Raw genomic sequence first — 112,693 nt, 5'->3', positions numbered from 1 at the left:
CGGTGGCGCGCAAACTCGCGGTCGTGTTGCACGCGATGTGGCGAGCGGGAACACCGTTCCAGCCGTGGCCGCCGGCTGCCGCGTGAGGCACGTACTGAACGCACGCACGGGTACCGTTCATCGAGTTCCGCCAGCGTGAGGCGGACAAGGGCGTCCCCGCCGGGACGCGAGCAGGGCCATCCCGGGGTCGGGTCTTGCGGCCGGTGTCGAGCCGGACCGCGCGTTCGACATGGTGAGCCTCGCTTCGAGACGCATGGTGCGGCGGTCAGAGGGGCCGACCGCGGAAACAACCACGATCCGGCGGCGACCGCTCTCGTCCAACTTGACGCCTGCAACGCGATCAAACAACGACCCAGCGATAGCGCCCGAGCCGCTCGCGGCTCTCCACCCCACGCCGAGCGATCCGTGGCACGATCCCGCGTGCCCGGCACTCGTGCCGGCAGCGACGATGATCGTAGCCTTTGTCGGCGTGCAGCTTGTCCGGTCTGCGCCGCGGACGGCCCCGGCGGCCCGTGCGCACGCCCGGCACCGCGTCGAGGGTAGCCGCAAGCATACGGCTGTCGTTGCAGTTGGCCCCGGTCAGCGTCAGGCCGAGCGGCGTGCCGTTGGCGTCCACGACGAGGTGGCGCTTCGTCCCCGGCTTGCCCCGGTCCGTCGGGTTCGGGCCCGTCGCGGAGCCCCCTTTATGGATGGCCCGCCCCTCACCGGGCTGCACTGCTAGGCTTGCAGCGCGGCCGAGATGAGGGATGGAGCGGAACGATGACGATCGCGGTGCTGGGGATCGATCTGGGCAAGAACAGCTGCAGCCTTGTCGGGCTGGATGCGAGCGGGCGGGTCGTGCTGCGCCGCCAGATGCGGCGCGAGACGGTGATCGCCTTCGGCGCGAAGCTGCCGGGGTGCGTCGTGGCCATGGAAGCGTGCTGCGGTGCGCACCACATGGGCCGCGCCCTCGTAGAGCAGGGACACACGGTCCGGCTGATGTCGCCGGAATACGTGCGCCCGTACGTCAAGGCGCAGAAGAACGACGACCGCGATGCCGAAGCCATCGCCGAGGCGGCCACCCGCCCGACGATGCGGTTCGTGGCGCTCAAGTCCGAGGCGCAGCTCGACGTGCAAACCCTGCACCGGGTCCGGGACCAGCTCGTGGGCGAGCGCACGGCGCTGATGAACCAAGTCCGCGCCATCCTTCTGGAGCGCGGCCATGTCGTCGCGCAAGGGCGGGCCAAGCTGGCCGCCTGTCTGGCTGCGTTACTCGACACAAGAGCGGGCTCCTCGCTCACACCGCGCATGCGCACCCTCGTGGCTGAGGTGCGCGAGCGTTGGCAGGGCCTCGACCGGCGTATCGCCGCGCTCGATGCTGAGTTCGCCGAGCAGGCGCGCACGGACGAGAACGCGCGTCGGCTGACCACCATCCCAGGCATCGGCGCGCTCAATGCGACCGCGCTGATTGCGGCCATCGGCGACGTGGCAAGCTTCGCCCGCGGACGCGACCTCGCCGCCTGGCTCGGCCTCGTACCGCGGCAGGTGACGACCGGCGGGAAGCCCCGGCTGGTCGGCATCACCAAGCGCGGCAGCAAGTACCTGCGCAAAACGCTCATCCAGGGTGCCCGGGCGGCGATGCCGACGCTCCGGCAAAGTGATACGCGGCTCGGGCAGTGGCTGCGCGGGCTTCTGGCGCGGGCGCATGCCAACACGGCGGTAGTGGCGCTGGCGGCGAAGATGGCGCGCATCGTCTGGGCGCTGCTGCGCCACGGGCGCGTCTACGAGGCGACGGCCGTGGCCGCCTGATCCGAGTTTGGCTGGCGCGGCGCGCGCCGGCCTTCCGATGTCTGCGAGCGGTGAGAGGAAGATGGCCTGACAGTAGATCGGTGTTCTGGAAGCCTCCCGGCAAAAATGGCGCTCGACGCCGACCCCTTTATGAGGCCCAGGACGCGCGGATCTCCATCTTGGCCAAGGGCTCGCCCGAAGGCCGGATACGTTTATGCAGACTGCTCAGACCAGCGGATCCAGAGCCACTTGCGGACGGGGCGGGCCATACGTTTTGCCGGCAGGCTCCTACTGTCGAGGGCCGCGCGCGACCAGTTGAGCGCATCGGCGTCCTGAAGCTGCTCCATCATCACGCGGTGCAGGGCGGCCCAAACACCGGCTGCCTGCCACGTGCCGAGCCGCCGCCAACTCGTTTTGCCGCTGCAGCCCACCTCAAAACGCGGCAGGTGCTTCTATCAACGGGCACCGAAGTCTGGTTCTTCCGCACTTCGTGTGGCGAAGTGTGCCGGCCGGCGTGACGTGCCCCATCTCCGGAGATCGGCTTTCCGGAGGACGCCATGCCCCGCCGTATCCTGCCCCTCGTGCCCGATGGCTTGAACGTCGTCGGCATCGAGCCGGCGACCGACCCGCTCATCGTGCGCGTTGTACCCCGCCCGAGCCCGACGCGCTGTCCCACCTGTCGATCGTCAGCAGGGCGCAAGCACGGTCATTGCGAGCGCACCCTCGCCGATTTTCCCTAGCAGGGCCGGTCCGTCCGCCTGCGCCTCCGGCTGCAACGCTTCCGCTGTGCGAACCCAGCCTGTCCGCGGCGGACCTTCAGCGAGAGCGTTGGTGACGTCGCCGTCTCTCACGCCCGCCGGTCCGAGCGGCTGCGCGTGCTCCAGCGCCATCTCGGTCTCGCCCTCGGTGGTGCGCCCGCCGCCCGTATGGCGCATCGTCTCGCGATGCCGGTGAGTGGCGATACCCTCGTGCGCCTCGTGCGTGCGGCGCCACTGCCGACGCAACCCGAGCCGCGCGTCGTCGGCATCGACGAGTGGGCTTGGCGGCGCGGGCGCAGCTACGGCACTATGGTCGTCGACCTCGAACGTCACACCGTCCTCGATCTCCTGCCCGACCGGGACGCCGGGAGCGTCGCCGCGTGGCTGCGCGCCCATCCGGGCATCGAGGTCATCGCTCGCGACCGCGCCGACGTCTTCGCCGAGGGCGCCCGCGCGGGCGCGCCGCAAGCCCAGCACGTGCTCGATCGTTTTCACCTGCTGCGTAACCTTAGCGTCGCCCTGCATGCGATCGTTGCCCATCATCATGGCGTGATCCGCGCCGTCGGTCGTGCGCGCGTCGATTACGAGGTCGAGGCGGCGCGGGCTGTGGCGGGAGCCGCGCGGCCGCCGACGGCGATCGAGGTTCGGAAGCAGGCGACGCACGCGCCGCGTCGGGCTCGGCACTCCGAGCTCAAGCGGCTGTCCGAGGCCGGCGCCTCGGTGGCCGGCATGGCTCGCGCTCTGGATCTCGATCGCAAGACGGTGCGGGTCTGGCTGCGCCAGGACGCACCGCCCTCCTGGCAGCGACGCCGCATCGTGCCGACGATCCTCGACCCCTACCGCGATCATCTCGAGGCGCGCTGGCAGGCCGGCTGCCGCAACGCCGCCGAACTCGCCCGCGGGCTGATCCACGCGGGCGCCGACATCCGTCCGCGTATGGTGCGGGATTGGGCGATGCGGCGGCGTCGCGCGAGCACGGACGTGATGGACGCCACGCCCGGCTCGACGAGCGCGCCGCCATGGCGGCCCCCGTCGATCAACCGGACGGCGTGGCTTCTGCAGGCGGACCCGAGCACGCTCGTTGCGGACGATCGCCGCTTCCTCGATCGCTTACGGGTAGAGGCACCCGATCTGGCGAAGAGCGTGGCCGTCGCGACGCGCTTTGCCGACCTCGTGCGACGGCGCTCGGGCGAGAGCCTGGAGGCTTGGTTCGCGGCGGCGGCTGCGACGCCGCTGGCGAAGTTCGCCGTCGGCCTCGAGGGCGACAGGGACGCGTTACGCGGCACGATCACGACGCCCTGGTCGACGAGTCCGGTGGAGGGGCAGATCGGTAGGCAGAAGATGCTCAAGCGCACGATGTTCGGCCGCGCGGGCTTCGCGCTGTTGCGCCAGCGCGCCCTCATAGCGATCTGACCTGTCGTTCCGCGCCGCACGAAGTGCGGAAGAACCAGTATTCAACGCCCGCTGACAGCTTCCACTGCATGCCCGTGCGCAGAACCAGGATGATGCCAGCCAGCGCCGCCCGATCCGAGGTGCGCGGTCGACCGCCTTTCGGCTTCTCAGGCTCAAACGGCAGAAGCGGCTCGATCACTGCCCACAGGTCGTCGGGAACGAGAGCGTCCATACGCTCCCAACCCACTCACACCAGTTTTGTCCCACGCTTTTAGCATTACAGTTGAAGGGAAAGGCTCCTATCTGAGAGGTTTCGGATGGGAGAGCGCGATGTCCTAAGCCTCGCTCCAATCCACGCTGGAGCTCTGGTCCAGGACGCTACGACAGGCCAAACAGCGCATCCGCCCCTTGTTCGCCGCCCCGAGTGTCGCCGCCTCGGTTAACGCTTTCTTGGACGGCCTGCTCGGGGGTGAGCGGCGCAAAACCGGCTGGATGCGGGCTGAGGCTGCCGGGGACCCGGGTCCCTGGCGCCAGCAGGCCATCCTCGGTCGCACGCACTGGGATGCGGAGGCGTTGCGCGATGTCGTGCGTGACTACGTCGTCGAGACGCTTGCCGCACCCGACGCGGTTCTCGTGATCGACGAGACCGGTTTTCTCAAACAGGGCAAAGCCTCATGCGGTGTGGGCCGGCAGTACACAGGCTCGGCCGGTAAGATCACCAACTGCCAGACCGGGGTGTTTGCCGCTTACGTCTCGGATCAGGGCCATGCCTTCATCGACCGTCGCCTGTACCTGCCCAAAGCCTGGACCGGCGATCCAGCCCGAAGGCAAGCAGCGCATGTGCCCGAGGCGATCACGTTCGCCACCAAGCCGCAGCTGGCGCAGACCATGATCGAGCGGGCCATCCAGGCAGAGGTGCCGTTTGCCTGGATGGCGGTCGACAGCATCTACGGCGTGGGCGAGATCGAGCTGGCTCTGCGGCGCGCCTACAAGGGCTACGTGCTGGGCGTTACCGGTCAGCATCACTTCTGGTCCTGGAACGCACACCTCGACGTCGCGGGCACCGCCGCGGAGATCGCCAAGGGCATCCCCGACCAGGACTGGCTGCGCCTCTCGGCCGGAGCCGGAATCAAGGGACCACGCCTGTTTGACTGGGCCTATCTGCCGCTGGCCACGCTCCGGGCCGACGCGCTCGACGCCGCGCTCGATCAGAGCTTGTGGACGCGCGGCCTGCTGGTGCGGCGCAGCCTGTCGGACGGGGCGCTCGCGTACTTCACCACCTGGTGCCCGGCCGGCACGCCGGTCGAGAAGCTGGTGATGGTGGAAGGCCGGCGCTGGGCGATCGAGGACGCGTTCCAGACCGCCAAGACGGAACTCGGATTGGCCCACAACGAGAGCCGCTCGTGGCACGGCTGGCACCGGCACGTCAGCTTGGTGATGCTGGCCTTCGCGATGCTGGCGCGGGTGCGCCACTTGGCCAACAGTCCGCCCCCAAAAACGACGCTCATCGCCAAGCTCGCCGGTGCCGTGGTCCATCCAAGAGATCCGGCGCGTGGCGATGCGGCTGGCGCAGCGGCGCATTGAGCCCGCCCTCGTGCTCGCCTGGTCAGCCTGGCGGCGCGCCCACCAAGCTGCCGCTCGACAGGCGCATCTCAGAAGAAGGATGCAACTGTAATCTTAGAGCACCATCCGAGCGGCTCACCGAGCGAGATGGCTGGATGATCTTCAAGCTCAATGCCACGAAGCGGCGCGACCCGCCGGCGGATCGCTTCCGCCAAATTCACCGACTCGACTGCCTCGGTGCCGAGCGTGTCCGAGAAGATTGAACGCACCTCGGCTTCCATTGATCGGCCATTCATAGCAGCGCGCCCGCGAAGCCGCTTCTTCACCCGCCCGTCAAGATTACCGATCGTGATCGTCGCGCTGGGTGCGTGGGAAACGGCCATGCTCCGATCGTAGGCGTTGCTAGCACTGCTGGCAACGAAATCGTTTTTTGCACTCTGCATTCAGCCTTATCATCGCTCGATGTGGCGACCCCGCTCACGGTCGAGTAGCGGATCGGGGCGATCGAGGCGGCGGGCGAGCTCGTCGACCAAAGCGCGCGTCGCCCGGGCCGGTGCCTGCGTCAGACGACGCCCGTAGGCATCCACCAGCCGCCACGTCGGCACGATGAGCGGCTCGACGCCAAGCCACGACATCGCCTCACGTAAAAGCCGCGCCGCGCGCATCACGCGCGGCACGTCGACCCCTTGGCCGATGGGCTCGCGCGTTTCCAGCGATCCATCCCGCACGAAAGCCACCCGGTCGGCGGCGTGATCGACTACGTTGGCCTTCTCGCTGTAGTTCCGCGCCTCACGGAACAGGCGCTCCAGCACCATCGCGTCGGTGGCCGGCATCCACGCATCCGCCTGACGTTGCCGGCACAGGGCGTCGAGCCGGTCGCGCTCGACCACCACCCTGGCCTCGTGCCGGTGCCGGGTCAGGCCGACATAGAGCTCGCGCGCGTCGGTCGCCGCCCCGACATACATCACCGCCGCGGACGAGGTCCGGCCTTGCGCCGCGTAGGCCGTGCCCGCATAGGCATGCACGATCCTGGGCTGCGGCCGCTTCCGGCCGAACCGCGGCTGTTGCGCCAGATCCGACCACGCCACCTCCAGCGCGCGACCATCCTCCAGCGCCAGGCGCAGGCGTGCTCCTCCCTCCGGCTCGACTGTGATCCCCTCGACCCGGGCGCGATTGCCGTTGCGCAACCCGAGATGCGGCAGGCTCTCGCCGATGCGAAGGCTATCGCCGACAGCGAGAGCGAGCGGCACTGGCCTGTCGTCACGGTCGCGCGCCGGCAGGGTGACCACATCGGGACCGAGGTGTCCCTCTGTCCGCAGCACGGCCCGCGCCCGGATATTCAGCGCTGCAGCGTCGGCGTTGCGCCGGGTCACGATCAGCACGTCCTCGCCCTGCGCCGCGCGCTGTTCGGTCCAGATCGCGAGCACGCGCGCCTGCGCAGCCTCGGCGCCGGCGACCAGCTCGATCTGGTCCCGGGCCGAGTAGGCGCGCAAGCCCGCCTCGACCTCGCCGCGCGCCATCAGCACCGAGGCCGCGCGCTGCCACTCCACCGTCTGCCGGCGGACCTGTTCGAGCACCACAGAGCGCCCGACCACATCGGCGACCGCCCGCAGAGCGCTCGCGCCCCCGACCGAGGCGAGCTGGCGCCGATCGCCGATCAGAACCACCTTCGCCCCGGCCGACCGGGCCGCGCTCAGCACGGCCTCCATGTCGCGGGTCGCGACCATCCCCGCCTCATCGACCAGCACCAGGGTACCGGCGTCGAGCAGCGCCGGCCGGTCGGGGCGGTTGGCGGTATCCGGACCTGCTGTCAGCGTCCGGTCCTGGCGCCAGCGCGCGATCGCCTGCGCCGGGATCCCGGTCGAGCGCCCGAGCTCGTCGGCGGCCACCCACGACGGGGCGAGGCCGATCACCCGGAGACCGGAGCCGCGGGCGGCGGCCACCAGGGCGGCCGCCGTCGTGGTCTTGCCGGTCCCCGCACCGGCCTGCAGCAGCGACACCCCGTCCCGACCGGCGGCGTGGCGCACGGCTTCGCCCTGCTCGGCGCTGAGGTGAGGCGCATGCTCCAGCGCATCCTCGACCGCCTCGGGCGTAATCCAGGTCCGCTCCAGGGGACGATCGGCCGCGCGCAGCATCGCCGCCTCGCAAGCGGCGATGCCCGGGCTGGTCCAGCACGCGCTGGCACCCGGGACCATCGCGGCGTCGGCCAGCGGCAGCAGCGCGCCATCCCGTTCGAGCTGGGCGAGCTCCGCCTCCACGGCGTCGACCCCGACGCCGGCGAGGCCCGCGACCTCCAGGGCGCGCTGGAGCAGATCCTTGCGCGCCACGACGCTCTCGTGCCGGAACAAGGCCGAGGCGGCGCGTGCCACCGCACCGTCGCCGGGGATCTCGGGCGGCTCGAACGGGGTCTCCCGCTCCCGATCGCGCTCGGCGGTCAGCACGAGGGCGGAGTCGCGCTCAAGGTGACGCGCGGCCAGCCACGGATCGATCACGCAGGCGGCGAGTTCCGCGCGCCAGCGTGCCTCCAGCTCCGGCCCGGTCGGCAACTCCTCCTTGCCCCGGCGGGTCGCCAAGGCGGCGATCTCGCGCTGGGCGCTGCTGGCGCCCGTGCCCGCATAGGCTAGGATCTGCTGCGAGCGCTTGGAAAAGGCCGCGAGTAACGTCTCCGGCAGGCCGGCGACCTCCCACTGCCCGCGTCCGGCCTCGCGATACTGCAGGCCGAACCGCTCGCGCAGCCCTTCGGCGAGGGCCGCCCTGTACGCCGCTCCCACTCCGAGCTGGGCGGCATATAATCGCTCAGGCTCAATGGTTAGATGCGTCCGGGACTTGTATCGACCAGCACCGGCATTTGCAGGCGTACCAGCGACATTGATGAACACGCAGTGCGTGTGAATATTCGGGTCACCCTCACGAGTTGTATAGTGATCGAACCGGCCGACGATCAGGTCGCGCGGGCGATGCTGGTCGGTACCGCCGGCGCCGGTCCGGACAGTGACGAGGCCCTCCGCGGTGACAAAACTCAGCGCCCGCTCGACGGCGGCGCGATGGGCGGCCTCGATCGCAGCGCGTTGCTCGGGCGTGCCGGCCATCCAAAGCACGGACACACTCTTCCCGGGGGTCATAGTGCAGTCGACGCCCGCCCAGTGACCCGGGCCGGCACCGCGCACCAGCGGCTTGCCCGTGCCTGGGTGGATCCCCGCACACAGGTCGCGAAACGAGGCTGCATCGATCGCCGCGCCGTGGCGCACGATCGTCTCGCCGCTGCTCCACCAGACCCCGCCGCCGTCCGAGAGGTAGTACTCGTCCCGCTTGTCGGGTTTGGCTTCGCGCTGGCTGTCGTGGGTGTAGTACGACGCTGCCGGCGAACCGGCACCGAGCCGGTGCAGCGAGGCGGTCACGGCGCCGGATCGGCGACGCCGTCGCCCTTGTGCAGGCGGCAGACCTTGGACAGGTCGATGCCGGCCGACGGCGCACCGAGTTCGCCGACCGCCTGGGCCATCTCGAGGATGGCGCCGTCGATCTGCTCCATCCGCTCGACTAGGACGCGGTGACGGATCGCCACTTCCAGGTGCTGGACGATGCACTCGACGGCCAAGCTCTCGGCGGACCAGCCGCGCTCGGCCGCGGCGGCTCGCAACCGGGCGGCGAGCGCCGCTTCCAGGGTCACGGTGAGCTTGACCTCCTGGGCCATCGGCGTACCTGCTGCGCGCGGATCGAGACGGCAGGCTTGGCACGGACGAGGCGGTTGGGCGAGGCCGACACGGCCGCGCGGTTAACGCCGGGCCACTTCAGTGCGTGTGGTGTGATATCCCTTCTGCTACCGTGGCCCAGCCGTAATCGCTGCCGTACTTGGCCGTGGGTTGCCGTATTGCTGCCGCGTCCAGCCGCGATGCAACCGTTACCTGCCGTATGCAGCCGCGCGCTAACGATTCCTTGCCGTGATCCCTGGCATTTGCCGGCCCCACCACACCGGCCGACAAGGGACCGCCTGATAGGTCGGCGTACATGCCGATGCAGTCCCGCCTCGACCTCAGCCGCCTCAAGCGCGACCTCGCCGCCTCCGCCAAGGCGCGCGACGGCATGACGCTCGCCCCGGGCGGGCGGGCGGCCACAGGGCTGATGGCGATGGTGCGCGACAACCTCGACGCGCTGCTCGCCCTGAAGGCCTCCGGCAGCACCTGGAAGGAGATTGCCGCCGGCCTGACCGCACAGGGTTACGCCACCGCCGACGGGCGCCCGCTCACCGACACGCAGCTGACCGGCGTGATTTCTAGCGTGCGCCGGCAGGCCCGCCGCCGGGCCGCGCGGGCGGCTCTGCGCGACATGCGGCCCGATCTCGCCGCGGCTCCACTGCCACCGCGCCGGCCCGCGCCGGCTTCGCCCTCCGATGCCGGCGCACGGCGAGCCCGGCTCGCCCCCGAGCTCACGGCCGGTTCGCCTCCGGAATCCGGCGAGCCGCCCATGAGCGAGGCCGAAATCCGCGATCATCACGTCACCAAGCACAAGCACCTGTTCAGGAAGGACCCCGAGTGATGGCCCGCGTTCTTATCGTCGCTCAGGAAACCGGCGGCATCGGCAAGAGCACGATCACCCGCGGGCTGGCCGAGGCGGTCACCGACGTGCCGATACTCGAAGTCGAATCGACCCCGCGCCTTACGGAGTTCAAGACCGCGAAGGCCGACAACGAGCCGGGAAGCGTGCGCCACTTCTCGGTGCGCGCCAGCCGCGAGGCGATCGAGGCCTCGGGCGGCAAGGCAGCGCGCGCCGAGTTCGACCCGGTCGTCAACGCGCTCTACAGCGTGACCGGTCCGACGCTGGTCGATCTCGGGGCCAATTCCTCGGCGAGCCTGCTCGGCGTGCTCAAGGACGAGGCGGCGTCGCTGCGTGAGGCCGGGATCGAGCTCGGCCTCGTCGTGGTGGTCGCGGCCGAGGCAGGGTCGCTGGCGGATGCGGGCAAGCTGCTTCAGGCGGCCAAGGACTGGGCGGCGGCAAGCTTCGTGGTGGCGAACGCGCTGCGCGGCGCGATCGATCCCGTCATTCTGAAGCGGGTCGCAGGTGCGGCGACGCTGAGCCATTTGCGCGCGTTCGAGCTAGAGGACGCCACCCGCGAGGTGCTCACGGCGGGGCAGCTCCGCGGCATCCCGAAGCTCGACCGCGCCAGGCTCGCTAAGGAGACCTCGCCGGCCCAGGCCGGGCGGATGCTGCGCGACCTGACCGCCTTCCGCCTCGCGGTGATGGAAGCGGTCAAGCCCGCGGCTCTCTGGCTAGTCGAGGGCTGAGCCTCGTGGCCATTCCACCGAAGCGCCCCGCGGGCCCGCCCGCCTCGGCTCCATCTGCCTCGGGATCACCGACGGCGAAGACGGTGCGGGACAACCTCGCTGCCGCCACTAAGGCGGCCGAGGCCGAGGCGACGGAGGTGGCGCGGGTAAGCAAGCGTCGGCTTGACGGGCTTTTAAAGGCGCGACCCGATGCGCGCTTTGCCGCCCTCGCCGAGGCGGAATCCGTACTCACGCCGGAAGACCGCCTGGCGCTGTTGGACTCGCTGCGGAATGCGGAGGCCTCGCATCGGCCGATCCGAGCCGGGACGGCGAGCCGGCTCGCGATCTGGCGCTCTCGGCTGCCCTACCGCCTCGTGCCAATCGGTCTCGGCCTGGGCAGTGCCTTACTGCTTTTCGGCTTGGCACTAGTCGCTTGGTACCGCACGCCAGAGCGATGGGTCACCCTGCGGGGTGCGGAGCCGCAGCCGATCGGCTGGCGTATGCCGGACGGCATGCGCGTCGCGGGCCGGCTCGATCCTGGTTCCCGCGCACTGCTTTGGCGCCGTGATGGCGCGGACGGTGTGCTGCGAAGCTGGGTGGCGCAGTCCGGCTACGCGGAGGCGCGCGTGCCCTTGAGCCTCCTCGCCACAGCCCCCTGAGCTGAATGACCTCTCGCCTGCGCTCAAACCGCTGATCGACGGAATCCACCATCGATGTCCTTCGCATTGAAGATCGTCGTCCTGACGATCGCGATCCTGCTTCTTGGCTACCCCACTGCGGCGCTCGTCGTGCACGGGCTCGATCCAACCCTCTGGCCGAGTGAGGCCATGCGCCCGGGCATGTGGTTCGCGCTCTGGCGCACCGGGCAGCTCGATGCGATCGTGGAACTGTACTGGGCGATGCTCATCGGCCGCGCGCCGGCGTTCGCGAGCGGCTTCTGGACGCTGATGGCGGTGCTCGCACCGATTGCCTTGATGATCGGCTGGCGCTTCGCCGGATCGAAGGCCGCGCCCCGGCGCGACGCCTCCGACCTGTTCGGGGGGGCGCGCTTCGCGACCGCCGCCGAGCGCGCCGCGATGGGTCGAGGCCTCGAACTCGGCCTCGACCCGGAGACCGGGCGCGCGGTGCGCGTCGCCGTCCAGGGCACGCTCGCGACCATCGCGCCACCGCGCAAGGGCAAGACCTCCGGCGCGTTGATCCCGAACCTGGCCTATCCCGAGCCGAACGCCTGGTCCGGGCCCGCGGTCGTCTTCGATCCGAAGGGCGAACTTTACAGGGCTACGGCCGAGCGGCGCCGCGCCATCGGCAGGCGTGTCATTTGTCTCGATCCGCTGAACCTCGTGGGAGGCACGGACCGATGGAATCCCCTTGCTGACCGCGATCCGGAGGATGTGCTCTATCTTCAGCATACCGCTGCCGCCCTCCTTCCCGAACCGGGCGGCGACGGCGAGGCTGCCGCCTACTTCCGCAACCGGGCGATCGATCTCATCACCGGTGCACTCCTAGGGCCTGTTGTCGCCTGAACGGATTGCGAATTTTGGCGTTTTCTCGTTTCCCGGTGAGGAGGCGTGATGCTGTCAGATGCGCAGTGGGGTGAGTTGGAGCCGTTGATTGAGGCCTGCCGCCCGAAGGCGAAGACGCCGCCCAAGGAGCTTCGGCGCACGATCTCGGCGATCCTCTGGCGGCATCAGAATGGAGCCAAGTGGCGAGCCATCCCCGAGGAGTTGGGGCCCTGGTGGCAAGCGGCACAGATCTTCATCCGCTGGGCACGCGCCGGGGTGTGGGAACGGGTGCTTGAGCGCGTGCAGGAGCGCGGCGTCGCGCTGGGCATGGCCTTCCTCGACGGCAGCAACGTGCGGGCTCATCAGAAAGCGGCAGGTGCCGCAAAAAGGGGGGATCTGCGGCCGAGCGAGATGATCGTGAAGCGCTTGGCCGCTCTCGTGGCGGCTATGGCACCAAGGCCTGCGTGATCGCCGACGGACGAGGGCGCGCCATCGGCTTCCGCATCGCGCCTGGGCAGGCCCACGAGCTCCCCCACGCCATTCCGCTCCTCGACCGGTTGCCTGGCGTGCCCAAATGGGTGGTGGGCGACCGCGGCTATTCCAGCCACCGCTTCCGCGAGCACATCTGGGCCATCGGAGCACGCCCCGCGATCCCAACCAAATGCAACGAGGAGCAACTCGCCTGTCCGGATTGGGTCTACAACAACCGTAACATTGTCGAGCGGCTATGGGCGCGCCTCAAGGAGTGGCGCGCCCTTGCCACACGCTACGAAAAGACCGCCGTCAGCTTCGCCAGTGTCCTCTGCCTCGCTGCAACGCTCGATTGGCTCAAGTGACAACAGGCCCTAGTCACCCTGAAGCGCGGCACCCGCAGCGTCGCACAGGTCCAGGCGCTGATCGCCGACCCTGATACTTTGATCGCGCAACTCGAACATTTGCGACCGGCCCCCGCCGCGCTGAGCGCCCTGGAGATCCTCAAGGCCGATCCGAAGACCCGCGACCCGCTCGTCGCCACCTGCGCCCAGGCCTTCCAATGGCTCGCCGACGCGCGCCTACGCCATCTCGTCGGCGCCACCAGCTTCGACTTCGCCGACCTCGCCACCGGCCGGGTCGATCTGTTCGTGGCGGTGCCGCCCGAGTACAAAGATCTGCTGGCGCCGCTGCTGCGCTGGTTCCTCAGCGATCTGTTCACGAGCGTGCGCCGCAACCGGCCGGCCGAACGCATCTTGGTGATGATCGACGAGGCCGCAGCCCTCGGGCGGTTCTCCGAGATCCTGACTGCATCTGCCGAGCTTCCGGGCTACGGCGCCTCGCTCTGGACTCTGTGGCAGGACCGTTCGCAGATTGTCGGCCTCTACGGGCAGGCGGGGGCCGACACCATCCTCAACACCGCCGAGATCGTGACTGTGTTCGACGTGCCGGCGGTCGATCCCGACGCGAGCGAGCGCTGGTCGCGGGCGCTCGGCGACTACACCGCCCGGGTCGAGACGCTGACCCGGCCCGCCGAGGGGCAGGGTCAGCGCAGCATTGCCCTGACACCGCAGGCCGCGCGGTTGGTCCCGGCTCAGGCCCTGACCAGCATGCCGAGCCGAGAGCTTCTGGTGTTCGCCAACAGTGCCGCTTATCCGCGCCATCCGATCCGCTTGCACAAAACCGTGGCTCATTCCGACCCACGCTTCTTAAGTCTGATCAACTCTGTAGCCCCGGTCGGACAAAGCTGATGATGCACTTACATTGAACGACGTGCAAAACTTATTGAACTGAATTATATCGATTCACAATAAATATATTATTATAAAATTGCAAATTCGCGATAAATGCTACGTTTGTCATTAGAATTATAATGGCACAATTATTAGCAGTGTCGTCAACTACAGTAAAATGAAGGTCTGAGCCATGAAAATCTTCAAGAAAAATCTCCTGATGTTGAGCCGCGAAGAACTCAGTGCAAAACATCAGACTAAATCGGGTGTAATCATGCATGAAATTGGGCATGTGATTGCATACCGCCGCATAGGTATAAGCACAGCTTATATAGCGATACATGAAGATTATAACATAGGATCTATATTTGCCCCTTCTCCTTCTGATACTTCAGAAATTTCAATTGAAAATCAAATCCTAATCCATGCTTCGGGAGTATTCATGGAGAAGGCAATTTTTGGCGATTTTAATGTCGACACCGCATACGGCGATTTCATGAAGATTGCCGATATGGTTAGAGCATCAGGAAAAATATACCCAGCCCTCACAAACAGAATCGATTCCGGCGTTCCGTTTGCGGAGAGATTATTTGCGGATTACGGAACCAAATTTCCGACTAGGTCGGAAAGGTATTTTGCATACGCCCTACACCACGCAATCCTCAAGAAATTGGGCAGTGGTAATCTTATAGAAGGACATAGAGTAATTCGGTTCTGCGATATGCCGATGCTATACAGAATCACGCATCACTCTCAGTCTTCTGCCCTCAGAGAACAAACCAAAAGGTGGGATCGTTTAGATGAACTCACAACATCGTTAGAGGAAAACAGTAGTTATGCTGAACAGGAGATCCTGAGTAGACTTCGCTTCGGGCCCTAGAGGCTGTTACGGACTGCTGCGAAATCGGCAGCCCTGCGGAGCAGTAGGACGCTGAAGGCGACGAGGTGCAGCCCGGCCAGGGTAGCCGGCAGGCGTTCGTAGTCGCGGGCCAAGCGGCGGAAGCGGGCCATCCAGGCGAAGGCGCGCTCGACCACCCACCGGCGTGGCAACAGGACGAAGCCGCGCTTGGCTTCGGGCAGCTTCACCACTTCCAGGGCGATGCCGTGATCAGCCGCCGCCTTCGCCGCGCGCTCGCCGGTGTAGCCCTGATCGACATAGGCGAGATCCACGCTGTCGCCGGTGGCCTCCTGCACGGCATCAGCCAGCGCGGCCACGGCGGCGCGGTCATCGGCATCGGCGGGTGTGACATGCAGCGCCAGCACTTGGCCGAGCGTATCGACCGCCGCGTGCAGCTTCGAACCGCGGGTGCGCTTGTGTCCGTCCCAGGCGGCGCGAGCGCCACTCTCGGGCGTCGAGCGGAGCGTCCGGCTGTCGAGCACCACGGCCGAAGGTTCCTCGGTCCGGTCCGAAGCCAAGCGCAGCACGGCGCGCAGGTCGTGGACCAAACTCTCGAAGCAGCCCGCTTTCAGCCAGCGTTGCGCCTGGTCATACACGGCGTGCCAGGGCGGCAGATCGTGGGGCATCGCGCGCCAAGCCACGCCGTAGCGCACGACGTAGCGCAGCCCGTTGAACACCTCCCGCAGACTGTGCTCGCGCTGAGCGGCCGTTTCGGGAAGCAAGGTCAGGTAGGGGGCGACCAGCGCCCATTCTTCATCGCTGACATCGGAGGGGTAGGCACGGCGGGACTGCATCGCCGCCAATTTGGTGCCCTCGTAGGTCCGTAACACCCTCTAGAATTCTGACTACACCTCATAGTTAGCTCCAATTCGACTTTGAAGGGCAAACCTCAGCCGGCCACATTCGGCCATTCATTACATGCTGACCAAGCCGAACTGACGTCCGCAATATTGAGCCAACGACGAGTTGCACGTTGTCGCACATCAATGTATGACAACGCAGCTGTAACGCCGTTTAGTGCTGCTGAGTCAACGACTTACGCGGGCTGCCGCTTAGGTGAGAATCCTGGCGCCCCAGCCACTTTTCCACCCAGCCCATTCAGGACATTCGCCTTCTCGCACGGTCGCCCTGCGGTGTGGCGAGACCTGCGCGCGGCTGCGCAGAGCACCACTCATGGTCGCTCTCCGTGCCGGCTGAGCCCAAGATGTCATGCATCGAGCGCTTCGCGCACAGGTCTCATCATTGGGTCAGCTGGCCGACGCTCAGGATCGCGCCCATCACCGAGATGATCAGCCCTCCGATCAATCCGCCGATCGCGACCGTCACCAAGGGGGTGAGCAGGGCGAGCAGGCGGTCGATCCGCTGGCGCGTCTCGGTCTCGTGCATCTCGGCGGCGTGCAGGAGGACGCTGCCGAGGCGGTTCACCTGCTCGCCGCTGGCGATGAGGTTCAGGGTCGAGGCCGCGTAGGGCTTGAGCGAGGCGAGCCCGGAGGCGAGGCTGCCGCCCTCGACGAGCCGTCGCCCGGCCTCGTCGAGGGCGCGGCGGAAGAGCTGGTTGCCCGCCAGCGGACGCGTCGCCGCCACCGCGTCCGGCACCGGCACCTCGGCGGCGAGCAGGGTGCCGAGCACCCGGCACAGGCGGGCGCATTCCAGACCGACGACGATCTCGCGCATCAGCGGCAGGCGCAGGGCGAGGCGCGCCCTCGCCGCCGCGAAGGCCGGCAGGCGCCACGCCCGGGCGAGCCCGAGGACCAGGAGGGCAAGGGCGCCGGCGAGGACCGGCCAGAGGGCCGAGACCGTGTTGCCGAACCACGCGGCGGCGCGGATCGCGAAGGGCGGCGCCTGTCCGGTACCCTCGAACAGGGGAGCCAGCGCCGGCACCAGCACGCCGACGATCATCGCCACCGTGCCGAGGGCCATCAGCACCAGGAGGGCCGGGTAGATCATCGCCGAGATGAGGTGGCGGCGCACGGCGTCGCGGCGCTCGATCGAGCGGGTGAGCGAGCCGATCACGTCGACGAGGGTGCCGGTGGCCTCACCGGCGCGCACGATGTCGACCATGTCGCGCGGGAAGGCCTGCGGGTGGGCGGCCATCGCCCGCGACAGGGAGGCGCCGGCGACCACCCGTTCGAGCAGGTCGGCAAGGACGGGCCTGAGCGCCGGGCCGGCCTGGCGCGCGACGAGGCGCAGCGCCCGGTCGACAGTGAGCCCGGCGCCGACGAGCGTGCCGAACTCGCGCAGGAAGGCGACGCGGGCGGCGTCGTTGACCCGGTCGCGGCCGAAGAGGTCGCGGCGCCAGAACGGCGCCGGCCCGGCCGCCTCCGGCTCGATCGCGTAGACCTGGAGCCCGTCGGCCCGCAGCAGCGCCACGGCGCGCTGGCGCGTCTCGGCCTCGATCCGCCCGGTGCGGGAGCGCCCGTCCTCGGCATAGGCCCGGTAGGCGAAGCGCGGCATCTACAGCGTCCCCTCCAGCACCCGGCCGACCTCGTCGAGAGTGGTGTCGCCGGACAGCACCCGCGCCCGGGCGCTGTCGCCGAGGCCGGTCATGCCGGCGGCACGGGCCTGGGCCGTCAGCGTCTGCTCGTCGGCGCGGCCCGCGATCAGCCCGCGCAAGGAGCCGTCCAGGGTCATGATCTCGGAGACCACCATGCGGCCGCGATAGCCGGTGCCGTTGCAGGCCAGGCAGCCGCGGGCCCGTTTGAGGCTCAGCGGGACTTCCGGGGCGATGCCGAGGCGCAGCCGCTCCTGCGGCGTCGCCGGGGCCGGCTCGGCGCAGGCCCCGCACAGCCGGCGCACCAGCCGCTGCGCAACCACGCCATTGAGCGTCGCGGCGATCAGGTAGGGCTCGATCCCCATGTCCATCAGCCGGGTCACGGTGGCGGGGGCCGAGTTGGTGTGGAGCGTCGAGACGACGAGATGGCCGGTCAGCGCCGCCTGCACGGCGATGTGGGCGGTCTCCCCGTCGCGGATCTCGCCGACCATCACCACGTCCGGGTCCTGGCGCAGGATCGAGCGCAGGGCCGCCGCGAAGTCGAGGCCGATGCCCGGATGGGCCTGGACCTGGTTCACCCCGGCCATCCGGTACTCCACCGGGTCCTCGACGGTCACGACCTTCAGGTGCGGGCCGTTGATCCGGCGCAGCGCCGCGTAGAGCGTCGTGGTCTTGCCCGAGCCGGTCGGGCCGGTGACGAGGACGAGGCCGTTCGGCCGGCCCGTCATCGCGGCGATCGCGCCGATCGCCGCCGCATCGAAGCCGAGCGCCGCAAAGTCCTCGACCCGGCGCGAGCCGTCGAGGACGCGCAGCACCACGCTCTCGCCGTGGGCGGTCGGCAGGGTCGAGACGCGGATGTCGACCTCCTGGCCGCGGTCGGGGGCCTGCATGCGTCCGTCCTGGGGCAGGCGCCGCTCGGCGATGTTGAGGCCGGCCTGGATCTTGATGCGGGTGGTGAGCGCGAGCTGCATCGAGCGCGGCAGGCGCTCGGCCTCGACGAGCACGCCGTCGACGCGGTAGCGCACCCGCATGTCGGCTTCCTCGGCTTCGAGGTGGATGTCGGAGGCCGAGAGCTCGAACGCCTTGCGCACCAGTCGGGCGGAGAGCCGCACGATCGGAGCTTGGCTCGCCACGTCGGCGAGGCGCGCGAGGTCGTCGTCGCCGGCCGCCTCGCCGTCCGCGGGAAGGTCGCCGTAGACGGCGCGGTGGGCGCGCTCGAAGCTGCCCGGCCCGATGAGGCGCAAGCTCACCGGCCGGTCGACGAGGTGTGCGAGGGCGTCCGCGACCTCGGCCTCGAACGGATCGACCACCGCGACGACCAGGCGGTCCGCCTCCGCGGCGAGCGGCAGCACGCGGGCACGGGCGCAGTAATCGGGGCCGAGGAGATCGGGCAGCACCGGCTCGCCCGGCAGGTCCTCCTGGCGCAGGATCGGCAGGCCGGTCGCCTCCGACAGGGCGGTGACGAGCGTCGCCTCGTGGACGAGGCCGAGTTCGGTCAGGAGCAGGGGCAGCGACCGACGGCCCGGACCGTCGAGGGCGGCGAGCGCCCGCTCGTGGCCGGCGGCATCCAGCACGTCGCTCTCGGCGAGGCGATCGACGATCGCGCGCAGGTCGTCGCCGCGGCGGCGCGGCGCGTCCCGGCGATCGGCCTGCGCGCGCCGCGGCCGGGTCTTGCTCCCCCAGATGCTCAGCATCGCCCCACCCCGGAGGAATCCCCGGCATCCCGGCCGGCACCCGACATTCTCGCGTCGCATCCTTAAGCGGACGGAAACACCGCGGCGCTAGACCGGTCGGAGACGCCCGGACGACACCCGGGCGCCGGAGCCGACCCCTTGCGCGCGCCATCCGTCCGGTCCGCGGACCGCCCGTCCCCCGTCCAGACCGCGTTCCGGCAGGGGCTCGATGCCGTCTCGCACGCCCTCGGCTTTACGGAGGCCCGCATCGACCGCGACCCGGCGCAGCTGACGCTGCGGCTCGGGGCGCCGGGCGAGCCCGGCCTCACGCTGATCGACCGGCGCGACGGGCAGGACCGGACCTACCGCCTCGACGGCGCGGCCGACGACCTCGCCGACCGGCTCGCGGCGATCCGGGGCGGCCGTCCAACGCTGCGGGCGAAGGTGATCGTCGATCCCGCTGCCTGCTTCATCCGCACCCTGGAGCTGCCGAGCGCGGCGCTGCCGCGGATGCGGGCGGTGCTGGCGCAGGAACTGGAAGCCGCCACCCCGTTCAGCGCCGATCAGGTGTTCAGCGACTGGTACGTCGAGGGCGAGGACACCGAGACCCGCATGCTGCGGGTGCGTCAGGTCGTGCTGAAGCGCGCCCGTCTGGCCCCGCTGCTGTCGGCGCTCGCGGAGGCGGGGCTCACCGTGGGCATCGTGACGGTCGGGGCGGGCGAGGACCGGAGCATGCCGGTCGACCTGCTGTCGGGCGGGCACCACACCCTGCCGGGGCTGCGGCGCGGATCCGGCAACGCTCTGCTCGCGGCCGCCGCCGCCCTGTTCCTGCTCGGGGCCTTCGTCGGCCTGCGTCAGCATCAGGCGGCGACGCTCGCCGCCCTCGACGAGGCCTTCGCGGGCGCCCGGCTGGCTGCCGCCGCGGGCCGGCCGCCGGCGGTCCAGGCCGGCACGGCCGCGATCCTGGCGGAGCGCGGACCACCCCTGACCCGGACCTGGGACGCGCTGGCGGCGGCGCTGCCGGCTGCGGTCTCGGCGCAGGTCCTGCGCGTGACCGCCGCCGGGCTGGAACTCACGCTGCTCGCGCCGGACGCCGGCACGGCCGTCTCGGCCCTGGCCCGGCTGCCGGGCTTCGGCGCGCCCGTCCTGCGCGAGGCGGCCCCGGCGGAGGGCGGACAGCGCGTCGTCGTGGCGCTGCCGCGCCTGCGCGACGGGGCGCGGCCATGATGGCGGGGTTTCCCGCCGGCGGAAAACCGCTGCTGCTGGGTCTGGCCGGGCTCGGGGTCGCGCTCGTCCTCGCGGTCGGGCCGGTGCGCGACGCCGTCGAGGCGGCGGAGGCGATCGGCGTCGCCCGTGACCGCCTGGCCCGGGCGCGCGCCGCCGCCGCGGCGCCGGCGCCGGTCCCGCTCAGCGCCGCGGACGAGGGCGCTCTGGTCGCCGCCTTCCAGGCCCGGCTCGACGCCCTCGCGGCCGAGCACGTCGCCGTGGTCGACGGGGCAGGCCTGCGGGCCGACCCGGACCGCCCGACCCTGCCGCGCCTGTCCGCCTCCCTGCGCGGCAGCGCGGAAGGGCTGCACGGCCTGATGCAGGCGCTCGAGACGCAAGGCCCGCTCGTCGTCCCGGAGGAGGCGGAACTCAGCATCGAGCGCCCGGCCGATCCCGAGATCGGACGCGCCACCGTCCTGCGCCTGAACCTGACCGTTCGAGGCGTCCTCCTTCAAGCGCCTGGCCCACGGAGCGCCGCGCCGTGACCGAGATCCGGCATCGTCTGCGCGCAGTTCTGGCGGGGACCGGACGCGGGCCGCGCGCGGCCTGCGGCCTCGCGGCCGCCGCGATGGTCGCCGCCTTCGCTTGGCCGATCGATACCGGCCCGACGCCGGCGCCACGACCGGCCGCGCAACCCGCGCCGGCTCCGGACGGGACCGCGCTGGACCGGCCGCTCTTCGATCCCGGCCGGCGGCCCTGGACCGCAAGGGGTCCGCGCGAGATCCTGGCGGGCGACCCGCCGCGGCCGGTGCTGACCGTGCGCGGCATCCTGCTCGACGGCGCTTCCGCCCGCGCGCTCATCGACGACGGCGGCGGCACGCCGGTCTGGCTCGCCCGCGGCGAGGGCCGGGGCGACTGGCGCGTCGCGGCGGTCGAGCACGACCGGGTCGACCTGGTCCAGGGCGGACGCCGCTACGTGGCGGTCTTTCTCGGCCCGCCCGCGACCCTGCTGCCCGTGGGCGCCCGCCCTGCGCCGGAGGCGGTGCCGGCCCTGCGCCGGTAAGGACCAGCCCTCAATCCAGCATCCGGCGCAGGATGCCCTGGGGTCCCTCGTGGGCACTCGGCATCGGGGCGGGCGGCAGCACCGGGCGGACCGGCATCATCGCCTTGAACTGCTGGCGGAAGTCCTCGGCGATGCGGTCGGCCTCGGCGGTGCCTCGGATCACCCGCGGGCGGATGAACACCAGGAGTTCGGTCCGCACCCGGTGATCGACCCGGTTGCGGAAGGCGGAACCGATCACCGGCAGGTCGCTCAGCACCGGCAGGTTCTCGTTGCGGATCTGCCCCTTCTCCTGCACCAGTCCGCCGATGGCGAGGCTATGCCCGTCGCTGACCGCGACGCTCGTCGCCACCCGGCGCTGGCGGATCGTCGGCGAGTCGATCTGCGAGGTCGTGGTCGGCACCACGTCGCTGACCTCCTGGTTGATGTCGAGCACGACGAGGCCGTTCTTGTTCACCCGCGGCGTGACCGAGAGGATCACGCCGGTGTCCTTCATCTCGATCTGGTTGAGGATCGGTGCGCCGGCGGTCAGCGCGCTCTGGCCCGATTGCTTGATGATCGGCACCTGATCGCCGATCTGGAGTTTGGCGGTCCGGTTGTCGAGGACCGTGATGTTGGGCGACGAGATCACGTTGATCCGGGTCACGCTCTGGAGCGCGTTGAGCACGACGTTGAAGTCGGCGGCGCCGAGCAGGTAGTTGAAGCCGGGCACCCCGCGGGCCGCCGCGGCGATCAGGCCGCCGGTGCCGCCGACGCCGACGCCCCTGGCCGCGTTGACGGTGTCCACGCTGCCGAGGTTGAGGCGGCTGCCGCGCTCCTTGAGGAACCACTGCACGCCGAAGGCAAGTTCGTCGTTGAGCGTCACCTCGGCGATGACGGTTTCGAGCAAGACCTGCGTCGGCATCGCGTCGAGGCGGCCGAGGATGCGCAGGATCTTGTCGTACTGGTTGCGCGTCGCCGAGATCACGAGGCTGTTGTTGGCGTCGTCGGCGACGATGCCGATCGCGTCCCGCCGCATCCCGCCGGCGGCCGGGTAGGCCGGATCGAACCCTCCGCCGTACCCGCCGCCGCCGGAGCCGCCGTACCCGCCGGCGAGCAGGCCGCCCGCGCTGGCGAGCGCCGGCGACGCGAGCCCGCCTCCGGCGCCGCCCGCTCCGCCATAGCCCGCACCGGCAGACCCTGGGTCGCCGGCGCCGGCCGCGGCCCAGCCCGAGCCCGCGGAGGCGGCGCCGCCCGCGGTTCCGCCGGCCCAGTGTCCGCCGCCCGAGGCTCCGCCTGCCGACGATCCGGCCCCGCCGGGTCCGCTGCCCCCGAGCAGGCCCGTCCCGAACCCGCCGGTCGCCGCATAGCCGCCCGACACCGCCGAGGCCCCGCCGCCATAGGCGCCGAAGCCGCCGCCCATTCCGGCCAGGCCGGAGGCGCCCCCCATCTCGGCCATCACGACGCCCTGCAGCACGGCGGCGAGGTCCTTGGCCGAGCGGTTCTGGATCCGGTAGACGAAGAGCTGGCGCTCGCGGTCGGCGGCGAGGGATTCGAGCTGTTCGAGCAGCGCGCGGGCGCGGTCGAGATAGACGGCGCGCGAGCTGACCACCAGGACCGCGTTCAGCGCTTCGTTGGGGATGAAGCGGATCACGTCTCCGGTGCCGGCGGTCTCGCCGCCGAAGATCTGCGTCAGGTCGCGGGCGAGCACCGCCGGGTTGGAGCTGCGCACCGGCAGCATCGCGGTCGACATGCCGCGCATCCAGTCGACGTCGAACACCGCGATGGTCTGGCGCAGCGTCCGGATCTGCGCGGCATCGCCGGAGAGGATCAGCAGGTTGCGCGCCCGATCGGCCCGCAGCACCACCTCGCGGGGCGCCACGGAGGACAGGATCGACTGCATCTCCGCGGCCGAGATCCATCGCAGCGGCACCGCGACCGCGCCCGCTTCGGCGCCGGGTGCCCGGACCGGACGGATCTCCTGGGTACCGCCCACCGGTCCGATCTGGACCATCCGCCCGGTGCGGCGCAGGGACAGGCCGCGGCTCGCGAGCGCGGCCTCGAACATCTGCAGAAGCGCCTTGCGGGCGATCGGGCCGCCGGTCTGAAGGGTGATCGTGCCGGAGGCCCGCTCGTCCAGGGTGTAGCCCCATCCGAGCGTGTCGGCGAGGACGGCCTTGGCGGCGACCGGCAGCGGCGCCTCGACGAGGTCGAGGCGCACCGGACCGCCCGGGATCGGCGCGCGGACGGGCTCCTCGCCGCCGATCAGGCGGTCGGTCCCGCGCAGAACCAGTCCCCGCGGCCCCCGGGTCCCGATCTCGCCGATCGGTTCGGCGCCGCGGGCGAACAGCGGCCAGCCACAGATAAGCGCCAAGGCGAGGACGGGCGCACCTCTAGCCACCACCTCGCCGTCCCCTGTGACCGTCCACGCTGGCCGAACGGTATCGGCGGTATGGTTAACGAGAGGTTGAAGCGCGTCAGACACCTGGGGAAGATTTCCGCGATCCCAAGGGAAGAGCGTGAAAGACGCTACGTGAGATGAGGCACGCAGGCGACCGATCTACGGTCGGGCGGACGCGGGAGATCGCGCCCGCTGGACATCTCGATCGTTCGGCGCCGGATCAAGGATCCGATGAGGAATCCAGAACCGGCTTTCATTGGATAAGGACCGCCGGTCTCAGTTGCTGGCGACGTCGGCATGATCGCCCTGGCCGCCGGCCCGCCCGTCGGCGCCGAGGCTGTAGACCTCGAACGGGGCTCCTCCCGCGCCCGGAGACCGATAGAGATAGGCGTGCCCCCAGGGATCGGTCAGGCCCCGCGCATCCCGCACGTAGGGGCCGCGCCACGCCGGCCCGGTCGGCTGCACCAGCGCCTGAAGGCCCTGCTGCATCGACGGATAGGCGCCGAGATCGAGGTAGTACAACTCGACCGCCTGCGCGATGTTCTTGACCTGGATGCGAGCCGTCTCGCCCTTGGCGCGGCCGAGATAGCCGAGCACTTGCGGCGTCACCATCGTGGCAATCATGCCGATGATCGCCAGGACCACAAGCAGTTCGACCAGCGAGAACCCGGCTTCCTTCCCCTGCGGCTTCCTAGAGGCCCTGGTGTTGATGGACATCGTGCGGCCCTCGGACGAGCGTGAGATCCCCGGCACGATGGCGTCTCTTCGTAAAGAAGCCCTGACTGCATTCGCGGCAGGCGACCCTGACGCAGAGGGATTGGGAAATCGTTATGGATTCTTCCCCAGAGTGAGGCGCTGACGCGACGAGGTTCTCCCACCAGCAGGAACGGCGCATGCACCGGTCGACCACACACCCACCACGTGCCGGCTTCGGCCGCCGCGCCCTGGCGGCCGGGGCCGTGGCGCTCGGTCTCCTCCCGGCCCTCGGCGGCGTCGCAGCGGCCGACCCGCTGGTGGTTCCGCTGCCGGCGCCGTTCCCGCCGATCCGCATTCTGACCGTGCTCACCGGGCTGCACCTCCTCGGCCTCTGCTTCGGCCTCGGCGGCGCCACGATGCTCTACTTCTGGATCCTGCGCTGGCTGCGCTGGGGTGCCCTGCCGGTCGAGATCCGCCGCACCTTCCTGTTCGTCAGCAAGGTGGTGTCGGTCGGCCTCGGGCTGCTGTGGCTCTCGGGCCTCGGCTTCCTGGCGGTCTACGCCGTCGATTCGCCGGAGAAGTTCGATAATCCGAAGCTCTGGGCCAAGGTGGTGGTCGTGCTGGTGCTGACCGTCAACGGCCTCGTGGTGCACGGCGTCATGTTGTCGAGCGTGCTGCGCGACGTCGACCGGCCGTTGCTGGTGGAAGTCTCGCGCCTGCGGTCCGCGATCGTGCTGATCTCCGGCGCCGTCTCCGGGGTGTCGTGGTACACCGCCTTCGCCCTCGGTCTGATGCGCGAGTTGAACGGCCGCGTCGCCGCGGCATGGCTGCTCGGCCCCTGGCTCGCCGGAATCCTGGCGGCCGCCCTCGTGGCCTTCCTGTATTGGTGGTCCCGGCTGCGCGAGGCGAGGCTCGTCCCGGCCGCCGGGGCCGCGCGGGCACCCCTGCCGCCCACCGAGATCCAGACCCCGGTGTCTCTCGCGCGGATTCCGCCCGACCAGATCCTCGCCCTGGCGCCGATGCAGACGTCCGGGGCCGGCCCGGTCGGGCGCGCGTGATGTCCGCCGCCTTCCTCGTCACCACGGTGCTTCCGGTCCTGCTCCCGCTCCCGCTCACGCTGCCGGCGAGCCTGATCGACCTGCGCCGCCGCATCATCCCGGATGGGCTCAACCTCGCGCTCCTCGTCCTGGGTCTGGCCGTCGCCGCCGGGGCGGGCGGCGCCCCGGCGGCGGGGTCGAGGCTCGCCGAGGCCGGTCTCGCCTTCGGGCTGGTCTGGGCGCTGCGCGCCCTGCACGCCCGTCTGAGCGGCCGGATCGGCCTGGGGCTCGGCGACGTCAAGTTCATGGGCGCCGCCACTGCCTGGACCGGCCTCGCGGGCCTGCCGGTCCTCATCCTGGGAGCCAGCCTCTCGGCTCTCGCACTCGTCGGTCTCGGCGCCCTCGCGGGGCGCCGGATCGAGCGGGCCACCGCCCTGCCGTTCGGTCCCTTCCTGGCGCTCGGCCTGCATGCGGCCCTCCTCCTCGGAGCGCCCGGCTGATGGCGGCGGGACCGGGACAGGATGGATTCAGCTTCGTCGAGATGCTGGTGACGCTGGCGATCCTCGCCATGGCGGCCACGGTCGCGTTCCAGTCCCTTGGGCCCGGGGCGCTCGACCGGCGGGCCGTCCTGGTCTCGGAGACGGTCGCCGCCGAGATCGGCCGCCTGCGCGCCGAGGCGATCCGGACGGGCCGGGCCGGACGCCTCGCCTACGAGCCGCAGGCGGCCCGCTTCACCAGCTCCCGCCCGGGCGCGGCCCCGATCCAGGTGCGCGGCGTCGCGGTCGCGGTCGAGGCCGGCCCGGTCGGCCGGCCGGTGGACGGCGAAGTCCGGCTCCTGCCCGACGGCAGCTCCACCGGAGGCCGGATCATCCTGGCGGCGGGCGGGTCGCGCCGGATCCTCGCGGTCAGCGCCTTGACCGGTCAGGTGCGGCGCGAGGATGGGACGTGACGGAGCGGCGTCCCGCCTCCCCTCGGGGCGAGGCCGGCTTCACCACCGTCGAGGTTCTGGTGGCGTTCGGCATCGCCGCCGCCGCCACGCTCACGGCGTTCGAGATCGCCGGCACCGCGGCGGTCGCAGTCCGGCGCCTCGACGCAGCCCGGGTCGCCGCCGACGAGGCGGAGGGTGTCGTCCTGCGCCGCCTCGCCGACGGTCCCCTCGCGCCCGGCCTCGTGCACGGCACCTTCTCGGACGGCAGCCCGTGGGCGCTCAGCATCGTCGACCTGCGGCCGCGCCTCGGCCTCGGTCGCGCGCCGCCGCTCTGGCAGGTCCGGGTGACCCGGTCCGACCCCACGGCCGTGCCGCTCTACGCGACGCTGATCGCCGGGAGGATCGAGTGATGCGGCCGTCACCCGATCAGGTCCGGGAACCGCAACACGTGCGTGCGCGGCGCTCGAGCGAAGCCGGGCCCCGCATCGGGACCGCGCCCGCGCGCCCTCGTCCGACGCGAGGCATCGCAAGCCGTCGCAGCCGCCGGCCGCGATCTGGCGCCGCGGCGCGGCAGGCCGGCTTCACCCTGGTCGAGACCCTGGTCTGCCTCGCCCTGGCGGGACTGATCGGTGTCCTGCTGCTCAATGCCGTTCGGGTCGCCGGCGGCGCCTCCGCGGCGGCCGGGCGCGCCGTCGGCGCCGAGGATCTGCAATCGGTCCGCGACCACCTGCGGCGCACCCTCGGCAGTCTGGCCCAGCGGCGTCCCGACGGCAGCCGGCCGACCCTGCGGGGCGGCCCCGACGGCCTCGTCGCGGTGGTCGCCCCCGACCAGACCCTGGAACGGCCGACGGAACTTGTCGTCGCGCTGGCGCGGGTTCCCGGCCGGGACGGCGCCGACGACCTGCTGGAGCGGCGCACCGAGGCGCAGGCGCTGCCCGGACAGCCGGCGGTCGCACGCAGCGAGGTCGTCCTTCGGCGGATCGCCGGCCTCGGGATCCGCTACTTCGGCGCGCCGTCGGAGGGCGCACGGCCGCTCTGGCACACGGCGTGGTCGCGGCCGGACCGGCCGCCGGTCCTGATCGAGATCCAGATCGCCTTTCCCCCCGCGGACCGCCGCCGATGGCCCCCTCTCCTGATCGCCCTCGACGGCAGCCCGTGACCGGTCCCGGCGCCCCGGACCGTCCGGCCGCCGGCGACTGTAACGGCGAGGCCGGTTTCGTGCTGCTGTCGGTGCTGGCGATCTTCGTCGTCGTCGGTTCGGTTCTGGCGGCGGCGATCCTCCAGGTGCGCTCCGCCTCCAGCCTCGTCCAGGCCCGGGCCGATGCCGTCCGGCTCCAGGGCGCGGCGGACGGGATCGCGCGCCTGCTCGCCTACGATCTCGGCCTCCGGCGGACCGCCCGCCGGACCGGCTTCACCCTGCCGGAGGACGGCACCGTCACCGCCTGCCTGTTGGCGCCGGGCCGTACGGCGCGCATGTCCCTTCAGGACCAGGGCACCCTGATCGACCTCAACACCACGCCGCGGCCGGCGATGGAGGAGGCGTTCCGCCTGCTCGGCGTCGCGGACAGAGACGTGCTCGCCCTCGGTGCCGAGATCGTCGACTACCGCGATCCGGACGACGCGCCGGAGCCGAACGGCGGGGCGGAAGACCCGCAATACCGGGCCCGCGGCCTGCCCTGGGGGCCGCGCAACGGGCCGTTCGCCAGCGTCGACGAGATCGACCGGCTGCCCTCGATGACCCCGGCGATCGCCGCCCGCCTGCGTCCGGTGCTCACCATCCACAACGAGGGCGGCCGCTTCGACCTCGCCGCCCTGGTGCGGCGGGTCAACCCCGCGGCGATCCGCTCGCTGCCGGGCGCGGCCGGGCCGGAGCCGTCGCCGCGGCAGGTTTTCCGGATCTCGGTCGTCGTCGAGGAGAACCGCACTCGGAGCGGACGCACGGGGATCGTCAATCTGGGCGGTGCCGGCTTCATCGTCTGGCAGCAGACCGTCGCGGCGGACATCCTTGAGGGCGCCCCGCATCCCGCCTGCGCCGCGATCGCGGCGGCGCTCTCGGCCGGTCCGGCGCGGCCGTGAGCCGCCGGACCGGGCCGATGGCGTCCTACTGCGACAGGAAGGTCTGGTTGCCCCCGCCATGGCAGGTCCACCCGATCGTTCGGGCGCCGGCCTGGGTGGAAGCGGCTGCGATGTCGAGGCAGAGGTTCGCGTTGACCGACACCAGGGCGTTGCCGCCCGACTGCGCCTTCGCCGTCCAGGCCTGATTGGTGCCGCCGTGGCAGGCCCATTGGTAGACCGTCGTCCTGGGCCCGGCCGGACCCTGCGCGAGGCTGATGTCGAGGCACTTGCCGGAGGCCTTGTTGACGTAGGCGGTGCCGCCGTTGCTCGGCGTGCTCTGCCAGGTCTGCTCCGCGGAGCCGTTGCAGGCCCGCTGCGTGACGGCACCGCCGTCGCTCCGGTCTCCCGCCGCGATCGACAGGCAGAGTCCGGAATGCAGCGCCTTCAGCAGCGGAGGACCGGCGACGCTCGGATCCTGCGGCGGGGCGGCGCAGAACGAGGCGTCCTGCTTGAAGCCGTCGCTGCCATCCAGCTTGTCGATGTAGAAGCTGAAGTTCCGGTGGCGCACGTAATAGCCGGGCCAGTCGACCGATTCGTAGGACGAGCAGGTGCCGGTCGTGCAGCCGCAGGTGCCGGCGAGGGCGGCGCGCTGGAGGAAGCTCGCGCCGCGCTTGAAGACGTCGCCGCCGTCGCTGGTCTGCTGCAGGATCTGGTAGTTCTGGTTGCGCAAGTATTGGTTCGCGCTGGTGGCGGAGGCGAACGAGACGCCCTGGCCGGCGAGACCGGGCACCATGCGGAAGGTCGCCTGCTGCCTGTCGGTCGCATTGGCCGGGGTGACGAGGCGCGCGGTGCCGTTGACGGCGGTGAGGTAGCTGCCGGTGTAGTTGCTCGCCTGCAAGCTCACGGGCGTGCCGGCGGCCGCGCCCGTGCCCGTGCCCGGCCCCGTGCCGCCGCCCGGCCCGGTGCCGGTGCCGCCTCCGGTCGAACCGCCGGGGCCGCCGTTCTGACCGGTGCCCGCGTCGCCGGCGACGAGGGCCGCCACCTGGCTCGGGGCCGCGAAGCCGCCCCCGAGGGCGATGATGACGCCGGGCGAGGGCACGCCCTTCTGGTCGATGGCGACGAGCTGATAGTAGCCGGGCGGCGCGAGGTTGCCCGAGGCCGGCGCCTGGACCGTCACGGCGGAGCCGTTCTGCGTGAATCCGGCCACGTAGCGGCGCTGGGTCGAGTTGAAGCTGTGGGTGGTCGCGCTGAGCCCGACCAGCACCACCTGCGCGAGACCGTTCCGGGAGGTCAGCTCGAACTGCAGCGACTCGCCGTGCGCGAGCTGCGCCGTGCTCAGGCTGACGATCCGCGGTCGCGGGGCCAGCGCCGCCTTCCCGTTGAGGGTCGTGAACAGGTAGGGCGGGTAGAAGACCTCGGCGTTCTGGTTCAGCACCGGGCCGGGCGCGCCGCCGCCGGCGATCAGCAGGGCGCCGTTCTGCATCAGGATCGCGCCCGAATGATAGCCGCGATAGACCGAGCCCGAGGCGCCGACCGACCAGCGGCCGGTCGCCGGAACCCAGGTCTCGGCGTGCAGCACGGTGTCGCCGTCGGCCGCGTCGTTATACTTGCTGCCGCCGGTGACGACGACCTGACCCGTCGGCAGCACCGTCGCGTTGGCCCAAGCGCGGCCGACGCTCATCGGCGCCGTCTCGGTCAGCACGGCGGCTCCGCTGGTGATGTCGACGACGGTGGCCTGGCTGCTCGACAGGAACCCGTTGCCGTTGTCGTAGCTGTTGCCGCCGACCTGCAGGATCTTGCCGGTGTCGTACATCACCGCGGTCGAGACGGGGCCGACATTCGGCGCGTCGACGGCGGAAAGGGCCTCGCGCTGCGGCTCCTTGAAGTTCGAGACCCTCACCGAGCCTTTGCCGGCCGGATCGAGGAACCACATCTTGTCCGACGCGATGCCGAACACCTTGCCGTTCGGGGCGATCCAGGCGCGCGGATACCAGAACCGGCTGTTGTCGGGCCCGAACGCGTCGCGGCTCCTGGCGCCGAGCAGGCTCCTCCACCGGGTGCCGTCGTACACCTCCGGGGTCATCCCGGTCATGTAGCCCCTGTCGATGCTGCCCTGGGGATCGAAGAAGCCGCCGAGATACGGGTAGGAGCCGCCCAGGATGAGCTGCTGACCGTTCGGCAGCGTCACCATGGTCGAGTAGTAGCGATCGTTGGCGAGCATCGCGGCGGTGGCGGTGACCCCGGTGGCGGTCGGGTTGAGGACGACGCTGCCCTTGTTCTTGCCGTTGTCGAAGATGCCGCCCGAGATCAGCATCGACCCGTCGGGCCGGAACGCCTGGGCGGCGCAGAAGCTGTTGACGCCGGTCACGCCCCTGAGAGTGGTGTGGCCCTGCGTCAGGCTCCTGCTCGGATCCCAGATGTCGAAGGTGCGCCCGTCCTGCGTGCCCGGGTCACCGTTCGCCGTGCCGAACGACACGATCTTGCCGCTCGGCAGGAGGCCGAGGGTGATGGCGTTCATCGGCCAAGCCTGCAGGCCCGACCACAGGCCGGCGGTCGGCGCCGTATCGGGGATCGTCAGGCCGGACAGCAGCGGGTCGGGGATCTGAGTCACGACGATCCCGAACTGCGCGGCTTCGGCCGGATGCAGGAGGCCCGTCGCCAGCATGGTGGCGGACAGGAGCGCGAGATCGAGCCGGCGCGACGGGCGCCGCGGCTCGGTGGAGTGCACATCGGTCATGATCGGAACCCCGGTCGGTGTCTTCGTGAGGAGTGGAGACGTGCGCGAGCCCGCCTCTGCGGAACGGCGTGAGTTGTTTCTGCAGTGACTCTCGATTTTGCATGATCTTCGCCGCCGAACCGGTCGTCGGTTCGGCGAACGATGCTTAGCCCGGCGGTGCGTCCAGGCCCTGCGCGAAGGTGTCGAGGACGGCGATGTCTTCCGCGAGCCGCGGTTGGTCGAGCCGCTCGCCACCATACGCCATGGCGATTCCCCCCTGCCGATCGAACAGGAGGATCTGCGGCGGGGGTTCCGGCCGATGGCCCCACGGGTAGCGCAGCATCGCGGCGATGGCGGCGCTCCGGGCCGGGTCGGTGGCGACGAAGTGCAACGGCGTATCCGCTCCGACCACGCCTTCGCCGAAGGTGCGCAGCGACCCGTTCTCGACGGGCGCGTCGGACAGGGACACGGCGAGGAACGCCACGCGACGCCGCAGCCTGTCCGGCAGCGCTCTGGCGACCTTGTCGAGGTCCATGGTTCTGACGACGCAGACGATGGAGCAGTCGGGCGCCACGAACGACACGACCGCGATCCGCCCGCGCAGCGCCGCAGGAGTCAGCACGGCACCATGATGGTCGGCCGCTTGCCGAGCGCCGGCCGGCCAGAGCAGCGCCTCCAGATCATTCGATCGTAGCGCGGGCGCTATCGTTCGGTTCTGCGCGCTGGCATATCCGCTCGGACCGGCCATCGACGCAGCCACAATCAGAGATGACAGCAACGACCAGCGCCAAATCATGAGCATGACTTCCGTTCCGATGCGACCGCATCCTTGTGCCCGTTTAGCAAGGCATGTGTTTACATACGGTAAGCGACAACGGATAACGACCTTTTACGAGCACATAGGCAAAGCTTTTAGTACGTAAGCAAAATTCCGTGACGCCATGACGCAAGGTCGGTGCATTCCTCAAGCATGGATGGTCTGGCGGATGCTGCCGGTGTGCCGGCCGACGGCGAGCGTGGCTGCGCTCGTGGCCCACAGCAGGGAATGTCCGGCCGGCCGCCCCGGGCCGGACGGTGCGTCACCGGGGCGATCATGCCCTCGACCCGCGTGCACCGAACGGTGGCACAGGCCGCCGTATCGATTGCGAGCGGGCCAGACGAGAGCGGCTGCGGGGCGGCTCGACTGCGCGAGAACAACCCAGGGTCACAGCTTAACGGAGAGCAGGTGCAAGACGGCGTGTCTCTTCACCTTTCGGCAATGCTTGAGCGCCATCTTTGCACTGGGAGCGCCAAGGATTAGGCAATGACGAAACGACTGGGCACGTCGACGTTCGCCCGTGGATTCGGGCTGCGTGGCCAGATCGCGGCGCTCGGCATCGGCGGAGTCCTGCTGCTCGGGCTGATCTACACGCAGGGCGCACGCACTCAAGCGGCGCTACAGCAGGTTGCCGACGACGGGGCGCGGCTGCATGCGGCCGTCAGTGCCCTCGACCGGCACCTGATCGACGCACACCGCATCGAGACGGAGTTCCTGCTGCGGCGGCGCGAGCAACTGATCGCCGAGCGTGAGGCGCTGATCGGCCAGATGGGCGAGCGATTGGCCGAGGTGGAGAAGGACGTCGCAAGCCTCCCGGCCGAGGATGCGCTGCGGCAGGCCGAAACCCTGCGGGCGGGGCTGAACCTCTACGCCACCCGGTTCCAGAACGTCGCGGCGGCACAACGCACGCTCGGCTTCGACGAGAAGCAGGGTCTGCAGGGCCGCCTGCGCGAGGCCGTGCACCGGGTGGAGAAGCGCCTTTCCGATTTCGACCAGCCGCGTCTCTCCGTGCTGATGCTGATGATGCGCCGCCACGAGAAGGACTTCATGCTGCGCGGCGATGAGCGCTACGGGACGGAGTTGCGTGCCCGTGTCGAGGCCTTCCGCCCCGCGCTTGCCGCGAGCCCGCTTCCGGACGGCGTCAAGGCCGAAGTGGCGGAGCTGATGACGGCCTACGAGCGCAGCTTCCTCGCCTACATGGCGGGGGCGGATGCGTTGAAGGAGGAAGCCGACGACCTCGGGAGCATCTTCGCGCGCTTGCAACAGGGAATTCAGGCGACGCGAGAGGTTGCGGCGGCCCGCCACGCCGAGAGCCAAGCCGCCATGGCCGCCTCGCGGCTGCGCACGACGCAGGCGATGTGGTGGGCGATCGGCCTGACGATGATCTGCGCCGGCCTGCTGTCCGTCTGGGTGGGGCAGCGCCTGTCGGCGCCCCTCGCCATCATGGCTCGCGCCATGGAGCGGCTCGCCTCGGGCGATCTCGACGTCGCCGTGCCGGTGCTGAAGCGGCGCGACGAACTCGGCGCCATGGCTCTCGCCTTCGGGGTCTTCCACGCCAAGATGCTGGAGAACCGCGATCTCACCGCCGAGCAGCTCGCGGCGCGTCTGCGGACGGAAGCCGAGCGGCGTGCGGCCATGCTGGCGCTCGCCGACCGTCTCGAAGCCGAGGTCGGCCAAGCCGCCGCAGACCTGTCGAGCGCCGCCGCGCGGATGCGGGCGGATGCCGCGACCGCCTCGGCGGCGGCCGGCCACACCCGTGCGCGCGTGGCAGCGGTCGCCGGCGCAGCCGAGGAGACCTCCGCCAACGTCCAGATGGTGTCGGCGGCGACCGAGGAGCTGACCGCCTCCATCAGCGATATCGCGGCCCAGGTCACGCTGTCGACCGGGACGATGCAGCGCGCCGCCCGAGACGTCGAGCGCACCAGCCGCACCATGGACGACCTCGCGAACGCGGTGCAGCACGTCGGCGATGTGGTCGGGTTGATCGCCACCGTCGCCGATCAGACGAACCTGCTCGCGCTCAACGCCACGATCGAGGCGGCGCGGGCAGGCGAGGCCGGCCGCGGCTTCGCGGTGGTCGCCACGGAGGTCAAGGCCTTGGCCGGTCAGACCGCGCGGGCGACGAGCGACATCCGCGCCCACCTGACGCGGATCCACGCCGTTACGTCCGAGGCGTTGCAGGCGGTCGCGGAGGTGCGCGGCACCGTCCAGGAGATGGAGGCGGTGACGGCCAGCATCGCGGCGACCATGGGCCAGCAGCGTGCCGCGACGCAGGAGATCGCCGGCAACGTGGTCCAGGCGGCGGGCGGCACGCAGACCGTCTCGGCGACGATCGCGGGTGTCGACGGGGATGCCGAGCAGGCGGCCGGCGCGGCGGCGGGGCTGGCGCAGGCGGTGAGCGGGATCGCCGCGCGCTCCGAAGCGCTGTCGAGCACAGTCGGCCACTTCCTGGCCCAGGTCCGGGCGGCCTGAGCGGCCGCCCGGATGGCCCGGATCGTGAGCACGACCCGGGGGCAGTGATCGCCGCGCTGGCGCGCCTCATCGGCGACCGCCGCAACCCCAGCGTCGCCGCCTCGTGCGATCTCGCCTTCACCCTCGCGCCGGGCCGCGGCGGCGCGGTCACGCCACCGAGACCTCGCCCCGCTCGATCTCGATGGTGGTGTCGACGAGCGCCCGCAGCAGGTCGGGGCTGCTCTCGGTGATGAGGATCGCGACATCGGGCAGCGCGGCGCGCAGCCGCGCCAGCGCCTCGGCGTAGCGCAGGGCCAGCGCCGGGGCCAGGCCCTGGAACGGCTCGTCGAGCAGCACGGCCCGGGTGCCGACCATCAGCGCGCGGCCGAGCGCCACCATCTTGCCCTGCCCGCCCGACAGGCCCGCCGCCTTGCGCGGGCCGAACTCCTTGAGTTCGGGCAGCAGGCCGTAGACGGCATCGAGCCGGCGGGCGATCTCCGGGCCGGCGAGGCCCAGCACCTGGGCCGGCAGCAGCAGGTTGTCGCGCACCGTGAAGCTGCCGAAGAGCCGGCGCTCCTCGGGCGCGTAGCCGATGCCGAGCCGCGCCCGGTGATGGGCCGGGACGTGGGTGGCGTCCTGCCCGTCGAGCTCCACCCGCCCGGCGCGCAGGGGCAGGAGACCCATCAGGGTGCGCAGGGTCGTGGTCTTGCCGGCGCCGTTGCGCCCGATCAGCGCCACGCGGCCCCCCGGCGGAACCGTGAAGGACACGCCGCGCAGGACCGTGACGCCGGCGATCTCGACCGCCGCCCCCTCAAGCCGGAGCATGGACGCCTCCCGCCGGCACGATACCGATGACCGTGCGCTGCACCTCGGGGTCGTTGAGGATCTCGCGCGGCGGCCCCAGCGCGGCGATCCGCCCCTGGCCCCAGACCGCGACCCGGTCGGCGAAGCGGCCGACGACATCCATGTCGTGCTCCACGAACACCGCCGTCACCCCGGCCCCCCGCAGCACCCGCACCAGGGTCTCGACGATGGCCATCTTCTCGGAGGCCGCGACGCCGCTCGTCGGCTCGTCCATCATGATCAGGCGCGGGCGCAGCGCCACCGCCATGGCGATGTCGACGAGCTTGCGCGTGCCCTCGTTGAGGGCGTCGGCGCGCGCCTCTGCGACGCCCGAGAGGCCGAACCGCCCGATCAGCTCCGCCGCCTCGTCGCGGAAGGCGCGGCGCAGGAGCGGCGCCATGAGCGACAGCCTCCCCTCGCGGGCGGCGACCGCCAGGGCCACGTTCTGCAGCACCGTGTGCTCGGTGAAGAGCTGCGGCAGCTGGAAGCTGCGGGCGATGCCCAAGGCCACGATCCGCCGGGGCGAAAGACCGAGGATCGGCTGCCCGTCGAAGCGGATGCTGCCGCCCTGCGGCTTCAGGTAGCCGGTCGTCATGTTGATGAAGGTGGTCTTGCCTGCGCCGTTCGGGCCGATGATCGCCAGGAACTCGCCCCCCTCGACGTCGAGGTCGATGCCGTCGGCGGCCTTGAGCCCGCCGAAGGCGAGGCGCAGGTCCCGCGCTGAGAGCAGGACGCTCATGCGGCTCTCCTTCGGCGGGCGATCAGGCCCCACAGGCCGCCCGGCGCGAACACGATCACGCACAGGAGCACGATGCCCAGCACCGCCTGCCACGCATTGGCGACGAGCGCCGCCGCGTAGACGCGGGTGAGCTCGTAGGCGGCCGCACCCAGGAACGGCCCCAGCACGCTGCCGGCCCCGCCCAGGATCGCGATGAAGACGAGTTCGCCCGAGGTGGTCCAGTAGGCGAGCGCCGGGGTGACGTGGCGCGTGGTCAGCGCGATCAGCGCCCCCCCGCAGCCGGCCATCACGGCCGAGGCCACGTAGGCGATCAGGAGCACGCGCCTGGGCGAGACGCCCATGAAGTCGAGCCGGGTCTCGCGGGTCTTGATGCCGGCCAGCGCCTCGCCCCAGGGCGAGGCCAGCGCCACCCGCACCAGCGCCCCGAAGCCGAGCACCAGGACGAGGGCGAGACCGAGCACCGTCCATTCCGCCGTCTCCCCGGCGAGGGGTAGGCCGAGGAAGGTGACCGGGCCGAGGCGGATGCCGTCCGCCCCGTGGGTGATCGCGTAGAACTTTTCCAGCACCGAGTAGAACACCATGCTCAGCGCGAGGTTGAGCATGCCGAAGAAGATCTCGCGGTAGCGCACCACGAACAGCCCGATCACGAGGCCGACGAGGCCGGCGAGCAGGCCGGCCGCGGGCACGAGCAGCAGCGCCTCCGGCACCACTGCGGTGCCGAACGCCACCGCGTAGGCGGCGAGCGCGAGGTAGAGCGCGTGCCCGAAGCTCACCTGCCCGGCACGCAGGAGGAGCAGGATGCCGAGAACGGCCAGCCCCTTGGCGAGCGCGATGGTTAGCACGAAGCGCAGCCAGGGCACCGCGTAGGCGAGGCCCACCACCAGGGCGGCGCCCGCGAGCGCCAGAAGGGTTTCGGCGCGGCGGCTCATATCCGGCGGGTCTCCGCGACGCCGAACAGGCCCTGGGGCCGGAACAGCAGAACCGTCACCATGATGGCGTAGGGCACCACCACCTCGAATTCGGGGGCGACGTAGACCGCGAAGGAGCGCCCGAGCCCGATCAGCAGGGCGGCCACGGCCGCGCCCTCGATCTGGCCGAGCCCGGCCGTCGCCACCACCGCGAAGGAGAGCACGATGGTCGAGGCGCCGACCCCGGGCACCAGCGACACGGTCGGGGCCGCGAGCGCGCCGCCCAGCGCCGCGAGCGCTGCCCCCGCCGTGAAGGTGAGCAGCGTCACCTTCGCGGCGTCGATCCCCATCGCGCGGGCGGCCTCCCGGTCCACCGTGACCGCCACCACCATGCGGCCGACGAGCGTGTAGCGCAGCACCACGGCGAGAATCGCCAGCGTCGCGAGCGCCACGCCGGGCAGCACGTAGAGCTGGTAGGCGGTGAACGGGATCGCGTCGGCGCCGAAGGGGACGTCGACGGTGCCGAGCCACTTCAGCGGCGCATCGAACACCACCGGCTGCACGCCGAAGGCGAGCTTCTGCAGGTCTTCCAGGATCATGAACAGCGCGAAGGTGACGAGGAGCTGCAGCACCGGCTCCTGGTCCTGCATCCGCCGCAGCAGCAGCCGCTCGATCAGGGGCCCGAGGAGGGCGCCGACCAGCACGGCCGCGGCGAGCAGCACCGGCAGCCCCGCCCAGGGCGGCGCCCCGAGCGAGGCCACGAACAGCCCGAGCGAGGCCGCCGCATAGCCGCCGATGGCATAGAGGCTGCCATGCGCGACGTTGAGCACCCGCATGACCCCGAAGACGAGGTTCAGCCCCACCGCCACCATGAACACGGCGGCGGCGTAGGAGAGCCCGTCGAGGAGCGCGAGGCCGACGAGGAGGCCGTTCTCGGCAAACCACGACATCGCGGGCGCCTACCGGAAGGCCAGCGCCTGCGGCAGCTTGGCCACCATCTCGGGCGAGAGCGTCTTCAGCCAGTCCGCACTCTTCTGCCCGACCGGCGTCGTGACGCTCTCGGCCGGAAACACCACCATGTCGGTGAGGACCGGGAAGGGATAGCGGTCGCTGTGGAGCGTCGTGCCGATGAGCTGGTTCTCCAGTCCCTGCCCGTCCTCGCGGATCCGCACGCTCGCGGTCGGCGAGGGGAATTCCAGCCCCTTGAAGGCGGCGGCGAGTTCGGCGTCGGTGGGCCAGCCGCCGCCCTTGGCGGCGACCGCCTTCTCGATGCCGGCCTTCATGGCCGAGACGGCCTGGGCCATGTGGAAGCAGGGATAGATCGGGTAGGCGTTGAAGCGGCTGCGGTAGCTCTCGGTGAAGCGCTTCAGGCGCTCCGGATCGGCGGGGGACGGGTGCAGGAACCAGTGGTCGCCCCGGGCGCCGACGATGTGGCCGGCGGGCAGCGCCTTGCCGACGCGCTGCAGCGACGATTCGGCGAGCGGCATGACGAAGGTGGCGCGCTCGAACAGCTTGCGGTCGGAGGATTGCCGGATCAGCGCGTCGAGGTCGCCACCCCAGGAGGTGGACAGGACCACGTCCGGCCGCAGGGCCAGCACGCGGGTGACCTCGGTCGAGAAATCCGTGGCGCCGAAGCGCGGGAAGAGTTCGGCGGCGACCTTCACGCCCGGCTTCAGGGTGTTGAGCGCGGTGCGGAAGATGTCCCAGGAATCCCGGCCCCAGGCGTAGTCCTGGTTGATGACGGCGATCGACTTGAAGTCGGGCTTGACCTTCAGGAGGTAGAGCAGCGCCGCCAGGATTTCGGGCGTCGCATTGGCCTGGGTGCGGAAGGCGTAGCTGTAGCGGTTGTCCTCGAAGATGCGCTGGGTGCCGCAATCCCACAGCAGGGTCGGCCGCTTCAGCTCGTCCGCCAGCGGCGCGCAGGCGAGGCAGTCGGCCGAGGAGATCGCCGCGAAGACGAGATGGACGCCCTCGTTCTGCACGAGGCGGCGGTACTCGCCGACCACGTGGTCCACCCCCGGCCCCTCGTCCACGAAGATCGGGCGTACCTTGATGCCGGCGATGCCGCCGGCCGCGTTGATCTCGTCGAACAGCATCTCGGCCGTCTGCCGCCCGGGCACGCCGAACACGCTCGCGGGTCCCGACAGGTAGGTGGCGATGCCGACCTTGATCTCCTGGGGCTTGGCGCCCTGCGCTTGGGCCAGCCGGCCGGAGAGGGCGAGCCCGCCGACGCCGATCGTCCCGAGGGCGGCCCGCCGCGTCAGCGACATGCGCGTGGCGTCGCAATCCTTCATCGCATCCTCCCGTGATCTTGTCGTTCGCGCGGCGCCGCGCCGCACGCGTGGAAGCTTATCGGTTGCGCCGTTCGCGCACGACATCAATGACCGTGCCGTCGCGATATTCAACAACCGCGACGATGCGGCCCTCGCCCGTACCGGCCCGGGCCGGCGCACCCCCGGTCTCGCGGGCGGCGAGGTCGCGCAGGCGCGCGATGTCGACGAGCGGGAGGCCCGCTGCCGCGAGGCGATCCCGCAGGTCGCCGCGGCGCGGATTGACCGCGACGCCCGCCTCCGTGACCACGGCATCGATCGTCTCGCCCGGCGTGGTCACGCACTCGACCGCCTCGACGATCTTCGGGCTGCCGCCCGCGGAGAGCCGCGTCGTGACGAGGGCGAGCTTGGCGCCCGCGGCCGTGTCCGCGTGGCCGCCCGAGCCGCCGATGATCCGGCCCCCGCCCACCGCCGTTACGTTGACGTTGAAGGCGAGGTCGACCTCCGCGGCGCCGAGCACCATGCAGTCGAGGTGGTTGACGAGCGCGCCCTTGGAGGCCGGGTTGGCGTAGAGCGAGGCCGACATCGCCACGTGGCCCCGGTCCTCCCGGTAGGAGGCGACCGCCGCGAGATCGAAGCACTGCACGTCGAACAGGGTGCGGAACAGGCCCTGGCGGAACATCGCGACGATGCCCTGGTGGACGCCGCCCGCCGCGAAGCCGCCGACCACGCCCTTGTCGCGCATGATCGCGGCCACGTCCTGCGCCACGGCGAGCGAGATCCCGCCCGCCCCGGTCTGGAACGAGAACCCGTCGACGAGGAGGCCCGAGGCGTCGATGACCCGCGCGGCCGTGGCCGCGATGGCGAGCCCGACCGGATCCTCGGTGACGCGCGTGGTGCCGGACACGATCTTGGAGGTGTCCCCGATCGAGTCGACCGGGACGACGATGTCGACGCAGTCCTGGGCGATGTCGATCGCCGTGAGGGGATGGGCCGACAGGCCGTCGGTGATCGCCACCACGCGGTCGGCGTGGCGCGCGTCGACCATCGGGTAGCCGAGCGGGCCGCAGGCGGAGGGGCCGTCGACGCCGTTGAGGTTGCCGTGGAGGTCCGCGGCCGGCGCCGCCACGAAGGCGACGTCGATCGGCAACTCGCCCGCCTCGATCGCCCGCGCCCGGCCGCCGTGGGTCTGGAGCACGGCGGGCTGCGCCAGGTCGCCCGCGGCGATCGCCTCGGCCACCGGCCCGGTGACGTAGCTCGACACGATGCGGGTGACGACGCCGCTGCGGATGTGCTCCACCAGGGGCGCGTGCACCGGGAACAGCGAGCTTGCCGCCACCCGGATGTCGCGCAGGCCGAGCGCCGCGATCTCCTGCATCACCGCGCGCAGCACGTCGTCGCCGTTGCGCAGGTGATGGTGGAAGGACACGGTCGCGCCGTCCCTGAGGCCGCAGGCGAGAATCGCCGCGCGGATCGAAGGCAGGACCTTGGTCTCGCCGGGGTGCTGGGCGCGGATGCGGGCGCCGGCCCGGAGGCTGTCGCGCGGAGCCGCGAAGGCTCCGGCGAAGCGCCGGACCTCCCCGTAGCCCTCGATGAAGGAGGGAATCGACATCGGCTGACCCGCCCCGACGCTGGTTGAGTGGCGTCCGTATAGGCGCGCGGGCCGGGCCCGAAGTCCAATACGCGGATGGCCGCTCTTCGATAGGGGCGGCTTATGCCTGCGCCGCAGCCACGATCTCGGCTGACAGCGGATCGCGCATCGCCTCGTCCAGGCAGCGGATGAAGTTGCGCACCGCCGCCGTCATCAGCAGGTCGGCCCCCTGGACGAGGGCGAGCGAGGCCACCGGCGTCGGCGGGGCGAGCCGGACGTAGGCGACGCCCGGCGCCCGGATCTGCCGCATCGAGGCGGGGACGAGCGCCACGCCGACGCCGGCCGCCACGAGGTTGACCGTCGAGGCCATCTGCGGGGCTTCCTGGACGATGCGGGGGCTGAAGCCCGCCCGGCCGCAGGCCGCCACGATGGCGTCGTAGAGGAGCCGGCCGTTCGCCCGCGGGTAGACGATGAAGCGGTCGGCCGCGAGGTCGGAAAGGTCGATCCTCCCCTCCCCGGCCAGACGGTGCTTGACCGGCAGGGCGGCCCAGAGCGGTTCGTCGGGCAGCGCCGTGCTGCGCAGACCCTCCGTCTCATCGCCCGCCGCGCGCAGGAAGGCCAGTTGGATCCGGCCCTCGCGCAGGAACCGCAGCAGGACCGAGGTGACCTGCTCCTGCAGCGCCAGGTCGAGGCCCGGATAGGCATCGCGGAAGCGGCCGATGGTGCCGGTGACGATCGGGTTGAACGAGGCCGAGCTGGTGAAGCCGATGCGCAATTGCCCGAGTTCGCCCTTGGCGGCGCGCGTGGCCGCCGCCGCACCCTCCTCGGAGGCGACCAGCGCCGCCCGGGCATAGGGCAGGAAGGCGCGTCCGGCCTCGGTCAGTTCGACCCCGCGGGTCAGCCGGTGGAAGAGCTGCGTGCCGAGTTCGTCCTCGATCTGGCGGATCTGCTGGCTGAGCGCCGGCTGGGCGACGCCGAGCCGCTGCGCCGCGCGCGTGAAGTGGAGTTCCTCGGCCGCTGCCAGGACGTAGCGGAAATGCCGGAATTCCATAAGCAGGACGCATGCGTTCGGGACGTGCGCCTTATTAGACCGTATCGCCCGCCGGGGCTATGGTTCGCGTCAGGAAGAGCCGCCGCAGACGGCGCACCGAGGAAACGTCGTCGTCCGCGCAGCCTCGTCCCGAGGCGCGCGGATGCAGGCCGTCCGTGCGGCGAGGCTCGTCTTGCGAAGGAGCACGCTGCCATGTCCCGACCCTTGAACTTCATCGGTGGCGAGTGGACCCGGTCGTCCGGCGAGGCGGTCCTCGATGTCTACGAGCCGGCCACCGGCGCGGCCATCGGCACCATCGCCGACAGCACGCCGGAGGATGTCGACCGCGCCGTCTCGGCGGCCCGCGAGGCGTTCGACCACGGTCCCTGGGGCCGCACCACGGCGCTCGACCGCAGCCGCCTCTTGATCCGGCTCGGCACGCTGATCCAGCGCGACGCCGAGCGCCTCGCGGCGATCGAGGCCCGCGACACCGGCAAGCCCGCGAGCGTCGCCAAGGCCGACATCGTCGCGCTCGCCCGCTACTTCGAGTTCTACGGCGGGGCCGCCGACAAGCTGCACGGCGAGACCATCCCGTACCTCGACGGCTACTTCGTCACCGTGACGCACGAGCCGCATGGGGTGACCGGCCACATCCTGCCCTGGAACTATCCCGCGCAGATGTTCGGGCGCACGCTCGCCCCGGCCCTCGCGGTGGGCAACGCCACCGTGCTCAAGCCCGCGGAGGATGCCTGCGCGACGGCGCTGGCGCTGGCCGACCTCGTGAACGAGGCCGGGTTCCCGAAGGGCGCCGTCAACATCGTGACCGGCCGCGGTGCCGGTGCGGGGGCCGCGCTCGCCGCGCATCCGGGCGTCGACTTCGTGTCCTTCACCGGCTCGCCGGAGGTGGGGCAGATCATCCAGAAGCTCTGCGCCGACCACTTCATCTCCTGCACGCTCGAACTCGGCGGCAAGTCGCCCCAGATCGTGTTCGCGGATGCCGACCTCGACGCGGCGATCCCGGTGATCGTGAAGGCGATCATCCAGAACAGCGGCCAGACCTGCTCGGCCGGCAGCCGCATCCTGATCGAGCGCAGCGCCTACGACGCGGTGATCGGCCGGCTGAAGACCGCCTTCGCGGCGGTGCGGGTCGGTCCGCCCGAGATGGATCCCGATTGCGGCCCGATCATCACCGAGAAGCAGCGCAAGCGCGTCCAGGGGTTCATCGACCGCGCGGTGGCGGACGGCATCCCGATCCTGGCGCAGGCCGAGATCGCCGCCGGCGCCCCGGCCGGCGGCTACTACGTGCGCCCGACCCTGTTCGGGCCGACGCCGCGCGACAACGTCATCGCCCGCGAGGAGGTGTTCGGGCCCGTGCTGGTCGCCCTGCCGTTCGACGACGAGGCGGATGCGGTGGCGCTGGCCAACGGCACCGATTACGGCCTCGTCGCGGCGGTCTGGACCCGGGACGGCGGGCGCCAGATGCGGCTCGCCAAGCGCGTGCGCACCGGGCAGATGTTCGTGAACTGCTACGGCGCGGGCGCGGGCATCGAACTGCCCTTCGGCGGTTCGGGCAAGAGCGGCCACGGCCGCGAGAAGGGCTTTGCGGCGCTCCACGACTTCAGCAAGACCAAGACGACCGTGTTCAACCACGGCTGACGACGGGCGTCGGGGAGGACGGGCCATGCGGCTTGAGAACAGGACCGCCATCGTCACCGGAGCGGCGGGCGGCTTCGGCGAGGCGACCGCGCGCCTCTTCGTCGAGAACGGCGCGCGCGTGGCCATCGCCGACCTCGACGGCGAGAAGGCCGAGGTCGTGGCGCGGTCGCTCGGCGAGGACCGGGCGATCGCGGTGAGGACCGACGTCTCGTCGCGGCCCGACATCGACCGGCTCCTCGGCGAGGTCGGCCGCCGGTTCGGGACGCCGGACATCATCGTCAACAATGCCGGCACCACGCACCGCAACCGGCCGCTGCTGGAGGTGGACGAGGCCACCTTCGACCGGGTCTTCAACGTCAACGTCAAGTCGATCTACCACATGGTCCAGGCGGCGGCCGGGGCCATGCGCGACAACGGCGGCGGGGTGATCCTCAACGTGGGCTCGACGGCCGGCATCCGGCCCCGGCCGGGGCTGACGTGGTACAACGCCTCCAAGGGCGCCGTGAACCTGATGTCGAAGTCGCTCGCGGTGGAACTCGCGCCCTGGAAGATCCGGGTGAACGCGATCTGCCCGGTGATGGGCGTCACGGGCATGCTGGAGGACTTCATGGGCGTGCCGGACACGCCGGAGAACCGCGCCAAGTTCGTCGCCACGGTGCCGCTCGGCCGGCTCTGCGAGCCGCAGGACGTGGCGCAGGCCGCGCTCTACCTCGCCACGGCCGAGTTCATCACCGGCGTGGAGCTGCCGGTGGACGGCGGGCGCACGGTGTGACCGCGCGACGTCCTCCACCCGTCATCGCATGATCTCAGCCAGGAACCCCCTTCCGCACGGGAGGGGGTTCCCGCGCATGTCAGGAGAGCCAGCCCCATGCCCGTGATCCAGGCGGCCGATCTCACCGCCAGCGTCGCCGACGCGCTGCAATACATCAGCTACTACCACCCCCTCGACTACATCCAGGCGCTGGCCGAGGCCTATGACCGCGAGGAATCGCCCGCCGCCCGGGACGCCATCGCGCAGATCCTGACGAACAGCCGGATGTCGGCCGAGGGGCACCGCCCAGTCTGCCAGGACACCGGCATCGTCACGGTGTTCGTGAAGTGGGGCCAGGGCTGCACGCTGGCCGGTGGCGACAGCCTCCAGGCGGTGATCGACGCGGGCGTGCGCCGGGCCTATCTCGACCCCGAAAATCCGCTGCGCGCCTCGATCGTCGCCGACCCGGCCTTCACGCGCAAGAACACCCGCGACAACACCCCGAGCGTGCTGCACGTCGAGATGGTCCCGGGCGACACCGTGGAGGTCACGGTGGCGGCCAAGGGCGGCGGGTCGGAGAACAAGGCCAAGTTCAAGATGCTCAACCCGTCCGACTCGCTCGTCGACTGGGTGCTTGAGACCGTGCCGACGATGGGCGCCGGCTGGTGCCCGCCCGGCATGCTCGGGATCGGGATCGGCGGCACGGCCGAGAAGGCCATGGTGATGGCCAAGGAATCCCTGATGGCGCCGATCGACATGGCGCAGCTCAAGGCCCGCGGGCCGGCGAACGCCACGGAGGCCCTGCGCATCGAACTGCACGACAAGGTGAATGCGCTCGGCATCGGCGCGCAGGGGCTCGGCGGCCTCACCACCGTGCTCGACGTCAAGATCCTCGACTGGCCGACCCACGCGGCCTCGAAGCCCGTGGCGATGATCCCGAACTGCGCCGCGACGCGCCACGCCCACGTCGTGCTCGACGGCTCGGGTCCCGCCTTCCTGCCGGCGCCCGATCTCGCCGCATGGCCCGCCGTGGAATGGGCGCCGGACCGGAATGCCCGCCGGGTCGACCTCGACGCGCTCACCCCGGCCGAGATCGAGACCTGGCAGGCCGGCGACCGGCTGCTCCTGTCCGGCCGCATGCTTACGGGCCGGGACGCCGCGCACAAGCGCATCCAGGACATGCTGGCGCGCGGCGAGACGCTGCCGGTCTCGTTCGAGAACCGCGTCATCTACTATGTCGGCCCGGTCGATCCGGTCGGCGACGAGGCGGTGGGGCCTGCCGGTCCGACCACCGCGACCCGCATGGACAAGTTCACCGACACGATGCTCGGGCTCGGGCTGCTCGCCATGATCGGCAAGGCGGAACGCGGCCCGGCGGCGATCGCGGCGATCAAGGCGCACCGGCGCGCCTATCTCAGCGCCGTTGGCGGCGCGGCCTACCTCGTCTCGCGGGCCATCCGGTCGAGCCGCGTCCTCGCCTTCGCGGATCTCGGCATGGAGGCGATCTACGAGTTCGAGGTGAAGGACATGCCCGTCACGGTCGCGGTGACGGCCGACGGCGACAGCGTGCACGCCTCGGGGCCGCGGGCCTGGCAGCGGCCGCCGATCCGCGCGGTCGGCGCCGGCTGAACCCGGATCCAGCGCCGTCCGGAGAAGGTGGAGCCTGAATGCGGCAAGCCTCCTCGGGAGAGAGGGCCTCGCGCCCATCGGTCTCCGGGATCGCCGCGCACGCGGCCGTCCGGCACGGAGCCGGGCTCAGCTGCGCGGCACCGTCTCGCGCACCGAGGGGCGGTCGGCATGGGCGTCACGCAGGGCCGCGATCCGCGGGGCGATGCCGCGCCAGTCCTGGTCGGGGAAGCGGAAGATGAGGTAGTCCAGCGCCGTCACGGCCGCGATGGCGGAGAGGTCGAAGGGCCCGGAGGCCGGCAGCGCCGCGTCGAGCCGGGCGAGCCCCTCGCGCATGGTCCGGTAGCGCTTGGTCCCCACCATCCCGGCATCGAAGTCCGGCGCCGACTTGCGCCCGATGATCACCGCCACGGCGGCGTCGAACACGCCGACCGCGAACCCGGTGCAGGAGAGCGCCGCCGCATTCCCGGTGAACACGACCGGCTCGGGGCGCAGATCCTCCAGATGGCGCAGGATCAGCAGCGCCTCCGTGAGCCGGGCGCCCTCCCGGGTGACGAGGGCCGGCACCCGGCCGGCCGGGTTGGCGTCGAGGTGGGCCGGATCGTCCGCCCAGGCATCGACGAAGACGGTCTCGACCGCCTCGTTCAGGCCCTTCTCGATGAGGGCCATGCGCACGATGCGCACGAACGGCGAAGTCGGGTTGGCGAAGAGCTTCATCGGCGGAACTCCAGGGAGCGGCCTCCGCCGCGAGGTGGAGGCCGGTTCGCCGCGGGCAACGCGGCAGGATCGAAGCCGGGCGGGATCCGTTCGCGGCGAACGGATCCCGGTGCCGATCAGCCGGCGGCCAGCGGGCAGCCGCTCTTCTCGGCCGGGGTGAACAGCGTCTCGCCCGGGATGGTTTCGACGATCCGGTACAGGTCGGCCTTGCTCTTCGACTCCTTCGGGCTCTTCACCTCGACGAGGTACATGTCCATCACCACGCGGCCGTTCGCCTGGATCCGCGGGTTGCGGTAGATGCCGTCCGAGATCGGCGTCTCCTTCATCACCTTGTTGACGATGGCCGCGTCGTCGGTGCCGGCCTTCTCCACCGCCCGCAGGTAGTGCAGGGTCGAGACGTAGGTCGCGGCGTGGCCCATGGTCGGCACCACGTTGCCGTTGCGGGCCATCAGGCGCTTGGCGAAGGAGCGGCTGGCGTCGTTCGCGTCCCAGTAGAAGTTCACCGCCATGCGGATGCCCTGCGCCACGTCGAGGCCGAGCGCCACGGTGTTGTTGGTGAAGACCAGCATCGCCACCACCTTCGAGGTGATGCCGAACTCGCGCGCCTGCTTGATGGTGTTGACGAGGTCCGGCCCGGCATTGGCGAGCCCGATCACGTCCGCTCCCGAGGCCTGCGCCTGGATGAGCTGCGAGGACAGGTCGGTCGCGCCGAGCGGGTGTCGGATCTCGCCGAGCACCTTGCCGCCGGCGGCCTTCACGGCCTTGCCGGCGTCGGCCGCGAGGCCGTGGCCGAAGACGTAATCCGCGGTGATGAAGTACCACGACTTGCCGCCGGCCTGGACCACCGAGGCCGCGACCGCGTTGGCGAGTTCGCCGGTGGAGGGCACCCATTGCGTGCCGTAGGGCGAGCAGTTGGGTCCGGAGAACGGCGAGGCGTAGCCGCCGGTCACCAGCGTGGTGATCTTGCGGTCCTTCGCATAGGATTGCACCGCAAGGCCCACCGAACTCGCGCCGCCCAGCACCAGGGCGGAGACGCCGCGCTGGTCCACGAGCTGGCGGGCCAGCCCTGAGCCGATATCGGGCTTGTTCTGGTGGTCGACGCCCGTGACCTCGATCGGGCGCCCGAGCACCTTGCCGCCGAATTCCTCCGCGGCGAGCTGGGCGGCCAGCACCATGTTCGGGCCGCCATTGCCCGAATACATGCCCGACAGGTCGTCGATCACGCCGATGCGGAACGGCGTCTGGGCGCCCGCCGGCGCGGCGAGGCAGGTGGCGAGAAGGCCGGCGACCGCGAGGCGGCGCGTCCAGGTCGTGTGGGGCATCGGCGTTTCCTCAGGCTGCATCGGTCCTTGCGAGCCCGCTTGAGGGCGTCGGCGCGATGCTGGTGGATCGCCCGGATTATCGTGATGCGGCGCAGTCGGGGTCAAATATCCGCCGCCCGCATTGTCCATCGCTGCTGCTTATGGATCGGCGTGGTCTTGCACGAGATGAGCCATCCTCTCCCTCCTGCGCGCCATACTCCCCGATTATGGGTTGTGGCTGCGGATTGTATTGGACGCAGGCGCCGCTTCCCTTCACCACCGAGAGACAACCAGCCGGCCCGCGCCGCGCGGGAGCCGAAGAGCTCCCCGCCTTCCGAGGAGACGCCCGCATGATCACCAGCTTCTACATGCCGACCCGGATCGTCGCCGGGCCGGGCGCGCTCGCGACCATCGGCACGCTGGCCCGCGACCTCGGGATGAGCCGGGTCCTCGTCGTGTCCGATCCCGTCATCTCGGCCCAGGGCTTCCACGCCGAGGCCCTCGCCGCCCTCGCGGAGGCCGGGATCGCGGTCGCGCGCTTCGACGAATGCGGCATCGACGCGCGCTGCTCCTACATCGACCAGCAGGGCGAACGGGTGCGCCGCGAGGGCATCGACGGAGTGGTGTGCGTCGGCGGCGGCTCGGTGATGTGCACCGGCAAGGGCATCGCCATCGTGGCGACGAACCGCAAGCCGATGGCGGAGTGCACCGGCGTCGGCCGCTTCGACCGCAAGGCCCTGCCGATGATCATGGTGCCGACCACGGCGGGGTCGGGCTCCGAGGTGTCGCAGTGGACGATCGTCAAGGACGAGGAGCGCCATCTCAAGCTGCTCGGCGGCGGTCCCCTGAGCTTTCCGGACGCCGCCCTCCTCGATCCCGCCACCCTGCGGTCCCTGCCGATGCACGTCGCGGCGCTGCCGGCCGTCGACGCCCTCACGCACGGCGTCGAGGCCTATCTCAGCGGCATCGCCTCGCCGCTCACCGATGCGGTGGCGCTCGCGGCGGTGCGGCTGCAGCAGGCCTCGCTGCGGGCCTCGATCACCGCGGACGACGACCGCGCCCGCGCCGACAACCTCGTCGCCTCCTGCATGGCGAACATCGCCTGCGGCAATGCCCGGCTGGGCCACGGCCACGCCCTGTCCCTCCCCCTTGAAGGTCAGCTCGACCTGCCCCATCCCTACGGCGTCGGGGTGCTGCTGCCGCACGTGATGAGCTTCAACCTCGCGGTGCTGCCCGAGAAGGTGCGCCCGCTCGCCGAGGCCCTCGACGTCGAGACCGCCGGACTCTCTCGGCAGGAGATGATCGCGGCCTGCGCCGAGGCGGTGCGGGCGCTCTACGCCGACATCGATTTCCCGGACCGCTTCACGGCCGAGCAGCTGCCGCGGGACCGCGTGCGCGAGATGGCGGCCCGCGCGGTGCCCGGCCTCTATGCCGGCATCGCGGCCCAGGGCTTCGATCCGGCCACCGCGCACGACCGGACCGTCATCGCCAGTCCGGCGGCGCGCCGGATGACGGTGCGCCAAGCCGAGGAGATCTTCGAGCGCTGCCTGTAGGAAGCCGGCCTGCCGCGGAGCCGCGCCTCAGGGTTCTCACCCGCCGGCATGCGGGTTCTCCCCGATGGGGCCGACCCGGCCCGTCGGCTAGCCTCCCGTCGACCTACTCGGGAGGAGAGCATGATGCGGCTGAGACTGTTGTCGCTCGCGGCCCTGGTGCTCGGCACGTGGCTCGGGGCGGGCTCGCTCGACCAGGGCCGGCTCGGACCCGCCACCGCGATGGCGGCGGGAGGGTGCGGGCCCGGCTTCCACCGCGGGCCTTACGGGGGGTGCCGGCCGAACGTCTATGGCGCACCGGGCTACTACGGCTATCGCGGCGGCGGGGTCTACGGCTACCGGGGCGGCGCCGTCTATGGCGGGCGCGTGTACCGGGGCGGCCGGGTCTATGGCGGGCGCGCCGTCTATGGGGGCCGCGCCGGCGTCTACCGGGGCGGCGGGTACCGCGGCGGGCGGGGCTTCGCCGGCGGCGGCCGCGGCTTCCGCCGCTGACCGGCCGGCGGATTCACGCCTCGTCCCCGCGCACCGGCACGGTGGCGGTCACGCGCACGCCACCCTCGCGCCGCGTGACCGCAAGCCGGCCGCCCAGCGCGTCGAGACGGCTGCGCATGCCCCGGATGCCGGTCCCCTCGACGAGGGGGCTCGCGCCTTCTCCGCCCATGGTCGGGCGCACGGCTCCGTGCGAGACCGACAGTTCCAGCCGCCGCCACGGCAGGAGCCGGAGGGTCAGGCGGGCACGCGTCGCGCCGGCATGCCGCTGAAGGTTGGTGAGCGCCTCCTGCGCCACCCGGTAGAGCGCCAGTTCGATCTCGGGCAACCAGCGGCGCTCCGCCAGGTCCGGGGCGACGGCCACCTCGACGCGGATGCCCGCGCGCCGCTCGAACCCGTCCGCCAGCGTCGCCAGGGCGACGATCAGGCCGGCCTCGTCCAGAAGCGGAGGGTGCAGGAGGTAGGACAGGGTCCGCAGTTCAGCGACGCTGGCGTCCAGCAGCGCCCGCGCCTGCGCCAGGGCAGCCCGGACCTGCTGCGGCGGATCCGGGATGCCGCGCTCGACGATCCCGAGTTCGTAGCCGGCCGCGATCAGGTTCTGCCCGGTCGTGTCATGCAATTCCCGCGCGATCCGCCGACGTTCCTCGTCCTCCTGGCGCAGGGCGCTCTCCACGGCGCCGAGCCGCCGCTCCGCCCCGCGACCCGCACTCATGCGGCCCCGCTCGTCGTCCCGTCGCGCTCGACCCGGTTCCATTGGCGCGCCTCCGTGCCGGACGGCCTTCCGTCATCGGCCCGCACGGCAGCGTCCCGCGAGCGTAGTCGCGATGGCGGCCTCATCGACCGCTGGCTTGAGCATCGATCGAAACCGCCGGAGTCTGACGCAGAACACCGTCGGCGGCCCGGGCGGAACGCCTTATCCCCTTGCGAAGGGTCAATCGTATCGGTGCTGCATCGGGTGCCGCATTAACAATGTGTCGGGGTTTCCCGTCGGCCCGCCTCCGGGTTCGCCCTGAGACCAAGCGGCATCCCGATTTTCAGGAACTTTCTCTGAACAACCTGGGGTTTTCCCCGATAGGTCCAGGGCCGATCCACCTCTACCGTAGCGCAGGTTAATCCCGACCTGCGGGTGCCGTTGGGGAGCGGGGGGCGACGCCCGAGCGCACCGGAAGCGACGGTGCGGCGTCCTCGTCGCGCACCGGCCTTCCGGCTCCCTCCCTGGCCCGGAGGACGGATCGGCCGCGCCGACGCCGGAGGCGCCTGGATGCGCCGCGTCCCGCCGCCGGTCCCGTCGATGACCTGCCGCTCGCCCGCGCGACGAGGAGCGACCGATGCCGGGTGCGATCCGTCCCTCTTTCCCTCCCCCGGCGAGCGTGCCGGGTGCCGGGGCGGGGCTTTGTGGCGGGGCGCGCCGGCGCCGCCCGCCCGGCCGCGGCTCGGTCCTCGCGCTCGCCGCCTGCCTGCTGTCGCCGGAGGGTGCGGGCGCGAGCGATGGCGGGCAGATCCGGATCGTCTACGATCCCCCGAAGACGGCCGCCCACCGCGAGATCCACGACGCGATGCGGCAGGGCCGCGTGCTGGAACGGGTCGGGGCCATCGTCGGCCTCGTCCGCCTGCCGACCCGCCTCACCTACCGGCTTGAGGACTGCGCGGGCGAGCCGAACGCCTGGTACGCGCCGGAGAGCCGCAGCGTGACGGTCTGCTACGAGCTGATCGCCAGCATCGTTCGCGCCGCGCCCCGCACGCAATCGGCCGCCGGCATCACGCGCGAGGACGCCATTCGGGGACCGATCGTCCAGATCCTGCTGCATGAGAGCAGCCACGCGCTGTTCGACCTGCTCGACGTGCCGATCCTCGGTCGCGAGGAGGACGCGGCCGATCAGGTCGCGTCGTTCATCCTGCTGCACCTCGCCCCGGCGGATGCCCGCAGGGTGCTGGCCGGCAGCGGCGCCTTCTTCGCCACGCTCGGCCGGCACGAGATCATCGACCGGAGCGCCTTCGCGGATGTGCACGGCCTGTTCTGGCAGCGCTTCTACAACCTCGCCTGCCTCGCCTACGGATCGGACAAGCGACGCTACCGGGTCATCCTCGCCGCGAACGATCTGCCGAAGGAGCGGGCCGCCGGCTGCGAGGAAGAATTCAGCCAGGCGGCCTTCGCCTTCCGCAAGCTCATCGCGCCGCATCTCCGGATGCAGCCCCTCGATGGCGAGCGGCTGCGGCGCGCCTTCCGCGCGGCCTTCCGGTCGTGACGGCGCGCGCCCACCAGCATCCGGCCGCCACGCCGGGACTACTTCGTCTCGAAGCGGGCCTGCACGGAGTGGCCGTGGATCCTGCTCGTCAGCACCAGCTTGCTGCCGACGGCCAGCGGGGCCGCGACGGTGCCGACCAGACGATTGGGCGCTGCCGGCGCCAAGGTGACGGTTTCGGTCTTGCCGCCGGACTGCACGATGGCGCGGGCGGTCAGGCCCCTGGTGTCGAGCGGCTTGCCGTCCTCACCGATCACGAAGAACGTGATCTCCCTGTCCCGGCTCACGAACTCGATCGGGTGGCCGTCCGCCACGGTGGTCTGGCCGCCGTGGGGTCCCGCCGCCTGCGCGCGAGCTGGGCCGGGGGCCGCCACCGCCAGCAGGATCGTGAGAGCGAGGATTCGCATCGGACCGTCTCCATGGAGAAGGGAAGGACCCGGACAGCCGCCGGGACGGCATCAGAACGCCGTGATGGCCGGTGATGGCGCGCCATCCGCCGGGATCGGCCGGTGGGCGGCGCGCAGCCGTTCCAGGGGGGCGCGGCCGAAGCGCAGGACCAGCACCGGCGTCAGCACGGCGTCGAGCAGCGTGGCGCTGACCAGCCCGCCGAAGATCGTCACCGCCACCGGGTGCAGGATCTCCTTGCCGGGCGCGTCCGCCCCGTAGAGCAGCGGCACCAGGGCGACCCCGGCCGAGAGCGCGGTTATCAGCACCGGGGTGAGCCGCTCCAGGCTGCCGCGGATCACCAGTTCCGGCCCGAACGGCAGCCCCTCGTGCAGGGCGAGGTTCAGGATGTGGCTGATCTTCAGGATGCCGTTGCGCGTGGCGATGCCGGCCAGCGTGATGAAGCCGATCATCGAGGCGACCGAGAGCGGCTGGCCGGAGAGCCACAGCGCCGCCACGGAGCCGATCAGCGCGAGCGGGATGCTGCCGAGGATGACCAGCGTGAACACCGCCGAGCGGTAGCGGCTGTAGAGGATCGCGTAGATCAGCGCGAGGGACACCAGCGACAGAACCCCGATGGTGCGGCTGGCCTCCGCCTGCGCCTGGAAGGCCCCTTCGAGGCTCGCGCTGGTGCCCTCCGGCCAGGGCGTCGCCGCGATCTGCGCCCGGATGGCCGCGACGATCCCGGCCATGTCGGTCCGGCCGTCGGTGTTGGCGAACACCGCGAGGCGGCGGCGGGCATTCTCGCGCAGGATCTGGTTGGGGCCGTCGGTCTCGCGAATGTCGGCGATCTGCCGGGCCGGCACCCAGCCGGAGGGGGTTTCGATCAGGAGGTCGCCGAGGCGCTGCGTAGTGCGCAAGGCATCCGGCAGGCGCATCACCACGTCGAAGCGGCGAGACCCGTCGACCACCCGCGAGACCACGCTGCCGTTCGACAGCCGGCTCAGCTGCTCGACGAAGGCGGCGGGCTGAACGCCGTAGAGGGCGGCCCGGCCGTAATCGACGCGGATCTCCAGCTGCGGGATCAGAACCTGCTTCTCGACCTGCAGGTCGGCGAGGCCCGGGATGCCGGCCATGCGGCGGCGCAGGTCCTCGCCCAGGCGCCGCAGGGTGTCGAGATCCTCGCCGAAGATCTTGAGGACGATCTCGGCGCGCACGCCGGAGAGCATGTGGTCGAGCCGGTGGGAGATCGGCTGGCCGACATTGACCAAGACCGGCAGCACCGCGAGGCGGTCGCGGATGTCCGCCACCAGCTCTGTCTTCGGCCGGGCCCCGGGCTTGAGCGCGATCTCCAGGTCGGAGGAATGCACGCCCTCGGCATGCTCGTCGAGTTCGGCCCGGCCGGTGCGCCGCCCGACCGACCGCACGTCCGGCATCGCGAGGAGCAGCGTCTCGGCGATGCGCCCCACCCGGTCGCTCTCGGCGAGCGAGATGCCCGGGTTGAAGGTGATGTTGACCGTGAACGAGCCCTCGTTGAAGGGCGGCAGGAAGGCGCGCGGCAGGATCGTCGCGGCGGCACCGGCCGCGAACACTGCCGCCGCTGCGGCGGTCATCACCGTGCGGGGATGGCGGAAGGCGCCGGCCAGCAGCGCCCGGTTCGCCCGCTTGAGCAGGCGCACGAGGGTGCTCTCGTGCGCGTCGAGGCGCTTGAGGCCGGGCAGCAGGTAATAGGCCATCACCGGCGTCAGCGTGATCGACACCACGAGGCTCGCCAGGATCGAGATGATGTAGGCTTGGCCGAGCGGCGCGAACAGCCGGCCCTCGATCCCCGAGAGCGCGAACAGCGGCACGAACACCAGCACGATCACCATCGTGGCGTAGACGATGCCGGAGCGCACCTCCTGGGAGGCCGACACGACCACGGCGAAGACCTGGCGCGGGTTGCCCTGCTCGCGGTTCTCGCGCAGGCGCCGGAAGATATTCTCGACGTCGACCACCGCATCGTCGACCAGTTCGCCGATCGCGATGGCGAGCCCGCCGAGCGTCATCGTGTTGATCGACAGCCCGAGCAGATGGAAGACGATCGCCGTGACGAGGACCGAGACCGGGATCGCGGTGAGCGAGATCACGGTCGTGCGCAGGTTGAGCAGGAACGCGAACAGCACCACGGCCACCACCACCACGGCCTCCATCAGCACCGTCGCGACGTTGCGGATCGAGGTCTCGATGAAGTCGGCTTGGCGGAAGATCAGCTCCTCGGCCTGAACGCCCCTGGGCAGGGCGGTGCGCAGCTCCCTGAGGGCGGCCTGGACGGCCTGCGTCAGGCGCACGGTGTCGACGCCCGGCTGCTTCTCCACCGAGACGATCACCGCCGGCCTGCCCTGGTAGCCGGCCTCGCCCCGCTTCACCTTCGCGGCGAAGGACACCTCGGCGACCTGCCGCAGCAGGATGGGCCGGCCGTTCACGGTCGCCACTACGAGGTTGCGCAGATCGTCCAGGCTGGTGGTGCGGCCGATGTTGCGGATCAGGTACTCGCGGGCGTTCTGGTCGGTGAAGCCGCCGCCCGCATTGGTGCCGAACTGGGCCAGCGCCCGCTCGACCTGATCGTAGGTGAGCCCGAGCGCCCGCAGGGCGGTCGGCTGCGGGGCGACGCGGAACTGGCGCACCTCGCCGCCCATCGGGATCACCTGCGCCACGCCCGGAAGGGTCAGGAGCCGCGGGCGGATGGTGAAATCCGCGATCTCGCGCAGCTGCATCGGCGAGACGGTGTCGCCGGTGACCGCCACCATCACGATCTGCCCCATGATCGAGGAGATCGGGCCGATCATCGGCGAGACGGTGGCGGGCAGGAGCGGGCGCACCATCGCGAGGCGCTCCGCCACCTGCTGGCGGTTGCGGTAGATGTCGGTGCCCCAGTCGAACTCGACGGAGGTGACCGACAGCCCGACGCCCGAGACCGAGCGCACCCGGGTGACCCCCGGCAGCCCGTTCATCTGCGTCTCGATCGGGAAGGTGACGAGCTGCTCGACCTCCTGGGGCGCCAGCCCCTCGGCCTCGGTCATGATGGTGACGGTCGGCCGGTTGAGATCGGGAAACACGTCGACCGGCAGCCGGGTGACCGCGAAGGCGCCGTAGACGACGAGCACGCCCGCGATGGCGAGGACGAGCAGGCGGTTCTGCAGCGAGCGGGAGACCAGGAAGGTGAACATCGCCCCGGCTCCTCAGCGCACTTGATTGAGGAGTTCGGCGCCCTGGGTGACGATCCGCCGTCCGGCGGAGAGCCCCGAGAGCACCAGCACGCGCTCGGCGTCGAGCGGTTCGACGCGCACCTCGCGCGGCTCGAACCGCTCGGGTCTGGTGTGCTCGTAGACGATGGACTGCCCGTTGCCCCCGCGCACCACGCTGGCGCGCGGCAGGGCGAGTCCCTCCTGGGGCGTGCCGGTGGCCGCCAGCACGGTGACGAACTGGCCGGTGCGCAGGTCGGCCCCGGCCTCCGAGATGGCGAACTGCACGGGCACCGCCTGGCTGCGGTCGGCGAGGCCCGCGCCCCGGTAGGCGAGCGAGAGCGTGCGGCCGTCGGCGAGGCGCGCCGTGGCGGTCTGGGCGGGCGAGAGGGCATCGAAGCTCAGCGCCTCGACGAACAGCCGCCGGGGATCGACGATCAGGAAGACCTGCGCGCCGGGGCCAGCCATCTGTCCCGTCATGGCGTTGATCTCGGCGACCACCCCGTCCACAGGCGCGACCAGCGCCTCGGGCTCGCGGCGGATCCGGTCGAGGGCGGCGCGCCGGTCGCGCAATCCCTTGAGTTCGTCCAGGGCCTCCTCGAGCTGCACCTGGGCGACGGCGCCGCTGACGGTGAGCTTCTGGTAGCGCTCGACGCGCCGCTGGACGATGGCGATCTGCTGATCGAGTTCGCCCTGGCGCTGGCGCATGTCGGACACGTCCACCGCCTGCACGGGCGGGGTGACGTAGGCGAGCACCTCGCCCTGGCGCACCCGCGCGCCGAGGCGCGGGAATCCCTGCTCCGGCGGCGACAGGCGCCCGCCGACCGAGGACTGGACGACGCCGCTGGCATTCGGGTCGGGGATGACCCGGCCGGGAAGCTCGACGGTGCGCGGCAGCGTTGCGCTCGCGGTGACCGCGGTGCGGATCGACAGCAGGCGCTGCGTCGCCTTCGGCACGAACACGCCGCCGTCGGGCAGGCGCTGGGCGAGGTCGCGGCTGCCCGGCGCCACGAAGGCGGCGTTCTGGCCGCCATGTCCCTCGTGCGCGAAGGCGGAGGTGGCGAGGACCAGTCCGGCGGCGAGCGCCAGCACGGCCAGGACCGGAATCACCCGGCGCCGGTGCAGCAGCAGCATCACCGCGCCGCCTAGCACGAAGCCGCCGCCGCCGATCAGCAGCGCCACCGGGTCGCGCTGCATCAGGTGCTGGCGCACGTCGTGGGCGACCGCCAGGGTCGCGGTCCAGGCCGCCAGGGCCGGCGTCGGCGCAGGCGGGGCGGGCGCGTGGACGTCGATCGTCACCGGAAAGACGTCCGATGCGCCGTCGGCCGTCACGGTGAACACCACCTCGTGCTCGCCAGGCTGCTCGGTCCACGGCGCGTCGAGCCGGTAGCTGCCGTCCGGCTGCGGCGAGGCCGACGCGGCGCCCGCGGGCGTGTCGGCCTGGATCACCGCATCCGTCACGGGCGCGTTGGTGGCCGTGCGGTCGAGGTAGATCGTCAGCACCCCGTGGCGCGCCACCGCGACCAGCTCGAAGGCCTCCGAACTCGAACTGCCGCGCGGAGCCGGCGCGGCGATGGGGGATGCGGCCTCGCCGCCGTGGTCGTGCCCCTCGTGGGCCATGGCGCCGCCGGCCCACAGGCCGAGGGCCAGGACCGCCCCGCGCAGGGCCGCGGTGAACGTCGTACGCATGGGTGAATGGGTCCTTCGCCGCGACAGCCCGCCGTCGAACCGACGGCGGCGGTATCAGGCGCGCAGGCGCGCGCGTCTCACGCGACGAATCGGGGCGGTCGGGGCAAGGCTTCCGACAGGGCGTCCGGACGGGCCGGATCGGCGGGCCGGCTGCCCGGCCGGGCCGGGTGCGCGGCGCGGACCGGGAGACCGACCGGACCGGCCAGCACGGCGCAGCACGGGCCGGCGCAGCAGCAGCCCGCATGGGCCTTGCCGGGCTGGGACGGACCGGACTCGGTGTGGAGGTCGCCGTCCGACGGTGCCGTGAGGTCCACGGCCGCGGCGGCCGGGCTCGGCGCAGTGCTGGCGACCGGGGTCATCCCGTGGGCGTGACCGGCATGAGCGTGAGCGGCATGAGCATGCCCGGCATGAGCGTGCGCGTCCGACAGCATGGACCCGGCGGCGATCATCACGATCGCCACCAGCACCTGCAGAAGGGGGCGGAACCGGGTCATGGCCCCAGTCTAGCATGGCCGGCCGCAGCGTCACCAGGGCGCATCGCCGGCCCAGGGGCGGGAAGCCGGATAAATCAGCCGCGCCGGCCGCCAGGCAACGCTTGCGCGCCACCCGGCATCCGCCCTTCTAATCCTCGTCGATGTCGGCCGGTGACCCGGGGGGCAGCGGTCCACCGTCATCGACGCCGTCGTCGAACAGGCCGGGCGGTCCGTCGAAGCCGACGACACCGTCGGGATTGTCGGGGGTCACGTTCGGATCGACGGCGGGCGGGCGCTCGCTCCGCAACCGGCGTTCCAGCCGGCGTTCGCGTTGCAGGTCGCGCCCGATGGGAACCTCGTTGGGCGCCTGGCCCCAGGCCTGCGTGCCGGCGCCGAAGAGGACGAGGGGAATCGCAGCGATCACGGCTTTCATCGGTGGCCTCCGCAGCGCGTGGCATCCTGGCCGCGCCACCATAGCGCATTCTCGCAGCCGAGCCCGGCCGTCCCGCGCGGGACGCGGGAGGAGACCTCCGGCGTGACGGCTCCCGACGGGTCGCAATCGTCCACCAGAAGGTCGAATGCGATAGCAGGAACCTCCACCCGCCCCGAAGCTTTTCCCTGGTCATCAGAGGCTGGAGGAACACGCCATGAAGGCATCTACATTGATCGGTACGGCGGCCATCCTGACCATGACCGCAGGCGCTGCGCTCGCCGGTCCGTGCGATACGGGTTCGACCAAAGGCAAATCGCCTGATCAGCAGGCGATGAACCAGCAAAGCTCGGATGTCGACCGTGGCAGCAAGAACCTCGCGGGCGGCCAGCAGCCGGCCTCGCCCGGCACCGTCGGCGCCATGAACAACGTCGGCGCCAACCAGGGCGTCGGCAACACCGGCCCCACGACGGGCGACCGCACCGACCCCGCCGCCAAGAACCTCGCGGGCGGCCAGCAGCCGGCCTCGCCCGGCACCGTCGGCGCCATGAACAATGCCGGCGCCAACCAGCAGGTCGGCAAGCGCGACGATTGCTGATCGGTCCCCCGGACCGGGCACCACCGCCTCGCCGCCTTCGCGCGATCCGCCCGGCAGGGGACGCTCCCCTGCCGGGCGAGCTACGCGGTGCTGCTCGCCGGCATCACCGCCATCCTGGTCCTGTTCGGGACCCTGGCGAGCCCGGGCGACGGCCTGCACTTCGCGGTCTATCGCTTCCTCGAAGTGCTCACCGGCATCGTCGTCGGCTGCGGCGTCGAGTACGCGATCGGCAGCGGCGCGGGCGCGGCCGCGGATGCCGAGAAGCCCGGCATGTTCGCCCGTCCCATCGACGCCGATCTCCTGGCCGTGGCCGTCACGGGCGGCATCGCGGTGGCGCTCATCCCGGATGTCTGGGAGACCTTCCAGCTTCCGGGTTTCGCCCAGACGCCGATCACCGCCTTCGTCATCGTCACCGCCAGCCGGCACGAACCGGACCTGAAGGCGATCAACCGGATCCTCGGCGGCCTCCTGGGCGGACTCTACGGGCTACTCGCCATGGCGCTCGTGGCGGACGACCTGCTGGCCTGGGTCGCGGCCCTCGCCGCCGGGCCGCTTCTCGCCAGCATCGTCCTGCATGGGCGGGGCGACGCGTCCTATGCCGGCCAGCAGGCCGCGATCGCGGTGCTGCTTGCGATGGTGCAGGGGCCCGCCGCCACCACGGATATCCTGCCGGCCATCGACCGGCTCGCCGGGATCCTCGGCGGCATCGCCTTCGTCCTGGCGCTCGACCCGCTGCTTGCTCCCCTGCGCGTCGCGATCGGGTCCCGGCTGCGCGGCGCCGGGTGAGGTCAGTGCCGCGCCGCCGGTGCGAAGACCCATTCCGTGAGGGTGGTCGGCAGCGCCAGCTGACGGATATCGAGGCCGCAGGAGGGCTTGTAGGTCTCGCCGTGGATCAGGCGGTCGAGCGCCGCCTCGGCCGTCTCGTAGCAGCCCAGCGCCTCGCCTTCGTAGGACAGCACGACGCGATCCCGGCCGGCCCAGCGCGTGAGCACGATCCGGAACTCGCCCTGCATGGTGTGGCAGAACCAATACCCGCCCATTGTGTCCGTCCCTCCTGTTCGTTTCTTGATTGATGCCGCCGAATAATCGGCTGTTCTCGCGGTGGCAAGTCCTGGGTCGACATCCCAAGAGCAGGATCCCGGACCGGTGACCTGCGATCTGCCGCGCCGCTCCGGCGCCCGGCGGGTCCGTGGAGAGCGGGGCGGGGCCGGCAGCGCCCTGCCCCGATTCCATGCCGATGCCTCGCAGAACGGCAGGATGCACAAGGGAGATGCAAGCCGAGAACGAGACCTAAACTCACCTGCATTGATCGAGGCCGGCACCTTTAAGCTCTTTCTTCGCATTTCGGCAATTTTATTAACTTTTTGCGTCGTATTCCGCACTGGCTCAATCAGTGAGACGTGACGATGCGCAAAGGGATTTGGCTCGCGCTGGCATTCGCCGGGATCGGTGCGACCGTGATGAGCGGCACCGCCGAGGCGCAGGAGCGGGTGCTCCGGCTGGGGTATCTATTCTCTCAGGGCTCGCAGCTCGGCGCCGGGGCGCAGCGCTTCGCCGCCGAGGTCGCGAAACGGACGGGCAGCGCCTACCGGATCGAGCTGTATCCGAACGGCGCGGTCGGCGGCGAGGTCGAGATGGCCGAGGCGCTGCGGATCGGCCATCTCGACATGGCCTTCATCACGAGCGCCCCGTTCTCCGGCATCATTCCGGATTTCGGCGTCTTCGACATTCCGTTCCTGTTCCGGGATGCCCGCCACGCGCACGCGGTGTTCGATGGGCCGATCGGACAGGACTACCTGAGGAAGTTCCAGCCGAAGGGTTTCGTGGCGCTCGCCTTCGGCGAGAACGGGATGCGCCACATCACTAACGGCAAGCGGCCGGTGGCGAGCCCGGAGGATCTCAAGGGCCTGTCGATGCGCGTCCCGCAATCGGACGTGATGCTGGCCGGCTTCCGCGCGCTCGGCGTCAAGGCGGAGCCCCTCGCCTTCCCGGCCCTGTACGGCGCGCTCCAGTCGGGCCAGTTCGACGGCCAGGAGAACCCGATCGCCGTGATCACGGCCTCGCATTTCGAGCGGGTGCAGAAGCATCTGACGCTGAGCGGGCACATCTATTCCTGGGCCGCGATCCTGATCTCGAAATCCGCCTGGGAGACCCTGGGCGCCGCCGAGCAGAAGGCGTTCGTCGAGGCTGCCCGGGCCGGCGGCCAGGTCTCGCGCGAGGTGGCGGGACGCGCCGAGACGGAGGGCGTGGACGAGCTGCGCCGGGCGGGCATGACCGTCGTGGCCACCGTCGACCGCGCGGCGTTCGAGGCCCGCCTCGACGCGACGACCGCCGAGTTCGGCAAGCGCTTCGGCGCCGACCTCATCCAGCAGATCAAGTCCGTCCGGTAAGACCTCGCGAGGCTCGTCCGATGCTCCTCCATCTTCGTCCCGACCGTCTCACGGTCTCGCAGCGCATCCTGGCCGGCTTCGGCGTCGTGCTGCTGCTGCTCTGCGTCTCAGCGCTCGCCACCTTCCGGGGCGTGAGCGCCCTGACGGCCGGGGTTGCCGAGGCCGGCGCCCGCGTCCAGGCGGCCGAGAGCGCCAGCACGTTCGAACTCATGCTGAACAACACCCGGCGGCTCGTCCTCAACTACGCCCGCACCGAGCAGGGCGAGATGCTCGCCGAGCTGAAGGCCGGCCTGCGGACGCTGACCGCCGAGGGCGAGCGCGTCGGTCGGACGGGCGAGGCCGAGGGCTTGGCGATCCAGGCACGGGTGCAGGACTACGTCTCCGGCGCCGAGGCGCTGATCGGGGCGATGCAGGCCCGCAAGGCGGCCCTGGCGGACGTGGTGAAGCACGGTGCGGTACTGTCGAATGCCGGCTACGCCGTCGCGGAGCGCAGTGCCCGGGCGCCCGATCTCGCCGCCGCCGCCTTCCGCGCCGACCGCGCGCTCCAGAGCGCCATGACGGCCGTCGCGCTGTTTCGCGTCGGCGCCAATCCGGCGGATGCCGACACGGCCGCGGTGGAGGCCGCCCGCTACGCCCGCGAACTCGCCGCCCTCGCCCGACTCGACGGTGAGGGCGCGCTCCAGGCCGCGCTCAAGCTCATTCAGGCGAAGCTGCCCCCGTTCAAGGTGGCCCTCGACGGCGTCGTCGCCGGGTCGGCCGAGGTCGACCGCGCCTTCCTGGCCCTGAAGCAGTCCGGCGACGCGCTGGTCGCGCTCGGCAGCGAGGCGCGGGTGGGCGCCGTCCGCCAGCAGCAGCACGTCATGACGCGGGTGAGCGGAGAGGCCGGCGACCTGCGCCTGTTCGTGCTCGGCATCGGCGCGGCTGCCCTGGCGATCGGCGGGGTGCTCGCGTGGCGCGTCGGGCAGGGCGTGGCCCGGCCGCTCGCCGCGATGACGCGGGCAATGCAGCGGCTCGCCGCGGGCGATCACGGCGTGAGCGTCCCGGCCCTCCGGCGCCGGGACGAGCTGGGCGAGATGGCGCGCGCCGTCCAGGTCTTCCAGGACGCCCTGATCGCCAAGCAGGCCGCCGACGAGCAGGCGGCCCTGGAGGCCGACGCGAAGATGCGGCGCGCCGAACGGCTCGACCGCGTCACCCGCAGCTTCGAGCAGAACGTCTCGGTCCTGACCCAGGGGCTGGCCGGGGCCGCGACCGAGATGGAGGCCACCGCCCAGGCGATGACGGCCACGGCCGAGCACACCGCGCGGGAATCGGCGACCGCGATGGGGGCGGCCGCGCAGACCTCGGCCAACGTCCAGACGGTGGCGGCGGCGAGCGAGGAGATGTCGGCCTCGATCCGCGAGATCGGCCAGCAGGTCGGCCAATCTGCGCGCATCGCCCATCAGGCCGCCGAGGAGGCCGACCGCACGGATGCGCTGGTCGGGCGGCTCGCCGCCGCGGCCGAGCGGATCGACGCGATCGTCGGCATGATCAGCACCATCGCCGGACAGACCAACCTGCTGGCGCTCAACGCGACGATCGAGGCGGCGCGGGCCGGCGAGGCGGGCCGCGGCTTCGCCGTGGTGGCGAGCGAGGTCAAGGCGCTGGCGAGCCAGACCACCCGCGCCACCGAAGAGATCGCCAGCCAGATCCGGGCGATCCAGGAGGCGACGCACCAATCGGTCGGCGCGATCCGCGGCATCGGGCGGACGATCGCCGAGATGGCGACGGTCTCGGCCGCGATCGCGGCGGCGATGGAGGAGCAGGGCGCGGCCACCGAGGAGATCGCCCGCAACGTGCAGGAGGCCGCGAGCGGCACCCGGCAGGTCACCGGCAGCATCGCGGATGTCCGCGAGGCCGCCGGCTCGACCGGCGCCGCCGCGACCCAGGTGCTCGGCGCCGCCCAGGATCTGGCGCGCCACTCCGAGAACCTGACCCGCGAGGTGAGCGCCTTCCTGGCCGGGGTGCGGGCCGCCTGAGCGGCAGGCCCGGCACCGCACGGGTGGACGACGCGGTGCGCGGGAGCCAGAATGCGGGCGGGCGCTGCGGTGCCGGCCCGCAGAGAAAATCGCGTGCGGCGCGGCGGCTGCCCGAGGGTGGTGGCGCGATGATCGCCGATTCAGCCACATCCCCGCCCCGCGCCTCACGCCGGCGCGCCGCTGCGGTGCGGCGGCGCGCCGTCGTCGCGTGGCTCGGCGGCGCAGCCGCGTATCCATCGCGGGCGTTCGGGCAGGAAGCGGCGCTGCCCGTCATCGGCTATCTCGGATCGGAATCGCCCGAACGCTACGCCAGCCGGCTCGCGGCGTTCCACACGGGGCTGGCGGAGGCCGGCTTCGTCGAGGGGCGCAACGTCGCCGTCGCGTATCGCTGGGCGGACGGCCAGTACGGCCGCCTGCCGGCGCTCGCCGCCGATCTCGCCGCGCAGGGCGTCACGGCGATCATCGCGCCGGGCGGAGCCGAGGTCGTGCTCGCCGCGAAGGCGGCCAGCGCGACGATCCCGATCGTGTTCGAACTGGGCGGCGACCCGATCGCGCTCGGCGTGGTGGCCAGCCTGTCGCGGCCGGGCGGCAACCTCACGGGCGTGTCGAGCCTCAGCGTGGGGGTGACGCCCAAGCGGCTCGAATTCATGCACGAGTTGCTGCCGAAGGCCCCCGCGTGGGCGGCGGCCGTGAACCCGACCAGCCCCACGTCGCGATCGCAGCTGAAGGATCTGCAGGCCGCGGCGGCGAGCCTCGGCGTCCAGCTCCATGGGCTGCGGGCGAGCGCCGAGGAGGAGTTCGACGCCCTGTTCACCGAGACCCGCCGGCTCGGGGCGGCCGGCCTCGTCTTCTCGTCCGATCCCTACTTCGCCTATCGCAGCCACCGGCTCGCCGAACTCGCGGTGCGCCATGCCGTCCCCGCCATCACGCAATCCCGCGACTTCCCGCTCGCCGGCGGTCTCATGAGCTATGGGGGCGATTTCGAGCAGTCGCACCGCCATACCGGCCTCTATGCGGGGCGCATCCTCAAGGGCGAGAGGCCCGCCGAACTGCCGGTCCAGCTCGTCACGAAGGTGGAGCTGTTCGTCAATCTCGCGGCCGCCGCCCGTCTCGGCCTCGCCGTCCCGGCCTCGATCCTGACGAGCGCCGACACGGTGGTCGAGTGATCCGGATTCGTGCCGCGCGGTTCCCCGTCGCTCAGGGCGCGCCGGGGTCCGTCGCCGGGCCGCGTCGCGCCACCGCGAAGACCGGGATCCGGTCCGTCAGGCCCTTGAGGGGCTTTTCCCCGAGCGGCGTGACCTCGGCCCAGGCCGGCGCCTCCCCGGCGAGGGCGGCGTCGACCAGGATCTGCCGGTCCTCGGCGGCGGCGCAGAGCCGTGCCGCGAGGTTCACCACCGGTCCGATCGCCGTGTAGTCGAACCGGCTCTCGTACCCGATCCGTCCAACGGTCGCGGTCCCCATGGCGGCCCCGACGCCGAAGCCGATGGCATAGCCCCGGGCCCGCCACTCCACGACCAGCGCCTGCACGGCCTCCTGCATGGCGAGGGCGAGGGCGAGGGCGGTCCGGCCGGGATCGGGGCGGGGCACGGGGGCGTTCACCAGCACCATCAGGCCGTCGCCGGAGAACGAGATCAGGGTGGCGCCGTGGGCCGTGATGGCCCGGCCGAGCACCGCGAAGTAGGCGTCGAGGACGTGCAGCACCTCCTCGGGCGGCGTGCGGGCGGAGAAGCCCGTGAAGCCGCGCAGGTCGCCGAAGATCACCGCCACCTCCAGCCGCCGGCCTTCCAGCACGCTGTCGTCCCCGGTGCGGTCGACGAGTTCCGCCACCTCTGGCGCCAGGAAGCGCCTGAGCCGCGCGATGCGCTCCTGGCGGTCCCGCGCGAGCGCGAGTTCGCCCGCCATGGTGTTGAAGCGGGCGGCGAGCCGGCCGAGTTCGTCCGCGGAGCCGATCGCGATCCGGTGCTCGAAACGGCCGGCGCCGATCTGCTCGGTCCCCTGCTCCAGGAGGCGGATCGGGCCGGTCATCCGGCGGGCGAGCCAGATGGCGAGCACGCCCGCGAAGGCGGTGCCCAGGAGAAGCAGCGCCAGGGTGCGCCAGAGCGCGTCGTAGATCGGGCCGAAGGCCTCGCTGAGCGGCTGGCTGACGATCACGGTCCAGTCCACGCCCGGCACCGGCGCCAGCGCGGCGATGACGGCCGCGCCGCTCCCGTCCCGCCCGATCACCGAGCCGCCCCCCTCCGCCCGGATGACGTCGCGCAGCCGCGACAGGGGCCGGGACACCGCCTCGTCGTCTCCGCGCAGGACGAGGCTGATGTCGGGATGCGCGATGACGCGGCCGGGTCCGTCCAGGACGACGGCCTGTCCGCTGCGTCCGACGCGGATCGCCGAGATCACGTCCCAGATGAGCTTCAGGTTGATCTCCGCGACCGCGACGCCGACGGCGGCGCGGTTGCCGGCTACCGCGATGGTCATGAAGGGCTCGGACCCGCGGAAGTAGGTCACCGGCCCGTACCAGCGGCGCGCCGCCCTGGCGCCGACGACCGCCGCCTCCCCGGAACGGTCGATGCCGCTGCCGCTGCGGTTGAGCCCGACCCGTGAGACGTGCAGCCGCTCCCTCCCCTCCCCGTCCATCAGCGTGAGGCTCACGATGGCGGGGACCTGCCGCAGCAGGCGCAGCGCATCCAGCCGCTGGCGCTCCTCGGCACCGGGCGTCCAGGGCAGCTGGACCACCCATCCGAGCTGGTCCCGGATGCCGTCGATGAAGCTCTGGATGCGGGACGAGGCCGCCCGCGCCTCCACGCCCAGGAGTTCGTCCAGTTGCGCGCGCTGGTCCCGATAGCCGAACCACGCCTCGGTCGCGCCGTTCGCCACGAGGGGCACCACGACGGCCGTGAACAGCACGACGAGGTACTTGGCGAAGATGGATCGGCCGAAACCAAATCTGGTGAACGCGAGCTTGGCGAACGGGAAGCGGCGTGCGGGGAGCTGGCTCACGCTGATCACCTCGCCGGCGAGGTCCAGGGCCGTGCAGGCGGCCGATCCGCCCCGGTCGGGGCGCAGGATCCCGCGCGAGGTGCCTTGCCGCCTCAGGCCGGCTCACGGCCGCCCCCCATCGTCGCATTCGGACAAAGGCGCTGTCGAGGGCGCAAGCCACGCCGCCACGGCGACCCACGAGGGTTTGCGCAGAGCAGCAAGGGCGGGCGGCCGTGACCAGCAGGCAGGAGACCCGGTCGTCGACCGATTCGTCTACGCTGTGATGGGCTGTTCGCGAATGGCGGGAATTTTGGTCGGAGTGGCAGGATTTGAACCTGCGACCCCCACGTCCCGAACGTGGTGCGCGAGGCGAGAGTCTTCGATTTCTAACGGCTTTTCTCGTCTTTCGCCGCCTCAGATAGACTTTGGATGCGGTCCATTCGGTCCGCGATCCGGTCCACGCTCCTCCCTTGCCACTTTCTCCTCAATCGCCTCGCGGATGATGGTGGCCCTGATCGCGGAAGTCGGCGAGAGGAGCGGACGAAGGCGCTTGAGGCCGAGAACGTCCGGCTGCGGGAGGCGCTGGCGCCATTCGCCGCTGTGGCTCACCGGATGGGAGACCGCCTGCCAGACAACTATGAGCTGCCGACCACCAGCCTGACGATGGGCGACCTACGCCGAGCGCGCGACCTTGTGGGCAGTGGATGGGTGGATCAGGGAGGACGGCATCATTGCCGGCTGGATCTTGGGCGCGGCCACGGCTGACTACAATTTCTGGATCGGCACGTCCGGCAACAGCCGGCGCAAGGACAATACACTTCAGCGCGTTGCGACGAGCGCCGTGACGCCCTCACCGGGCATGGTCGCGCAAGCCGCCAAGCGGTAGCACAAGCGGCCCCGGCCGGCGTTGCACCGCTGACTAGGGCCTGACCACGCAACGCTGTTGAGGAGCGTCGCACGGCTTCGGCCAAGAGACGTCAGGATGAATGAAGAAACTGTTCCGGGGCATCTGTGTCTGATCCGCCCCCGCCGGCCGCGGGCACTCCTGCCGGGGAGGGCGTGATGCCCCACCGCACGACTTACACCAGCGATCGGCTCTGCGAATGGCTGTTCGTCATTATGGTAATCGCATGGGGCTGCTGGCTTCTCGTTCCTGAATGGCAGCCCTTCTCAGGGCCTCAATACGCGGTCCCGTGCGAGATCGCAGGCGAGCCGGTATGGGGCGTGTGGTCCATCGCAATTGGCGTGATCCGCTGCTCCGCCCTCTACATCAACGGGTCGCACTATCGAACGCCGGCCGTGCGTGCGGCCTGTGCTGGCCTCGGCGTGATCTGGTGGCTTGTCTTGGGCTTGCTATTCCTCAACACGCCGATGCCGAACCCGGCGGCCGGCTTCGCGTGGTATTCGCTGTTTGTCCTGTTTGAGGGCATGTGCGTTTACCGAAGCGCCCGTGACGGCGGCATACCCGAGCATTTTCGTCGCGGAGGCCCCGTGTCGCATGACATTCGAGGGTGCGGTGGCTGCCATCGTGGCGCTTGTGGGCGGCGGTGGCATCACATCCATCGCAGTCGCGTATCTCGGCTATAAGACGGAGGCGGCGAGGGGGCGAAAGATCTTAGACGGTGAAGCCCCGGCCATCGCGGTCGGCGGAGCAATGGCGGCCAAGAGCGACTTGGAAGCCCTCACGAATGCGCTCACCAGTCTGACCATACTCGTCGGCAAGCTGGTGGAGATGACCGAACGCCAGATGCGGGATAGAGCCGAGCGGGAGCACAAACGAGAGATTGAGGATGCGGCCCTTCGTGTCCTGCGCGAGGAAATGGCCGAGCAAGCCAAGCGAGAGGGCATCACCCCAACGCCCCGCCCCGGCCACCGCGACCCCCGCCGCTGAGATCAGCCCACCCAGCCCCGCCGCGGTGGTCCTTCTTGTCTTATCCCCCTTGCGTATCACACAATTTTCGTTTTTACGATATTTCTATCTATTGCCTTCCCGAAATAGACATCGAAATACGTATCCACGATGAGCGTCTGATCTAGCGGCACCCAAACACGCTCTGCCAACGAACTGTTCAGAGCGGCCGCCGCATCTTTCGCCGATTGCTCGTGTGAGGTTGGGATTTTGATCCCGCCGAAAGCGCGCCCCATGTGCATCAAATGAAAATTGTACTCCTCCGGTAGAACCCAAAACTTAGCGCCATTGCGGATGATGCAGTAAGATAATATTTCCTGATCACCGACGCGTGGATTTTCACTGGCTGCTGCATCAAACTGTTCTTGAAAGTCTGCGAAAACCCGGCCCATTACATCGGATTTGCGATATGCAAAAGTTGATGAGTTGAAAGTAGCTAAGCACTGAATATCGCCGTACTTGTAAACAGGCCCCCGGTGAACATTCAGCGATGCCCCGCAATCAAAAATATCTAGACACTTGAATATCTCGGAAAAATTGTCAAGCACGACAGTATCACAATCCAAATAGATTGTCTTTTCGTAAGGACTTCTCGACATAATGCGCGACTTGCTCCGGTAGGGTCGTTCGCTATCGTGGTCTATGTGGATAAATTGGTCAAAACACGGCCTGCCATTGACAATCGAACTGGGATCATTCGAGGCATAATCATAATCACATGCCAGGGTTACATTGATATCTGGCATATGCCGCCTGAGAGATTTAACTGAGTACAATGCCTGTTCGTAGTATGTGAACCCGCAGGCGAGATAAAGGATGCCCTCGTTCATGTATCAACTCTTCGTCTGGAATGTTTCGGCGGGCCTTATCGGGCCGAACCAACCCATAGCTCAAACGTGAAACTCGTGTCTAAGACCCATTCGGTCGAGGCGCGTCCCGACCGGGCGCTTGGTAGCACGGACCTATGGGAGGCAGCCGGCTATCTTGAGATGACGACAGAGACGCTAGGCCGTGGTGAGGACTTAACTGTTTGAGCCAGATGGTGATGGCGGCGAGCGTGAGGAAGCCTGTGAAGTTGCGGAGAAGCTTGTCGTAGCGGGTTGCGATGCGACGGAACTGCTTGAGCTTGGCAAAGCAGCGCTCGACCAGGTTGCGCTCCTTGTAGAGGATGCGGTCATAGGCGTGGGGCCGGCGCCGGCTGGGCCTGGGCGGGACTGCTGCGGCGTCCAGCACGGTGTCGTGGACGTGTTCGGCATCATAGGCGCGGTCGGCGATGACATGGTCGCAGGCAAGGTCCTAGATCAACTCAGCCGCGCGCAGCACCTCGCCCTGCTGGCCCGGTCCGGCCAGCAGGCGCACTGGATTGCCGAGCGCATCGCATACCAGATGGATCTTGGTGCTCAGGCCGCCGCGGGAGCGACCCAGACTCTGGGCATCAAAGCCCCCTTTTCCCGGCGTGCGCCGGCGGCCTGAGCGTGGGCGCGCACGTCCGTGGCATCGACGCAGATCCATTCCAGATCCGCCTCCCCGGCCAGAACGGCGAGGAGGTCGGTGAGAACGCGCGGGTCATCCAGTCGTCATAGCGCCGCTTGATCGTCCCGGCCTTCCCGAAGCGCTCGGGCAGATCCTTCAAGCGCCCACCAGTGCGCGTCATCCAGATCAGGGCATCGAGGAACCGGCGATTGTTCGTGCGCGGGCCGCGCTTGCCTTTGCAGCCTCCGGGCATCAGCGGCGCAAGGCGGGCCCACTGCTCGTCCGTCAGGGCATCCGGGTCAGGCTGGCACGAGAAGACGGCTCTCCCCAATAGCAGCCTTGAATCAGAACACGCCCAACCGCCGAAGAGCCAATCCTTAAATCCTCACCACAGCCTAGAGCGGATCTATGGGCACCACCTGGCGGACCACCAGAAACAGCCGGCGACGAACATCGTCAGCAAGCCAGCCGCCCCGTCCAATCGGTCCACGCGATGATGTGGCGTTCTGCAAAGTGTCGGGAAACATTGGTCGGAGTGGCAGGATTTGAACCTGCGACCCCCACGTCCCGAACGTGGTGCGCTACCAGACTGCGCTACACTCCGAAGCGTCGGCGGCGCCGACGAGGGGGCTTATAGCGACGGCTCTCGTGGGCTGCAAGCGGGCAGCAGGCGCGATTTTCAGGGAATTCCGCGCCGGCTCCGCCGCAAGGCGTGAGCGACCGATGGTCCCATAAGCAGACGCGCTCGTTCTGATGGGAAACGATCCTATATTCTGCCTGCGACGTAGGGGACGCCCCTCCCCGCGCGCCCTGCGCCCGGACGGGCGCCAGATGTCGGATGGATCAGGCCGGGTGCGGGATTGAGCGAGGACGAGCAGCCGAAAGAGCGTGCGGTCGGGCGCGAGGGGTTTCCGGCGCGGATGCCGGACGCCCTGCCGAGCCCGCATCGGCCCTCCGCGATCGTCACCCGCCCGGGCCTCGACGAGCGCGGAACCGTGTTCTTCGCGGCGATCGAGATGATCCGCATGCCGATGATCCTCACGGATCCGCGCCGGCCCGACAATCCGATCATCTTCGCCAACCAGGCCTTCCAGGATCTCACGGGCTACGAGGAGGCCGACCTCATCGGCCGCAACTGCCGCTTCCTGCAGGGTCCGCAGACCGACCGCGGCACGGTGGACGAGCTGCGCGACGCGGTGGCGGCACAGCGCGCCATTGCCACCGAGATCCTGAACTACAAGCGCGACGGCACACCGTTCTGGAACAGCGTGTTCATCGGACCCGTGTTCGATGACGCCGGCGATATCCTGTACTTCTTCGCCTCGCAGCTCGACATCACGCGGCGCTGGGCCTCCGAGCAGGCCTTCCGGCAGGCGCAGAAGATGGATGCCATCGGCCAGCTCACCGCCGGGCTTGCGCACGATTTCAACAACCTGCTGCAGGTCGTCACCGGCAACCTGGAGATGGCGGTCCAGTCGGTGGGCGAGGAGCGGCCGGCGCGCCAGATCGCCCGCGCCATCAAGGCCGCGGAGCGGGGCGCCAAGCTGACCACGCAGCTCCTCGCCTTCGCTCGCAGGACGCGGCTCGAACCGAAGGTGCTCGGCCTCAACGCCCTGGTGCTCGCCTTCGCCGAGGTGATCGAGAGCACGCTGGGCGACGCGATCGCGGTGAAGCTCGACCTCACGCCCGGGCTGCCCGGTGTCACCCTCGACCGCACGCATCTGGAGGTGGCGTTGCTCAACGTGCTCCTCAACGCCCGCGACGCGATGCCGAAGGGCGGAACCGTGACGATCGCCACTGATCGGGTGACCGTCGCGGGCGACGTCGTGGCGCAGGGCCTGCCGCCGGGCGAGTACGTGGCGCTGCGGGTGACCGACGAGGGCGAGGGCATGCCCCCTCACGTGATCGAGCGGGCGACCGAGCCGTTCTTCTCCACCAAGGGCGCCGCCCGGGGGACCGGCCTCGGTCTGGCGATGGTGCACGGCTTCGTGCAGCAGTCGCTCGGGCGGCTGGAGATCGCGAGCCGCGAGGGGCACGGCACCACGGTGTCGATGATCTTCCCGGCGACCGCCGCCGAGGAGGCGCCGGCGGAGAGCCGCCATCGCCCGCGCCGCGGCAGCGAGACGGTGCTGGTGGTGGAGGACGGCGACGACGTGCGCTCGCTCGCCAGCGAATACCTGGAGGATCTCGGCTACACCGTGCTTCTGGCCCGCGACGGGCAGGAGGCGCTGGCGGTGATCGAGGCGGAGCCGGCTCTGGACCTGGTGTTCTCCGACCTCGTCATGCCGGGCGGCCTCGACGGCCTCGGGCTTGCCGCGGAGGCGCGCCGCCGCCGGCCCGACCTGCCGGTGCTTCTGGTCACCGACGATGAGCCGCGCGTGGCCGACGGGCCGCGCGCGCCGACCATGGACGTGCTGGGCAAGCCCTACCGGAAATCCGAACTCGCCGACCGGGTGCGCGCCGCCATCGACCGCGGGGCCGGCCAGCGCGTCGCACCCGGCGAGCCGCCTCACGGCTGAGCGGGGCGCGAGGCGCGCCGCCGCTCAGACCCGACCGGCGAAGCGCTCCACCTCGTGCGCCAGCAGGTAGCCCGGCCGCCGGGCGAGGTCGCGCAGCGGGATGACGAAGCCGTCGAGGCGGCTCGTTCCGCGAAACCCCTCCACCGCGATGCCGTCCGGCGCGAGGCTCGCCCGGATGGTCCGGTGCGGGGTCGACTGGCGCGCCGCCGCCTGCGCGATCGCCGCGAGGCCGGCGCAGATCTCCTCCCCGCTCAGCGGCCCGAAGGCCTCCCTCTCGTCCATGTCGTCACGTCCTCCATATGAAGCCCGGCGCAGCGATCCCCCGGCTCCCCCGCGCCGCGCGGAGATGTGCCATGCCCGATCCGATCCCGCAGGCCGAGTACTGGAATGGCGAGGCGGGCGAGCGCTGGGCGCGGATGCAGGCCGAGCTCGATGCCGCCTTCGCGCCGCTCACGGATGCCTTCCTCGACCGGCTCGACCTGCGGCCGGGCCTGCGCGTCCTCGACATCGGCTGCGGGTGCGGCGAGACCACCCTTCTCGCGGCCGCCCGCATCGGCCCGGCCGGTCGCGCGACAGGCCTCGACCTCTCCCGCCCGATGCTGGCCCGCGCGCGCAGCCGCCCGTCGGAGGGCGCCCCGGTGGAGTGGATCGAGGGCGACGCGCAGACCTTCGGCTTCACGCCGGATCACGACCTCGTCCTGTCGCGGTTCGGGGTGATGTTCTTCGACGAGTCGCGGACCGCCTTCGCGAATCTGCGCCGGGCGCTGAAGCCCGGCGGGCGGTTCGCCGCGCTGTGCTGGCGGAGCCTGCCCGAGAACGAATGGGTGGCGCTGCCCCGCGAGGCCGCCCTGGGCATCGTGCCGCCGCCCGAGCCGCTGCCCGAAGGCGCGCCGGGGCCGTTCCGGTTCGCCGACGCGGGAGTGCTTGCGACGCTCCTTACGGAAGCGGGCTTCGCGGAGGTGACGGCCGAGCGGGTCGACCGCCCCATCACCATCGGGCAGGACCCCGACGAGGCGGCGCGCTTCGCCCTCACCATCGGCCCGGTCTCGGCCCTGATGCGCGACCTCGATGCCGACACGCGTGAGCGCGCCCACGCGGCCGTGCTCGCGGCGATGCCGCAGACCCGGCCGGTGCGCCTCACCGCCGCGTGCTGGCTGGTGACGGCGACGCATCCGGGCTGAGCCGCCCGGTCAGAGCGACCGCACCAGGATCGCCACGCCCGCCAGCGCCACCGCGGCCCCGGCTACGGGGGCCGCGTTCCGCAGGCGCCCGCCGACGAGGCCGAGGGCGAGACCGGCCGCGTGCAGGAGCGCGGTGCCGAGGACGAAGCCCGCGCCGTAGGCGAGGCCGGTGGCGGTCTCCGGCATCTCGACGCCGTGCGCATGGCCGTGGAACAGCGCGAAGAAGCCCACCGTCGCGGCGAGGCCCGCAAGCGGCAGGCCGGCGCCCGCCGCCACCGCCACGCCGAAGACCACGACCGAGACCCCGATCGCCCCCTCCACGTAGGGCAGCCCGACGCCCAGCGCGCCGAGGAGCCCGCCGAAGGTCATCATGCCCAGGAAGGCGAGCGGCAGCGCCCACAGCGCCCGCCCCCCGCGCAGGGCCGCGAGCAGGCCCACCGCCACCATCGCCAGCACGTGGTCGGCTCCGCCCAGAGGATGGGCGAACCCGGCCGCGAACCCCGTCGTCGCGCCGTGGCCGCCATGCGCGAGCGCGGCCTGCGGCAGGAGGGCGAGAGCGGTCGGGAGAGCGGCGAGAAGACCGGGGAGACGACGCGTCATGGGGGGCTCCGGATCGGATGGGCGCCGCGAGCTTAAGCATCCTTCGGCCACCGGTCACGGGGGCGTTGACGCCGGGTTCGCACCCCGCCTCAATCCTGACACGCTGGCGACCGACACGCAGGTTGCATCGGTTCTCTGTCCGGCGCCCCGCGTCGGTTGCTTTCGGCGCACGGGCCCAGCATGGTCGCCCCTCCCGATCGGCCACGCCACGCGGCCACGACATCCCTGCAGGAGCCATGGTGAAGCGCGCGCGTCTCGAATCGGCCGGGCACCCGCCACCCTCCTCCCGCGCCGGTCGGATCGGCGATCCCGGTCACGAGCCGCCCCTCAACCTTCTCGGCGCCGCCTCCCCGCAGGCCGACCGGCGCGACGTGAACCTGCGCTGGCTCGCGGCCTGCGTGCTCACCGGCATGACCGGGGCCGGGCTGATCGGCTCGGCGATCTACGTCGCCCTCCAGGGCGAGACGCATTTCGCGCAGGCGCCGCAGGTGGTCGCCACCACGGCCCGCCCGCAGCCGAGCGACGGCGGCAGCAACCTCGCCCGCAAGGCCGACCGGCTGGTGCGCAACCCGATGGTGGCGCTGGCCAAGCAGAGCTTCCGGGCGCCGGTGACCATCCGGGCGGGCGAGCGGGAGATCATCAAGGTCCGCCCCTTCGTGCGGATCGCCACCGCGCTCTCGGCCACGGCGGGCCTCGCCGCCACCGACATCCCGCCCTTCGATCCCATGCGGTTCTTCGCCGAGCCCGGCAACGGCGAGCGCGCCGCCGAGCCCGGCAACGGCGAGACGCCGGACGCCGACGTCTCGGTGGTCAAGCGCGACCTCGGCGAGGTGGTCGTGGGCGCCGGCGCGCCCGCGCTCGGCGACGACGACGTGGCGGCTCAGATCGAGGAGGAGCGGCGCCTCGCCGCCGAGGCCGGGCGCCTCGCCGCTCTGCCGATCGCCCCGCAGCTCATGCTCTCGCGCGCGCTGCGCAGCATCGCGACCCTGCCGGGTCTCGACGGAGCCGAGGCGAGCCGCGACCCCTCCCCGTTCAAGTCGATCGAGGTGCGGGTCCTGCGCGAGAACGTGACCGACCTGCCCAAGCTCGAAGCGCGCTCGCGCGAGGCGCCGCTGGTGGAGGAACGCGACGTCACCATCAAGCGCGGCGAGACGCTGGAGGCGGTGCTGCGCGCCCATGGCGGCCTCGACGAGCAGGTGCGGCCGATCCTGACGGCGCTCGGCGGCCGGGCCCGGGCCGGCACGGTGGGCGAGGGCCAGCAGATGCGGCTGCAGATCGGGCCGGGCGCGAAGCCGGGCGATCCGCGCCAGCTCACCCGGGTGATCCTGTACGGGACGGGCGGCGTCGAGGCGATCGCGGCCATGAACGACCGCGGCGTGTTCGTCTCGGTGGCGCCCCCGCCCACCGAGGGCAGCGCGCCCAAGGCTGATCCGGCGGCGGGCTCCGACGACGAGGACGAGGGCACCGGCGCGCGCCTCTATGCCAGCCTCTACGAGACGGCCGCCCGCCACGACCTGCCCCGCAGCATGGTCGAGGATCTCGTGCGGATCTTCGGCTACGACGTGGATTTCCAGCGGCGGGTGGCGAGCGGCGACAACCTCGAGCTGCTCTACACCTACGATGACGAATCCGGCGGCTCGGCCGAGCGCCCGGACCTGCTCTACGCGGCCCTCAGCGTCGGGGGCGAGACCCGGCGCATCTACCGGTTCCAGTCCCCCGACGACGGCACCATCGACTACCTCGACGAGGGCGGCCGCTCGCTCAAGAAGTTCCTGATCCGCAAGCCGGTCGCGGACGGCATCATGCGCTCCGGCTTCGGCTATCGCCGCCACCCGGTGCTGGGCTACGCCAAGCTCCACACCGGCGTGGACTGGTCCGTGCCGATCGGCACCCCGATCGTGGCGGCGGGCAACGGCACCGTGCTGAAGGCCGAGTGGGATTCCGGGTACGGCCGCCGGGTCGAGGTCCAGCACCTCAACGACTACGTCACCACCTACAACCACATGTCCCGGTTCGGCCGCGGGATCGCGGCGGGCAGCAAGGTGCGCCAGGGGCAGGTGATCGGCTATGTCGGCTCCACCGGCCTCTCGACGGGCGCGCACCTGCACTACGAGGTCATCATCAACGGCCACTTCGTGGACCCGATGAAGATCCGCGTGCCCCGCGGCCGGGAACTCGACGGCCGGGCGCTCGCCGAGTTCCGACGCCAGCGCGAGCAGGCGGACGGCCTGCTCCAGCGCTCCACCAGCGGCGGTCCCGCGCTGGCGCAGCGCGAGGCGATGCGCTGAGGCCCCGGCCGGGCAGGCCCGGCCGCCCTCGCCGCGATCAGAACGGGCCGAGCCGCGCCACGATCGCCTCCCGGGCGGCGCGCGATCCTGCGAAGCGGGTCCGCGCCTGCGCGACGATCTCGGGCGGGGCCTCGCGCGGGGTCCCGGCCCGGAAGGGCGGCTCGGGCGCATATTCGAGCATCAGCTGGATCGTCTCGGCCTCCTGCCGGCCGAGCAGCGCCGCCACCACGGCGAGCCCGAAATCGATCCCCGAGGTCACGCCGCCCGCGGTGATGAGGGTGCCGTCCTGAACGATGCGCGCCTCGACCGGCTCGGCCCCGAAGCGGGGGAGGAAGTCGAGGGCGTTCCAGTGCGTCGTGGCCCGCTTGCCGGCGAGGAGGCCGGCGGCCCCCAGCACCAGCGCCCCGGTGCAGACGGAGGTGACGTAGCGCGCCTGTCCGGCCCGCTCGCGCAGGAAGCGCAGCACCGCCTCGTCCTCCATGAGCGCGTTCACGCCCGCGCCCCCGGGCACGCAGAGCACGTCGAGGGGCGGACAGGTCTCGAAAGTCGCGGTCGGGACGAGCGGCAGGCCGGTGGCGGAGACGACGGGGGCCACGTCCTTCCAGACGAGGTGCACCCGCGTGTCCGGCGCCGAGGCGAAGACCTCGTAGGGGCCGGTCAGGTCGAGCTGCTGCACCTGCGGGAAGACGAGGATGCCGACATTCAGGGTCATGGGGCCTCTCCCGGGTTGACCGGCCCCTGCTTACGCGATCACGATCTGGCGCATAGGCCAAACACCCCTCGGATCATGCCAAACGCCGCGCGCCGCATCGTGATCCTGGCCTTCCCGGGCGTGCAGATCCTCGACGTGACGGGGCCGCTGCAGGTCTTCGCCTCGGCCAACGATCTGGCGGGCGGCGCGCCGCCCTACGATCCGGCCGTGGTCGCCGCGCAGACGCCGGTCGTGTCGAGCGCCGGGCTCGCCCTGGAGGCCGGGCCGCTCGAGACCGGCGCGCCGCATACCCTCGTGGTGGCGGGCGGACGCGGCGTCGATGCGGCGTGCGAGGACCCGGCCCTCCTCGCCTGGATCCGCGCGCGTGCCGCGGGCGCCGGGCGCGTGGCCTCGGTGTGCAGCGGGGCCTTCCTGCTCGCCGCGGCGGGCCTGCTCGACGGACGGCGCGCCGTGACGCATTGGCAGCGCTGCGCCCAGTTCGCGCGCCGCTTTCCGGCCGTGCGCCTCGACCCCGAGCCGATCTTCGTGCGCGACGGCGCCGTCTGGACCTCGGCCGGGGTCACGGCGGGCATCGATCTCGCGCTCGCGATGGTCGAGGAGGATCTCGGACGTGCGGCCGCGCTCGCGGTCGCACGCCAGCTCGTGGTCTTCCTCAAGCGCCCCGGCGGTCAGGCGCAGTTCAGCGCCCTCCTGGCGCTCCAGTCCGGCGACGGGCGCTTCGACCGCCTCCACGCCTGGATCGGCGAGAATCTCCGAAGCGACCTCTCGCTGACGGTCCTGGCCGAGCGCGCGGCCATGAGCGGGCGCAGCTTCTCGCGCCGCTATCGGCAGGCCACGGGGCGCACCCCCGCCCGGGCTGTGGAGGAGATCCGGGTCGAGGCGGCGCGCCGCCTGCTCGAACAGGGCGTGGCGGTGACCGCGGCGGCGACCCGCTGCGGCTTCGGCTCCGAGGAGACCCTGCGGCGCGCCTTCCTGCGCCTCGTCGGGACGAGCCCGCGGGCCTACCGGGAGCGGTTCGCGGAGGGCCGGGCGTGAGGCCGCCTCAGGCGAAGCCGAGCCGGCGGCGGATGTCGTCCGCGGTGACGCCCTGCGCCCGCAGGTCGGCAAGGGACGGCGAACCCCGCGACTTGGCGAGCTTCTCCCCATCTGGATCGCGCAGGAGCGCGTGGTGGTGGTAGCGCGGGCTCGGCAGGCCGAGCAGGCGCTGGAGCAGCCGGTGCAGGTCGGTGGCGGCATCGAGATCCTGCCCCCGCACCACATGGGTGACACCCTGCGCCGCGTCGTCGAGCACCACCGCGAGATGGTAGCTCGTCGGCACGTCCTTGCGCCCGAGCACCGCGTCGCCCCAGCGCTCGGGCTCGGCCGGGCGGCGGCCGGGCGTGCCGGCGGCATCGGCCGTGTGGACGCAGAGCGGCTCCGGGCAGGCGGCGCGGGCCGCCCGCATGTCGAGCCGCCACGCATGCGGCGTGCCCGCGGCGAGGCGCGCCGCGAGGTCGGCGCGCCCGCGGCAGGTCCCCGGATAGAGGGGCGCCCCGTCGGGGTCGCGGCCGATGCTCGCCTGCGCGATCTCCCTGCGCGAGCAGAGGCAGGGATAGACGAGACCCCGCGCCTGCAGGGACGCGAGCGCGGCGGCGTAGGTCGCGAGGTGCTCGGACTGGCGCCGCACCGGCTCCTCGAAGCGCAGACCGAGCCAGCGCAGGTCGGCGAGCATCGCCTCCGCCAGGTCGGGCCGGCAGCGGGTGGGGTCGATGTCCTCGATGCGTACGAGGAGGCGCCCGTGCATCCGCCCGGCCATCTCCGCGTTCAGGAGAGCCGAGTAGGCATGGCCGAGATGCAGGCGCCCGTTGGGGCTCGGGGCGAAGCGGAAGACCGGAGGGCGGGCGGACATGGGGCGCAGCAGGCTTGAGCCGAAGATGGGGACGGCCACGCGCGCCGTCGATGGCGCCCCGCCCGCGCGGCTGCTCGATTCGGAGGAGGTGCTGCGCGAGGGCGTGGCGGCGCTCGTCGCCTGCGATCCGGTGATGGCCCGCATCGTCGCGCAGGGCGCGGTGCCGCCGCTGCGCAAGCGCCCGCCGGGCTACGAGGGCCTCGCCGCCATCATCGTGGCCCAGCAGCTCTCCACCGCGAGCGCGGGCGCGATCTGGGCGCGGCTGAAGCAGGCCCTGCCCATCCTGGACGCCGAGACCCTGGCGGCGGCGGACGACCCAACCCTGCGGGCCGCGGGCCTGTCGGCGCCGAAGATCCGCACCCTGCGGGCGGTTGCCGAGGCGGTCGCGGCCGGCAGCCTGCCCCTCGGGGCGCTCCACGCGCTGCCGGCCGACGAGGCCCACCGGCTGATGGTGGCGGTGCGCGGCATCGGCCCCTGGACCGCCGACGTCTACCTGCTGTTCTGCCTCGGTCATCCGGACGCCTTCCCGGCGGGCGACCTCGCCCTGCAGGAGGCGGCGCGGCTCGCCGACGGCCTGGCGGCGCGCCCGAGTGCCGCGGCCCTGGCGGCGCGCGCGGAGCCGTGGCGGCCCTGGCGCGGGGTCGCCGCCAAGGTGCTCTGGGCGTATTACCGGGTCGCCAAGGCGCGCGACGCCGCGCCCGTCCAGCCCTGAGACCCGGAGCCCACGATGACGACGCTCACCGGCCCGCGCCTGCCGCCCCGCTCCGGAGGGGCACCGCGTCAGCTCGTGGTGCTGCTGCACGGCTTCGGCGCCGACGGCAACGACCTCATCGAACTCGGCCGCGCGTGGCAGCCGCTCCTGCCGGATGCCGCCTTCGTGTCGCCCCACGCGCCCGAGCCCTGCATCCAGGGCTTCGGGCGGCAATGGTTTTCGCTCACCTTCCGCGACCCGCACGAGCGCTGGCGCGGGGTGAACCGGGCGGCGCCGGCCCTCGACGCCTTCCTGGACGCCGAACTTGGCCGCCTCGGGCTCGACGAGAGCCGCCTTGCGCTGGTGGGCTTCAGCCAGGGCTGCATGATGGCGCTGCATGTCGGCCTGCGCCGGCCGCGCCGGCTCGCCGCCGTGGTCGGGCTCTCGGGGCTCCTCGTGGTCGAGGAGGGCAAGGGGCCGGACAGCCTGAGGCAGGCCATCCGCTCGGTGCCGCCGATCCTGCTGGTGCATGGCGACCAGGACGACGTGATCCCGGTGGAGGCGCTGTTCCTGTCCACCGACCTTCTCGCCGGGGCCGAGGTGCCGGTGGAGTGGCACCTCTCGGCCGGTACCGCCCACGGCATCGACGAGGGCGCCCTGCACCATGCCGGGCTGTTCCTCGCCCGCGGCCTGACCGGCCGGTCGTCCGCCTAACCCGCGCCTATCCCCGGGCCTCCTTGAGCGCGGCCTGCACGCCGGCGCGCAGCAGCGCCACGTCGCTGGCCAGCGCGATCAGGTCGAAGCCCTGGCCGGCGAGTTCGCGGGTGCGCGGCCCGGTCTGCGAATAGACGCCGATGCGCTTGCCCGCCGCGCGGGTGCGGGCGAGCGCGTGGTCGAGGGCCGCCCGGGTCACGGCCCCGTCCGGATCGAGGCCGGCGCCGCCCGAGAGCGCGATCGACAGGTCGGAGGGACCGATGAACACGCCGTCGATCCCCAGCACGCCGAGGATGCCGTCGATGGCATCGAGCGCCGCGCGGGTCTCCACCATCGCCAGCGTCAGGCAGAGCCCGTTCGCCTCCTTGAGGTAGTGGTCGGCCGAGAGGCCCGAGAGGGCCAGGGCCGGAAGCGGGCCCCAGCTCCGCTCGCCGAGGGGCGGGAACTTGGCGAAGCTGGCGAACAGCCGGGCATCCTCCACGCTGTTGACCATCGGGGCGATCACCGCCGAGACACCGGCATCGAACAGCCGCGAGACCGTGCTGAAGGCGCCCACCGGCACCCGCGCGATGGTCGGCTTGCCGCGGGCGGCGACGAGCGGCACCGAGCGGGTGACGCTGGCGACGTCGTGCGCGCCGTGCTGCATGTCGAGCACCACCGCATCGAAGCCGGGCTCGCCCGCGAGGATCCCTGCCACGGCCGGTTCGGCGATGCCGCTCCAGGCCGTGATCAGCGGCCGACCGTCCCGCAGCCGCGCCGCCAGCGCCGCGACCGCTCCACCTCGTTCCGCCATGCGCATCCTCCCCCTGGTATCGCGCCCCGGCGGCCGGTTCCGGCACGGCGGACCGGCCGTCGGGACCCGGGACCTTAGGTCGGCCGGCCGGAGGCGTCGAGGCGCGCGGATCGCGCGATTCCTGCAGAATTCCCGACGATTCTTGAATCCCGGACCGGCCGGGACCACATTCGGGGCTTCGATCGGCACGGACGGATGGCGTCCCCGATGTCACTGTCGCGCGGCCCGGCAGGCATCCCCTGCAGGCGGGCTAACGCGTTGTGCTGCCTTCTCGCTTCGGGTAGTTTGCGACCGGCTGCAGGGACGATCGGGTTCGAGTCGTCCCTCGCCCGACCTGATTGCAGGTCGCCGCGCCGCGGGCCTCACACGTATTCTGGAGCCACGGCCCCATGGATTTCCTCAAACCACGGTACACGCCTATGAACCGCCGCCGTCGCATCTACGAGGGCAAGGCGAAGGTCCTCTACGAAGGTCCGGAGCCCGGCACGCTCATCCAGCACTTCAAGGATGATGCGACCGCCTTCAACGCCAAGAAGCACGAGGTGATCGACGGCAAGGGCGTGCTGAACAACCGGATTTCCGAGTTCCTGTTTCAGCATCTCAACGACATCGGCGTGCCGACCCACTTCATCCGCCGCCTCAACATGCGCGAGCAGCTGATCCGCGAGGTCGAGATCATCCCGCTCGAAGTCGTGGTGCGCAACGTGGCGGCCGGCTCGCTGGCGACGCGGCTCGGCCTGGAGGAGGGCACGCAGCTCCCGCGCTCGATCATCGAGTTCTACTACAAGAACGACCAGCTCAACGACCCGATGGTGTCGGAGGAGCACATCACGGCGTTCGGCTGGGCGACCCCCCAGGAGATCGACGACATCATGGCGCTCGCCATCCGGGTCAACGACTTCCTGTCGGGCCTCTTCCTCGGTGTCGGCATCCGCCTCGTCGACTTCAAGATGGAGACCGGGCGCCTCTGGGAGGGCGACCTGATGCGCATCGTGGTGGCCGACGAGATCTCCCCGGATTCCTGCCGGCTGTGGGACATCAAGAGCCAGGACAAGCTCGACAAGGACCGGTTCCGCAAGGATCTCGGCGGCCTGATCGAGGCCTACACCGAAGTGGCGCGCCGCCTCGGCATCCTGGGGGAGAACGAGAAGGTCCAGAGCGGCGGTCCGCGCCTCGTCCAGTAGGCGCGCGAACCACGTCCGACCACCCGACGGGGCTGCCTCACCGGCAGCCCCGTTCTGCTATCAGCGCAGGGCGTCCGGGACCGGGCCGCGCCGCATACGCGCATAGGCTCCGGCCTGCGGGTCGAATCCCGGATGGTAATGCGGGTCGGCGGCGAGCGCTGCGCCCCAGCGCTCCCGCAGCCGCGCCACCTCGGCCTCGTGGCGCGCGCGCGCCTCCGGCGTCCAGCGGCGGCTCGCCGCCTCGCGGTGGTGCAGCACCGCGCCCGGCGCCAGAAGGGTGCGGTAGCCGGCCCGGTCGAGCCGCAGGCAGAGGTCGACGTCGTTGAAATCCACCGCGAAGGCCTGCGCGTCGAACCCGCCGACGGCCCGGAACTTGTCTGCCTCAACCGCCAGGCAGGCGGCCGTGACCGCCGCGACGCGGTGCGTCGCACTCAGGGCATGCAGGTAACCCGGCGCGTCGCCCGGGAAGTGGCGGTGCGCGTGCGTCACGAGTCCGCCCGTCCCGAGCACGATCCCGCCGTGCTGGATCCGCCCCTGCGCGTCGAGCAGCTTGGCGCCCACCGCCCCGATCCCGGGCCGCAGCGCCTCCTCGGCCATGCGGCGCAGCCAGTCGTCCTGGAAGGCCTCGACGTCGTTGTTGACAAAGACGAGCAGGCGGCCGCGGGCCAGGGCCGCCGCGGCGTTGTTCATCGCCGCGAAGTTGAACGGACCCGGGCAGGGCAGCACCCGCACCCCCTCCCGCTCGATCGCGCGCAGGTAGGCCAGGGTCGCGGGCTCGCGGCTCTCGTTGTCGCAGACGATGATCTCCCGCGCGGGCCAGTCGGTCCGTGCGCGCAGGCTGTCGAGACAGGTCCGCAGCAGGTCGAGCCGGTCGCGCGTCGGCACGATCAGGCTGGCGAGGGGCAAAGGGTCCGGCAGCGGACGGCGCAGGGTGAGCACGCCGTCGCGCCCCGTCTCGACCGTCCCCCCCGGCACCGCCGCGCAGGCGAGCGCCCGGCGCGCCTCCCGGCTGCCCTCCGCCGGAGCCGGCACCGCGAAAGGCCGCCAGAGCGAGAGGAGGGCGGGCAAGTGACGCACCGCCCCCTCCCCGCCCGCGTCGTGCAGGCGCAGCAGCAGCGCGGGGAGGTCGGCCGCGGCCGGCTCGCTGTCGAGCGCGGCCCGGCGCAGGGCCACGACCGGGCCGACATAGTCCACGGCGAGGAGGTAATCCGGATCGAAGGAGGGCCGGAGCAGCGGCAGCAGCGGACCGTCGCGCGGGCCGAGCACCAGCGCATCGCCGTAGAGGGCGAGGAGGCCGGGATCCGCCGCGAAGGCGGCGGCGATGCGCGCCTGGGCGCCCGCCACCAGGGCATGCCCGGGTGGGCGGAGGATCAGCACCCCGGCCATGTCCTGGGCGGGCTCCTCCGGGGGCGGAACGGGCGGGCGCAGGCGGTGGTCGTCGCCCAGCAGCGCCACCGCGAGGTTGCGCGCCCGCACCCGTCGCCCGGCGAGCCATGCCCGCCCGACGGCCAGAGCCGCGGCCGGATGGCGCCACAGCATCGGCAGCGCCGCGAGGTGGCGCAGCGGCGAGCGCCGCAGCGGCTCGGCGAAGCGCAGCGCGTCGAAGGCGGTCCCCGCCGGGAAGGACGAGGGATGCTTCATGCGGCCATATCCGCCGCGAAGCCCGTCCGGCGCGCCGGCATGCTCACTCCAGATCCTCCCCGAAGGTCGTGACCGACAGGGCCGGGTGATAGTACGGGTCGTCCCGGATCACCGCGCGCCAGCGCGCCGCGAAGCGGTCCGCCTCGGCGTCGAACCGCTTCCGCGCCGCGCCCACGGCCGGACCGCGGCTCACCGATTCGTGGTGTGCCAGCACGGCGTGCGGCGTCCAGAGGCTGCGCAGGCCCGCCGCACCGAGGCGGAGGCAGAAGTCGATGTCGTTGAAATCGACCGCGAAGGCCTGCGCGTCGAAGCCGCCGACGCGGTCGAAGGCAGCGCGGCTGACCGCAAGGCAGGCCGCGGTGACGCCCGCCACCTCGTGCGCGACGCGCAGGCGCCCCAGGTGGCCCGGCGTGTAAGCCGGACGGTTGCGCAGGATGTGGCCGGCCCGGCCGCCGAGGCCCACCACGACGCCCGCATGCTGGAGCCGGCCGTTGCCGTACAGGAGCTTCGCCCCCACCGCCCCGATACCGGGCCGCACGGCCAGCCGCACCATCTCGGCGAGCCACTGCGCCTCGCGCACCTCGACATCGTTGTTGAGGAGCACGACGACGGCGCCGCGCGAGGCCGCCACCCCGTCGTTGACCAAGCCCGAGAAGTTGAAGGGGCCGGGCCGGTCGAGGCGGCGCACGCGCGGGTCGCCCGAGAGGCGCGCGTAGAGATCGGCCACCTCCGGGTCGGTCGAGCCGTTGTCGACCAGCACGAGTTCCAGGGCCGGGTACGCGGTCTCCTCCAGCACCCCCCGCACCGCGACGCGGAGCAGGTCCGGCCGGTCGCGGGTCGGGATCACCACCGACACCAGGGGGGCGGGGTCGGGCAGCGGCCAGAGCAGGTCCGGGGTGCCGCCCGCGCGCAGGCGGGCCGGGGAGCCGGCGCGGACCAGCGCCTCTTCCAGATTCGTCGCCGGCCCGTCCTCCTCGGGTCCGGCCGTGCGGCGGCAGAGGATGTGCGCGACGTGCCGGACGCGATCGGGTGCGACCGCCAGGGCGGCGGCGAGCGGCAGGGTTCGGGCGCCCTCCTGCGGGGTCCAGCGGCTGCGCGCGGCGAGGTCGCGCGCGATCAGCGTCGGGCGGCCGGTATAGCCGGTGGCGAGCGCGAGATCGGGGCTCCAGGTCGGCTTGAGGCGGGGAACGAGTCCGCTCGCGGTCGCGACCTCCTCGTCGGCGTAGACCATCTCGGGGCGCGAGGGATGCGCGAAGGCGGCGGCGAGGAGCGCCAGCGCGTCCGGCGCCAGCACGTCGCCCGGATGCAGCACGCCCACGACATCCGCATCCGGCACGACGGGCGCGTCGGCCACAGACACGCGCGGGTCCGGCGGCAGGTCGGCGGGTGCGCCGCGCCACCGGACGCCGAGGCGCCAGTCGCGGTGGCTCTGCGCCAGGAGCCCCCCGAGGCTGCGGCGCAGGGCCTGAGCCTCGTCCGATCCAGCCTCGATCAGGAGGCCGATGCGCAGCGATCCCCCGGGCGGCGGCCGGTCGAGGGCGGGTTCGAAAGCGCGAACCTGCCGGGCCTTCCAGGCGGGATAGGCCGCCATCGGCATCACGCCGGCGGCGATCCGCAGCGCGTTGTGGAACCGCCGCCGGTCGCCCTGCGCCGCGTAGGACAGGGCGAGCGCGAGCCGGTCCGGCCGGCGGGCCGCGCGGGCGAGCACGGAAGGCAGCCGCAGGAGGCGCGCCGTCTCGATGCGCAGGCCCGTCTCGGGCGCGGCGAGGAGGATGGCGGCCGTGTCCCGCGGCACCGGCCCGATCCAGCCGGCCCGGCCGAGCACCGGCCCGGGCAGCAGTGCCTCCGTGGCGCTGCCGTCCGCCGCCACGAAGCGCAGCATCGGGCGGACGGGCCGGTCGAAGCGGTTGGCCGCGTAGGTCAGGGCGAGCCAGCGCCCGCCGGCCGGGCGGTCGAGGACGAGCCTGCGGCTGAAATCCGGATCGCCCGGGTTGGGTTCGAGGCGAAAGCCGGCCATCGCGGGGCGCGGCCGCCTCCGGCTCAGCCCGATTGTCCGCCCGCCGGCTTGCGCGGGCGCCGGGCGGGCTTGCCCGCCCCTGCGCCGAGCCCGACCTCGATCTCGAAATCCTGGGCATGGGCGGCCGGGACCGTGATGCCCTCCTCCACGAACGCGAAGCTGGCGCTCGCGGAGCCGGGCGGGATCGTCACGGCGGCGCGCCGGCTGCGGCGGGCAAAGACCTCGCTGCCGCGCTTCACCGTGACGGTCACCGGGGCCTCGAAGCGGCCCGGCGCACCGCCGGGGCCGAGGAGCGCGCGCCCCTGCACGCCGACCCGCACCAGGGTCGCGCCGCCCCCGGCCGCCGTGCACTCGCGGCTCACCTGGCCGAGGGAGATCTGGCTGCGCACCCCGCCGCTTCCGTTCTGCAGCAGCGCGGCGCCCCCCTCGGTGACGTCGATGGGCGGGCAGTAGACGTCGTCGGGGTTCGGCGGCGCCTCGGGCGGCTTGGTGGTGCCGCCGTAGAGCAGCAGGTTCATGAAGGGGTTGCCGCCGTCGCTCTGGGCCGCGGCCGGTCCCGCCAGCCCTGCGGCGCAGATCACGAGCGCGGCGCTCCGCGCTGCCCAACCACCGTTCGTCATCGTCGCGACCTCGTTCGCGGATCGGATCTCGCTACTGCAGGTGATCGAAGCCGGGGCCGAACCCCTTGAGCGACAGCGGGATGCCGACGCCCTCCTCGGGCGTCTGGAAGACGATGAAGGTCGCCTGCTGCCCGGTGCGCAACTGCTTGATCAGGTTCTCGTCCATCACCACCTCGGCGACGCAGCCGGTGGAGAGGCAGCGCACGAACAGGGTGCGGCCGATATCGGTCTGGTCGATCTTCAGGCCGAGGCCCGAGGGCAGCAGGATGCCGAGCGGCGCCACCACCCGCAGCAGCGTGCCGCGGTTGTCGGCCGTCTTGAGCACGATCACCACCAGGGTGAGGTTGGGGCGGTCCTCGGCGGCCACGTACTGCACCAGCGCGCATTGCTCGGCCTTGGCGCCGGCCGGCGTCTCGCATCGCAGCTGCCAGTCGTCGAAGGTCTGCTTCACCGCCCCCTGGGCGGCGGCCGGAGCGGCCTGGATCCCCGCGGCGAGCAGGATGGCCGTCAGGAGGCCGGCCCGCAGGCGCCATCCGGCCCGTCGCACTTGGTCTCGCACGCCTCGTCCCGCTCCGTTGCGCGCCGCGCCCGCGGCGGACATCCGGGCGCGTTCGGACCACGAGCACCCGCCCCTGTCAAGCGACGCCAGGATCGGCCGCAGGGCAATCGGGTGAACCCGATTGCCTCTGGATCGGCCGCAAAGCCACAAGCGCGGCGGAAACGCGGGCCGGCCCGGGCGCTCCCTTTCGTCCGACCCCTGCCCTACCTAAGATCGGGTCCGTCCGTCTGTCCCGAGTCAGCCCATGAGAGCCGTTCTCCTCGCCGCCCTTCCCCTGGTCCTGGCGGCAGCGGGTGCCACCGCCGCGGAGCCGCTGCCGGTGGAGGAGACGACCTATGTCGAGCGCTCCCTCAACCGCTATGCGCCGCTGACGATCGAGCACCCGCCGGTGCCGCGCAACCCGCGCGGGCGCCGCGCCTCCCGGTCGGCCGAGATCGCCGGCTTCTGCCGCGACGGCGGGCTGATCCGCCGCTACGACGAGGCCGGTGCGGTGATCGTGCGCCAGCGCGAGATCTGCGACAACATCGCGCCGCGCACGCTTGCCCCCGGCACCGTCGATCCGCGCCCGACCTGGCCGGCGGTCAGCCGCGTCGTCGTGCGCTCGAAGGGCTGAGCCGGCGGCCGCTCAGCCGTAGCGGTGCAATTCCGTACCGTGGCGCTTGAGCCAGCGTTCGGCCTCCTCCACGCGCGGATACAGCCCTTCCAGCACCCGCCAGTAGCGCTCCGAGTGGTTCATCTCGGCGAGATGCGCCACCTCGTGGGCGGCGAGGTAGTCGAGCACGAAGGACGGGGCGAGGATCAGGCGCCAGGAGAAGTTGAGGTGGCCGCGGGCCGAGCAGGAGCCCCAGCGGCTGCGCGTGTCACGGACCGTGAGGCGCTTGGGTGCCCGCCCGAGCGTGCGGGCGTGGCGCGTGACCGCCTCGACGAGGTCGCGGCGTGCCTCGACCTCCAGGAAGTCGCGCACGCGCCGGCCCACATGCGGGGCTTGGCACGAGACCGCGATGACGGGCGCCTCCTCGCCGTCGCGGGTCGCGACGGTCAGGCCCGAGGTCACCGACCAGTGCAGGATGCGGTGGGGCACGCCGCGCAGCGGCACGACCGCGCCGTCCTCCAGGGTGATGCGCGCCGGCACCTTCGCCACCCGGCCGGCGATCCAGGCCGAATGCGCGTCGGCGAAGCGCTGGGCCGCGGAGACGGCGGTGCGCTCGGGCAGCGTCAGGACGACCTCGCCGGTGGCGCTCGACACCCGCAGGGTGATGCGGCGGGCGCTGGCCCGACGGCGCACGGCGACGCGGAACGGCGTTCCGTCGTGGACGACGGTCAGGTGGGTGGGATCGGGCGCCGAGCGGCGCAGCAACACGACGGGCATGACGGCAGTGTACCAAGCCGGCGGGGTCCCCCGCCAGCTTGTCCATCATGCCGCCGGGATCAGACCGCCTGCAGGAGCGCGATCGGCTGCGTGCCCTGCATCTGGTGCATGAAGGCGGAGATGCGCGGCAGGATCTGCGACCGGAACTTCGAGCCGTTGAACACGCCGTAATGGCCGACGCCCTGCTGCAGGTGATAGAGCTTGCGCTCCGCCGGCAGGTTCACGGTGATGTCGAGGGCCGCCTTGGTCTGGCCGACTCCCGAGATGTCGTCCTTCTCGCCCTCCACCGCCATGATCGCGCAGCGGCGGATCGCGGTCGGATCGACCAGGGCACCGTGGTGGCGCATCTCGCCCTTTGGCAGCGCGTGCGCCACGAACACCGTCTCGACGGTCTGAAGATAGAATTCCGCCGTGAGATCCATCACGGACAGGTACTCGTCATAGAACTCGCGGTGCTTCTCGGCGGAATCGCCGTCGTTGCGCACGAGGTGCTTGAACATGTCCCAATGCGCCGTCAGGTGACGGTCGAGGTTCATGCCCATGAAGCCGGAGAGCTGGAAGAAGCCTGGATAGACCTCGCGCCACGTGCCGGGATAGCCGGGGGGCACCACGGTGATGCAGTTGCGCTTGAACCATTCCATGCCGCGCTCGGCAGCGAGCAGGTTCACGGCGGTGGGCGAGCGGCGGGTGTCGATCGGGCCGCCCATCAGCGTCATGGAGGTGGGCACGCCGGGTAGGCCGTCCCCCTCCATGCGGGCCACCGCCGCGAAGACCGGGACGGCCGGCTGGCACACCGCCATCACGTGGAGGTCGGGGCCGAGGTGCTGGAAGATCTCGATCAGGTAGTCGATGTAGGTGTCGAGGTCGAAGCGGCCCGCATCGAGCGGCACCATGCGGGCATCGGTCCAGTCGGTGATGAAGACCTCGTGGGCCGGCAGCAGCGCCTCCACGGTGCCGCGCAGCAGCGTGGCGTAGTGGCCCGACATCGGCGCCACCACCAGCACCTTCGGCTGGGGCTGGGCGGGGGTGCGCTTCAGCGCCCGCTCGAAGGCGACGAGCTTGCAGAAGGGCCTCTCCCACACCACCCGCTCGTAGACGGCGGCCTCCACCCCCTCCACCACCGTGGTCGGCAGCCCGAAGATCGGCTTGCCGTAGCGGCGGGTGGTGCGCTCGAACATCTCGCAGGCCGCCGAGACGGTGCGGCCGTACGGCGTGTAGGTGATCGGGTTGACCGGGTTCTTGAACACGAGCTGGGTGGCATCGGCCGCGACGCGGGCCGGCGTCAGCATCCAGTGAGCAGCTTCGTACCAAAAGTAAGAGAGATCCATGACGCTACCGCTCATTCCGGATTCAGCAGCGCTTCGGCGCCGCATCTGACGCCAGCTGCAAACTTATTGAACGAGACTAAGGTTCCCGCCCGCGAACACAATGGGCGTGGATCGCAGGAGAGCGCCGCTGCCTTCGAATGCGCTTGGCTGTGCTCTTTTCGTCGCATCAACCTGCCCATTTTCGCGCCAACTGCCCTCAAGGCAGGGAGCGGCCTCCCCCCAAAGAACGGGCGGTCTCACCCCGAAGTCTGACGCGCCGGCGGGCGGAGCGCCGTGCCGGTCCGCACGTCCGGCGGTCGCGGTCCCGGATGGGCGGCGCGGGCCGCCGCCCCATTTCTGCTGCCATGAAGGATCCCTCGCCGATCGACCTCGTGCACGACGCCCGGCACCTGCGCCTCGACACGCTGGTGCGGCTGCGCTGGCTGGCGGTGGCCGGCCAGGGCGCGGCGGTCGCGGGCGCCCATCTAGGCCTCGGGCTGCCCCTCCCCTTCGGCTGGTGCTTCCTCGTCATCGCGACCTCGTCCTGGCTCAACCTCGCATTGCGGGTGCGCTACCCGGCGAGCCACCGGCTCAAGGACGAGGCGGCGGCGGCGCTGCTCGCCTTCGACATCGTCCAGCTCGCGGCGCTGCTCTTCCTCACCGGCGGGCTGCAGAACCCGTTCGCGATCCTGTTCCTGGCCCCGGTGCTGATCTCGGCGACCGCCCTGCCGCCGGCCCACACTCTGGCGCTCGGCCTCCTGGCGGTGGGGCTCGCGACGCTGCTCGCCCTCGTCCACCGGCCCCTGCCCTGGTTCGCCGCCGAGCGGCTGGAGCTGCCGTTCCTGTACGTGTCGGGGGTCTGGACCGCGATCCTGCTCGGTACCGCCTTCACGGGCGTCTATGCGTGGCGTGTCGCCGAGGAGGCGCGTCAGCTCGCCCAGGCGCTCGCCGCCACCGAACTGGTGCTCGCGCGCGAGCAGCACCTGTCGCAGCTCGACGGGCTGGCGGCGGCGGCGGCGCACGAACTCGGCACGCCGCTCGCCACCATCACGGTGATCGCGAGCGAACTCGATCGGGCGCTCGGCCCGCTGGCGACGCCAGCGGTGGCGGACGATCTGAAGCTGCTGCGCGATCAGGTGGAGCGCTGCCGCGGCATCCTGTCGAAACTCACCTCGCTCGACGACGACCAGTCGGGCTTCCTCGAAACGATCTCGCTCGGGCACCTCGTGGAGGAGCTGGTGGCGCCGCAGCGGGCGCTCGGCGTTATCCTCGACGTGACGGTGCGCGGCGACGGGCCCGAGCCGCATTGCCGGCGCAATCCCGGCATCCTGTACGGCCTGTCGAACATCGTCGACAACGCGGTCGACTTCGCCGAGAGCCGGGTGATGATCGAGGCGCGCTGGAGCGCCGACCGGGTCACGCTGGAGATTCGCGACGACGGCCCGGGCTTTGCGCCCGAGGTGCTGCTGCGCGTGGGCGAGCCCTACGTGACGACGCGCGGCGCCCGCGGCGGCGGCGAGGAGAGCGGTTCCGGCCTCGGGCTCGGGTTGTTCATCGCCAAGACGCTGATCGAGCGGTCGGGCGCCCAGATGACGCTCGCCAACGCGGCCGATCCGTCGACCGGAGCCGTGGTGCGGATCGCATGGCCCCGTCACGTTTTCGAGAGGGACGTGGCTGCGCGAAGAATCCTCGGCACGAGCAGCGCTCCGGCCCTGACGCCGGCCCGCGACGTTCCTATATAAAGTGCTGAAGAAACAGAGCGAATAGCGAGGAGCGTCTCTTGATGACGCAATACGGAACCCAGAGCCCGCCGACCGTCGGCATCCTGCCGGACGGCGACCCGCTGGCGGCCCACGCGGACCGCAGCCTCCTGATCGTGGACGACGACAAGCCGTTCTCCACCCGGCTGGCCCGGGCCATGGAGGCGCGCGGCTATCAGGTCCAGGTGGCCGAGAGCGTGGCGGAGGGCGTGTCCCTCGTGGATGCCCACCCGCCGGCCTTCGCGGTGATCGACATGCGGCTCGCCGACGGCAACGGCCTCGACGTGATCGCCCGCCTCAAGGAGCGGCGGCCGGAGGCCCGCGGCGTGATCCTGACCGGCTACGGCAACATCGCCACGGCCGTCACGGCCGTGAAGCTCGGCGCCTTCGACTACTTGGCCAAGCCGGCGGACGCGGACGAGATCCACGGCACCCTGATGGCGCAGCCGGGCGAGCGGGCCGACCCGCCCGAGAACCCGATGTCCGCCGACCGGGTGCGCTGGGAGCACATCCAGCGCGTCTACGAGCTGTGCAATCGCAATGTCTCCGAGACGGCCCGGCGCCTCAACATGCACCGTCGTACCCTGCAGCGGATCCTGGCCAAGCGCGCGCCGCGCTGAGCCAAGTCCGCACTGAGCCAAGTCCGCACTGAGCCAAGTCCGCGCAGCGTCAGGTGCGAGCCGCGCCGGGAACCCGGCGGCGCGAAACACCCCTCTTCCGGCGAAGAGGGGTGTTTCGTGCGCGTCAGATCCCCGCCGCCCCGCCATCTGAGCGCGGATCGTGCGTCGCCTCGATGCGCCCGTTGCCGGGATGGCGCACCAGCAGCCCGGCATGGCCGAGGGAGTCGATGTAGGCGCCGCCGAGCTCCTCGATCTCGTGGCCGTAGCGGCGCAGGGCGGCGATGCAGGCCGGGTCGAACCGGTCCTCCACCTTCACGGTCATCGACTCGGCGCCCCAGGTGCGTCCGAACAGCAGGCGCGGCGCGTCGACCGCCTCGGCCACGCCCATCCCGTAGGTGGCGTAGCGGGTGAAGACCTGCGCCTGGAATTGCGGCTGCCCGTCCCCACCCATGCTGCCATAGGCGACGACGCGCCCGTCATCGAGCACCGCGAGCGCGGGGTTGAGCGTGTGGAACGGCTTGCGGCCGGGCTCCAGCGGGTTCACCGCCTTCGGGTCGAGCGAGAAGGACGTGCCGCGGTTCTGCCACGCGATGCCGGTGGCGGGCAGCACCAGCCCCGAGCCGAATTCCCAGTAGACCGACTGGATGTAGGACACGGCGAGCCCGCTCGCATCGATCGCCCCCATCCAGACCGTGTCGCCGTCGCCGAGCGGGCGCAGCGGATAGGGCGCGGCGCGGTCAGCGCGGATCGCCGCGGCCTCGCGATCGAGGAAGCCGGGGGTGAGGAAGCTCGCGGGATCGTGCCGCAGCCGGTCGAAATCGGTGACCACCGCGTCGCGGACCCGGAAGGCCCGCTTCGTCGCCTCGATCATGGCGTGGCACCAGGCGGGGCTCTCGGGCGGGAGGGTCCCCAGCCGCTCGACCAGCCCGAGGATCATCAGGGCGGCGAGGCCCTGCGTGGGCGGCGGGCAGTTGTAGGCCGTGGCGCCCGAGAGCCGCACGGACAGGGGCGCGCGCCGCACCGCCCGGTACCCTTCGAGATCCGCCCGCGTCACCGGGCTGCCGGCCCCCGCGAGATCGGCTGCGACCTCGCGCCCGACGTCGCCCCGGTAGAAATCGTCGAGGCCCGCCCGGGCGAGCTGCTCCAGCGTGGCGCCGAGCGCCGGCAGCGCCCGGAGCGCGCCGGCCTGCGGCGGTCGGCCGTCGATCAGGAAGGTCTGGGCGAAGCCCGGCTGATCGTAGAGCGTGTCGAGTTCCTTCGGCACGTAGCGCGCCTCGGAGGCCGACACCGCCACGCCGTCCCGCGCGTGCCGTATCGCCTCGCCGAGCAGCACGGCGAGCGGCAGCCGCCCGCCGAGCCCGGCCGCGAGCTGGTGCGCCGCGCTCCAGCCGCCCACCGCGCCCGCCACCGTCACGGCGGCATCCGCCCCGCGCGACGGGATGACGTCGTACCGCTTGTCGCGGTAGCGTCGGATGGTGGCGTTCGCCCCGGCCGGACCGCAGGCTTCCAGCGCGTGCAGGCGTCCGCCGGGCTCGCGCACCAGCCAGAACCCGTCGCCGCCGATGCCGTTCATGTGCGGGTAGACCACCGCGATCGTGGCCGCCATGGCGAGCATCGCCTCGATGGCGTTGCCGCCCTCGGCCAGGACGGCGCGGCCGCTCTCGGCGGCGAGGCTGTGGGGAGCGGCGCAGGCGGCGCGCGGGAAGACGGGCGTCTCGGGCATCGGGCTCGTTCGGGCAGGATGGCGGGCAGGATCGGCGGAGCGGGCGCGCGAGGTTGCGCCGGAGGGTCCCTTCAGGCTACTGCCCCCTGGCGCCGAACGGAATACGGTGCCGCCTCCCGTCCGCGATCAGAAGGCTCCTCTCGTGGCTCCCTCCGGATCCCTCAGCACCCGCAACCTCGTCACGCTGGTCAGCATCATGGTGCTGGTGGGCACCGAGGTCTTCGGCGTGGCGATCGCGGCGGGCTGGGCCATCGCCGGCCTGTTCGAGCTCGGCGATCTCATCGGCTACGTCCTGATGGGGGCGTTCAGCCTCCTGGCGCTCTGGATCATGGTGAATCTCTGGCAGCGCGCGACCAGCATCGAGCCGATCCGCACCCGGCGCTGACGCCCGCCATGATCGATCGCCGCACGCTGCTCTCCGGGGCCGCCCTCCTGCTCGGCGCCGGCCCGGCCGTTCACGCCGCCGCGCTGCCGCTCGGGGCGCCCGCGCCCTTCAGTTTCGACGCCCTCAAGGACCGGGCTCGCGACCTCGCGGCGAAGCCCTACGCCGCCCCGGCGGTGCCCGACCGCGAGGTGCTGCAGGCGATCGACTACGACGCCCACGGCAAGCTGAAGTTCAAGCCCGACCACGCCCTCTGGGCGGACGGGCCGAGCGCCTTCCCGGTGACCTTCTTCCATCTCGGCCGCTTCTTCCAGAAGCCGGTGCGCATGCACGTGGTGGAGGGGGGAGCGGCGCGCGAGATCGTCTACGACCCGGCCGCTTTCGAGATGCCGGCGGACAGCCCCGCCCGGCGCCTGCCGCCGAACCCGGGCTTTGCGGGATTCCGCTTCCAGGAGCGCCGCGGCGGCGCGCTCGACTGGCGCCGCAACGACTGGGTCGCCTTCCTGGGCGCCTCCTACTTCCGCGCCATCGGCGAACTTTACCAGTACGGCCTCTCGGCCCGGGGGCTCGCCCTCGACACCGTGATGCCGGACCGGCCCGAGGAATTTCCGGACTTCACCCATGTGTGGTTCGAGACGCCCGCGCCTGAGTCGGACACCGTAACGGTCATGACGCTCCTCGACGGCCCCTCGGCCGCAGGGGCGTTCCGGTTCCGCATGCGGCGCACCAAGGCGGTGGTGATGGAGATCGAGGCGCAGCTGCACCTGCGCCGGGATGTCGGCCGCTTCGGCCTCGCGCCCCTGACCTCGATGTACTGGTTCTCCGAGACGGCGAAGCCCGGCGCGGTGGATTGGCGGCCGGAGGTGCACGATTCCGACGGGCTCGCCCTGTGGACCGGCACCGGCGAGCGGCTGTGGCGCCCCTTGCGCAACCCGCCCCGCACGATGGTCTCGGCCTTCTCGGACGAGCGGCCCCGCGGCTTCGGGCTGATGCAGCGCGACCGGCTGTTCGACCACTACCAGGACGGCGTCTACTACGACCGCCGGCCGTCGCTGTGGGTCGAGCCGCTCGGCGATTGGGGCCGCGGCAGCGTGCAGCTCGTCGAGAACCCGACCGACGACGAGATCCACGACAACATCGTGGCGATGTGGGTGCCGGCGGAGCCCGCCCGGGCCGGCACGGTGCACGACCTCGCCTATCGCCTGCACTGGGTGGCCGACGAGCCCTACCCCTCGCCCTTCGCGCGCTGCGTCGCCACCCGCGAGGGCAACGGCGGACAGGCCGGCACCGACCGGCCGAAGGGCCTGCGCAAGTTCGTGGTGGAATTCCTCGGCGAGCCGCTGGCGCGCCTGCCGGCCGGCGTGCGGCCGGAGCCGGTTCTCACCGCCTCGCGCGGCAGCTTCCCGCTCGCCCGCACCGAAGCCGTGCCGGACGACGTGCCCGGCCACTGGCGGGCCGAGTTCGACCTTGCCGTCACCGGCCCCGAACCGGTGGAACTGCGGCTGTTCCTGCGCCGCGGCGACGAGGTGCTGAGCGAGACCTGGACCTACCAGTACATTCCGCCGGGCTGATTGTGCGTCTGCGGAGCCGGCAGGCCCGCGCAAGTGCTCGTGGCACCGCCAGGGTGACGCCCGACGAGGCGATCCACATGACGGCGGGCCATTGCGGCGACACCTTGCCTGCTTCTCCGTCGATGCCTGATCGGTGAAGAGCGAAGCGACGGCCTTAAGCCTCCGTCAGCTCGGACAGCGGCACCGGGTAGGCGTGCGGCCGTCGGGCCAGCATGCTGTCGATGAGCGCCAGCACCTCGGTCCGGCCGGCATTGGCGGCCTGCTCGAAGGGCGTCCAGGTCTGCGTGAAGTCGAGCGGCGCGAACACCTCGCGATAGCGGCGCAGTTCGGCCGGCGTCAGGGGCACCCCGCGCACGAACGCCTTGTGGGCCGAGATCGTGCGGGCGCGGCGCGGGTTCCCGGGGTCGAGCTCGAACTTGAGGGCATCGCCGCAGAACAGGATCTTGCGCGCGCGGTCGTAGAGCACGGCGTGACCGTCGAAATGGCCGGCCGTGCGGTGCAGTTCGAGGCCGGGCAGCGGCTCCAGGTGATCGTCGTAGGGCCACGAGACCTGAAGCGCGGCGCTCCACGTGAAGTCGGCCGCCGGGAGCGCGAGTTCCGGGTCGAACCGGTCCTGCAGCTGCGCCAGCGCCCCGTAGCTGTGGGGGTGAGAGGCAGACAGCACCGCCATGCCGCCGAGTGCCGCGATGTGGTCGAGCGCCGCCTCGCTGAAGACCGGGCAGGCCTCGAAGCCCATGTTCCCGGCCGCCGTGACGATGAGGTAGGCGCTCGGGCCGATGCCGGAGACGGGCTCGTTCCAGAACCGCCACACGCCCGGCTCGACCTCGGCCCAGTGGCAGGGAAAGCGCCTCTGCGCCTCCGCCACGCCGTGGAAGCACCAGCCGTCCTGCGGCACCACGTGGCGCGCATCGAGGCACATCGGGCAGGCGGGCGGGACCGCGAAGTGACGCTGCCAGAACCCGCAATTGTCGCAGATGAAGGCCGGGAGCTTGAGCGCGCCCGCGAAGGGCAGGTAGCCGGGCAAGGCAGGGATTCCGGACAGCCGAGCCGGGACGGCTCACCGGCGCCATATAGGCAGGGTGAGCCGCAAGGTCGATGTGCCGGCCCCCTCGGTTTCGCTCCGGGGGGCTGCGCCTCGCGCGGGGACGCCGCGGCGCCTAAGCAGATTTCGCAAAAGTGGTCGCCGGTTTTGCGATCAAAATCTGCGACGAAACAAGAACCTAAGCGGACGAAGCGTTGGCTTGCCAACGCAAGTCTGCTTAGGCGCCCGGCCCCACCCGCACCCGCCAGATGTCCTCGGCGTATTCCCGCATCGTCCGGTCGGAGGAGAACCAAGCGGTCCGGGCGGTGTTGAGGATCGCCGCGCGCCACCAGCCGTGCGGACGGCGCCACGCGGCGTCGACCGCGCGCTGGGCGCGCCAGTAATCGTCGAAATCCACCGTCAGGAGGTAGCGGTCCGGTCCAGTCACCTCGTCGAGGAGCGGCCGGAAGCGATCCGGCTCGCCCGGCGAGAACCCGCCCGAGGCGATCAGGTCGAGGGCCGCCTTCAGGCGCGGCGAGGCCGCGATGGCGCGGGCGGCATAACCCGGCTCGGCCTTCGTCGCCTGCACCCCGGCCGCGTCGAGGCCGAAGATGAAGATGTTGTCGTCGCCGACATGCTCCTTGATCTCGATGTTGGCGCCGTCGAGCGTGCCGATGGTGAGCGCGCCGTTGAGGGCGAGCTTCATGTTGCCGGTGCCGGAGGCTTCGAGACCGGCGGTCGAGATCTGCTCCGAGAGGTCGGCGGCCGGGATGATCGCCTCGGCGAGGCTGACCGAGTAGTTCGGCACGAAGGCCACGGTCAGGCGCCCCGCCACCGCCGGGTCGGCGTTGACGCGCTTGGCGACGTCGCTGGCGAGCCGGATGATGAGCTTGGCCTGGTGGTAGCTCGGCGCCGCCTTGCCGGCGAAGATCTTCACCCGGGCCGGCCAGTCGCGGTGCGGCTCGGCCAGGATCGCCTGGTAGAGCGCCACCGTCTCCAGGATGTTGAGGAGCTGGCGCTTGTACTCGTGGATGCGCTTGATCTGGACGTCGAACAGGGCGCCCGGATCGAGCCGGATCCCGGTGCGCTCCTTCACCACGCGGGCGAGCGCCTCCTTGCGTCCGCGGCGGACCGCCGCGTAGCGGGCCTGGAAGCCGGCATCCTCCGCGAACGCCGCGAGCCCGTCGAGCGCGCCCGGATCGTCGAGCACGCGCGCGCCCACCGCCTCGACGGCGAGCCGGGTGAGCCCAGGATTGGCGTTGTGGAGCCAGCGCCGGAAGGTGATGCCGTTGGTCTTGTTGACGATCTTGTCGGTGTCGAGGGCGTGGAGCGGCGCGAACACGGTCTGGCGCATCAGCTCCGTGTGCAGGGCCGAGACGCCGTTGACGCGCCGCGCGCCCAGGAAGGCGAGGTGCCCCATGCGCACGCGCTTGCCGTGCGTCTCATCGATCAGCGAGACCGCCGCGAGGCTGCCCGCATCGACGCGGCCGTGCTTCGACAGCGATTCGAGATGCATCCAGTTGATGAGGTAGATGATCTGCATGTGGCGCGGCAGCAGCCGCTCCATCAGCTCCACCGGCCAGGTCTCCAGCGCCTCGGGCAGGAGCGTGTGGTTCGTGTAGGCCAGGGTGTGCGTGGTGACGTGCCACGCATCCTCCCAGGACAGCCCGTGCTCGTCGACGAGGAGGCGCATCAGCTCCGGCACCGCGATGGCCGGATGGGTGTCGTTGAGCTGGATCGCCGCATGGTCGGGCAGCGAGCGCAGGTCGCCGCGCTCGGCGACGTGGCGCCGCACGAGATCCTGCAGCGAGGCCGAGGTGAAGAAGAACTCCTGGCGCAGCCGCAGCTCGTGGCCGGCCGGCGTGCTGTCGCTGGGATAGAGCACGCGCGAGATCGCCTCGGCGCGGCTGCGCTCGGCCACCGCGCCGACATGGTCGCCGCCGTTGAACCGGCCGAGATCCACCGGCTCCTCCGCCCGCGCCTGCCACAGGCGCAGGACGTTGACGTGCTTGGCCCGCCAGCCGAGGACCGTGGTGTCGTGGGGCACGGCGCGCACCGTCTCGGCCGGGCGCCAGACCCGGCGGATCGACCCGTCCGGCTGCACCGTCATGGCGACCTCGCCGCCGAAGCCGACCGAGCAGGCCGCCTCGGGCCGCTCGAACTCCCAGGGGTTGCCCTCGGCGAGCCACGTCTCCGGCACCTCGCGCTGCACCCCGTCCTCGATCAGCTGCCGGAAGAGGCCGTGATCGTAGCGGATGCCGTAGCCGTAGGCCGGGATCGCGAGGCTCGCGAGGCTCTCCATGAAGCAGGCGGCGAGGCGCCCGAGACCGCCATTGCCGAGCGCCGCGTCGGGCTCCGCCCCCGCCACCGCGTCGAGGTCGACCCCGAGCTGCGCCAGGGCGGCCCGGGCGGTGTCGGCGAGGCCGAGATTACCCATCATGTCGGACAGGAGCCGGCCGATCAGGAACTCGGCCGAGAGGTAGTAGACCCGCTTGTTCGGCACGGCCGGCGCGGGAGAGGCGAGGCAGGCGTCGACCACCCGGTCGCGCAGGGCGAGCGCGGTCGCGGCGAACCAGTCGCGGTCGCGGGCCGTGGCCGGCGTCCGGCCGAGCGCGTAGGCGAGCTTGTTCAGGATCGCGTCGCGCAGGAGCGTCACCGCGTCCTCGCTCGGCGGCACGGCCGGCGCCGGCGGCACCCGGAACGTCTGCCGGTCGTCCGCGTGCGTGGCGCCGCTCCGCCTGTCGCCGGCCAGTAGATCTTCGTTCAGCACCTCAGAACCCCCAATCGTTGCCAAGGGTCATGTCTTTGCGGCGGCGCGTTCTGACGTCGCGTTGAATGCCGCAAGACCGTTGGCCAACCGCAGCATGGTGTGGCCAAGTCGCTCACGTGTCGAGACGGACGAAGCCTCCTGCACGGAGTCTTCCGGCGTGTGTCCTTCACGACACGTGACACCGAAACTGGACCTGACTGTGTCCGTTCCGGCCTGAAGCCCCCATGAACGCCATCCTCTCGGGCATCGGGACCATGGGGAAAGCGATGATATCCGCGAAAACCCGCCTGCCGCTATGCGGTTCCGCACCGGCAGGGAACCCGCGGCGCGGTTCCGGCTTGCCTGCCGGAGGGCCGCGCGAGCGTGGCCGCAGACCTCACCCGCCCTCACGGAGCCTGGCATGCCCGGTGAACTCTGGTGGAAGACCGGAACAGTGTACCAGGTCTATCCGCGCTCGTTCCAGGACACGAACGGGGATGGCGTCGGGGACATCCGGGGTATCACCGCCCGGCTCGACTACCTCGCATGGCTCGGCGTCGACGCCGTCTGGCTCTCGCCGGTCTGCCGCTCGCCGATGGCCGATTACGGCTACGACGTCTCCGATTACCGCGACATCGACCCGCTGTTCGGGACGCTGGCGGATTTCGACGCGCTGGTGGCCGAGGCCCATCGCCGCCGGCTCAAGGTCATCATGGACTTCGTGCCCAACCACACCTCGGACCGGCATCCCTGGTTCGTCGAGAGCCGATCCTCGCGCCACAATCCCAAGCGGGACTGGTACATCTGGCGTGATCCGAAGCCCGACGGCGCGCCGCCGAACAACTGGGTGAGCAATTTCGGCGGCCCGGCCTGGACCTTCGATCCGGAGACCGGGCAGTCCTACTACCACGCCTTCCTGCGCGAGCAGCCCGACCTGAACTGGCGCAATCCGGCCGTGCGCGAGGCGATGTACGACACGCTCCGCTTCTGGCTCGACCGCGGCGTCGACGGCTTCCGCGTCGACGTGATCTGGCACCTCATCAAGGACGAGGCCCTCCGCGACAATCCGCCGAACCCCGACTACCTGCCGGGCGACGCCGAGATCAACTCGCTCTCCCCCCTCCACTCAGCCGACCAGCCGGAGGTGATGGAGGTGGTGGCCGAGATGCGCGCCGTGCTGGAGGAATACGACGAACGCGTGCTCATCGGGGAGATCTACCTGCCGCTGGAGCGGCTGATGGCCTATTACGGCGTCGATCTCTCGGGCGCCCACCTGCCGTTCAACTTCCAGCTGATCCAGACGCGCTGGCACGCCGAGACCGTGGCGGCGCTGGTCGACGAGTACGAGGCGGCGCTGCCGCCGGGCGGCTGGCCGAACTGGGTGCTCGGCAACCACGACCAGCCCCGCATCGCGGCGCGGGTCGGCCAGCCACAGGCCCGGGTGGCGGCGGTGCTGCTGCTGACGCTTCGCGGCACGCCGACCCTGTACTACGGCGACGAGATCGGGCTCGCGCGCGTGCCGATCCCGCCCGGGCGCGAACGCGATCCCTGGGAGCGCAACGAGCCGGGCCGCGGACGCGATCCCTCGCGCACGCCCATGCAGTGGGAGCGCGGTCCGCAGGCCGGCTTCTCGACCGCCGAACCCTGGCTCCCCCTCGATCCCGATGCCGGCCGGTGCAACGTCGAGGTCCTGCGCGACGATCCGGGCTCGATCCTGACACTCTACCGCCGCCTGCTCGCCCTGCGCCGCGAGCACCCGGCCCTCGGCCTGGGCGCCTACAGGGCCGTCTCCGTCGAGCAGGACGTGCTCTGCTTCGAGCGGCAGCACGAGGCGGAGACGGTCCGCGTCGTGCTGAATTTCGGGCACGAGCCTTGCGTGGTCCCCCTGCCCTCCGGCCGCGACTGGCGGGTGCTGCTGTCGAGTTCCGGCAGCCGCATCGGCGAGCGCCCGTCCGGCGATCATCTCGCACTTGCGGGAGACGAAGCCCTCGTCCTCCTGAACGATCCCGTTTCGTCTGAAGCTGGACAAACCGAAGCGGCCGAAAATCTCACCGATTGATCGCTCAGCTCAGCCGTATCCTTGCGTCGGCAAGCACAATCGGACGAATTCTCACGATTCTGCTTGCCGAATCGGTTTTTGGGTTTATTGTGCAGTGCAGTGGAACCCGGGGCGCATCCGCGCGTTCGGGTCAGGATGAGCGGCGTAGCGGTTCCAACGGTCCGCACCTTGCAGCCGCGTCTTTGGGGGTCCTCGATGATCGGATCGGCATCGGTGCGCTCGCTCTCGGTTGCGCCCGCCGATCCGTCCCCACCTCCCCGGCCCCGCTCCCCCCGCCATTCCCTGCGCCAGCGCATCCTGTTCGCCACGCCCGAGATGGCGGACTTTCTCAAGACCGGCGGCCTCGGCGAGGTGGCGGCGGCGCTGCCGCGGGCGCTGCGCCAGCACTACGACGTGCGGATCCTGATCCCCGGCTACCGGCAGGTGGTGGAGCGCTACGCCGACATCCCGATCGTGGCCCATCTCCCGGGCCGCGACGGCCTGCCGCCGTCCGCCCTCGGCCTCGTCGAGACCGGCGACGGCCTGCCCGTCTACGTGCTCCTGAACGCCGACCTCTACGACCGCGCCGGCTCGCCCTACGGCGACCTGGGCGGCGACTTTCCGGACAACGACCTGCGCTTCGGTCGCCTCAGCCTCGCGGCGGTGGAACTCGCGCAGGGGGTCGACCCGGACTGGACCGCCGACCTCCTCCACCTCAACGACTGGCAGACCGCGCTGGCCCCGGCCTACCTCGCGTGGCAGGGCCTGCGCGTCCCGACCATCCTGACGGTCCATAACCTCGCCTATCAGGGCCTCTTTCCGCGCGAGAACCTCCCCCGGCTCGGCGTGCCGGAGAGCGCCTTCCACATCGACGGCGTCGAGTTCTACGGCAAGCTCTCCTTCCTGAAGGCCGGCCTGTTCTACGCCTCGCACGTGACCACGGTCAGCGAGACCTACGCGCAGGAGATCACCACGCCGGAATTCGGCTGCGGCCTGGAAGGATTGTTGAGCACCCGCGCCCGGCAGGGGCGCCTCGCCGGCATCCTCAACGGCATCGACGAGATCTGGGACCCGCGCACCGACCCCCACCTCGCCACCGCGTTCGAGGCCGACGACTGGAAGGGCAAGCGCGCCAATGCGGACGCGGTGCGCCAGCGCTTCGGCCTCGGCGTCTCGCGCGGGCCGCTCTTCGCCATCGTGTCGCGCCTCGTGCACCAGAAGGGGGTCGACCTCACCCTCGCGGCCGCCGAGACCATCGTGGCGGAAGGCGGACAGCTCGTGGTCACCGGCCAGGGGGAGCCGCGCTTCGAGCACGCCTTCATGGACCTCGCGCGCCGTCACCCGGGCGCGGTGGGCGTGCGCATCGGCTTCGACGAGACCGACGCGCACCGGATGTTCGCGGGCAGCGACTTCCTGCTGATGCCCTCGCGCTTCGAGCCCTGCGGCCTCGCGCAGATGTACGCCCAGCGCTTCGGGTCCCTGCCGATCGCCCACCGCACCGGCGGGCTGGCCGACACCGTCGAGGACGGCGTCACCGGCTTCCTGTTCGGCGAGGCCTCCCTGCGGGGCCTCGCGGGCGCGGTGCGCCGCGCCCTCGACACCTTCAGGTCGAAGCGCCAGCTCAACATCATGCGCCGCACCGCGATGGCCCGCACGTTCGGCTGGGACAAGGCGGCGACGAGCTACAGCGCGCTCTACGCGCGCACGATGGGCAACGGCGAAGTGGTGCGCTTCCGCGCCGCCTGAGCGGCGCGCATCACGGCCGCGCCGCTCGGTCGCCCGCACGGGATCAGTCCCCCCACGCGCCTACGTCGGCAGGTTCTCGTGCCACGTGCGCCCGTCGCGCTCGATGAGGGCGATGGCGGCGGTGGGTCCCCAGGTGCCGGCCGGGTAGGGCCGTGGCGGTTCGGGGCGGTCCGCCCAGGCCTGCAGCACGCCGTCCGCCCAGGCCCAGGCGGCCTCGACCTCGTCGCGGCGCATGAACAAGGTGGCGTTGCCACGGACCACATCCATCAGCAGGCGCTCGTAGGCATCCGGATAGCGCTGGTTGAAGGTCTCCTCGAAGCTGATGTCGAGGCCGGTGGGGCGCAGCCGCATGCCGCCCGGGCCCGGCTCCTTGGTCATCATCTCGAGCTTGATGCCCTCCTGAGGCTGGAGCCGGATGACGAGGCGGTTCGGCTCGCGCGCGAAGGATTCGGGCGGGAAGATGCTGAACGGCGAGGAGCGGAACTGCACCACGATCTCGGACATCTTCTGCGGCAGCCGCTTGCCGGTGCGCAGATAGAACGGCACGCCGGCCCAACGCGGCATCATCAGTTCGAGCCGCAGGGCCACGAAGGTCTCGGTGAGGCTGCGCGCCCCGGTGCCGAGATCCTCCGCGTAGCCCGGCACCGCCTGGCCGCCGATCGCCCCCGGCCCGTACTGGCCGCGCACGGTGCGGGCCGGGATCTCGTGGGCCGGAATCGGCTTCAGCGCCCGCAGCACCTTCAGCTTCTCGTCGCGCACCGCGTCGGCGTCGAGCGAGAGCGGACTCTCCATCGCCAGCAGGCAGAGGAGCTGCAGCATGTGGTTCTGCAGCATGTCCCGCAGCGCGCCGGAGGTGTCGTAGTAGCCGCCGCGTCCCTCGACCCCCACCGTCTCGGCGACCGTGATCTGCACGTGGTCGATGACGTCGGCGTTCCACAGCCGTTCGAAGATGGTGTTGGCGAAGCGCAGCGCCAGCAGGTTCTGCACCGTCTCCTTGCCGAGGTAATGGTCGATCCGGAAGATCTGGCTCTCGGGAAAGACCCGGCCGACCTGGTCGTTGATGGCGCGGGCCGAGGTCAGGTCGTGGCCGATCGGCTTCTCCAGCACCACGCGCGACTGCGGCGTGATCAGGTCATGGGTGGCGAGGTTGCGGCAGATCTTGCCGTAGAGGCTCGGCGATGTGGCGAGGTAGTAGGAGCGCACCTGATCCGGCCGCTCGCCGAGCAGCCGGGAGAGATCCGACCAGCCCTCCTCCCCCGCCCCGTCCACCGCCACGTAGGTGACGAGCGAGAGGAAGCCCGCGATCGTGTCGGCGTCGAGATCCGCCTCGGGGACGTGGCGGCGCAGCGCCGCCTCCGCCATGCCGCGGTACTCCGCCTCCGGATGATGGCTGCGCGCCGCCGCGATGATCCGGCTCGTCTCGGGGATCTGCCGGTCGCGGAACCGGTAGTAGAGCGCCGGCAGCAGCTTGCGCATCGTCAGGTCGCCGGTCGCGCCGAACACGACACCATCGAACGACGCGACGGGAATGATCTTGGGCATGAAGGATCAGGTCTCCCGATTCATCGCGGCGACGCGATGCAAGGGCACCGCCAGAATCCGGCCGTCGGATCGGTCGCTGCGCCTGGGTTCAGGTGCCGGACGACGTCCCAGGCTCCGGTGACGCTTGCATGAAGGCCGCGAAGGCGTCCTTGTGCGCCGGATGCCAGCGCGACAGTGCCGGGCGGTTGCGCACGATGTCCTCGGCGGCCCAGCGGATGCGCTTCTCGTCCTGCGCCCGCGTGGTCTCGTTGTCGGGGCAGAGGATGTAGAAATCCCCGGCCGCCATCCCGGAGAAGAGCATCTCCACCGTCTGCTCGGGCGTCCAGGCGCCTCCGGGCTTCTCGGCGACGCCCCGCGCGCGGGTGAGGCCCGTATAGACGAAGCCCGGGATCAGGAGATGCGCGCTCACCGCCGCGCCGCGCTCGCGCAGCTCGTGGGCCAGCGCCTCCGTCACCACCTTCACCCCCGCCTTGCTCACGTTGTAGGGCGTGTTGCCGGGCGGCGTGGTGATGCCCTGCTTCGAGCCGGTGACCACCACGGCGGCCGGCGAACCGGCTTCGATCAGCCCCGGCACGAAGACCTGCAGGACGTGGATGACGCCCCACAGGTTGGTGTCGAGGATGCGATGCCACGTGGCCTCGTCCGAGAAGAAGCGCCCGCCGGCCTCGATCCCCGCATTGGCCATCACGAACGAGACCGGTCCGAGCGCCGCGGCCTCGGCCCGAAGTGCCGCGACGGCCTCGCGCGAGGCGACGTCCGTCGCGACCGCCCGCACCTGCGGCGCCCCGGCGCTGCGGACGGCGCTGGCCGCCGCCTCCAGCGCGTCGCCGGCGAGGTCGGCCAGGACCACGCTGAGGCCGCGCGCCGCGCAGCCCTTCGCGGCGGCGAGCCCGATGCCGCTCGCCGCCCCGGTGATCACGGCGACGCGGCCCGGCGCGAGGGCGGGATGATCTGTCATGCCTGGATTGCCTCGTGGAATGGCCATCGCCCGCCAAGTAGGGCGCCCCGCCGGCCCGGACACCGGGCCGCTCCCGGGCGGCCGGCACTGCACGCCGAAGTGGCACGGATCTTGGAAACACACCGATCGCGCGTCCTGCCACGGCGGGACGGCGGCCGGGGGGACGACGACCATGCTGCGGGTCCTGAGGATGCGCGCCGACAGCGACGGCCCGTCCGGCTTCGACGCGATGCTGCAGGAGGTCCGGGCCGCGGCCGCGCGTGACCTCGCTCCCCTCGTGCGCCGCATCGACGAGGAGTGTCTCTACCCCGAAGCGCCGCTGCGCAGCTTCGCGGCCGCAGGGGCCTTCGCCACGCACCTGCCCGTGGCGGGTCGGGCGGATCTCGGCGGCGCGATCCGGGCGGCCGCCGAGGCCGGCGAGCATTGTCTCTCCACCGCCTTCTGCATGTGGTGCCAGGGGGCGCTGGCCTTCGCGGTGGCCTGCTCGGACAACGCGGCCCTGCGGGCCGATCTTGGCCCGCGGCTCGCCTCGGGCGCGGTGCTGGGCGGGATCGCGCTCGCCAATCCCCTCAAGACCTTCGCGGGGCTTTCGCGCCTGAGCCTCGCGGCGGAGCGCGTGGCGGGCGGCTACCGCGTCTCCGGCTCCCTGCCCTGGGTGTCGAATCTCGGCCCCGGTCACCGCTTCGCCGCGGTGTTCGAGCGCCCCGCCGGGCGTGTCGCCATGACGGTTCTCTCCTGCGATGCCGAGGGCGTGCAGCTCGTCCCGCCGGGCCGCCTCCTCGCCCTCGGCGGCACGCGAACCTACACGGTGAAGTTGCAGAACGTGCTGGTGGCGGACGAGGATCTGCTGGCCGACCCGATCGAAGCGCATTTCCGGCGGATCCGCGCCGGACTGCTGCTGCTGCAGGCCGGGATGGCGCTCGGCCTCGGGCGGGCCTGCCTGCGGCTGATGCGCGATGCGGCGGCGCCCCGCAGCCTCGTCAACGGGCAGCTCGCCCTTCAACCCCGGGCGCTGGCCGATCGGCTCGATGCGCTGGAGGAGGAGGTGTGCCTGCTCGCCGCGACGCCGTTCGAGACCGATCCGGTCTACTGGCGCCGCGTGCTGGAGGTGCGGCTCGCCTTGGGCGAACTCGCGGTCGAGGCCGCCCAGAACGCGCTGATGCATTGCGGCAGCCGTGGCTTCGTCGGCGACGGCGAGGCGCAGCGCCGCCTGCGCGAGGCCGCCTTCCTGGCGGTCGCGGCACCGGCGGTGAAGCACCTGCGCTGGATGCTGGCCGAGCTGCAGTGCTGACCGGGGATGCACGCGAACCGCTTCCGCGACGGGTCCCTCGTCTGCTGAAGGGCGTGCCGACCGTCGTCACGACGGTCGCCGCACGCCCAGCGCCTTGATGCGGGAGGCGAGCGTGGTGGGCTTCACGCCGAGCAGGGCCGCCGCCCCGTCCGGTCCGAAGACGCGGCCGCCGCAGAGCCGCAACGCCTGCTCGATATCCGCCCGGTCGCGGGCGCGCCGCTCGGGCTCCGTGAGAGGACGCGGGCGGGCCGGTTCCGGCACGGCCGGCTGCGGCACGGCGGCCTCCGTCTCCGGCAGGTCGAGGCGCAGGCGGCCGCGGGTCGACAGGATGGCGGCCCGCTCGATGACGTTCTCCAGTTCGCGCACGTTGCCGGGCCAGCCATAGGCGAGGAGGCGCCGCAGGTCGGCCTCCGTCAGGCCGAGGTCCGGGATGGCGAGCTTGCGCGTCACGCCCCGCAGCACGTGCTGGGCGATGAGCGGGATGTCGTCCGGCCGCTCGCGCAGGGGTGCGGCCTGGATCGGGAAGACGTTGAGGCGGAAGTAGAGGTCCTCGCGGAAGCGGCCCCGCCGCGAGTCCGCGCGCAGGTCGCGGTTGGTCGCCGCGATGACCCGCACGTCCACCGCGCGCGTGCGCTCCTCGCCCACCCGCTCGAACTGCCGCTCCTGCAGCACCCGCAGGAGCTTGCCCTGCAGGTCGAGGGGGATCTCGCCCACCTCGTCGAGGAAGAGCGTGCCGCCATCCGCGAGTTCGAACCGGCCGATCCGGTCGCGCAACGCCCCCGTGAAGGCCCCGCGCACGTGGCCGAAGAACTCGCTCTCGAACAGGTCGCGCGGCACCGCGGCGCAGTTCACCCGGATCAGCGGGTGATCGCGCCGCCGGCTGGCCTCGTGGATCGCCCGCGCGATCAGCTCCTTGCCGGTGCCGGATTCGCCCGTCACCAGCACGGTGGCGTCGGTCTGCGCCACGAGGTCGATCTGCTGGCGGATGCGCTCCACCGCGGGGCTGCGCCCGATGATGCCGAGGTGGCGGCTCTCCTGGCGGATCTCCTCCTTGAGGTAGGCGTTCTCGCGCTCCAGCCGCTCGCGCAGGGAATCGACCTCGGCCAGCGCCGCGCGCAGGCGCTCCTCGGCCTCGCGGCGCTGGCTGATGTCGCGAAAGACGATCACCGCGCCGAGCAGGCGTCCGCGGTCGCGGATCGGCGTGGAGGTGTACTCCACCGGGAACGACGAGCCGTCGCGGCGCCAGAACACCTCATCCTCGACGTGGTGCACGGCGCCGTCCCGGAACGCGGCGTAGATCGGGCAGTCGTGATGCGGGTAGTGGCTGCCGTCGCGGCGGCTGTGGTGCACGGTGGCGTGCATGTCGCGCCCGACGAGGTCGCCGGCCGCCCAGCCGAGCATGCGCTCGGCCGCCGGGTTGACGAAGGTCGTCACCCCCTCGGCATTGACGCCGTAGATCCCCTCCCCGGCCGCCCGCAGGATGAGCTGGTTCTCCCGCTCGATGTCGCGGAAGATGCGCTCCATCCGCTGCCATTCGCTGAGGCCGGCGCGCATGTGCCGGTCGGCCTCCGCGTCGACGAGGCGGCGGCGGCGCTCGTCGAGGTCGGCGAGGCAGACGAGCAGGGTCCGCCGCCCGTCGAGATCGAGCACGGAGGCCAGCGCCTCGACCGGCACCGCGTGTCCCTCGGCATGGCGCGGCGTCAGCGCGTGAGTCCAGGTGCGGCCCTTGGCGAAGGCGGCCTCGGTGAACACCACCAGCGCCGCCAGCTGGCCCGGATGCAGCGTGCTCGCCCGCAGGCCGCAGAGGGCATGGCGGGCATAGCCGAGCAGGGTCTCGGCCCGCGGGTTCGCGGCGAGGATCAGGTCCTCCGCCGGGTCGAGGAGGATCATCGCCTCGGGCGCGCCGTCGAAGACCGGGCCGAGCTGCAGCCGGCCGGGTGCCGCGTCCATCCGGTTCCTCCGTCGATGGCAACGAGATCTCGTAGCGCGTCTCACGATATGTCGTAAATCACGATTTCTCGTGATCGCCCGACCGCGCACAAGCCTTTCCACACCCTCTCGTTTTCACGGTCGCGCGCCTTGGCACGCCGCTTGCCAATCGTACGGCATACCCCTCGGCCGCGGGAGCCCACGATGGCTTTGTTCGACAATCCCTTCGACGCGACACGGCGCCTGGGGCGCGGCGGCTGCTCCTGCGGCGCTCATGCGAGCCAGGCCGCGCACGACGCCGCCTGCTGCGACGAAGGTCGGGCCGAGCGGCTGGTCGAGGGGGCGGTGATGCGGGCGCTGTTTCCCCGCGACGCGACGCGGCGGGCCTTCCTCTCGGCGGTAGGCGTCGGTGCGGCCACGGCCGCGCTGCAGGAGGTTCTGCCGATCCGCTTCGCCGCCGAGGCCTTCGCGCAGGCGGGCGCCCCCGAGAAGAAGGACCTCAAGGTCGGCTTCATCCCGATCACCTGCGCGACGCCGATCATCATGGCGGCGCCGATGGGTTTCTACGCCAAGCAGGGCCTGAACGTGGAGGTGGTGAAGACCGCCGGCTGGGCGGTGATCCGCGACAAGACCCTGAACAAGGAATACGACGCCGCCCACATGCTCGCCCCGATGCCGATCGCGATCTCGCTCGGCATCGGCTCGAACCCGCAGGCCTACACGATGCCGGCGGTGGAGAACGTCAACGGGCAGGCGATCACGCTCTCGGTCAAGCACAAGGACAAGCGCGACCCCAAGGCCTGGAAGGGCTTCAAACTCGCAGTCCCGTTCGACTATTCCATGCACAACTACCTGCTGCGCTACTACCTCGCGGAGCACGGCATCGACCCCGACACCGACGTGCAGATCCGGGCGGTGCCGCCGCCCGAGATGGTCGCCAACCTGCGGGCCGACAACATCGACGGCTTCCTGGCGCCCGATCCGGTCAACCAGCGCGCGGTCTACGACGGGGTCGGCTTCATCCACGTCCTGTCGAAGGAGATCTGGGACCGGCATCCCTGCTGCGCCTTCGCGGCCTCGCAGGCCTTCATGACCGAGACGCCGAACACCTACGCGGCGCTGCTGCGCGCGATCATCGAGGCGACCGCCTATGCGTCGAAGCCGGAGAACCGCAAGGAGATCGCGGCGCAGATTGCCCCGGCCAACTACCTCAACCAGCCGGTGACGGTGGTGGAGCAGGTGCTCACCGGCACCTTCGCGGACGGGCTCGGCCAAGTGCGCAAGGTGCCCGACCGGATCGATTTCGACGCCTTCCCCTGGCAGTCCTTCGCGGTCTGGATCCTCACCCAGATGAAGCGCTGGGGGCAGATCAAGGGCGATGTCGACTACAAGGCCGTGGCCGAGCGGGTCTATCTCGCCACCGACGCCGCCAAGCTGATGCGGCAGGCCGGCCTGACCCCGCCCTCGGCCACCTCGAAGACCTTCTCGGTGATGGGCAAGAGCTTCGATCCGGACAAGCCGAAGGAATACCTCGACTCCTTCGCGATCAAGCGCGCGAGCTGAACATGCGCGCCTCGCTCTCGCTGCGCGCCGGCCTCGTCTCGGCGCTGCTCCTCCTGGCGTTCCTCACCGTCTGGCACGTCGCGGTCGGCGGCACGGCCAAGACCGAGGCCATGGACCCCGAATACGCCGCCCTGATGGGGGCGAGCGCGACTACCGGCAAGTCGGCGATGCCGGGACCGCTCGACGTCGCGGTGACGATCTGGCGCCACCTCAAGGACCCGTTCTACGACCGCGGCCCCAACGACAAGGGACTGGGCATCCAGCTCGCCTACTCGGTGGGCCGGGTGGCGCTGGGCTACCTGTTCGCGGTCCTGGTGGCGATCCCGATCGGATTCCTGATCGGCATGTCGCCGCTGATGAGCCGGGCGCTCGACCCGTACATCCAGGTGCTCAAGCCGGTCTCGCCGCTCGCCTGGATGCCGCTCGCCCTCTACACGATCAAGGATTCCGGGCTCTCGGCGATCTTCGTGATCTTCATCTGCTCGCTCTGGCCGATGCTGATCAACACCGCCTTCGGGGTGGCGAGCACGCGCCGCGAATGGCTCAACGTCGCCCGTACCCTGGAGGTCGGGCCGCTGCGGCGGGCCTTCACGGTGATCCTGCCGGCGGCGGCCCCCACCATCCTCACCGGCATGCGCATCTCGATCGGCATCGCGTGGCTCGTCATCGTCGCGGCCGAGATGTTGGTCGGCGGCACCGGCATCGGCTACTTCGTCTGGAACGAGTGGAACAACCTCTCGATCACCAACGTGATCACCTCGATCCTGGTGATCGGCCTCGTCGGCATGGTCCTCGACCAGTTGCTCGCCCGCGCGCAGCGCCTCGTGACCTTCCCGGAGTGAGCGCGATGGCGACCCTGCTGCCGTTCCGCTCCGCCCCCACGCCTCCCGGACTCCCCATGGCCGACGACAAGTACCTCTCGATCGAGGGGATCGCCCGCCGCTACCCGGCGCCGGGTGGGGGCAGCACCACGGTGTTCGAGAACCTGTGGCTGCCGATGCGGCGCGGCGAGTTCGTCTGCATGATCGGGCATTCCGGCTGCGGCAAGACCACGGTGCTCAACATCCTGGCCGGGCTGGAGGCGCCCTCGGAGGGCGTCGTCATCGCGGACGGGCGCGAGATCACCGGCCCGAGCCTCGACCGGGCGGTGATCTTCCAGGGACACGCGCTGCTGCCGTGGCGCACGGTGCTCGGCAACGTCGCCTACGCGGTGTCCTCGCGCTGGCGTTCGGCCCCGCGGGCGGAGGTGGAGGAGCGGGCGCGGCGGGCCATCGCCACGGTCGGGCTCGCGGGCGCCGAGCACAAGCGGCCGGCGGAGCTGTCGGGGGGGATGAAGCAGCGTGTCGGCATCGCCCGCGCGCTCGCCATCGACCCAAAGATGCTGCTGATGGACGAGCCCTTCTCGGCCCTCGACGCGCTCACCCGCGGCACGCTGCAGGACGAGGTGCGCCGCATCTGCGTCGAGACCGGCCAGACCGTGTTCATGATCACCCACGACGTCGACGAGGCGATCTACCTCGCCGACCGGATCGTTCTGATGACGAACGGTCCGCAGGCGAAAGTGGCCGAGATCGTCGAGAACCCGCTGCCCGCCGACCGCGACCGGGCGGCCCTGCACCACGCGCCCGGCTACTACGCCCTGCGCAACCACCTGATCGACTTCCTGGTGACGCGCAGCCGCACCTTCCGGGACGACCCGCCCGCCGGCTACGACCCGCGCCATCCGCCGGTCGTGCGACCGACCCTCTCCGACGCCGACGCCACGGCCATCGCGGCCGCGCGGCGCGCCTGATCCTGTCTTTACAAGGGAGACTCCGATGAAGCGCGAAGACCTCACCGAGAAGCTGCTCGACATCAAGCGCGAGAAGGGCTGGACCTGGAAGTACATCCAGGACGAGATCGGCGGCGTGTCGCCGATCCTGATCACCGCCGCCTGCATGGGCCAGATGAAGCTGCCGAAGGCGCAGGCCCGCAAGGCCGCCGAGCTGTTCGGCCTCAGCCAGGCCGAGGAGCGCCTGCTCAATGAGGCGCCCTACCGCGGCTCGATTCCCTCGCTGCCGCCGACCGACCCGCTGATCTACCGCTTCTACGAAC

At 71.4% G+C, this 112,693-nt stretch carries 97 protein-coding genes, 1 tRNA gene and 4 pseudogenes (2 of these 102 running past the window's edge); 52 read left to right on the top strand and 50 right to left on the bottom strand.

Features of this window, described 5'->3' with window-relative positions:
* Positions 1-86: the end of an IS110 family RNA-guided transposase gene (locus MFF61_RS13970; RefSeq protein WP_048444048.1), read on the top strand. It extends 943 nt beyond the left edge of the window; the window shows 86 of its 1,029 coding nt (coding positions 944-1,029); its start codon lies off the left edge, out of view; the stop codon is at positions 84-86.
* Positions 87-346: 260 nt separating this feature from the next.
* Here MFF61_RS13970 and MFF61_RS13965 read toward each other — a convergent pair.
* A pseudogene (locus MFF61_RS13965) lies at positions 347-685 on the bottom strand (transposase); the annotation flags it as partial.
* Positions 686-759: 74 nt separating this feature from the next.
* On the opposite strand from MFF61_RS13965, the gene MFF61_RS13960 reads away from it, so the two are divergent.
* The gene (locus tag MFF61_RS13960) at positions 760-1,788 is read left to right on the top strand and encodes an IS110 family RNA-guided transposase (protein ID WP_048444047.1); all 1,029 of its coding nucleotides are present in this window, start codon (positions 760-762) and stop codon (positions 1,786-1,788) included.
* A gap of 248 nt (positions 1,789-2,036) precedes the next feature.
* On the opposite strand, the pseudogene MFF61_RS13955 reads toward MFF61_RS13960, so the two are convergent.
* Positions 2,037-2,219: pseudogene (locus MFF61_RS13955) on the bottom strand (IS5/IS1182 family transposase); the annotation flags it as partial.
* A 306-nt stretch (positions 2,220-2,525) separates the two neighbouring features.
* On the opposite strand from MFF61_RS13955, the gene MFF61_RS13950 reads away from it, so the two are divergent.
* Positions 2,526-3,938 (top strand): ISL3 family transposase, encoded by a 1,413-nt coding sequence (locus MFF61_RS13950; RefSeq protein WP_048444046.1) that lies wholly within the window; start codon positions 2,526-2,528, stop codon positions 3,936-3,938.
* A gap of 58 nt (positions 3,939-3,996) precedes the next feature.
* Here MFF61_RS13950 and MFF61_RS13945 read toward each other — a convergent pair.
* A pseudogene (locus MFF61_RS13945) lies at positions 3,997-4,149 on the bottom strand (transposase); the annotation flags it as partial.
* A 125-nt stretch (positions 4,150-4,274) separates the two neighbouring features.
* On the opposite strand from MFF61_RS13945, the gene MFF61_RS13940 reads away from it, so the two are divergent.
* Positions 4,275-5,501, top strand: a complete 1,227-nt coding sequence (locus MFF61_RS13940) for an IS701 family transposase (protein WP_238235811.1) — start codon at positions 4,275-4,277, stop codon at positions 5,499-5,501.
* 68 nt (positions 5,502-5,569) lie between these two features.
* Here MFF61_RS13940 and MFF61_RS13935 read toward each other — a convergent pair whose 3' ends face one another.
* The 3 genes from MFF61_RS13935 to MFF61_RS13925 are packed head-to-tail and all read right to left on the bottom strand — an operon-like array spanning position 5,570 to position 9,171.
* Complete coding sequence (locus tag MFF61_RS13935) at positions 5,570-5,923, bottom strand: FitA-like ribbon-helix-helix domain-containing protein (RefSeq protein WP_238235703.1); 354 nt, start codon at positions 5,921-5,923, stop codon at positions 5,570-5,572.
* A 9-nt stretch (positions 5,924-5,932) separates the two neighbouring features.
* Positions 5,933-8,878 carry a MobF family relaxase gene (mobF, locus tag MFF61_RS13930; protein WP_048444045.1) on the bottom strand — a complete coding sequence of 982 codons (2,946 nt, stop codon included), beginning with the start codon at positions 8,876-8,878 and terminating at the stop codon, positions 5,933-5,935.
* On the bottom strand, positions 8,875-9,171 hold the full coding sequence (locus MFF61_RS13925) for a hypothetical protein (RefSeq protein ID WP_048444044.1): 297 nt from the start codon (positions 9,169-9,171) through the stop codon (positions 8,875-8,877). Before MFF61_RS13925 ends, mobF begins: the two co-directional genes overlap by 4 nt.
* 314 nt (positions 9,172-9,485) lie before the next feature.
* Between MFF61_RS13925 and MFF61_RS13920 the strand changes: the two genes are divergently transcribed.
* The 7 genes from MFF61_RS13920 (at position 9,486) to MFF61_RS13890 (ending at position 14,823) form a co-directional block, all read left to right on the top strand.
* Positions 9,486-10,013, top strand: coding sequence for a hypothetical protein (locus MFF61_RS13920; protein WP_048444043.1), 528 nt, complete (start codon positions 9,486-9,488; stop codon positions 10,011-10,013).
* The gene (locus tag MFF61_RS13915; protein WP_048444042.1) at positions 10,013-10,759 is read left to right on the top strand and encodes a P-loop NTPase family protein; all 747 of its coding nucleotides are present in this window, start codon (positions 10,013-10,015) and stop codon (positions 10,757-10,759) included. Before MFF61_RS13920 ends, MFF61_RS13915 begins: the two co-directional genes overlap by 1 nt.
* 83 nt (positions 10,760-10,842) lie before the next feature.
* Positions 10,843-11,397, top strand: a complete 555-nt coding sequence (locus MFF61_RS13910; protein WP_048444041.1) for a hypothetical protein — start codon at positions 10,843-10,845, stop codon at positions 11,395-11,397.
* 54 nt (positions 11,398-11,451) lie between these two features.
* Complete coding sequence (locus MFF61_RS13905) at positions 11,452-12,261, top strand: type IV secretory system conjugative DNA transfer family protein (RefSeq protein WP_238235702.1); 810 nt, start codon at positions 11,452-11,454, stop codon at positions 12,259-12,261.
* A 48-nt stretch (positions 12,262-12,309) separates the two neighbouring features.
* Positions 12,310-13,076 (top strand): IS5 family transposase gene (locus MFF61_RS13900; protein ID WP_085985393.1). Its coding sequence is split into 2 segments (ribosomal slippage): positions 12,310-12,622 and positions 12,622-13,076, totalling 768 coding nucleotides; the frame shifts between segments, so codons are not numbered across the junction.
* 78 nt (positions 13,077-13,154) lie between these two features.
* Positions 13,155-13,961: a type IV secretory system conjugative DNA transfer family protein gene (locus MFF61_RS13895; RefSeq protein ID WP_238235701.1), complete on the top strand. Its 807-nt coding sequence runs from the start codon at positions 13,155-13,157 to the stop codon at positions 13,959-13,961.
* A gap of 175 nt (positions 13,962-14,136) precedes the next feature.
* Positions 14,137-14,823, top strand: a complete 687-nt coding sequence (locus tag MFF61_RS13890) for a hypothetical protein (protein WP_135417729.1) — start codon at positions 14,137-14,139, stop codon at positions 14,821-14,823.
* Here the strand turns inward: MFF61_RS13890 and MFF61_RS13885 are convergent.
* The 3 genes from MFF61_RS13885 to MFF61_RS13875 all read right to left on the bottom strand — a co-directional run bounded on the left by MFF61_RS13885 (position 14,820) and on the right by MFF61_RS13875 (position 19,026).
* Positions 14,820-15,635, bottom strand: coding sequence for an IS5 family transposase (locus MFF61_RS13885; protein WP_048444039.1), 816 nt, complete (start codon positions 15,633-15,635; stop codon positions 14,820-14,822). The genes MFF61_RS13890 and MFF61_RS13885 overlap by 4 nt on opposite strands.
* Positions 15,636-16,080: 445 nt before the next feature.
* A complete protein-coding gene (locus MFF61_RS13880) occupies positions 16,081-17,295 on the bottom strand; it encodes a type II secretion system F family protein (protein ID WP_238235700.1) in 1,215 nt (404 codons plus the stop codon).
* Entirely contained in the window at positions 17,296-19,026 is a 1,731-nt protein-coding gene (locus MFF61_RS13875) for a GspE/PulE family protein (protein ID WP_238235699.1), read from the bottom strand.
* Between the two features lie 138 nt (positions 19,027-19,164).
* Here MFF61_RS13875 and MFF61_RS13870 point away from each other — a divergent pair, with 138 nt between their 5' ends.
* From MFF61_RS13870 to MFF61_RS13860, 3 genes are read left to right on the top strand one after another with little or no spacing between them, the layout of a single operon-like run.
* Positions 19,165-20,232 carry a hypothetical protein gene (locus tag MFF61_RS13870; RefSeq protein ID WP_238235698.1) on the top strand — a complete coding sequence of 356 codons (1,068 nt, stop codon included), beginning with the start codon at positions 19,165-19,167 and terminating at the stop codon, positions 20,230-20,232.
* On the top strand, positions 20,232-20,756 hold the full coding sequence (locus MFF61_RS13865) for a GspMb/PilO family protein (protein WP_238235697.1): 525 nt from the start codon (positions 20,232-20,234) through the stop codon (positions 20,754-20,756). The genes MFF61_RS13870 and MFF61_RS13865 overlap by 1 nt, the downstream gene beginning before the upstream one ends.
* Positions 20,753-21,274: a hypothetical protein gene (locus tag MFF61_RS13860; RefSeq protein WP_238235696.1), complete on the top strand. Its 522-nt coding sequence runs from the start codon at positions 20,753-20,755 to the stop codon at positions 21,272-21,274. The genes MFF61_RS13865 and MFF61_RS13860 overlap by 4 nt, the downstream gene beginning before the upstream one ends.
* 10 nt (positions 21,275-21,284) lie before the next feature.
* Here the strand turns inward: MFF61_RS13860 and gspD are convergent, their stop codons facing one another.
* Both gspD and gspG read right to left on the bottom strand, forming a co-directional pair.
* Positions 21,285-23,624, bottom strand: coding sequence for a type II secretion system secretin GspD (gspD, locus tag MFF61_RS13855; protein WP_238235695.1), 2,340 nt, complete (start codon positions 23,622-23,624; stop codon positions 21,285-21,287).
* Between the two features lie 303 nt (positions 23,625-23,927).
* Entirely contained in the window at positions 23,928-24,368 is a 441-nt protein-coding gene (gene gspG / locus MFF61_RS13850; RefSeq protein ID WP_238235694.1) for a type II secretion system major pseudopilin GspG, read from the bottom strand.
* A 176-nt stretch (positions 24,369-24,544) separates the two neighbouring features.
* Between gspG and MFF61_RS13845 the strand changes: the two genes are divergently transcribed.
* The 6 genes from MFF61_RS13845 to MFF61_RS13820 are packed head-to-tail and all read left to right on the top strand — an operon-like array spanning position 24,545 to position 28,388.
* Entirely contained in the window at positions 24,545-25,405 is an 861-nt protein-coding gene (locus MFF61_RS13845; protein ID WP_238235693.1) for a hypothetical protein, read from the top strand.
* Positions 25,405-25,884, top strand: a complete 480-nt coding sequence (locus MFF61_RS13840) for a prepilin peptidase (RefSeq protein WP_238235692.1) — start codon at positions 25,405-25,407, stop codon at positions 25,882-25,884. Before MFF61_RS13845 ends, MFF61_RS13840 begins: the two co-directional genes overlap by 1 nt.
* Complete coding sequence (locus MFF61_RS13835; protein ID WP_238235691.1) at positions 25,884-26,333, top strand: prepilin-type N-terminal cleavage/methylation domain-containing protein; 450 nt, start codon at positions 25,884-25,886, stop codon at positions 26,331-26,333. The genes MFF61_RS13840 and MFF61_RS13835 overlap by 1 nt, the downstream gene beginning before the upstream one ends.
* Positions 26,330-26,722, top strand: a complete 393-nt coding sequence (locus tag MFF61_RS13830) for a type IV pilus modification PilV family protein (protein WP_238235690.1) — start codon at positions 26,330-26,332, stop codon at positions 26,720-26,722. The genes MFF61_RS13835 and MFF61_RS13830 overlap by 4 nt, the downstream gene beginning before the upstream one ends.
* Before the next feature lie 38 nt (positions 26,723-26,760).
* A complete protein-coding gene (locus MFF61_RS13825; RefSeq protein WP_238235689.1) occupies positions 26,761-27,471 on the top strand; it encodes a prepilin-type N-terminal cleavage/methylation domain-containing protein in 711 nt (236 codons plus the stop codon).
* The gene (locus MFF61_RS13820; protein WP_238235688.1) at positions 27,468-28,388 is read left to right on the top strand and encodes a type II secretion system minor pseudopilin; all 921 of its coding nucleotides are present in this window, start codon (positions 27,468-27,470) and stop codon (positions 28,386-28,388) included. Before MFF61_RS13825 ends, MFF61_RS13820 begins: the two co-directional genes overlap by 4 nt.
* Positions 28,389-28,413: 25 nt before the next feature.
* Here the strand turns inward: MFF61_RS13820 and MFF61_RS13815 are convergent, their stop codons facing one another.
* Both MFF61_RS13815 and MFF61_RS13810 read right to left on the bottom strand, forming a co-directional pair.
* Positions 28,414-31,104: an AbfB domain-containing protein gene (locus MFF61_RS13815; protein WP_238235687.1), complete on the bottom strand. Its 2,691-nt coding sequence runs from the start codon at positions 31,102-31,104 to the stop codon at positions 28,414-28,416.
* A 145-nt stretch (positions 31,105-31,249) separates the two neighbouring features.
* Positions 31,250-31,885 carry an SCO family protein gene (locus tag MFF61_RS13810; protein WP_238235686.1) on the bottom strand — a complete coding sequence of 212 codons (636 nt, stop codon included), beginning with the start codon at positions 31,883-31,885 and terminating at the stop codon, positions 31,250-31,252.
* A gap of 501 nt (positions 31,886-32,386) precedes the next feature.
* Here MFF61_RS13810 and MFF61_RS13805 point away from each other — a divergent pair.
* Positions 32,387-34,372, top strand: a complete 1,986-nt coding sequence (locus tag MFF61_RS13805; protein ID WP_238235685.1) for a methyl-accepting chemotaxis protein — start codon at positions 32,387-32,389, stop codon at positions 34,370-34,372.
* Positions 34,373-34,519: 147 nt separating this feature from the next.
* Here MFF61_RS13805 and MFF61_RS13800 read toward each other — a convergent pair whose 3' ends face one another.
* The 7 genes from MFF61_RS13800 to MFF61_RS13770 form a co-directional block, all read right to left on the bottom strand.
* Complete coding sequence (locus tag MFF61_RS13800; protein WP_238235684.1) at positions 34,520-35,176, bottom strand: ABC transporter ATP-binding protein; 657 nt, start codon at positions 35,174-35,176, stop codon at positions 34,520-34,522.
* Entirely contained in the window at positions 35,163-35,933 is a 771-nt protein-coding gene (locus MFF61_RS13795) for an ABC transporter ATP-binding protein (RefSeq protein ID WP_238235683.1), read from the bottom strand. The genes MFF61_RS13800 and MFF61_RS13795 overlap by 14 nt, the downstream gene beginning before the upstream one ends.
* Positions 35,930-36,862 (bottom strand): branched-chain amino acid ABC transporter permease, encoded by a 933-nt coding sequence (locus tag MFF61_RS13790; RefSeq protein ID WP_238235682.1) that lies wholly within the window; start codon positions 36,860-36,862, stop codon positions 35,930-35,932. The genes MFF61_RS13795 and MFF61_RS13790 overlap by 4 nt, the downstream gene beginning before the upstream one ends.
* Positions 36,859-37,791: a branched-chain amino acid ABC transporter permease gene (locus MFF61_RS13785; RefSeq protein ID WP_238235681.1), complete on the bottom strand. Its 933-nt coding sequence runs from the start codon at positions 37,789-37,791 to the stop codon at positions 36,859-36,861. Before MFF61_RS13785 ends, MFF61_RS13790 begins: the two co-directional genes overlap by 4 nt.
* Before the next feature lie 9 nt (positions 37,792-37,800).
* Positions 37,801-39,135 (bottom strand): ABC transporter substrate-binding protein, encoded by a 1,335-nt coding sequence (locus MFF61_RS13780; RefSeq protein WP_238235680.1) that lies wholly within the window; start codon positions 39,133-39,135, stop codon positions 37,801-37,803.
* A 55-nt stretch (positions 39,136-39,190) separates the two neighbouring features.
* Positions 39,191-40,723 (bottom strand): citrate lyase subunit alpha, encoded by a 1,533-nt coding sequence (gene citF, locus MFF61_RS13775; RefSeq protein ID WP_238235679.1) that lies wholly within the window; start codon positions 40,721-40,723, stop codon positions 39,191-39,193.
* A gap of 100 nt (positions 40,724-40,823) precedes the next feature.
* Positions 40,824-41,753, bottom strand: a complete 930-nt coding sequence (locus MFF61_RS13770) for a LysR family transcriptional regulator (RefSeq protein WP_238235678.1) — start codon at positions 41,751-41,753, stop codon at positions 40,824-40,826.
* A 192-nt stretch (positions 41,754-41,945) separates the two neighbouring features.
* Between MFF61_RS13770 and MFF61_RS13765 the strand changes: the two genes are divergently transcribed.
* The 3 genes from MFF61_RS13765 (at position 41,946) to MFF61_RS13755 (ending at position 45,768) form a co-directional block, all read left to right on the top strand.
* The gene (locus tag MFF61_RS13765; RefSeq protein ID WP_238235677.1) at positions 41,946-43,388 is read left to right on the top strand and encodes an aldehyde dehydrogenase family protein; all 1,443 of its coding nucleotides are present in this window, start codon (positions 41,946-41,948) and stop codon (positions 43,386-43,388) included.
* A 25-nt stretch (positions 43,389-43,413) separates the two neighbouring features.
* Positions 43,414-44,160: an SDR family oxidoreductase gene (locus MFF61_RS13760; RefSeq protein ID WP_238235676.1), complete on the top strand. Its 747-nt coding sequence runs from the start codon at positions 43,414-43,416 to the stop codon at positions 44,158-44,160.
* 96 nt (positions 44,161-44,256) lie between these two features.
* On the top strand, positions 44,257-45,768 hold the full coding sequence (locus MFF61_RS13755) for a fumarate hydratase (RefSeq protein ID WP_238235675.1): 1,512 nt from the start codon (positions 44,257-44,259) through the stop codon (positions 45,766-45,768).
* A 126-nt stretch (positions 45,769-45,894) separates the two neighbouring features.
* On the opposite strand, the gene MFF61_RS13750 is transcribed toward MFF61_RS13755, so the two are convergent.
* Together MFF61_RS13750 and MFF61_RS13745 are read right to left on the bottom strand one after the other, a co-directional pair.
* Positions 45,895-46,482 carry a glutathione S-transferase family protein gene (locus MFF61_RS13750; RefSeq protein ID WP_238235674.1) on the bottom strand — a complete coding sequence of 196 codons (588 nt, stop codon included), beginning with the start codon at positions 46,480-46,482 and terminating at the stop codon, positions 45,895-45,897.
* A 116-nt stretch (positions 46,483-46,598) separates the two neighbouring features.
* A complete protein-coding gene (locus tag MFF61_RS13745) occupies positions 46,599-47,804 on the bottom strand; it encodes an ABC transporter substrate-binding protein (protein ID WP_238235673.1) in 1,206 nt (401 codons plus the stop codon).
* Between the two features lie 329 nt (positions 47,805-48,133).
* On the opposite strand from MFF61_RS13745, the gene MFF61_RS13740 reads away from it, so the two are divergent.
* Positions 48,134-49,336, top strand: coding sequence for an iron-containing alcohol dehydrogenase (locus MFF61_RS13740; protein ID WP_238235672.1), 1,203 nt, complete (start codon positions 48,134-48,136; stop codon positions 49,334-49,336).
* A gap of 120 nt (positions 49,337-49,456) precedes the next feature.
* Complete coding sequence (locus MFF61_RS13735; protein ID WP_306423394.1) at positions 49,457-49,825, top strand: GCG_CRPN prefix-to-repeats domain-containing protein; 369 nt, start codon at positions 49,457-49,459, stop codon at positions 49,823-49,825.
* Between the two features lie 13 nt (positions 49,826-49,838).
* Here the strand turns inward: MFF61_RS13735 and MFF61_RS13730 are convergent, their stop codons facing one another.
* On the bottom strand, positions 49,839-50,534 hold the full coding sequence (locus tag MFF61_RS13730) for a sensor histidine kinase (protein WP_238235671.1): 696 nt from the start codon (positions 50,532-50,534) through the stop codon (positions 49,839-49,841).
* Positions 50,535-51,150: 616 nt separating this feature from the next.
* On the opposite strand from MFF61_RS13730, the gene MFF61_RS13725 reads away from it, so the two are divergent.
* Complete coding sequence (locus MFF61_RS13725; RefSeq protein WP_238235670.1) at positions 51,151-52,068, top strand: DUF4344 domain-containing metallopeptidase; 918 nt, start codon at positions 51,151-51,153, stop codon at positions 52,066-52,068.
* A gap of 38 nt (positions 52,069-52,106) precedes the next feature.
* On the opposite strand, the gene MFF61_RS13720 is transcribed toward MFF61_RS13725, so the two are convergent.
* The 5 genes from MFF61_RS13720 to MFF61_RS13700 form a co-directional block, all read right to left on the bottom strand.
* Entirely contained in the window at positions 52,107-52,472 is a 366-nt protein-coding gene (locus MFF61_RS13720; protein WP_238235669.1) for a hypothetical protein, read from the bottom strand.
* Positions 52,473-52,523: 51 nt separating this feature from the next.
* The gene (locus tag MFF61_RS13715) at positions 52,524-55,658 is read right to left on the bottom strand and encodes an efflux RND transporter permease subunit (RefSeq protein ID WP_238235668.1); all 3,135 of its coding nucleotides are present in this window, start codon (positions 55,656-55,658) and stop codon (positions 52,524-52,526) included.
* A 12-nt stretch (positions 55,659-55,670) separates the two neighbouring features.
* On the bottom strand, positions 55,671-57,362 hold the full coding sequence (locus MFF61_RS13710; protein ID WP_238235667.1) for an efflux RND transporter periplasmic adaptor subunit: 1,692 nt from the start codon (positions 57,360-57,362) through the stop codon (positions 55,671-55,673).
* A 77-nt stretch (positions 57,363-57,439) separates the two neighbouring features.
* A complete protein-coding gene (locus MFF61_RS13705) occupies positions 57,440-57,856 on the bottom strand; it encodes a hypothetical protein (protein ID WP_238235666.1) in 417 nt (138 codons plus the stop codon).
* A gap of 127 nt (positions 57,857-57,983) precedes the next feature.
* Positions 57,984-58,268: a hypothetical protein gene (locus tag MFF61_RS13700; RefSeq protein ID WP_238235665.1), complete on the bottom strand. Its 285-nt coding sequence runs from the start codon at positions 58,266-58,268 to the stop codon at positions 57,984-57,986.
* A 214-nt stretch (positions 58,269-58,482) separates the two neighbouring features.
* Here MFF61_RS13700 and MFF61_RS13695 point away from each other — a divergent pair, with 214 nt between their 5' ends.
* Together MFF61_RS13695 and MFF61_RS13690 are read left to right on the top strand one after the other, a co-directional pair.
* On the top strand, positions 58,483-58,863 hold the full coding sequence (locus MFF61_RS13695; protein WP_238235664.1) for an exopolysaccharide production protein YjbE: 381 nt from the start codon (positions 58,483-58,485) through the stop codon (positions 58,861-58,863).
* 87 nt (positions 58,864-58,950) lie between these two features.
* Positions 58,951-59,649, top strand: a complete 699-nt coding sequence (locus tag MFF61_RS13690) for an FUSC family protein (RefSeq protein ID WP_238235663.1) — start codon at positions 58,951-58,953, stop codon at positions 59,647-59,649.
* A gap of 2 nt (positions 59,650-59,651) precedes the next feature.
* Here MFF61_RS13690 and MFF61_RS13685 read toward each other — a convergent pair whose 3' ends face one another.
* Positions 59,652-59,903, bottom strand: a complete 252-nt coding sequence (locus MFF61_RS13685; protein WP_238235662.1) for a hypothetical protein — start codon at positions 59,901-59,903, stop codon at positions 59,652-59,654.
* A 366-nt stretch (positions 59,904-60,269) separates the two neighbouring features.
* On the opposite strand from MFF61_RS13685, the gene MFF61_RS13680 reads away from it, so the two are divergent.
* The 3 genes from MFF61_RS13680 (at position 60,270) to MFF61_RS13670 (ending at position 64,434) form a co-directional block, all read left to right on the top strand.
* Entirely contained in the window at positions 60,270-61,253 is a 984-nt protein-coding gene (locus tag MFF61_RS13680; protein ID WP_238235661.1) for a DctP family TRAP transporter solute-binding subunit, read from the top strand.
* A 20-nt stretch (positions 61,254-61,273) separates the two neighbouring features.
* Complete coding sequence (locus tag MFF61_RS13675) at positions 61,274-63,268, top strand: methyl-accepting chemotaxis protein (RefSeq protein ID WP_238235660.1); 1,995 nt, start codon at positions 61,274-61,276, stop codon at positions 63,266-63,268.
* 185 nt (positions 63,269-63,453) lie between these two features.
* On the top strand, positions 63,454-64,434 hold the full coding sequence (locus MFF61_RS13670; protein ID WP_373324699.1) for an ABC transporter substrate-binding protein: 981 nt from the start codon (positions 63,454-63,456) through the stop codon (positions 64,432-64,434).
* Positions 64,435-64,465: 31 nt separating this feature from the next.
* On the opposite strand, the gene MFF61_RS13665 is transcribed toward MFF61_RS13670, so the two are convergent.
* Positions 64,466-66,169 (bottom strand): cache domain-containing protein, encoded by a 1,704-nt coding sequence (locus tag MFF61_RS13665; protein WP_238235809.1) that lies wholly within the window; start codon positions 66,167-66,169, stop codon positions 64,466-64,468.
* A gap of 1,570 nt (positions 66,170-67,739) precedes the next feature.
* Between MFF61_RS13665 and MFF61_RS13660 the strand changes: the two genes are divergently transcribed.
* Positions 67,740-68,132 carry a hypothetical protein gene (locus MFF61_RS13660; protein ID WP_238235658.1) on the top strand — a complete coding sequence of 131 codons (393 nt, stop codon included), beginning with the start codon at positions 67,740-67,742 and terminating at the stop codon, positions 68,130-68,132.
* A 56-nt stretch (positions 68,133-68,188) separates the two neighbouring features.
* Here the strand turns inward: MFF61_RS13660 and MFF61_RS13655 are convergent, their stop codons facing one another.
* The 3 genes and pseudogenes from MFF61_RS13655 to MFF61_RS13645 all read right to left on the bottom strand — a co-directional run bounded on the left by MFF61_RS13655 (position 68,189) and on the right by MFF61_RS13645 (position 70,227).
* Entirely contained in the window at positions 68,189-68,980 is a 792-nt protein-coding gene (locus MFF61_RS13655) for a glycosyltransferase family protein (protein WP_238235657.1), read from the bottom strand.
* A gap of 199 nt (positions 68,981-69,179) precedes the next feature.
* Positions 69,180-69,876: pseudogene (locus tag MFF61_RS13650) on the bottom strand (IS5 family transposase); the annotation flags it as partial.
* Positions 69,877-70,150: 274 nt separating this feature from the next.
* Positions 70,151-70,227, bottom strand: a tRNA-Pro gene (locus MFF61_RS13645).
* A 316-nt stretch (positions 70,228-70,543) separates the two neighbouring features.
* On the opposite strand from MFF61_RS13645, the gene MFF61_RS13640 reads away from it, so the two are divergent.
* The gene (locus MFF61_RS13640) at positions 70,544-72,142 is read left to right on the top strand and encodes a histidine kinase famiy protein (RefSeq protein ID WP_373324698.1); all 1,599 of its coding nucleotides are present in this window, start codon (positions 70,544-70,546) and stop codon (positions 72,140-72,142) included.
* 24 nt (positions 72,143-72,166) lie between these two features.
* On the opposite strand, the gene MFF61_RS13635 is transcribed toward MFF61_RS13640, so the two are convergent.
* Positions 72,167-72,424: a hypothetical protein gene (locus tag MFF61_RS13635; protein WP_238235655.1), complete on the bottom strand. Its 258-nt coding sequence runs from the start codon at positions 72,422-72,424 to the stop codon at positions 72,167-72,169.
* 71 nt (positions 72,425-72,495) lie between these two features.
* Between MFF61_RS13635 and MFF61_RS13630 the strand changes: the two genes are divergently transcribed.
* Positions 72,496-73,323, top strand: coding sequence for a class I SAM-dependent methyltransferase (locus MFF61_RS13630; RefSeq protein ID WP_238235654.1), 828 nt, complete (start codon positions 72,496-72,498; stop codon positions 73,321-73,323).
* A 9-nt stretch (positions 73,324-73,332) separates the two neighbouring features.
* Here MFF61_RS13630 and MFF61_RS13625 read toward each other — a convergent pair whose 3' ends face one another.
* Positions 73,333-73,923: a HupE/UreJ family protein gene (locus MFF61_RS13625; protein ID WP_238235653.1), complete on the bottom strand. Its 591-nt coding sequence runs from the start codon at positions 73,921-73,923 to the stop codon at positions 73,333-73,335.
* A gap of 239 nt (positions 73,924-74,162) precedes the next feature.
* Here MFF61_RS13625 and MFF61_RS13620 point away from each other — a divergent pair, with 239 nt between their 5' ends.
* Positions 74,163-76,211 (top strand): M23 family metallopeptidase, encoded by a 2,049-nt coding sequence (locus MFF61_RS13620; protein WP_290365717.1) that lies wholly within the window; start codon positions 74,163-74,165, stop codon positions 76,209-76,211.
* A gap of 37 nt (positions 76,212-76,248) precedes the next feature.
* Here MFF61_RS13620 and MFF61_RS13615 read toward each other — a convergent pair whose 3' ends face one another.
* The gene (locus MFF61_RS13615) at positions 76,249-76,923 is read right to left on the bottom strand and encodes a DJ-1/PfpI family protein (protein WP_238235652.1); all 675 of its coding nucleotides are present in this window, start codon (positions 76,921-76,923) and stop codon (positions 76,249-76,251) included.
* A 75-nt stretch (positions 76,924-76,998) separates the two neighbouring features.
* Here MFF61_RS13615 and MFF61_RS13610 point away from each other — a divergent pair, with 75 nt between their 5' ends.
* Positions 76,999-77,958, top strand: coding sequence for a GlxA family transcriptional regulator (locus tag MFF61_RS13610; protein ID WP_238235651.1), 960 nt, complete (start codon positions 76,999-77,001; stop codon positions 77,956-77,958).
* A gap of 7 nt (positions 77,959-77,965) precedes the next feature.
* On the opposite strand, the gene gluQRS is transcribed toward MFF61_RS13610, so the two are convergent.
* Positions 77,966-78,811: a tRNA glutamyl-Q(34) synthetase GluQRS gene (gene gluQRS / locus MFF61_RS13605; protein WP_238235650.1), complete on the bottom strand. Its 846-nt coding sequence runs from the start codon at positions 78,809-78,811 to the stop codon at positions 77,966-77,968.
* Between the two features lie 25 nt (positions 78,812-78,836).
* Between gluQRS and MFF61_RS13600 the strand changes: the two genes are divergently transcribed.
* Both MFF61_RS13600 and MFF61_RS13595 read left to right on the top strand, forming a co-directional pair.
* Positions 78,837-79,523 (top strand): DNA-3-methyladenine glycosylase family protein, encoded by a 687-nt coding sequence (locus tag MFF61_RS13600; RefSeq protein ID WP_238235649.1) that lies wholly within the window; start codon positions 78,837-78,839, stop codon positions 79,521-79,523.
* Positions 79,524-79,538: 15 nt separating this feature from the next.
* Complete coding sequence (locus MFF61_RS13595) at positions 79,539-80,216, top strand: alpha/beta hydrolase (protein WP_238235648.1); 678 nt, start codon at positions 79,539-79,541, stop codon at positions 80,214-80,216.
* A gap of 7 nt (positions 80,217-80,223) precedes the next feature.
* Here the strand turns inward: MFF61_RS13595 and MFF61_RS13590 are convergent, their stop codons facing one another.
* The gene (locus MFF61_RS13590; protein WP_238235647.1) at positions 80,224-81,009 is read right to left on the bottom strand and encodes an HpcH/HpaI aldolase family protein; all 786 of its coding nucleotides are present in this window, start codon (positions 81,007-81,009) and stop codon (positions 80,224-80,226) included.
* 389 nt (positions 81,010-81,398) lie between these two features.
* Between MFF61_RS13590 and purC the strand changes: the two genes are divergently transcribed.
* Positions 81,399-82,193, top strand: a complete 795-nt coding sequence (gene purC / locus MFF61_RS13585; protein ID WP_238235646.1) for a phosphoribosylaminoimidazolesuccinocarboxamide synthase — start codon at positions 81,399-81,401, stop codon at positions 82,191-82,193.
* Between the two features lie 60 nt (positions 82,194-82,253).
* Here the strand turns inward: purC and MFF61_RS13580 are convergent, their stop codons facing one another.
* The 4 genes from MFF61_RS13580 to MFF61_RS13565 are packed head-to-tail and all read right to left on the bottom strand — an operon-like array spanning position 82,254 to position 87,072.
* Positions 82,254-83,834: a glycosyltransferase family 2 protein gene (locus tag MFF61_RS13580; RefSeq protein ID WP_238235645.1), complete on the bottom strand. Its 1,581-nt coding sequence runs from the start codon at positions 83,832-83,834 to the stop codon at positions 82,254-82,256.
* 43 nt (positions 83,835-83,877) lie between these two features.
* Positions 83,878-85,851, bottom strand: a complete 1,974-nt coding sequence (locus MFF61_RS13575) for a glycosyltransferase family 2 protein (protein ID WP_238235644.1) — start codon at positions 85,849-85,851, stop codon at positions 83,878-83,880.
* A gap of 23 nt (positions 85,852-85,874) precedes the next feature.
* Positions 85,875-86,471, bottom strand: a complete 597-nt coding sequence (locus MFF61_RS13570) for a hypothetical protein (RefSeq protein ID WP_238235643.1) — start codon at positions 86,469-86,471, stop codon at positions 85,875-85,877.
* A 31-nt stretch (positions 86,472-86,502) separates the two neighbouring features.
* On the bottom strand, positions 86,503-87,072 hold the full coding sequence (locus tag MFF61_RS13565) for an invasion associated locus B family protein (protein WP_238235642.1): 570 nt from the start codon (positions 87,070-87,072) through the stop codon (positions 86,503-86,505).
* A 202-nt stretch (positions 87,073-87,274) separates the two neighbouring features.
* On the opposite strand from MFF61_RS13565, the gene MFF61_RS13560 reads away from it, so the two are divergent.
* Complete coding sequence (locus MFF61_RS13560) at positions 87,275-87,643, top strand: hypothetical protein (RefSeq protein ID WP_238235641.1); 369 nt, start codon at positions 87,275-87,277, stop codon at positions 87,641-87,643.
* A gap of 12 nt (positions 87,644-87,655) precedes the next feature.
* On the opposite strand, the gene MFF61_RS13555 is transcribed toward MFF61_RS13560, so the two are convergent.
* The gene (locus MFF61_RS13555; RefSeq protein WP_238235640.1) at positions 87,656-88,399 is read right to left on the bottom strand and encodes a M48 family metallopeptidase; all 744 of its coding nucleotides are present in this window, start codon (positions 88,397-88,399) and stop codon (positions 87,656-87,658) included.
* 59 nt (positions 88,400-88,458) lie between these two features.
* Positions 88,459-89,727 (bottom strand): polyhydroxyalkanoate depolymerase, encoded by a 1,269-nt coding sequence (locus tag MFF61_RS13550; protein ID WP_238235639.1) that lies wholly within the window; start codon positions 89,725-89,727, stop codon positions 88,459-88,461.
* A 344-nt stretch (positions 89,728-90,071) separates the two neighbouring features.
* On the opposite strand from MFF61_RS13550, the gene MFF61_RS13545 reads away from it, so the two are divergent.
* Both MFF61_RS13545 and MFF61_RS13540 read left to right on the top strand, forming a co-directional pair.
* A complete protein-coding gene (locus tag MFF61_RS13545) occupies positions 90,072-91,448 on the top strand; it encodes an ActS/PrrB/RegB family redox-sensitive histidine kinase (protein ID WP_238235638.1) in 1,377 nt (458 codons plus the stop codon).
* Between the two features lie 41 nt (positions 91,449-91,489).
* Positions 91,490-92,086, top strand: a complete 597-nt coding sequence (locus tag MFF61_RS13540) for an ActR/PrrA/RegA family redox response regulator transcription factor (protein WP_283206000.1) — start codon at positions 91,490-91,492, stop codon at positions 92,084-92,086.
* Positions 92,087-92,210: 124 nt separating this feature from the next.
* On the opposite strand, the gene MFF61_RS13535 is transcribed toward MFF61_RS13540, so the two are convergent.
* A complete protein-coding gene (locus MFF61_RS13535; protein WP_238235637.1) occupies positions 92,211-93,809 on the bottom strand; it encodes a gamma-glutamyltransferase family protein in 1,599 nt (532 codons plus the stop codon).
* 196 nt (positions 93,810-94,005) lie between these two features.
* Between MFF61_RS13535 and MFF61_RS13530 the strand changes: the two genes are divergently transcribed.
* On the top strand, positions 94,006-94,194 hold the full coding sequence (locus MFF61_RS13530; protein ID WP_238235806.1) for a hypothetical protein: 189 nt from the start codon (positions 94,006-94,008) through the stop codon (positions 94,192-94,194).
* 8 nt (positions 94,195-94,202) lie between these two features.
* Positions 94,203-95,762 carry an OpgD/OpgG family glucan biosynthesis protein gene (locus tag MFF61_RS13525; protein ID WP_238235636.1) on the top strand — a complete coding sequence of 520 codons (1,560 nt, stop codon included), beginning with the start codon at positions 94,203-94,205 and terminating at the stop codon, positions 95,760-95,762.
* Between the two features lie 154 nt (positions 95,763-95,916).
* Here MFF61_RS13525 and MFF61_RS13520 read toward each other — a convergent pair whose 3' ends face one another.
* Positions 95,917-96,786 carry an MBL fold metallo-hydrolase gene (locus MFF61_RS13520; protein ID WP_238235635.1) on the bottom strand — a complete coding sequence of 290 codons (870 nt, stop codon included), beginning with the start codon at positions 96,784-96,786 and terminating at the stop codon, positions 95,917-95,919.
* A gap of 235 nt (positions 96,787-97,021) precedes the next feature.
* Positions 97,022-99,553, bottom strand: coding sequence for a glycogen/starch/alpha-glucan phosphorylase (locus MFF61_RS13515; protein ID WP_373324689.1), 2,532 nt, complete (start codon positions 99,551-99,553; stop codon positions 97,022-97,024).
* A gap of 400 nt (positions 99,554-99,953) precedes the next feature.
* On the opposite strand from MFF61_RS13515, the gene MFF61_RS13510 reads away from it, so the two are divergent.
* The gene (locus MFF61_RS13510) at positions 99,954-101,591 is read left to right on the top strand and encodes an alpha-amylase family glycosyl hydrolase (protein ID WP_238235634.1); all 1,638 of its coding nucleotides are present in this window, start codon (positions 99,954-99,956) and stop codon (positions 101,589-101,591) included.
* Between the two features lie 195 nt (positions 101,592-101,786).
* Positions 101,787-103,316 carry a glycogen synthase GlgA gene (gene glgA / locus MFF61_RS13505; protein ID WP_238235633.1) on the top strand — a complete coding sequence of 510 codons (1,530 nt, stop codon included), beginning with the start codon at positions 101,787-101,789 and terminating at the stop codon, positions 103,314-103,316.
* Between the two features lie 60 nt (positions 103,317-103,376).
* Here the strand turns inward: glgA and zwf are convergent, their stop codons facing one another.
* Positions 103,377-104,858: a glucose-6-phosphate dehydrogenase gene (gene zwf / locus MFF61_RS13500; protein WP_238235632.1), complete on the bottom strand. Its 1,482-nt coding sequence runs from the start codon at positions 104,856-104,858 to the stop codon at positions 103,377-103,379.
* Between the two features lie 88 nt (positions 104,859-104,946).
* Complete coding sequence (locus MFF61_RS13495) at positions 104,947-105,816, bottom strand: SDR family NAD(P)-dependent oxidoreductase (protein WP_238235631.1); 870 nt, start codon at positions 105,814-105,816, stop codon at positions 104,947-104,949.
* A 172-nt stretch (positions 105,817-105,988) separates the two neighbouring features.
* On the opposite strand from MFF61_RS13495, the gene MFF61_RS13490 reads away from it, so the two are divergent.
* Positions 105,989-107,107 carry an acyl-CoA dehydrogenase family protein gene (locus MFF61_RS13490; RefSeq protein ID WP_238235630.1) on the top strand — a complete coding sequence of 373 codons (1,119 nt, stop codon included), beginning with the start codon at positions 105,989-105,991 and terminating at the stop codon, positions 107,105-107,107.
* Between the two features lie 66 nt (positions 107,108-107,173).
* Here MFF61_RS13490 and MFF61_RS13485 read toward each other — a convergent pair whose 3' ends face one another.
* The gene (locus MFF61_RS13485) at positions 107,174-109,057 is read right to left on the bottom strand and encodes a sigma 54-interacting transcriptional regulator (RefSeq protein WP_238235629.1); all 1,884 of its coding nucleotides are present in this window, start codon (positions 109,055-109,057) and stop codon (positions 107,174-107,176) included.
* Positions 109,058-109,240: 183 nt separating this feature from the next.
* Here MFF61_RS13485 and MFF61_RS13480 point away from each other — a divergent pair, with 183 nt between their 5' ends.
* The 4 genes in view from MFF61_RS13480 to cynS are tightly spaced (at most 56 nt apart) and all read left to right on the top strand, a layout consistent with a single transcriptional unit that may run on beyond the window.
* Positions 109,241-110,599 carry a CmpA/NrtA family ABC transporter substrate-binding protein gene (locus tag MFF61_RS13480; RefSeq protein WP_238235628.1) on the top strand — a complete coding sequence of 453 codons (1,359 nt, stop codon included), beginning with the start codon at positions 109,241-109,243 and terminating at the stop codon, positions 110,597-110,599.
* A 2-nt stretch (positions 110,600-110,601) separates the two neighbouring features.
* On the top strand, positions 110,602-111,441 hold the full coding sequence (gene ntrB, locus MFF61_RS13475) for a nitrate ABC transporter permease (RefSeq protein WP_238235627.1): 840 nt from the start codon (positions 110,602-110,604) through the stop codon (positions 111,439-111,441).
* Positions 111,442-111,497: 56 nt separating this feature from the next.
* Complete coding sequence (locus MFF61_RS13470; RefSeq protein WP_373324697.1) at positions 111,498-112,391, top strand: ABC transporter ATP-binding protein; 894 nt, start codon at positions 111,498-111,500, stop codon at positions 112,389-112,391.
* A 25-nt stretch (positions 112,392-112,416) separates the two neighbouring features.
* Positions 112,417-112,693, top strand: the 5' portion of a protein-coding gene (gene cynS, locus MFF61_RS13465; RefSeq protein WP_238235625.1) for a cyanase. The gene runs 212 nt beyond the window's last position; 277 of the gene's 489 nt are visible here — the first part of the coding sequence; the start codon lies at positions 112,417-112,419; its stop codon lies beyond the right edge, outside the window.

This window comes from Methylobacterium isbiliense (genome assembly GCF_022179325.1).
GTDB lineage: Bacteria > Pseudomonadota > Alphaproteobacteria > Rhizobiales > Beijerinckiaceae > Methylobacterium > Methylobacterium isbiliense.
The sequence above is the reverse complement of the archived record's forward strand: the minus strand, read 5'-3'. Positions and strand labels throughout refer to the sequence as shown.

What these genes read in the sequence shown, in the direction of transcription:
- MFF61_RS13960 (WP_048444047.1), top strand. Translation starts at nt 760, where the DNA reads ATGACGATCGCGGTGCTGGGGATCGATCTGGGCAAGAACAGCTGCAGC.
- MFF61_RS13935 (WP_238235703.1), bottom strand. Translation starts at nt 5,923, where the DNA reads ATGCAGAGTGCAAAAAACGATTTCGTTGCCAGCAGTGCTAGCAACGCC.
- MFF61_RS13925 (WP_048444044.1), bottom strand. Translation starts at nt 9,171, where the DNA reads ATGGCCCAGGAGGTCAAGCTCACCGTGACCCTGGAAGCGGCGCTCGCC.
- MFF61_RS13920 (WP_048444043.1), top strand. Translation starts at nt 9,486, where the DNA reads ATGCCGATGCAGTCCCGCCTCGACCTCAGCCGCCTCAAGCGCGACCTC.
- MFF61_RS13915 (WP_048444042.1), top strand. Translation starts at nt 10,013, where the DNA reads ATGGCCCGCGTTCTTATCGTCGCTCAGGAAACCGGCGGCATCGGCAAG.
- MFF61_RS13905 (WP_238235702.1), top strand. Translation starts at nt 11,452, where the DNA reads ATGTCCTTCGCATTGAAGATCGTCGTCCTGACGATCGCGATCCTGCTT.
- MFF61_RS13890 (WP_135417729.1), top strand. Translation starts at nt 14,137, where the DNA reads ATGAAAATCTTCAAGAAAAATCTCCTGATGTTGAGCCGCGAAGAACTC.
- MFF61_RS13885 (WP_048444039.1), bottom strand. Translation starts at nt 15,635, where the DNA reads ATGCAGTCCCGCCGTGCCTACCCCTCCGATGTCAGCGATGAAGAATGG.
- MFF61_RS13880 (WP_238235700.1), bottom strand. Translation starts at nt 17,295, where the DNA reads ATGCCGCGCTTCGCCTACCGGGCCTATGCCGAGGACGGGCGCTCCCGC.
- MFF61_RS13875 (WP_238235699.1), bottom strand. Translation starts at nt 19,026, where the DNA reads ATGCTGAGCATCTGGGGGAGCAAGACCCGGCCGCGGCGCGCGCAGGCC.
- MFF61_RS13865 (WP_238235697.1), top strand. Translation starts at nt 20,232, where the DNA reads ATGGCGGGGTTTCCCGCCGGCGGAAAACCGCTGCTGCTGGGTCTGGCC.
- gspG (WP_238235694.1), bottom strand. Translation starts at nt 24,368, where the DNA reads ATGTCCATCAACACCAGGGCCTCTAGGAAGCCGCAGGGGAAGGAAGCC.
- MFF61_RS13845 (WP_238235693.1), top strand. Translation starts at nt 24,545, where the DNA reads ATGCACCGGTCGACCACACACCCACCACGTGCCGGCTTCGGCCGCCGC.
- MFF61_RS13840 (WP_238235692.1), top strand. Translation starts at nt 25,405, where the DNA reads ATGTCCGCCGCCTTCCTCGTCACCACGGTGCTTCCGGTCCTGCTCCCG.
- MFF61_RS13835 (WP_238235691.1), top strand. Translation starts at nt 25,884, where the DNA reads ATGGCGGCGGGACCGGGACAGGATGGATTCAGCTTCGTCGAGATGCTG.
- MFF61_RS13815 (WP_238235687.1), bottom strand. Translation starts at nt 31,104, where the DNA reads ATGACCGATGTGCACTCCACCGAGCCGCGGCGCCCGTCGCGCCGGCTC.
- MFF61_RS13810 (WP_238235686.1), bottom strand. Translation starts at nt 31,885, where the DNA reads ATGCTCATGATTTGGCGCTGGTCGTTGCTGTCATCTCTGATTGTGGCT.
- MFF61_RS13805 (WP_238235685.1), top strand. Translation starts at nt 32,387, where the DNA reads ATGACGAAACGACTGGGCACGTCGACGTTCGCCCGTGGATTCGGGCTG.
- MFF61_RS13800 (WP_238235684.1), bottom strand. Translation starts at nt 35,176, where the DNA reads ATGCTCCGGCTTGAGGGGGCGGCGGTCGAGATCGCCGGCGTCACGGTC.
- MFF61_RS13795 (WP_238235683.1), bottom strand. Translation starts at nt 35,933, where the DNA reads ATGAGCGTCCTGCTCTCAGCGCGGGACCTGCGCCTCGCCTTCGGCGGG.
- MFF61_RS13790 (WP_238235682.1), bottom strand. Translation starts at nt 36,862, where the DNA reads ATGAGCCGCCGCGCCGAAACCCTTCTGGCGCTCGCGGGCGCCGCCCTG.
- MFF61_RS13785 (WP_238235681.1), bottom strand. Translation starts at nt 37,791, where the DNA reads ATGTCGTGGTTTGCCGAGAACGGCCTCCTCGTCGGCCTCGCGCTCCTC.
- MFF61_RS13780 (WP_238235680.1), bottom strand. Translation starts at nt 39,135, where the DNA reads ATGAAGGATTGCGACGCCACGCGCATGTCGCTGACGCGGCGGGCCGCC.
- citF (WP_238235679.1), bottom strand. Translation starts at nt 40,723, where the DNA reads ATGTCGATTCCCTCCTTCATCGAGGGCTACGGGGAGGTCCGGCGCTTC.
- MFF61_RS13770 (WP_238235678.1), bottom strand. Translation starts at nt 41,753, where the DNA reads ATGGAATTCCGGCATTTCCGCTACGTCCTGGCAGCGGCCGAGGAACTC.
- MFF61_RS13765 (WP_238235677.1), top strand. Translation starts at nt 41,946, where the DNA reads ATGTCCCGACCCTTGAACTTCATCGGTGGCGAGTGGACCCGGTCGTCC.
- MFF61_RS13760 (WP_238235676.1), top strand. Translation starts at nt 43,414, where the DNA reads ATGCGGCTTGAGAACAGGACCGCCATCGTCACCGGAGCGGCGGGCGGC.
- MFF61_RS13755 (WP_238235675.1), top strand. Translation starts at nt 44,257, where the DNA reads ATGCCCGTGATCCAGGCGGCCGATCTCACCGCCAGCGTCGCCGACGCG.
- MFF61_RS13750 (WP_238235674.1), bottom strand. Translation starts at nt 46,482, where the DNA reads ATGAAGCTCTTCGCCAACCCGACTTCGCCGTTCGTGCGCATCGTGCGC.
- MFF61_RS13745 (WP_238235673.1), bottom strand. Translation starts at nt 47,804, where the DNA reads ATGCCCCACACGACCTGGACGCGCCGCCTCGCGGTCGCCGGCCTTCTC.
- MFF61_RS13740 (WP_238235672.1), top strand. Translation starts at nt 48,134, where the DNA reads ATGATCACCAGCTTCTACATGCCGACCCGGATCGTCGCCGGGCCGGGC.
- MFF61_RS13735 (WP_306423394.1), top strand. Translation starts at nt 49,457, where the DNA reads ATGATGCGGCTGAGACTGTTGTCGCTCGCGGCCCTGGTGCTCGGCACG.
- MFF61_RS13730 (WP_238235671.1), bottom strand. Translation starts at nt 50,534, where the DNA reads ATGAGTGCGGGTCGCGGGGCGGAGCGGCGGCTCGGCGCCGTGGAGAGC.
- MFF61_RS13725 (WP_238235670.1), top strand. Translation starts at nt 51,151, where the DNA reads ATGCCGGGTGCGATCCGTCCCTCTTTCCCTCCCCCGGCGAGCGTGCCG.
- MFF61_RS13720 (WP_238235669.1), bottom strand. Translation starts at nt 52,472, where the DNA reads ATGCGAATCCTCGCTCTCACGATCCTGCTGGCGGTGGCGGCCCCCGGC.
- MFF61_RS13715 (WP_238235668.1), bottom strand. Translation starts at nt 55,658, where the DNA reads ATGTTCACCTTCCTGGTCTCCCGCTCGCTGCAGAACCGCCTGCTCGTC.
- MFF61_RS13710 (WP_238235667.1), bottom strand. Translation starts at nt 57,362, where the DNA reads ATGCGTACGACGTTCACCGCGGCCCTGCGCGGGGCGGTCCTGGCCCTC.
- MFF61_RS13705 (WP_238235666.1), bottom strand. Translation starts at nt 57,856, where the DNA reads ATGACCCGGTTCCGCCCCCTTCTGCAGGTGCTGGTGGCGATCGTGATG.
- MFF61_RS13700 (WP_238235665.1), bottom strand. Translation starts at nt 58,268, where the DNA reads ATGAAAGCCGTGATCGCTGCGATTCCCCTCGTCCTCTTCGGCGCCGGC.
- MFF61_RS13695 (WP_238235664.1), top strand. Translation starts at nt 58,483, where the DNA reads ATGAAGGCATCTACATTGATCGGTACGGCGGCCATCCTGACCATGACC.
- MFF61_RS13685 (WP_238235662.1), bottom strand. Translation starts at nt 59,903, where the DNA reads ATGGGCGGGTATTGGTTCTGCCACACCATGCAGGGCGAGTTCCGGATC.
- MFF61_RS13680 (WP_238235661.1), top strand. Translation starts at nt 60,270, where the DNA reads ATGCGCAAAGGGATTTGGCTCGCGCTGGCATTCGCCGGGATCGGTGCG.
- MFF61_RS13675 (WP_238235660.1), top strand. Translation starts at nt 61,274, where the DNA reads ATGCTCCTCCATCTTCGTCCCGACCGTCTCACGGTCTCGCAGCGCATC.
- MFF61_RS13660 (WP_238235658.1), top strand. Translation starts at nt 67,740, where the DNA reads ATGACATTCGAGGGTGCGGTGGCTGCCATCGTGGCGCTTGTGGGCGGC.
- MFF61_RS13655 (WP_238235657.1), bottom strand. Translation starts at nt 68,980, where the DNA reads ATGAACGAGGGCATCCTTTATCTCGCCTGCGGGTTCACATACTACGAA.
- MFF61_RS13640 (WP_373324698.1), top strand. Translation starts at nt 70,544, where the DNA reads ATGCCGGACGCCCTGCCGAGCCCGCATCGGCCCTCCGCGATCGTCACC.
- MFF61_RS13635 (WP_238235655.1), bottom strand. Translation starts at nt 72,424, where the DNA reads ATGGACGAGAGGGAGGCCTTCGGGCCGCTGAGCGGGGAGGAGATCTGC.
- MFF61_RS13630 (WP_238235654.1), top strand. Translation starts at nt 72,496, where the DNA reads ATGCCCGATCCGATCCCGCAGGCCGAGTACTGGAATGGCGAGGCGGGC.
- MFF61_RS13625 (WP_238235653.1), bottom strand. Translation starts at nt 73,923, where the DNA reads ATGACGCGTCGTCTCCCCGGTCTTCTCGCCGCTCTCCCGACCGCTCTC.
- MFF61_RS13615 (WP_238235652.1), bottom strand. Translation starts at nt 76,923, where the DNA reads ATGACCCTGAATGTCGGCATCCTCGTCTTCCCGCAGGTGCAGCAGCTC.
- MFF61_RS13610 (WP_238235651.1), top strand. Translation starts at nt 76,999, where the DNA reads ATGCCAAACGCCGCGCGCCGCATCGTGATCCTGGCCTTCCCGGGCGTG.
- gluQRS (WP_238235650.1), bottom strand. Translation starts at nt 78,811, where the DNA reads ATGTCCGCCCGCCCTCCGGTCTTCCGCTTCGCCCCGAGCCCCAACGGG.
- MFF61_RS13600 (WP_238235649.1), top strand. Translation starts at nt 78,837, where the DNA reads ATGGGGACGGCCACGCGCGCCGTCGATGGCGCCCCGCCCGCGCGGCTG.
- MFF61_RS13595 (WP_238235648.1), top strand. Translation starts at nt 79,539, where the DNA reads ATGACGACGCTCACCGGCCCGCGCCTGCCGCCCCGCTCCGGAGGGGCA.
- MFF61_RS13590 (WP_238235647.1), bottom strand. Translation starts at nt 81,009, where the DNA reads ATGGCGGAACGAGGTGGAGCGGTCGCGGCGCTGGCGGCGCGGCTGCGG.
- purC (WP_238235646.1), top strand. Translation starts at nt 81,399, where the DNA reads ATGGATTTCCTCAAACCACGGTACACGCCTATGAACCGCCGCCGTCGC.
- MFF61_RS13580 (WP_238235645.1), bottom strand. Translation starts at nt 83,834, where the DNA reads ATGAAGCATCCCTCGTCCTTCCCGGCGGGGACCGCCTTCGACGCGCTG.
- MFF61_RS13575 (WP_238235644.1), bottom strand. Translation starts at nt 85,851, where the DNA reads ATGGCCGGCTTTCGCCTCGAACCCAACCCGGGCGATCCGGATTTCAGC.
- MFF61_RS13570 (WP_238235643.1), bottom strand. Translation starts at nt 86,471, where the DNA reads ATGACGAACGGTGGTTGGGCAGCGCGGAGCGCCGCGCTCGTGATCTGC.
- MFF61_RS13565 (WP_238235642.1), bottom strand. Translation starts at nt 87,072, where the DNA reads ATGTCCGCCGCGGGCGCGGCGCGCAACGGAGCGGGACGAGGCGTGCGA.
- MFF61_RS13560 (WP_238235641.1), top strand. Translation starts at nt 87,275, where the DNA reads ATGAGAGCCGTTCTCCTCGCCGCCCTTCCCCTGGTCCTGGCGGCAGCG.
- MFF61_RS13555 (WP_238235640.1), bottom strand. Translation starts at nt 88,399, where the DNA reads ATGCCCGTCGTGTTGCTGCGCCGCTCGGCGCCCGATCCCACCCACCTG.
- MFF61_RS13550 (WP_238235639.1), bottom strand. Translation starts at nt 89,727, where the DNA reads ATGGATCTCTCTTACTTTTGGTACGAAGCTGCTCACTGGATGCTGACG.
- MFF61_RS13545 (WP_238235638.1), top strand. Translation starts at nt 90,072, where the DNA reads ATGAAGGATCCCTCGCCGATCGACCTCGTGCACGACGCCCGGCACCTG.
- MFF61_RS13540 (WP_283206000.1), top strand. Translation starts at nt 91,490, where the DNA reads ATGACGCAATACGGAACCCAGAGCCCGCCGACCGTCGGCATCCTGCCG.
- MFF61_RS13535 (WP_238235637.1), bottom strand. Translation starts at nt 93,809, where the DNA reads ATGCCCGAGACGCCCGTCTTCCCGCGCGCCGCCTGCGCCGCTCCCCAC.
- MFF61_RS13530 (WP_238235806.1), top strand. Translation starts at nt 94,006, where the DNA reads ATGGTGCTGGTGGGCACCGAGGTCTTCGGCGTGGCGATCGCGGCGGGC.
- MFF61_RS13525 (WP_238235636.1), top strand. Translation starts at nt 94,203, where the DNA reads ATGATCGATCGCCGCACGCTGCTCTCCGGGGCCGCCCTCCTGCTCGGC.
- MFF61_RS13510 (WP_238235634.1), top strand. Translation starts at nt 99,954, where the DNA reads ATGCCCGGTGAACTCTGGTGGAAGACCGGAACAGTGTACCAGGTCTAT.
- glgA (WP_238235633.1), top strand. Translation starts at nt 101,787, where the DNA reads ATGATCGGATCGGCATCGGTGCGCTCGCTCTCGGTTGCGCCCGCCGAT.
- zwf (WP_238235632.1), bottom strand. Translation starts at nt 104,858, where the DNA reads ATGCCCAAGATCATTCCCGTCGCGTCGTTCGATGGTGTCGTGTTCGGC.
- MFF61_RS13495 (WP_238235631.1), bottom strand. Translation starts at nt 105,816, where the DNA reads ATGACAGATCATCCCGCCCTCGCGCCGGGCCGCGTCGCCGTGATCACC.
- MFF61_RS13490 (WP_238235630.1), top strand. Translation starts at nt 105,989, where the DNA reads ATGCTGCGGGTCCTGAGGATGCGCGCCGACAGCGACGGCCCGTCCGGC.
- MFF61_RS13485 (WP_238235629.1), bottom strand. Translation starts at nt 109,057, where the DNA reads ATGGACGCGGCACCCGGCCGGCTGCAGCTCGGCCCGGTCTTCGACGGC.
- MFF61_RS13480 (WP_238235628.1), top strand. Translation starts at nt 109,241, where the DNA reads ATGGCTTTGTTCGACAATCCCTTCGACGCGACACGGCGCCTGGGGCGC.
- ntrB (WP_238235627.1), top strand. Translation starts at nt 110,602, where the DNA reads ATGCGCGCCTCGCTCTCGCTGCGCGCCGGCCTCGTCTCGGCGCTGCTC.
- MFF61_RS13470 (WP_373324697.1), top strand. Translation starts at nt 111,498, where the DNA reads ATGGCCGACGACAAGTACCTCTCGATCGAGGGGATCGCCCGCCGCTAC.